General features: G+C 63.9%; 84 protein-coding genes, 1 tRNA gene and 1 pseudogene. 50 read left to right on the top strand and 36 right to left on the bottom strand.

Annotated elements, in window-relative coordinates; all coding sequences use genetic code 11:
• Window positions 1–232 precede the first annotated feature (232 nt).
• From I6F35_RS30075 to I6F35_RS30110, 8 genes are all read left to right on the top strand, one after another.
• Window positions 233–427 carry a hypothetical protein gene (locus I6F35_RS30075; protein ID WP_225121263.1) on the top strand — a complete coding sequence of 65 codons (195 nt, stop codon included), beginning with the start codon at window positions 233–235 and terminating at the stop codon, window positions 425–427.
• Window positions 428–430: 3 nt separating this feature from the next.
• A complete protein-coding gene (locus tag I6F35_RS30080) occupies window positions 431–1183 on the top strand; it encodes an ABC transporter ATP-binding protein (protein WP_225121264.1) in 753 nt (250 codons plus the stop codon).
• A 220-nt stretch (window positions 1184–1403) separates the two neighbouring features.
• Complete coding sequence (locus I6F35_RS30085) at window positions 1404–2273, top strand: metal ABC transporter permease (protein WP_225121341.1); 870 nt, start codon at window positions 1404–1406, stop codon at window positions 2271–2273.
• Between the two features lie 5 nt (window positions 2274–2278).
• On the top strand, window positions 2279–3151 hold the full coding sequence (locus I6F35_RS30090; protein WP_225121265.1) for a zinc ABC transporter substrate-binding protein: 873 nt from the start codon (window positions 2279–2281) through the stop codon (window positions 3149–3151).
• 59 nt (window positions 3152–3210) lie between these two features.
• Window positions 3211–4263: a GTP-binding protein gene (locus I6F35_RS30095; RefSeq protein ID WP_225121266.1), complete on the top strand. Its 1053-nt coding sequence runs from the start codon at window positions 3211–3213 to the stop codon at window positions 4261–4263.
• Window positions 4263–5279, top strand: coding sequence for a WD40 repeat domain-containing protein (locus tag I6F35_RS30100; RefSeq protein ID WP_225121267.1), 1017 nt, complete (start codon window positions 4263–4265; stop codon window positions 5277–5279). Before I6F35_RS30095 ends, I6F35_RS30100 begins: the two co-directional genes overlap by 1 nt.
• 34 nt (window positions 5280–5313) lie before the next feature.
• On the top strand, window positions 5314–6030 hold the full coding sequence (locus I6F35_RS30105; RefSeq protein ID WP_225121268.1) for an MgtC/SapB family protein: 717 nt from the start codon (window positions 5314–5316) through the stop codon (window positions 6028–6030).
• Between the two features lie 222 nt (window positions 6031–6252).
• Entirely contained in the window at window positions 6253–6582 is a 330-nt protein-coding gene (locus I6F35_RS30110) for a hypothetical protein (RefSeq protein WP_225121269.1), read from the top strand.
• A 65-nt stretch (window positions 6583–6647) separates the two neighbouring features.
• On the opposite strand, the gene I6F35_RS30115 is transcribed toward I6F35_RS30110, so the two are convergent.
• From I6F35_RS30115 to I6F35_RS30140, 6 genes are all read right to left on the bottom strand, one after another.
• A complete protein-coding gene (locus I6F35_RS30115; RefSeq protein WP_225121270.1) occupies window positions 6648–8078 on the bottom strand; it encodes a homospermidine synthase in 1431 nt (476 codons plus the stop codon).
• A 47-nt stretch (window positions 8079–8125) separates the two neighbouring features.
• Window positions 8126–8515 carry a RidA family protein gene (locus I6F35_RS30120; RefSeq protein WP_225121271.1) on the bottom strand — a complete coding sequence of 130 codons (390 nt, stop codon included), beginning with the start codon at window positions 8513–8515 and terminating at the stop codon, window positions 8126–8128.
• Between the two features lie 97 nt (window positions 8516–8612).
• Window positions 8613–8783, bottom strand: a complete 171-nt coding sequence (locus tag I6F35_RS30125) for a hypothetical protein (protein WP_225121272.1) — start codon at window positions 8781–8783, stop codon at window positions 8613–8615.
• 11 nt (window positions 8784–8794) lie between these two features.
• Complete coding sequence (locus tag I6F35_RS30130) at window positions 8795–9391, bottom strand: N-acetyltransferase (protein ID WP_225121273.1); 597 nt, start codon at window positions 9389–9391, stop codon at window positions 8795–8797.
• Window positions 9392–9510: 119 nt separating this feature from the next.
• Entirely contained in the window at window positions 9511–10653 is a 1143-nt protein-coding gene (locus I6F35_RS30135; protein ID WP_225121274.1) for a type III PLP-dependent enzyme, read from the bottom strand.
• 659 nt (window positions 10654–11312) lie between these two features.
• Window positions 11313–11573, bottom strand: a complete 261-nt coding sequence (locus tag I6F35_RS30140; protein WP_225121275.1) for a hypothetical protein — start codon at window positions 11571–11573, stop codon at window positions 11313–11315.
• 129 nt (window positions 11574–11702) lie between these two features.
• Here I6F35_RS30140 and I6F35_RS30145 point away from each other — a divergent pair, with 129 nt between their 5' ends.
• The 3 genes from I6F35_RS30145 to I6F35_RS30155 are packed head-to-tail and all read left to right on the top strand — an operon-like array spanning window position 11703 to window position 15551.
• Complete coding sequence (locus I6F35_RS30145) at window positions 11703–13793, top strand: M3 family metallopeptidase (protein ID WP_225121276.1); 2091 nt, start codon at window positions 11703–11705, stop codon at window positions 13791–13793.
• A 31-nt stretch (window positions 13794–13824) separates the two neighbouring features.
• Window positions 13825–14433 (top strand): DUF1007 family protein, encoded by a 609-nt coding sequence (locus I6F35_RS30150; RefSeq protein WP_225121277.1) that lies wholly within the window; start codon window positions 13825–13827, stop codon window positions 14431–14433.
• Entirely contained in the window at window positions 14424–15551 is a 1128-nt protein-coding gene (locus I6F35_RS30155) for a nickel/cobalt transporter (RefSeq protein ID WP_225121278.1), read from the top strand. The genes I6F35_RS30150 and I6F35_RS30155 overlap by 10 nt, the downstream gene beginning before the upstream one ends.
• 101 nt (window positions 15552–15652) lie before the next feature.
• Here I6F35_RS30155 and I6F35_RS30160 read toward each other — a convergent pair whose 3' ends face one another.
• Window positions 15653–16051 carry an MAPEG family protein gene (locus I6F35_RS30160; RefSeq protein ID WP_225121279.1) on the bottom strand — a complete coding sequence of 133 codons (399 nt, stop codon included), beginning with the start codon at window positions 16049–16051 and terminating at the stop codon, window positions 15653–15655.
• A gap of 85 nt (window positions 16052–16136) precedes the next feature.
• On the opposite strand from I6F35_RS30160, the gene hemH reads away from it, so the two are divergent.
• The 3 genes from hemH to I6F35_RS30175 all read left to right on the top strand — a co-directional run bounded on the left by hemH (window position 16137) and on the right by I6F35_RS30175 (window position 19221).
• Window positions 16137–17171 (top strand): ferrochelatase, encoded by a 1035-nt coding sequence (gene hemH / locus I6F35_RS30165; protein ID WP_225121280.1) that lies wholly within the window; start codon window positions 16137–16139, stop codon window positions 17169–17171.
• Between the two features lie 324 nt (window positions 17172–17495).
• Complete coding sequence (locus tag I6F35_RS30170) at window positions 17496–18494, top strand: SPFH domain-containing protein (protein WP_225121281.1); 999 nt, start codon at window positions 17496–17498, stop codon at window positions 18492–18494.
• Between the two features lie 280 nt (window positions 18495–18774).
• Window positions 18775–19221, top strand: a complete 447-nt coding sequence (locus I6F35_RS30175) for an NfeD family protein (protein ID WP_225121282.1) — start codon at window positions 18775–18777, stop codon at window positions 19219–19221.
• A 20-nt stretch (window positions 19222–19241) separates the two neighbouring features.
• On the opposite strand, the gene I6F35_RS30180 is transcribed toward I6F35_RS30175, so the two are convergent.
• Complete coding sequence (locus I6F35_RS30180; protein WP_225121283.1) at window positions 19242–19574, bottom strand: helix-turn-helix domain-containing protein; 333 nt, start codon at window positions 19572–19574, stop codon at window positions 19242–19244.
• A gap of 74 nt (window positions 19575–19648) precedes the next feature.
• On the opposite strand from I6F35_RS30180, the gene I6F35_RS30185 reads away from it, so the two are divergent.
• Window positions 19649–20188, top strand: coding sequence for a carboxymuconolactone decarboxylase family protein (locus I6F35_RS30185; protein WP_225121284.1), 540 nt, complete (start codon window positions 19649–19651; stop codon window positions 20186–20188).
• A gap of 165 nt (window positions 20189–20353) precedes the next feature.
• On the opposite strand, the gene I6F35_RS30190 is transcribed toward I6F35_RS30185, so the two are convergent.
• The gene (locus tag I6F35_RS30190; RefSeq protein WP_225121285.1) at window positions 20354–21367 is read right to left on the bottom strand and encodes a KpsF/GutQ family sugar-phosphate isomerase; all 1014 of its coding nucleotides are present in this window, start codon (window positions 21365–21367) and stop codon (window positions 20354–20356) included.
• Window positions 21368–21636: 269 nt separating this feature from the next.
• Here I6F35_RS30190 and I6F35_RS30195 point away from each other — a divergent pair, with 269 nt between their 5' ends.
• Window positions 21637–23280, top strand: coding sequence for an outer membrane beta-barrel protein (locus I6F35_RS30195; protein WP_225121286.1), 1644 nt, complete (start codon window positions 21637–21639; stop codon window positions 23278–23280).
• 7 nt (window positions 23281–23287) lie between these two features.
• Here I6F35_RS30195 and I6F35_RS30200 read toward each other — a convergent pair whose 3' ends face one another.
• Window positions 23288–24745, bottom strand: a complete 1458-nt coding sequence (locus tag I6F35_RS30200; RefSeq protein ID WP_225121287.1) for a glutamate synthase subunit beta — start codon at window positions 24743–24745, stop codon at window positions 23288–23290.
• A gap of 183 nt (window positions 24746–24928) precedes the next feature.
• Window positions 24929–29662: a glutamate synthase large subunit gene (gltB, locus tag I6F35_RS30205; RefSeq protein WP_225121288.1), complete on the bottom strand. Its 4734-nt coding sequence runs from the start codon at window positions 29660–29662 to the stop codon at window positions 24929–24931.
• A gap of 456 nt (window positions 29663–30118) precedes the next feature.
• On the opposite strand from gltB, the gene I6F35_RS30210 reads away from it, so the two are divergent.
• Window positions 30119–30829, top strand: a complete 711-nt coding sequence (locus I6F35_RS30210) for a hypothetical protein (protein WP_225121289.1) — start codon at window positions 30119–30121, stop codon at window positions 30827–30829.
• 187 nt (window positions 30830–31016) lie between these two features.
• Here the strand turns inward: I6F35_RS30210 and I6F35_RS30215 are convergent, their stop codons facing one another.
• Entirely contained in the window at window positions 31017–31493 is a 477-nt protein-coding gene (locus I6F35_RS30215) for an Hsp20 family protein (RefSeq protein ID WP_225121290.1), read from the bottom strand.
• A gap of 216 nt (window positions 31494–31709) precedes the next feature.
• Between I6F35_RS30215 and I6F35_RS30220 the strand changes: the two genes are divergently transcribed.
• On the top strand, window positions 31710–32657 hold the full coding sequence (locus I6F35_RS30220; protein ID WP_225121291.1) for an alpha/beta hydrolase: 948 nt from the start codon (window positions 31710–31712) through the stop codon (window positions 32655–32657).
• Between the two features lie 165 nt (window positions 32658–32822).
• On the opposite strand, the gene I6F35_RS30225 is transcribed toward I6F35_RS30220, so the two are convergent.
• Window positions 32823–34616, bottom strand: a complete 1794-nt coding sequence (locus tag I6F35_RS30225) for an adenylate/guanylate cyclase domain-containing protein (protein WP_225121292.1) — start codon at window positions 34614–34616, stop codon at window positions 32823–32825.
• A 240-nt stretch (window positions 34617–34856) separates the two neighbouring features.
• Here I6F35_RS30225 and I6F35_RS30230 point away from each other — a divergent pair, with 240 nt between their 5' ends.
• Window positions 34857–35492 carry a LysE family translocator gene (locus tag I6F35_RS30230; protein WP_225121342.1) on the top strand — a complete coding sequence of 212 codons (636 nt, stop codon included), beginning with the start codon at window positions 34857–34859 and terminating at the stop codon, window positions 35490–35492.
• 2 nt (window positions 35493–35494) lie between these two features.
• On the opposite strand, the gene I6F35_RS30235 is transcribed toward I6F35_RS30230, so the two are convergent.
• A complete protein-coding gene (locus I6F35_RS30235) occupies window positions 35495–36247 on the bottom strand; it encodes a sulfite exporter TauE/SafE family protein (RefSeq protein ID WP_225121293.1) in 753 nt (250 codons plus the stop codon).
• 89 nt (window positions 36248–36336) lie between these two features.
• On the opposite strand from I6F35_RS30235, the gene I6F35_RS30240 reads away from it, so the two are divergent.
• On the top strand, window positions 36337–37227 hold the full coding sequence (locus I6F35_RS30240) for a LysR substrate-binding domain-containing protein (RefSeq protein WP_225121294.1): 891 nt from the start codon (window positions 36337–36339) through the stop codon (window positions 37225–37227).
• Window positions 37228–37239: 12 nt separating this feature from the next.
• Here I6F35_RS30240 and hisN read toward each other — a convergent pair whose 3' ends face one another.
• Window positions 37240–38019, bottom strand: a complete 780-nt coding sequence (gene hisN / locus I6F35_RS30245) for a histidinol-phosphatase (RefSeq protein WP_225121295.1) — start codon at window positions 38017–38019, stop codon at window positions 37240–37242.
• Between the two features lie 481 nt (window positions 38020–38500).
• Window positions 38501–39388: an N-formylglutamate amidohydrolase gene (locus I6F35_RS30250; RefSeq protein ID WP_225121296.1), complete on the bottom strand. Its 888-nt coding sequence runs from the start codon at window positions 39386–39388 to the stop codon at window positions 38501–38503.
• Between the two features lie 308 nt (window positions 39389–39696).
• Here I6F35_RS30250 and I6F35_RS30255 point away from each other — a divergent pair, with 308 nt between their 5' ends.
• Window positions 39697–40056: a response regulator gene (locus tag I6F35_RS30255; protein WP_027583737.1), complete on the top strand. Its 360-nt coding sequence runs from the start codon at window positions 39697–39699 to the stop codon at window positions 40054–40056.
• Between the two features lie 103 nt (window positions 40057–40159).
• A tRNA-Val gene (locus tag I6F35_RS30260) sits at window positions 40160–40234 on the top strand.
• Window positions 40235–41382: 1148 nt separating this feature from the next.
• Here the strand turns inward: I6F35_RS30260 and I6F35_RS30265 are convergent.
• Window positions 41383–41673, bottom strand: coding sequence for a PilZ domain-containing protein (locus I6F35_RS30265; RefSeq protein ID WP_225121297.1), 291 nt, complete (start codon window positions 41671–41673; stop codon window positions 41383–41385).
• Window positions 41674–42555: 882 nt separating this feature from the next.
• Between I6F35_RS30265 and I6F35_RS30270 the strand changes: the two genes are divergently transcribed.
• The 4 genes from I6F35_RS30270 to I6F35_RS30285 all read left to right on the top strand — a co-directional run bounded on the left by I6F35_RS30270 (window position 42556) and on the right by I6F35_RS30285 (window position 47653).
• Entirely contained in the window at window positions 42556–43149 is a 594-nt protein-coding gene (locus I6F35_RS30270; RefSeq protein ID WP_225121298.1) for a TonB family protein, read from the top strand.
• A 333-nt stretch (window positions 43150–43482) separates the two neighbouring features.
• On the top strand, window positions 43483–45630 hold the full coding sequence (locus I6F35_RS30275) for a response regulator transcription factor (protein WP_225121299.1): 2148 nt from the start codon (window positions 43483–43485) through the stop codon (window positions 45628–45630).
• A 769-nt stretch (window positions 45631–46399) separates the two neighbouring features.
• Window positions 46400–46756, top strand: a complete 357-nt coding sequence (locus I6F35_RS30280; RefSeq protein ID WP_225121300.1) for a LysR family transcriptional regulator — start codon at window positions 46400–46402, stop codon at window positions 46754–46756.
• A gap of 72 nt (window positions 46757–46828) precedes the next feature.
• Window positions 46829–47653: a sulfite exporter TauE/SafE family protein gene (locus I6F35_RS30285; RefSeq protein WP_225121301.1), complete on the top strand. Its 825-nt coding sequence runs from the start codon at window positions 46829–46831 to the stop codon at window positions 47651–47653.
• A 128-nt stretch (window positions 47654–47781) separates the two neighbouring features.
• On the opposite strand, the gene I6F35_RS30290 is transcribed toward I6F35_RS30285, so the two are convergent.
• Window positions 47782–48267: a HEAT repeat domain-containing protein gene (locus tag I6F35_RS30290; protein WP_346283219.1), complete on the bottom strand. Its 486-nt coding sequence runs from the start codon at window positions 48265–48267 to the stop codon at window positions 47782–47784.
• Between the two features lie 321 nt (window positions 48268–48588).
• Between I6F35_RS30290 and I6F35_RS30295 the strand changes: the two genes are divergently transcribed.
• Both I6F35_RS30295 and I6F35_RS30300 read left to right on the top strand, forming a co-directional pair.
• A complete protein-coding gene (locus I6F35_RS30295) occupies window positions 48589–49203 on the top strand; it encodes a TetR/AcrR family transcriptional regulator (RefSeq protein WP_225121343.1) in 615 nt (204 codons plus the stop codon).
• 82 nt (window positions 49204–49285) lie between these two features.
• Window positions 49286–50146, top strand: a complete 861-nt coding sequence (locus tag I6F35_RS30300; RefSeq protein WP_225121303.1) for an EamA family transporter — start codon at window positions 49286–49288, stop codon at window positions 50144–50146.
• A gap of 18 nt (window positions 50147–50164) precedes the next feature.
• Here I6F35_RS30300 and I6F35_RS30305 read toward each other — a convergent pair whose 3' ends face one another.
• Together I6F35_RS30305 and I6F35_RS30310 are read right to left on the bottom strand one after the other, a co-directional pair.
• Window positions 50165–50731, bottom strand: coding sequence for a protein tyrosine phosphatase (locus tag I6F35_RS30305; RefSeq protein ID WP_225121304.1), 567 nt, complete (start codon window positions 50729–50731; stop codon window positions 50165–50167).
• Between the two features lie 142 nt (window positions 50732–50873).
• Window positions 50874–51386: a hypothetical protein gene (locus I6F35_RS30310; RefSeq protein WP_225121305.1), complete on the bottom strand. Its 513-nt coding sequence runs from the start codon at window positions 51384–51386 to the stop codon at window positions 50874–50876.
• A gap of 66 nt (window positions 51387–51452) precedes the next feature.
• Here I6F35_RS30310 and I6F35_RS30315 point away from each other — a divergent pair, with 66 nt between their 5' ends.
• Window positions 51453–51596: a hypothetical protein gene (locus I6F35_RS30315; RefSeq protein WP_225121306.1), complete on the top strand. Its 144-nt coding sequence runs from the start codon at window positions 51453–51455 to the stop codon at window positions 51594–51596.
• A 96-nt stretch (window positions 51597–51692) separates the two neighbouring features.
• Here the strand turns inward: I6F35_RS30315 and I6F35_RS30320 are convergent, their stop codons facing one another.
• Window positions 51693–52304, bottom strand: a complete 612-nt coding sequence (locus I6F35_RS30320) for a TetR-like C-terminal domain-containing protein (RefSeq protein ID WP_225121307.1) — start codon at window positions 52302–52304, stop codon at window positions 51693–51695.
• A 184-nt stretch (window positions 52305–52488) separates the two neighbouring features.
• Between I6F35_RS30320 and I6F35_RS30325 the strand changes: the two genes are divergently transcribed.
• Window positions 52489–53544: a hypothetical protein gene (locus I6F35_RS30325; protein ID WP_225121308.1), complete on the top strand. Its 1056-nt coding sequence runs from the start codon at window positions 52489–52491 to the stop codon at window positions 53542–53544.
• Window positions 53541–54740, top strand: coding sequence for a hypothetical protein (locus I6F35_RS30330; protein WP_225121309.1), 1200 nt, complete (start codon window positions 53541–53543; stop codon window positions 54738–54740). The genes I6F35_RS30325 and I6F35_RS30330 overlap by 4 nt, the downstream gene beginning before the upstream one ends.
• A 44-nt stretch (window positions 54741–54784) precedes the next feature.
• On the opposite strand, the gene I6F35_RS30335 is transcribed toward I6F35_RS30330, so the two are convergent.
• Entirely contained in the window at window positions 54785–55285 is a 501-nt protein-coding gene (locus I6F35_RS30335; protein ID WP_225121310.1) for a hypothetical protein, read from the bottom strand.
• Between the two features lie 148 nt (window positions 55286–55433).
• A complete protein-coding gene (locus I6F35_RS30340; RefSeq protein ID WP_225121311.1) occupies window positions 55434–56285 on the bottom strand; it encodes an SDR family NAD(P)-dependent oxidoreductase in 852 nt (283 codons plus the stop codon).
• 161 nt (window positions 56286–56446) lie between these two features.
• On the opposite strand from I6F35_RS30340, the pseudogene I6F35_RS30345 reads away from it, so the two are divergent.
• The 4 genes and pseudogenes from I6F35_RS30345 to I6F35_RS30360 all read left to right on the top strand — a co-directional run.
• Window positions 56447–56554: pseudogene (locus I6F35_RS30345) on the top strand (aldehyde dehydrogenase family protein); the annotation flags it as partial.
• Window positions 56555–56639: 85 nt separating this feature from the next.
• Complete coding sequence (locus tag I6F35_RS30350; RefSeq protein ID WP_225121312.1) at window positions 56640–57767, top strand: alkene reductase; 1128 nt, start codon at window positions 56640–56642, stop codon at window positions 57765–57767.
• A gap of 107 nt (window positions 57768–57874) precedes the next feature.
• Window positions 57875–58357, top strand: a complete 483-nt coding sequence (locus tag I6F35_RS30355; RefSeq protein WP_225121313.1) for a GFA family protein — start codon at window positions 57875–57877, stop codon at window positions 58355–58357.
• A gap of 237 nt (window positions 58358–58594) precedes the next feature.
• The gene (locus tag I6F35_RS30360) at window positions 58595–60259 is read left to right on the top strand and encodes a thiamine pyrophosphate-binding protein (RefSeq protein ID WP_225121314.1); all 1665 of its coding nucleotides are present in this window, start codon (window positions 58595–58597) and stop codon (window positions 60257–60259) included.
• A gap of 203 nt (window positions 60260–60462) precedes the next feature.
• Here the strand turns inward: I6F35_RS30360 and I6F35_RS30365 are convergent, their stop codons facing one another.
• Window positions 60463–61851: an LLM class flavin-dependent oxidoreductase gene (locus tag I6F35_RS30365; protein WP_225121315.1), complete on the bottom strand. Its 1389-nt coding sequence runs from the start codon at window positions 61849–61851 to the stop codon at window positions 60463–60465.
• 149 nt (window positions 61852–62000) lie between these two features.
• Here I6F35_RS30365 and I6F35_RS30370 point away from each other — a divergent pair, with 149 nt between their 5' ends.
• Window positions 62001–63386 (top strand): M20 family metallopeptidase, encoded by a 1386-nt coding sequence (locus I6F35_RS30370; protein ID WP_225121316.1) that lies wholly within the window; start codon window positions 62001–62003, stop codon window positions 63384–63386.
• Between the two features lie 26 nt (window positions 63387–63412).
• On the top strand, window positions 63413–64696 hold the full coding sequence (locus tag I6F35_RS30375) for an MFS transporter (protein ID WP_225121317.1): 1284 nt from the start codon (window positions 63413–63415) through the stop codon (window positions 64694–64696).
• Between the two features lie 10 nt (window positions 64697–64706).
• Here the strand turns inward: I6F35_RS30375 and I6F35_RS30380 are convergent, their stop codons facing one another.
• From I6F35_RS30380 to I6F35_RS30390, 3 genes are all read right to left on the bottom strand, one after another.
• On the bottom strand, window positions 64707–66215 hold the full coding sequence (locus tag I6F35_RS30380; RefSeq protein WP_225121318.1) for a tripartite tricarboxylate transporter permease: 1509 nt from the start codon (window positions 66213–66215) through the stop codon (window positions 64707–64709).
• A gap of 7 nt (window positions 66216–66222) precedes the next feature.
• Window positions 66223–66708, bottom strand: coding sequence for a tripartite tricarboxylate transporter TctB family protein (locus I6F35_RS30385; protein ID WP_225121319.1), 486 nt, complete (start codon window positions 66706–66708; stop codon window positions 66223–66225).
• A gap of 75 nt (window positions 66709–66783) precedes the next feature.
• A complete protein-coding gene (locus tag I6F35_RS30390; protein WP_225121344.1) occupies window positions 66784–67734 on the bottom strand; it encodes a tripartite tricarboxylate transporter substrate binding protein in 951 nt (316 codons plus the stop codon).
• Between the two features lie 488 nt (window positions 67735–68222).
• Between I6F35_RS30390 and I6F35_RS30395 the strand changes: the two genes are divergently transcribed.
• From I6F35_RS30395 to I6F35_RS30415, 5 genes are all read left to right on the top strand, one after another.
• Window positions 68223–69134, top strand: coding sequence for an amino acid ABC transporter substrate-binding protein (locus tag I6F35_RS30395; RefSeq protein ID WP_225121320.1), 912 nt, complete (start codon window positions 68223–68225; stop codon window positions 69132–69134).
• Between the two features lie 218 nt (window positions 69135–69352).
• Entirely contained in the window at window positions 69353–70084 is a 732-nt protein-coding gene (locus I6F35_RS30400) for an amino acid ABC transporter permease (protein ID WP_225121321.1), read from the top strand.
• Window position 70085: 1 nt separating this feature from the next.
• Entirely contained in the window at window positions 70086–70778 is a 693-nt protein-coding gene (locus I6F35_RS30405; RefSeq protein ID WP_225121322.1) for an ABC transporter permease subunit, read from the top strand.
• Between the two features lie 8 nt (window positions 70779–70786).
• Window positions 70787–71518, top strand: a complete 732-nt coding sequence (locus I6F35_RS30410) for an amino acid ABC transporter ATP-binding protein (RefSeq protein ID WP_225121323.1) — start codon at window positions 70787–70789, stop codon at window positions 71516–71518.
• Window positions 71519–71702: 184 nt separating this feature from the next.
• On the top strand, window positions 71703–72560 hold the full coding sequence (locus I6F35_RS30415; RefSeq protein ID WP_225121324.1) for a D-amino-acid transaminase: 858 nt from the start codon (window positions 71703–71705) through the stop codon (window positions 72558–72560).
• 140 nt (window positions 72561–72700) lie between these two features.
• On the opposite strand, the gene I6F35_RS30420 is transcribed toward I6F35_RS30415, so the two are convergent.
• Both I6F35_RS30420 and I6F35_RS30425 read right to left on the bottom strand, forming a co-directional pair.
• Window positions 72701–74311 carry an MDR family MFS transporter gene (locus I6F35_RS30420; RefSeq protein ID WP_225121325.1) on the bottom strand — a complete coding sequence of 537 codons (1611 nt, stop codon included), beginning with the start codon at window positions 74309–74311 and terminating at the stop codon, window positions 72701–72703.
• Between the two features lie 224 nt (window positions 74312–74535).
• Window positions 74536–75687 (bottom strand): HlyD family secretion protein, encoded by a 1152-nt coding sequence (locus tag I6F35_RS30425; protein WP_225121326.1) that lies wholly within the window; start codon window positions 75685–75687, stop codon window positions 74536–74538.
• Window positions 75688–75830: 143 nt separating this feature from the next.
• Here I6F35_RS30425 and I6F35_RS30430 point away from each other — a divergent pair, with 143 nt between their 5' ends.
• The 5 genes from I6F35_RS30430 to I6F35_RS30450 all read left to right on the top strand — a co-directional run bounded on the left by I6F35_RS30430 (window position 75831) and on the right by I6F35_RS30450 (window position 81312).
• Entirely contained in the window at window positions 75831–76742 is a 912-nt protein-coding gene (locus tag I6F35_RS30430) for a LysR family transcriptional regulator (protein ID WP_225121327.1), read from the top strand.
• A 153-nt stretch (window positions 76743–76895) separates the two neighbouring features.
• Window positions 76896–78170 carry a serine hydrolase domain-containing protein gene (locus tag I6F35_RS30435; protein WP_225121328.1) on the top strand — a complete coding sequence of 425 codons (1275 nt, stop codon included), beginning with the start codon at window positions 76896–76898 and terminating at the stop codon, window positions 78168–78170.
• Window positions 78167–79384 (top strand): acyltransferase, encoded by a 1218-nt coding sequence (locus tag I6F35_RS30440; protein ID WP_225121329.1) that lies wholly within the window; start codon window positions 78167–78169, stop codon window positions 79382–79384. Before I6F35_RS30435 ends, I6F35_RS30440 begins: the two co-directional genes overlap by 4 nt.
• Window positions 79385–79619: 235 nt before the next feature.
• Window positions 79620–79796, top strand: coding sequence for a DUF3311 domain-containing protein (locus tag I6F35_RS30445; protein WP_225121330.1), 177 nt, complete (start codon window positions 79620–79622; stop codon window positions 79794–79796).
• Window positions 79797–79812: 16 nt separating this feature from the next.
• Entirely contained in the window at window positions 79813–81312 is a 1500-nt protein-coding gene (locus I6F35_RS30450) for a sodium:solute symporter family protein (protein ID WP_225121331.1), read from the top strand.
• Between the two features lie 22 nt (window positions 81313–81334).
• Here the strand turns inward: I6F35_RS30450 and I6F35_RS30455 are convergent, their stop codons facing one another.
• Window positions 81335–84757, bottom strand: a complete 3423-nt coding sequence (locus I6F35_RS30455; RefSeq protein WP_225121332.1) for an indolepyruvate ferredoxin oxidoreductase family protein — start codon at window positions 84755–84757, stop codon at window positions 81335–81337.
• A 150-nt stretch (window positions 84758–84907) separates the two neighbouring features.
• Between I6F35_RS30455 and I6F35_RS30460 the strand changes: the two genes are divergently transcribed.
• On the top strand, window positions 84908–85387 hold the full coding sequence (locus I6F35_RS30460; RefSeq protein WP_225121333.1) for an Lrp/AsnC family transcriptional regulator: 480 nt from the start codon (window positions 84908–84910) through the stop codon (window positions 85385–85387).
• A gap of 120 nt (window positions 85388–85507) precedes the next feature.
• Here the strand turns inward: I6F35_RS30460 and I6F35_RS30465 are convergent, their stop codons facing one another.
• From I6F35_RS30465 to I6F35_RS30475, 3 genes are read right to left on the bottom strand one after another with little or no spacing between them, the layout of a single operon-like run.
• A complete protein-coding gene (locus tag I6F35_RS30465) occupies window positions 85508–86293 on the bottom strand; it encodes a fumarylacetoacetate hydrolase family protein (protein ID WP_225121334.1) in 786 nt (261 codons plus the stop codon).
• Window positions 86294–86305: 12 nt separating this feature from the next.
• On the bottom strand, window positions 86306–87673 hold the full coding sequence (locus tag I6F35_RS30470; RefSeq protein WP_225121335.1) for an LLM class flavin-dependent oxidoreductase: 1368 nt from the start codon (window positions 87671–87673) through the stop codon (window positions 86306–86308).
• Between the two features lie 16 nt (window positions 87674–87689).
• Window positions 87690–88739 (bottom strand): Ldh family oxidoreductase, encoded by a 1050-nt coding sequence (locus I6F35_RS30475; RefSeq protein ID WP_225121336.1) that lies wholly within the window; start codon window positions 88737–88739, stop codon window positions 87690–87692.
• Between the two features lie 359 nt (window positions 88740–89098).
• On the opposite strand from I6F35_RS30475, the gene I6F35_RS30480 reads away from it, so the two are divergent.
• Window positions 89099–92662 (top strand): EAL domain-containing protein, encoded by a 3564-nt coding sequence (locus I6F35_RS30480; RefSeq protein WP_225121337.1) that lies wholly within the window; start codon window positions 89099–89101, stop codon window positions 92660–92662.
• Here I6F35_RS30480 and I6F35_RS30485 read toward each other — a convergent pair.
• From I6F35_RS30485 to I6F35_RS30495, 3 genes are all read right to left on the bottom strand, one after another.
• Window positions 92636–92977, bottom strand: a complete 342-nt coding sequence (locus tag I6F35_RS30485) for a hypothetical protein (protein WP_225121338.1) — start codon at window positions 92975–92977, stop codon at window positions 92636–92638. The genes I6F35_RS30480 and I6F35_RS30485 overlap by 27 nt on opposite strands.
• Window positions 92978–93031: 54 nt before the next feature.
• The gene (locus I6F35_RS30490; RefSeq protein ID WP_028168725.1) at window positions 93032–93271 is read right to left on the bottom strand and encodes a DUF2171 domain-containing protein; all 240 of its coding nucleotides are present in this window, start codon (window positions 93269–93271) and stop codon (window positions 93032–93034) included.
• 67 nt (window positions 93272–93338) lie between these two features.
• Window positions 93339–93842: a cupin domain-containing protein gene (locus I6F35_RS30495; protein ID WP_225121339.1), complete on the bottom strand. Its 504-nt coding sequence runs from the start codon at window positions 93840–93842 to the stop codon at window positions 93339–93341.
• Window positions 93843–94025: 183 nt separating this feature from the next.
• Here I6F35_RS30495 and I6F35_RS30500 point away from each other — a divergent pair, with 183 nt between their 5' ends.
• Entirely contained in the window at window positions 94026–94619 is a 594-nt protein-coding gene (locus I6F35_RS30500) for a DUF1080 domain-containing protein (protein ID WP_225121340.1), read from the top strand.
• Window positions 94620–94659: the final 40 nt, after the last annotated feature.

Consider the following 94659-nt stretch of genomic DNA (forward strand, 5'->3'; position numbering starts at 1 on the left):
CATCGCGCAGGGAAAGCCGGAGTTGCTTCGGTTGACCTGTGGTCCTACCCCCGTGCTTTTTGTTGCACGGGGCCCACGGGTGCAACCGGCACCCGGCTTTCCCTGCGCCCTCAGCTATCGAAGAGGGTGGAAAGTAAAGCAAACCTCGGGCGCATTGCGTCGCGAGAACGTTAATTTGCGCCAGTGCCGCTGCATGGACTCTCGTTATGTTATATTATAACGTCATTCCGAGATGACCCACGCGCATACCCATACCCACGACCACGTCCACACCCACGAGCATGCCCACAGCCACGGTGCGGCAACACCGCATCCGGCGCAGGCGGCGACCTGGTCGATCCTGCGCATGACCGTCGCCGCGCGCCTTGCCGCGGCGCTCGCGGTCTGTGCCGTGCTCTGGGCCTTCGTGCTCGTCGCGATGAGGTGAGCCGTGCCCGCACAACTGCAATTCCGCAACGTCACGCTCGGTTATGACCGCCACCCGGCGGTGCATCACCTCAACGGCGAGGTGGCCTCCGGCGCGCTGCTCGCGGTGATCGGTCCGAATGGCGCCGGCAAGTCGACGCTGTTGCGCGGCATCACCGGCATCCTGAAGCCGCTGTCCGGCGCGATCCATCTCGGTGGTCTCGACCACAGGGACATCGCCTATCTGCCGCAGTCGGCCGAGATCGACCGCAGCTTTCCGATCTCGGTGTTCGATTTCGTCGGCACCGGACTGTGGCGCGGCATCGGCCTGTTCGGGGGCATCGGCAAGGACGCGCGCGAGAAGGTGCTCGCCGCGATCGCCGCGGTCGGCCTCAACGGCTTCGAGAACCGTCCGATCGGCACGCTCTCCGGCGGCCAGATGCAGCGCATGCTGTTCGCGCGGGTGCTGCTGCAGGATGCGCGATTGATCGTGCTCGACGAGCCGTTCAACGCCATCGACACCAAGACCACCACCGACCTGCTGGCGCTGGTCAAGCGCTGGCACGGCGAGGGGCGCACGGTGCTGGCGGCGCTGCACGACCTCGACATGGTGCGCGCCAATTTCCCGGAAACGCTGCTGCTCGCGCGCGGGCCGGTGGCGTGGGGACCGACATCAGAGGTGCTGACGCCGGAGAATCTCACGGTGGCGATGCGGATGTGCGAAGCCTTCGATGACCGCGCCGCCGCCTGTGCCGTGGATACCTCGCGCGCCGCCTGAAGCATGATGAGAGTCAAATTGCACCCGCAACGCCCGCTGCGCTCCCTCTCCCGCTTGCGGGAGAGGGTCGGGGTGAGGGTGTCTCCACGATGGGACTACCGTGGGGAGAGAGCCCTCACCCGGCGCTACGCCACAGCCGAAGCACGCTTCGGCGTCTCTCAGGAACGGCCGCAAGGCGGCCTTTGCCTCCCTCGCAAGCGGGAGAGGTGAAGTGAACTCGCTGCTGACTGACGCGCTGATCGCGCCCTTCACCGAGTTCGAGTTCATGCGCCGCGCGCTCGCGGCCGTGGTCGCGCTGTCGCTCGGCGCAGCGCCGATCGGCGTGTTCCTGATGCTGCGGCGGATGAGCCTGGTTGGCGATGCCATGGCGCATGCGATCCTGCCGGGGGCGGCGATCGGCTTCCTGCTCTCCGGGCTCAATCTGTTCGCGATGACGGTGGGCGGCCTGGTCGCAGGCTTCGCGGTGGCATTGCTGGCCGGCCTCGTCGCCCGCAACACCGAGCTGAAGGAGGACGCTTCGCTCGCGACCTTTTATCTGGTCTCGCTGGCGCTCGGCGTCACCATCGTTTCGATCAAGGGCACCAACATCGACCTCTTGCACGTGCTGTTCGGCGACATCCTCGCGATGGACAACCAGACGCTGCTGGTGATCACCTTCAACGCCACCATCACGCTGCTGGTGCTCGCGGTGATCTATCGGCCGCTGGTCATCGAATGCGTCGATCCGGTGTTCCTGCGTACCGTCAGCCGCGCCGGCGCGCCGGCGCATCTGGCGTTCCTGGCGCTGGTCGTGGTCAACCTCGTCAACGGCTTTCATGGGCTCGGCACGCTGCTCGGCGTCGGACTGATGATCCTGCCGGCCGGCATCGCGCGGTTCTGGTCGCGCGACATCACCGGCATGATCTGCATCGCGGTCGCTAGCGCGATCCTTTCGGGCTACGCCGGGCTGGTGCTGTCGTTCCAGACCCGGATTCCCTCAGGCCCCGCGATCATCCTGGTCGCCGCCGGGCTCTATCTGGGCTCGCTCCTGTTCGGCAATGTCGGCGGGCTGGTCCGCCAGTTGTTCCCCGGCCGGCATCTGGAGGCGTAGCGGCAATGCGACGGTGGTTCTGGCTCGCGCTGCTCGCGCTCGCTACGCTTGCTGGTCCGGCGCGCGCGCAGGATCGTCTCAAGGTGGTCGCGAGCTTCTCGATCGTGGCCGATTTCGTGCGCAATGTCGGCGGCGACGGCGTCGACGTGGCGATGCTGGTTGGCCCGGACGGCGATGCCCACGTGTACCGGCCGACGCCGACGGACGCCAAAAAGGTCGCGGAAGCGAAGCTGCTCGTCATCAATGGCTTCGGGCTGGAGGGCTGGCTGTCGCGGCTCGTGCAATCCGCCGGCGGCAAGGCGACCATCGTTACGGCCACCAGCGGGATCTCGCCGCTCAAACTCGGCTCGGCGGCCGATCCGCACGCTTGGCAGTCGGTTGCCAACGCCAGGATCTATGTCGCCAACATTCGCGACGCGCTCGCCGCCGCGAGCCCGGCAAACGCGGCCGCCTTTCGCGCCAATGCGGATAGCTATCTGGCGCAGCTCGACGCGCTGGACAGCGAAGTGCGGCAGGCGGTCGCGACGATCCCGGAGGCGCGCCGCAAGGTGATCTCGACCCACCGTGCCTTCGGCTATTTCGCAGCCGCCTATGGCATCGAGTTCATTGCCCCGATCGGGGTCTCGACCGAGTCCGAGCCCAGCGCCCGCGATATCGCAGGGATCATCACCCAGATCAAAAAGACGAAAATTCCGGCGATTTTTCTCGAAAATGTCAGCGATCCCCGGCTGATCCAGCGGATTGCGGACGAGACCGGGGCCAGGATCGGCGGGACCCTCTATTCGGACAGTCTCACTGCCGAAAACGGCGAAGCACCCACTTACATTGCCATGGTAAGGCACAATATAAAGGCCCTGACCAGCGCGCTCGGCCACTAGGGCGGGGGCCCTCCCTGCCGGCCCGGGCAGCGCTTCTTTAGTTCCGCCCCGGAGTCGCCATGCCAGAACCTTCTTCGCAAAAGATCCCTGTGACCGTGCTGACGGGCTATCTCGGCGCCGGCAAGACCACGCTGCTCAACCGCATCCTGTCCGAGAACCACGGCAAGAAATACGCCGTCATCGTCAACGAATTCGGCGAGATCGGCATCGACAACGACCTGATCATCGGGGCCGACGAGGAAGTGTTCGAGATGAACAACGGCTGCATCTGCTGCACCGTTCGCGGCGACCTCGTCCGCATCATGGACGGGCTGATGAAGCGCAAGGGCAAGTTCGATGCCATCATCGTCGAGACCACGGGCCTCGCCGATCCGGCGCCGGTGGCCCAGACCTTCTTCGTCGACGAGGACGTGCAGAAGAACGCTCGGCTCGACGCCGTCGTCACCGTGGCCGACGCCAAATGGCTCAGCGACCGGCTGAAGGATGCGCCCGAGGCCAAAAACCAGATCGCGTTCGCCGACGTCATCGTGCTGAACAAGACCGACCTCGTGTCAAAGCCGGAGCTCGCCGAGGTCGAGGCCCGCATCCGCGGCATCAACCCCTATGCCAAGTTGCATCGGACCGAGCGTTGCAAGGTGGAACTTGCCGACGTGCTGGAGCGCGGCGCCTTCGACCTCGACCGCATCCTCGACATCGAGCCGGATTTCCTGGAAGCCGACGAGCATGATCATGACCACGATCACGATCATCATCACCATGGCCACGACCATCACCACCATGACCACGGCCACGGCCTGAAGCATTACCACGACGAGGACATGCAATCGCTGTCGCTGCGCACGGACAAGCCGCTCGACCCCACGAAATTCATGCCGTGGCTGCAGAACCTGGTCGCGACCGAAGGCCAGAAGATCCTGCGCTCCAAAGGCATCCTTGCCTTTGCCGGCGACGACGACCGCTACGTGTTCCAGGGCGTCCACATGATGCTGGAGGGCGACCATCAGCGGCAGTGGAGGGAGGACGAGCCCCGCGAGAGCCGGCTGGTCTTCATCGGCCGCGAATTGCCGGAACAGGCGATCCGCGACGGCTTCGAGCGCTGCATCGTCTCGTGATGAGCGAGTTCGATCCGGGCGAAGTGCCCTCCATCGCTTCGATGACCGATCAGGTGCGGCCGGTGCCGTTGGGCATGGCCGTCACCGCGGTGCATTTCCTCGGCGACACCGCCCACTTCATCGGCGCCGAGGAGAATGTCGCTGTCGTCAGCGCGGAGGGCGAGGTCTCGCAGACGCCGGTGCATGGCGGCGCGATCCTCTGCTCCGCGTGTGATGGCGAGCGCATCGTCATGGGCGGTGACGACGGCAAGCTGGTCGCGCTCAACGCCAAGGGCGAGGTCTCGACCTTGGCGACGGACCCGAAGCGGCGCTGGATCGACACCGTGGCTCTGCATCCCGATGGCGCGGTGGCGTGGTCGGTCGGCAAGACTGCCTTCGTGCGTCCGGCCAAGGGGGAGGAAAAATCCTTCGATGCGCCGTCCACCGTCGGCGGTCTGGCGTTCGCGCCAAAGGGCTTGCGGCTGGCGATCGCCCATTATGGCGGCGCGACGCTGTGGTTTCCCAATATGGCGGCCAAACCGGAATTCCTGGAATGGGCCGGCTCGCATCACGCCGTCACCTTCAGCCCGGACAACAAGTTCCTGGTCACCGCGATGCACGAGCCGGCGCTGCATGGCTGGCGGCTCGCCGACAACAGGCACATGCGGATGAGCGGCTATCCCGGCCGGGTGCGGTCGATGTCGTGGAGCGCCGGCGGCAAGGGGCTTGCCACCTCGGGGGCGGAGACCGTGATCATCTGGCCCTTCACCTCCAAGGACGGCCCGATGGGCAAGCAGCCGGGCATGCTGGCGCCGTTGCAGGCGCGCGTCGCGGTCGTCGCCTGCCACCCGAAGGACGACATCCTGGCCGCCGGCTATGGTGACGGCACCGTGCTGATGGTGCGGATCGAGGATGGCGCCGAGATCCTGCTCCGTCCGAACAAAGGCGCAGCGATTTCCGCGCTGGCCTGGAACGCCAAGGGTACGCTATTGGCATTCGCGGACGAAGACGGCGACGGGGGTCTGCTCGCGTTTTAATCGCCCTGTCGTGTCCAAGCCGTATTGAGGGGGCATGCGGTTTCTGACGACCTTCCAGCTCGCCGATTTCTTCGACACGCTGATGAGCCTGACCACAGCCTTCGTGCTGGGCACGCTGATCGGCGCCGAACGGCAGTATCGGCAGCGCACCGCGGGCTTGCGCACCAACGTGCTGGTTGCGGTCGGAGCGGCGGCATTCGTCGATCTCGCGATGCGGCTGTCGGGGGCGGACGGCGCCGTGCGGGTGATCGCCTATGTCGTGTCTGGCATCGGCTTCCTCGGCGCCGGCGTCATCATGAAGCAGGGCATGGATGTGCGCGGGCTCAATACGGCGGCGACCTTGTGGACGTCTGCCGCGGTCGGCTCCTGCGCCGGCGCCGATATGGAGGCGCAAGCCGCGGCGCTCACCGTGTTCATCCTCGCCGGCAATACGCTGCTGCGGCCGCTGGTGAATGCCATCAACCGCATTCCGCTCGACGAGCGGGCGTCGGAAGCGACCTACTATTTCAAGCTCGCGGTGACGACCGAAGCCCTGCCCGACATGCGTGACCAGCTCGTGGAAAAGCTCGAAGCCGCGAGCTACCCGGTTGCCGATGTCGAGGTCCAGGAGGTCGGCGACGATCTGCTGGAGATCGTGGCGAGGCTGGTGAGCACGTCGGTCAATCCCAACGAACTGAATGCCGTCGTCGTCGACCTGCAGCGCCAGGCGGGCGTCCGCCACGCCACCTGGGAGGTCAACACCGCCGATTAGGGCTCGAGCACCGGCTAGTCTTCCAACAGGTCGGCAATGACCAATCGCAATTGCGTAAATCGCTGCAAACCAGATATCACGCAATAGCATCTGCGAAGGGCGGCTCTCGGAGCTTCCACGCTTGCATGCGCCAGGCCGGCGCGGTTCCCCTTGCCCCTACGCGCGGAACCAGGGCTCGCCGGGATCGTTGACCCCGCGAACAATTGAGGCGGGTAGAACGAAATGGCGACCGGCAAGCAGCGCAGCTATCGGAAGGATCTTCTGATCGCATCCGTCCTGTTTGTGGGCGGACTTGTGATATCGGGCGTTTCGCTGGTCGAGATCGCCGCGCGCCAATCCCAAGAGATGGCGCAGGCGACGCCGCCGGTGCACTCCTCCCCGCCCAATCCGCAGGCCAAACCGGCCGAATCAAAGCCCGGTGGTGAGCGTCCGACCACGCCGGCGCCCGAACCCGCGCGTCCTGATCCGGACGCGCAGAAGACCGGGGCGCAGCCCGCGCTCCCGCCAGCGCCGGCGGAAAAGACAGCGCCGCCGGTCCAGCAGAAGAAATAGCCGCAGTCATTCCGAGCGCGGTGCTGTCCATCGTCCCAGAATGACGAGAGGGGAACGCGCCGCCTTCAGCGCACCAGGATGTTCCGGAACTGCCAGGGATCGGAGGTGTCGATATCCTCCGGGAACAGGCCGGGCCGGTCGGTGAGCGGGGTCCAGTCGGTGTAGAAACCCTTTACTGGGCCAAGATACGGCCGCTGGATTTCCAGGCAGCGGTGGAAATCCAGCTCGTCGGCTTCGACGATGCCGGCTTCCGGATTTTCCAACGCCCAGACCATGCCTGCGAGCACGGCCGAGGACACCTGCATGCCGGTCGCGTTCTGGTAGGGCGCAATGCGGCGGGTCTCCTCGATCGAGAGCTGAGAGCCATACCAATAGGCGTTCTTGGCGTGGCCGTAGAGCAATACGCCGAGCTCGTCGATGCCGTCCTCGATCTCGTTCTCATCAAGGATGTGCCATTTCGGCTGCATCCGCCCGGCAGCGCCGAACATCTCGTGCAGCGACAGCACGGCGTCGTTCGCCGGGTGATAGGCGTAGTGGCAGGTCGGGCGATAGATCACCTTCTCGCCGTCGCGCACGGTGAAATAATCCGCGATCGAGATCGACTCGTTGTGGGTGACGAGGAAACCGTATTGCGCGCCGGGCGTCGGGCACCAGGAGCGCACGCGGGTGTTGGCGCCGGGCTGCTGCAGATAGATCGCGGCCCGGCAGCCATGCGCGTGCGTGCGGCCATTTTCCGGCATCCACTTCTCGTTCGTGCCCCAGCCGAGCTCGGCCGGCTGTAGTCCTTCGGAGACGAAGCCCTCGACCGACCAGGTGTTGACGAACACGTTCATCGGCTTCGGCTTCTTGGAACGCTGGGTGTCACGCTCGGCGATATGGATGCCCTTGACGCCGAGCTTGTGGGCGAGCTGGCCCCAGCCCTCGCGGCTCTTCGGCTCGTTGAATTCGATACCGGTGTCGCGGGCGATGTCGAGCAGCGCCTGCTTCACGAACCACGACACCATGCCGGGATTGGCGCCGCAGGTGGAGACCGCGGTGGTACCGCCCGGGCTCTTGCGCTTGGCCGCGAGCAGTGTCTCGCGCAGCGCGTAGTTCGAGCGTGCTTCGGTGCCGATGTTCTTATCGAAATAGAATCCGGCCCACGGCTCGATCACGGTGTCGATATAGAGCGCGCCGATCTCACGGCACAGCGTCATGATGTCGACCGAAGAGGTGTCGACCGAGAGGTTGACGCAAAAGCCCTGGCCGCCGCCGGCGGTGAGCAGCGGTACCAGCAATTCGCGATAGTTGTCGCGGGTGACGCCTTGCTTGATGAAGCGCACGCCATGCTTTTTGGCGAGCTCGCCGTCCTCGTGCGGATCGATGATGACAAAGCGCGACTTGTCATAGTCGAAATGCCGCTCGATCAGGGGCAGCGTGCCTTTGCCGATCGAGCCGAAGCCGATCATGACAATGGGGCCGGAAATCTTTGCGTGGATCTGCGAGGAGGGGCTCATCATTTTCTCCAGGAGACGGCTCGAGCGGGTGGATGGTTGTTAATGGATCAGGCAGTGCGTCGTTTCGCGGTGACTTCGATCTCGACCTTCATCTCGGGCCTGTAGAGCCCCGCGACGATCAAGAGCGTGGCCGCGGGTCTGATGTCGCCGAGAAACTCGCCGCAGACCGCGAAGTGGGCGTCCGCGTCTTTGGCGTCGGTGAGGTAGTAGGTCGCGCGGACGATGTCGGCCAGCGCGAAGCCGCCTTCCTTCAGGGCGGCCTCGATGGTCTTGAAACAGTTCCGTGACTGGCTCGTGACATCTTCCGGCATCGTCATGGTCGCGTAGTCATAGCCGGTGGTGCCGGCGACGAAGGCGAAATCGCCGTCGATCACCGCGCGGCTGTAGCCGGCGGTCTTCTCGAAGGGCGAGCCGGTCGAGATCAGGCGGCGAGACATTCAAGACCTCCTATTCTGAACGTTGCGCGACATCCGGGTACCTGCGCGGGTTTACGGGATTTTCCCGGCCGCGCAAACCTCGGTTCTGGTTCGCGGGTCAGCGGGAGTGCTGGGTCGTGTCGGTCGCGGGGGCAGACGGCGAGCTCCAGCGGCGCACGAAGATGTCCCTGACGATCATGACCGAGATCAGAATCAGGACGATGGTGGTGATGACGCTGCGAAGACGTGGACGCGCGACATCGCCGGTTGCGGGAAGGTTCTCGGCCATCATCGCAACCGTCAGGCGGCCTGCGGCACGGCGCGCAATGCCTTCGCGCGTGACTTGCGTTTAAGCAGCAGTGCGCCCGTTGCGGTGATCATGCCGCAGGCGCCGTCGAGCGCACCCTCGGCGAGTTCGAGGCCGAGCAGCCGATCGCGCTCGAACGGGCCGGGCAGCGCCAGTTCGCCCATCTTCCCGGGCGAGAAGCCGAAGCGGGCGTAATAGGGCGCATCGCCAAGCAGGATCACCGCGCCGTGGCCATGCCGGCGCGCGAGCTCGAGTGCGAGGTCCATCAGCGCGGCGCCGACGCCGAGGCCGCGGCAGGTGGGATCCACCGCCAGCGGCCCCAGCATCAGCGCGGGCTTGCCCCCGGCGCTGACGTGCCACAACCGCACGGTACCAACCAGCCGGCCGCTCGCGATCGCCGACAGGGCAAGGCCTTCGGCGGGCGCGCGTCCGTCGCGCAGGCGCTGGCATGTGCGCTGATGGCGGTTCTCGCCAAAGCAGGCATCCAGCAGCATTTCACGCGACTCGACGTCCGAGGAACGTTCCGCACGGATCGCGAACGGAGCGGCGCTCGGGGTGAGGGCAACAGTGGTCTTCCGCAAAGCAGTCATGGCACGTCAGTCCCCGCTTCCAGCGGCGGGGCGCACCGGTGGAAGCGTCGTTCAGAACTCGAAAATGTCAGGGAGGGAGCCGGCGGCCCGGCTCCCCGGTTCATCGATCCTATGGCGGATCAGATGTGGTAGGTCTTCAGCGGCGGGATGCCGTTGAAGGCCACCGACGAGTAGGTCGACGTATAGGCGCCGGTACCCTCGATCAGCAGCTTGTCGCCGATCTCGAGCGTCACCGGAAGCGGATACGGCAGCTTCTCGTACAGCACGTCGGCGGAGTCGCAGGTCGGGCCCGCGAGCACGCACGGCGTCATGTCCGCCCCGTCATGCGGGGTGCGGATCGCGTAGCGGATCGACTCGTCCATCGTCTCGGCGAGGCCGCCGAACTTGCCGATGTCGAGATAGACCCAGCGCACCTCGTCCTCGTCGCTCTTCCTGGAGATCAGAACGACTTCGGTCTCGATGACGCCGGCATTGCCGACCATGCCGCGGCCCGGTTCGATGATCGTCTCCGGGATCTGGTTGCCGAAATGCTTGCGCAGCGCGCGGAAGATCGACCGGCCGTACTGCACGACCGGAGGAACGTCCTTCAGGTACTTGGTCGGGAAGCCGCCGCCCATGTTGACCATGGACAGGTTGATGCCGCGCTCGGCGCAGTCGCGGAATACGGTCGAGGCCATTGCCAGCGCCCGGTCCCACGCCTTCACCTTGCGCTGCTGCGAGCCGACATGGAAGGAGATGCCGACCGGCTCCAGCCCCAGCCGCTTGGCGAGGTCGAGCACGTCGACCGCCATCTCGGGGTCGCAGCCGAACTTGCGCGACAGCGGCCATTCGGCGCCGGCGCAATCGTAGAGGATGCGGCAGAACACTTTGGCGCCAGGGGCGGCACGGGCGACCTTCTCGACCTCGGCGGCGCAGTCGACCGCGAACAGGCGAATGCCGAGCGCGAAGGCGCGCGCGATGTCGCGCTCCTTCTTGATCGTGTTGCCATAGGAGATGCGGTCCGGCGTCGCACCGGCGGCCAGCGCCATCTCGATCTCGGCAACAGTTGCGGTGTCGAAGCACGAGCCGAGCGAGGCCAGCAGCGACAGCACTTCCGGCGCCGGGTTGGCCTTCACCGCGTAGAACACGCGGCTGTCCGGCAACGCCTTCGCGAAGCTCTGGTAGTTGTCGCGCACGACTTCGAGGTCGACGACGAGGCACGGCTCGGTGTCGAGGCCCTCGCTGCGGCGGTGACGCAGGAATTCCTGGATGCGCTCGGTCATGGCACTCTCCCAAACGACCCCAGCGACGGGGCCGCATTTCAAGAACAAGACGTCGGATAAGAGTGCCTTGGCCGCATCGCGCGATGGAGGCGCAACGAAGCCAAAAAACTCAAACCAGACTGTGCTGCCGTGGATTGGTTGGGAGATTTCCCGCCCGCTCACCTGGCAATGAAGGACAAGCCTTTTCAGTAGCCCGCGCCGGCGTTGGAATGCCGGTAGAGACCAAAAAAGCCCGCTCCGTCGTTGCTTTAAGTCGCGTCCCCCGTTGAGAGCGGGGTGCGCCGGTTCGCCTCCGGCTGCCAGTCACGGTTGCAAGAGATGGAGAGACCTTCATCGGCATCCCTTGAGAGAGATGCTGGCCGCGTCAGAGGCGACCCTCGGTTCTTCATCCCTTGGCGGCTGTCCGGCCTCTTGTCCGGATACCTACCGACTGACACACGACCACAGGCACGTGCGAAATTGGGCAGGGCTGGAAATAAGTGTTTTGAGTTGGCTGCGCAAGAATTTTTTTGGGATGAGCGCAGATTTCCCTAACGCGAGCTTGCGAGTGTCGCTCGCTGCGTGCTTTCGACGGCGCCGAACATGAACGGACGTTAAGAGAACCTAACAGTCGGTTGCGCGTTTCAAGCTTCTGCCACAGTGTTTTCTTGATACGCGGCTCACGCGCGCCGCGTGAACGGCTCGACGCGCTGCGCTGCGCGGATGAACGCGATCATCACGAGGACGCCGAGCGCGAACAGCACCGCTTGCAGGATGTGTGCGCCGGTGTCCTCGAGCCCAAGCAGGATCGCGAGCGCCCAGCCGCCGGCGAACGCTGCGCCGAACACCTCCGCGCCGATCAGGATCGCCGCGCTGATCACGGTGATCACGCTCGTCCAGACGATCTCGCGGTTGCCGGTGGAGGAGGGCTGCAGGCTCATGGAAGAGGGTCCTTTTTGAGGGGCGCAATGTCCCCGAAATGGGCCCTGCGATCAAGCGCAAAAGGCCCAAAATTGCCGCATGACATGGTATAGATTGCCGCAATATCTGGGACAAAAACGGGATTTCGCATGTCGGCAAGCTCGCAAATTTCGGCCGCCCCGCAAGGTTCGGCCAACCCGCTCTTGCAGGGCTGGCAGACGCCGTTCGAGACGCCGCCCTTCGACGAGATCAAGCCCGAGCATTTCCTGCCCGCCTTCGAACAGGCCTTTGCCGATCACTCCGCCGAGATCGCGGCGATCGTCCATGATCCGGCGGCACCGGACTTCGCCAACACCGTTACCGCGCTGGAGCGCTCCGGCAAGCTGCTCTCCAAGGTCGCGGCGGTGTTCTACGACCTGGTGTCGGCGCATTCTAATCCCGCGATCCTGGAGATCGACAAGGAAGTCTCCTTGCGGATGGCGCGGCACTGGAACCCGATCATGATGAACGCCGTGCTGTTTGGTCGCATCGCGCTGTTGCACCAGAACCGCGCCTCGCTCGGCCTGAGCGGCGAGCAGTTGCGGCTGTTGGAGCGCACCTATACCCGCTTCCGCCGCGCCGGCGCCGGCCTCGACGACGCCGCAAAGGCGCGGATGGCCGAGATCAACGAGCGGCTCGCCCATCTCGGCACCACCTTCAGCCACCATCTGCTCGGCGACGAGCAGGACTGGTTCATGGAGCTCGGCGAGGACGACCGCACCGGGCTCTCAGACAGCTTTGTTGCCGCCGCCAAGACCGCGGCGGAAGAGCGCGGGATGGCCGGCAAGGCGATCGTGACGCTGTCGCGCTCCTCGGTCGAGCCGTTCCTGAAGACCTCCGCTCGCCGCGACCTGCGCGAGAAGGTCTTCAAGGCCTTCACCGCCCGCGGTGACAATGGCAACGCCAATGACAATAACGAGATCATCGTGGAAATCCTGGCGCTGCGCGAGGAAGCCGCTGGCATCATGGGCTTCCCGAACTACGCCGCCTACCGGCTCGAGGACTCCATGGCGAAAACGCCGGACGCTGTGCGCGGCCTGCTGGAGCGGGTCTGGAAGCCGGCCCGGGCGCGGGCGCTCGCCGACCGCGACGCGCTGCAGGCGCTGATCGCGGAGGAGGGCGGCAATTTCACGCTGGCGCCGTGGGACTGGCGCTACTACGCCGAGAAGCTCCGGCAGGTCAGCGCCAATTTCGATGACGCCGCGATCAAGCCATATCTCGTGCTCGACCACATGATCGAGGCCGCCTTCGACTGCGCCACCCGCCTGTTCGGCGTCACCTTCGAGGAGCGCAAGGACATCCCGGTCTGGCACCCCGACGTCCGGGTCTGGGAGGTGAGGGATCGCGAGGGCAAGCACAAGTCGCTGTTCTATGGCGACTATTACGCCCGCCCCTCCAAACGTTCCGGCGCCTGGATGACCTCGCTGCGCGACCAGCAGAAGCTCGACGGCGCGGTTGCCCCGCTCGTCATCAATGTCTGTAACTTCGCCAAGGGCGCGGACGGTGAGCCCGCGCTGCTGTCGCCGGACGATGCCCGCACCCTGTTCCACGAATTCGGCCACGGCCTGCACGGCATGCTGTCCAATGTGACCTATCCCTCGCTGTCGGGCACCTCCGTGTTCACCGATTTCGTCGAGCTGCCGTCACAGCTCTACGAGCACTGGCAGGAACGGCCGGAGGTGCTGCAGCGCTTTGCGAAGCACTACCAGACCGGCGAGCCGCTGCCGGACGATCTCCTGCAGCGCTTCCTTGCCGCGCGGAAGTTCAACCAGGGTTTTGCCACCGTGGAGTTCGTCTCCTCGGCACTGATCGACCTCGAATTTCACACCCAGCCGGCGGCGGCGAGCCGCGACGTCAGGGCCTTCGAGAAGCAAGAGCTCGAGAAGATCGGCATGCCCGCCGAGATCGCGCTGCGGCACCGGCCGACGCAGTTCGGCCACATCTTCTCCGGCGATCACTATGCCGCAGGCTATTACAGCTACATGTGGTCGGAGGTGATGGATGCCGATGCCTTCGGCGCCTTCGAGGAGGCCGGCGACATCTTCGATCCTGCAACCGCAAAGCGCCTGCTCGACGACATCTATTCATCGGGGGGCTCGCGCGACCCGGAGGAAGCCTATGTCGCCTTCCGCGGCCGCGAGCCCGAGCCGGACGCGCTGCTCCGCCGGCGTGGCCTGCTTGAGACGGCCGAGGCCGCCTGACGTGCGCGCCCTTTCCAGATGGCTCGGCCTTATGGCCATCGCCCTCATGCTCGGCGTGACGGCTGCGGAAGCCCATCCGCATGTCTGGATCACCGCCAGGAGCGAGTTGATCTATGCGCCTGACGGCACCATCACCGGTGTCCGCCACGCCTGGACGTTCGATGACATGTTCTCGACCTATGCGCTGCAGGGCATCGAGGCCAAGACCAAGGGCGCCTATACCCGCGAGGAGCTGGCGCCGCTCGCGCAGACCAACGTCGAGTCGCTGAAGGAATTCGCCTACTTCACCTTCGCCAAGGCCGACGGCAAGAAGCAGAAATTCGCCGAGCCGGTCGACTATTTCCTCGAATACAAGAACACGGAATTGACGCTGCACTTTACGCTGCCGGCGAAGACGCCGTTCAAGGCCAGGCAGCTCGCGCTCGAAGTGTTCGATCCCGCCTTCTTCATCGACTTCAAATATGCCGACAAGGACCCGATCAAGCTGGTCGGGGCGCCGGCCGACTGCAAGATGCAATTCCAGCGGCCGAATGACGGCACCGCCAGCGCGCAACAGCTCGGGGAGCAGAACTTCCTGAACGGCGAAAGCTCCAATTTCGGTGCGATGTTCGCCAACAAGATCGTGGTGGAATGCCCATGAAGCAGCAATCGTCGTTCGCCCGCGGGCTGGCAATTGCCGCCGTGGCGGTCGTGGTCTTTGTGCTGGCCGATGCCACGCTGCATGCGCTATCAGCGCAAAATCCGTTCGGCGGCCCGCGGCCGGCGGCCGAGCCGCAGGTCGGCGGCATCGTCGGCTGGCTGCTGGCCAGGCAGTCGGAATTCTATCGTGAGATTTCTGCGACCATCCGCGCCGCCAAGACCGACGGTTATGCGGTCTGGACGCTGCTTGGGGTCTCTTTCGCCTACGGGATCTTCCATGCCGCCGGACCCGGCCATGGCAAGGCGGTGATCTCCTCCTATCTTGTCGCAAACCGGGAAACCGCGTGGCGCGGCATCGCGCTGTCGTTTGCCTCGGCCCTGATGCAGTCGCTGGTCGCGGTGGTGATCGTCGGTATCTTTGCCTGGCTGCTCAATGCCACCGCCAGGACCATGTGTGGGGCCGAGAAGGCGATCGAGATTGTCAGCTACGCCCTGATCGCGGCATTCGGCGCGCGGCTGGTCTGGAGCAAGGGCGGCGGATTCTTCCGCGCCCTGCAGGCGCGCGTGCCGCAGCCGGCCTTCGCCGGCGTTCCGCACCAGCATCATGAGCACGGTCATCACCATGACCATAGTCATGGCCATCACCGCGATCATCACCATGACCACGACCACGATCATCACCACGATCATGCTCACGGCCACCAGCACGCTCACGCCCATGTTCATGACGAGCATTGCGGCCATTCGCATGGTCCGGAGCCGGGCGAGCTCGCCGGTCCCGGTGGCTGGCGCCGCGGCCTGGGTGCGATCCTGACCGTCGGCATCCGGCCCTGCTCGGGCGCAATCCTGGTGCTGGTGTTCGCGCTGGCCCAGGGTCTGTTCTGGGCCGGCATCGCCGCGACCTTCGTGATGGGGCTCGGCACCGCGATCACGGTTGCCGCCATCGCGATCCTCGCTGTCTCCGCCCGCGGCCTGGCGCAACGCGTGAGCGCTGGCCGCGACGGTGGCGGCATGCTGTTCATGCGCGCCATCGAGTTCGGCGCGGCAGGATTGGTGCTGCTGTTCGGGCTGGGCCTTCTATTCGGCTACCTCGCCGCCGAACGCGTGACGTGCCTTTGATGTCCTCCGTCATTCCGGGGCGGTCCGCAGGACCGAACCCGGAATCTCGAGATTCCGGGTTCGATGCTTAGCGCATCGCCCCGGAATGACGGCGGTCAAATTCACACCCTCAAATACCCCTTGATCATCGGCAGGAAGAAGATCGCGACATTGATCGTGAAGCCGATGGTCCAGAGGATCGAGCGCAGGGTCGGGCGGTTGCCGAGATAGGTGAAGACGTAGGCGATGCGCACGATCAGGAACAGGACCGCGAGCTCGTCGATCAGCCGCAAGGGGCCCAGGCGGAATTCGGCCAGCAGCACGGCGACCGCGAAGAACGGAAAGGCCTCGATCCCGTTCTGGTGGGCGCCAAGCGCACGGCCGCGGATCGGGTCGTCGTAGAAGCCGGGGTCGCGCGGGTTCGAATTGTCGAAACGGCCGATCGCCATCCACTTGGCGGCTGCGATCGTCAGCAGATACAGCATCAGCGTTCCGAACACGCACCATTCGGCAACCGTCATGGTTCCTCCCCGCGTTGGTCGCCGAGCCTAGCTAACGCCTGGTTGTCTTGACAAGAATGGGGCAACGCGCGAAGCCGTTCTCGTCATGAGTGCGGTCGTCTCAACCGGAAACACGACGCCGGCAGCGCAAGCCAAGCCGGATCGCATCGGCGTGCTGCTGGTCAATCTCGGCACGCCCGACACCGCCGACGCCCCGGGCGTTCGGGTGTATTTGAAGGAATTCCTGTCCGATCCGCGCGTGATCGAGGATCAGGGGCTAGTGTGGAAGCTGATCCTCAATGGCATCATCCTGCGCACGCGACCGCGCACGAAGGCGCTCGACTACCAGAAGATCTGGAATACCGAGAAGAACGAGTCGCCGCTGAAGACGATCACGCGCTCGCAGGCGGAAAAGCTTGCGGCGGCGATCGGGGAAGACCACGTCGTGGTCGATTGGGCGATGCGCTACGGCAATCCCTCGCTTCGCGAGCGGATCGAGGCGCTCACCGCGCAAGGCTGCAACCGATTATTGGTGGTGCCGCTCTATCCGCAATATTCCGCCGCGACGTCGGCGACCGTCTGCGACGAGGCCTTTCGCGTGCTCACCAGCCTGCGCGCGCAGCCGACCTTGCGGGTATCGTCGCCGTACTATGACGATCCGGTCTATATCGATGCGCTGGCAGTTTCGATCAAGGCGCATCTGGCGACGCTGCCGTTCGAGCCGGAATTGATCCTGGCGTCCTTCCACGGCATGCCGCAGAAATATGTCGACCAGGGCGATCCCTATTTCTCCCAATGCGTTGCAACGACGGAAAGCCTGCGCCAGCGCTTGGGGCTCGATGCGTCGAAGCTGATGCTGACCTTCCAGTCGCGCTTCGGCAACGACGTGTGGCTGCAACCCTATACCGACAAGACCGTCGAAAAGCTCGCCAAGGACGGCGTGCGGCGAATTGCCGTGGTCACCCCCGGTTTCTCCGCTGATTGCCTGGAGACGCTGGAGGAGATCGCGCAGGAGAACGCGCACATCTTCAAGCAAAACGGCGGCGAGCAGTTCGCCGCGATCCCCTGCCTGAACGACAGCGAGCCCGGCATGGACGTGATCCGCCAGCTCGTGCTGCGCGAACTCCAGGGCTGGATCTAGAGCATAACGGGCAGACGGTACGCTCCCTCTCCCGTTTGCGGGAGAGGGTCGGGGTGAGGGTGTCTCCGCGATGGGACTCTCCGTGTGGAGAGAGCCCTCACCCGGCCCTTGGCGCCGACCTCTCCCGCAAGCGGGAGAGGTGAAGTAAACTCGCATCGGCTTGGCGCCTGACACATTCGTTTACGTTCACGGGCTATACATCTGGCGGCCTGCAAACTGCTCCTTACGTATACCCCCAACTCAAGAACAGCCGGCTGAACCGGCGCAGCGGTTTTGCAGACCAAATGCAGGCCGCGCCGGCGTTCGCCGGCCTTGGAGGACTTTATGAGTAGTTTCGACATTTTCGCGATTGCCCTTGTTCTGCTCGTCATCGTCACGCTGTTCGCCGGGGTCAAGACGGTCCCGCAGGGCTACGCCTGGACCATCGAGCGCTTTGGCAAATACACCCGCACACTGCTGCCCGGCCTCAATCTCATCGTGCCCTACCTCGATCGCATCGGGCGCAAGATGAACATGATGGAGCAGGTGATCGACATCCCCGAGCAGGAAGTGATCACCAAGGACAATGCCACTGTCACCGCCGATGGCGTTGCCTTCTTCCAGGTGTTCGACGCCGCGAAGGCGAGCTACGAGGTCGCCAACCTGCACCAGGCGATCACGGTGCTGACCATGACCAACATCCGCTCGGTGATGGGATCGATGGATCTCGACCAGGTGCTCTCGCATCGCGACGAGATCAACGAGCGGCTGTTGCGCGTCGTCGACGCCGCAGTCTCGCCTTGGGGCGTCAAGGTCAACCGCATCGAGATCAAGGATATCGTGCCGCCGGCCGACCTTGTGGAGGCGATGGGCCGGCAGATGAAGGCCGAGCGCGTCAAGCGCGCCGACATCCTGCAGGCAGAAGGCCAGCGGCAATCGGAAATCCTGCGTGCCGAGGGCGCCAAGCAGGGACAGATCCTGCAGGCGGAGGGTCGCCGCGAGGCCGCCTTCCGCGACGCCGAGGCGCGCGAGCGCCTGGCGGAGGCCGAGGCAAAGGCAACCCAGATGGTGTCTGAAGCCATCGCGCGCGGCGATGTCGCGGCACTCAACTATTTCATCGCCGACAAGTACATCAAGGCGTTTGGGCAATTGGCGGAATCGCCGAACCAGAAGATCGTGATGTTGCCGATCGAGGCGTCGAGCGTGCTCGGCTCGCTTGCCGGCATCGGTGAGATCGCGCGCGCCACCTTCGGCGAAAGCGCGGCTTCCGCGACCGCCGCTGCGCGCCGTCCCTCGGTACCGCCGACCGGTCCGACCCCGCCGCCGGTGACGCCGCAGCGATGAGCGCGCGTGATTCAATTGACGGGTCAGTCTCACCGCGAGTTGTCCTGACCTCTCCCGCTTGCGGGGGAGGCGTAGGCCGCCTTTGGCGGCCGTTCTTAGAGAAACGCCGAAGCGAAGCTTCGGCTATGGCGAAGCGCCGGGTGGGGCTCTCTCCTCACGGACTGTCCCATCGTGGAGACACCCTCACCCCCGCCCTCTCCCGCAAGCTCCCGCAAGCCAAGCGGGAGAGGGAGCGCAACACCGATGCTAGCATTACGTTTGTAGAATTAGAGGTTGTGTCATGACCGAGATGTTTTCGACATTGGGTACCTGGAACTGGCTGATCTTCGGCTTCGTCCTGATGGCGCTGGAATTGGCCGCGCCCGGCATGTTCCTGTTCTGGCTCGGGCTGTCGGCGCTCCTAGTCGGGCTGGTGTCGTTCGTCATCAATCCGTCCTGGCAGACGCAACTGTTGATGTTCGCCGCGTTCGCGGCCGCCGCCGTGCCGGCATGGCGGCACTTTGCCAAGAGCGCGACTTCGGCAAGCGCGAGCAGCCCGTTCCTCAACCGTCGCACCGAAGCGCTGATCGGGCGCGAGTTCACGCTGGAGAAGCCGATCATCGACGGCACGGGCACCGTGCGGATCGACGACACGATCTGGCGCGTCGCCGGCCCCGACGCGCCGGCCGGCAGTCGCGTCAAGGTGATCCGCGCCGACGGCGCCAGCCTGACAGTCGCGGTGGCGTAGGGCGCGTCGCTGCTCTTTCTTCACGTATTGCTCCACCGCTCGGCGAAGCGATGCAGCGGCAGGAACGTTTCGATCAGCTCGCGCCCGAGCGCGGTCAAAGCGTAACCTTCGCCCGAAACCAGTTCGACAAATCCCGCTTCGCGCAGTTCGGTCAGCCGTGTCTGCAGGATGGTCGGCGAAGCCTGGTCGCAGACCGTGCGCAAAGCGCGCGAGGTGAGGGCGCCGTCGCGCAATTCCCAGATGATCCGCAAGGTCCAGCGCCTGCCCAGCAGGTCGAGCAGCGCCATGATCGGCCGGCCGGTTCGGGAGCCGTGAACGGAGCGTTTCCTGGCGGCTGAGGGGGGCTTGGGCATCGCGGTTTCCTGCTTGCGTCTTGCTACAGATATTGTAGCGTATCGCTACGTTTATTGTAGCAGAGGAGCCGGCCATGTCACGGATCGCCCCGCTCGAGCCGCCCTATGCGCCTGAACTGAAAGAGCAGTTCGAGCGCATCATGCGCGGTGCGCCGCCGCTGCTGCTGTTTCGTGTGATCGCGAGCCAGGACCGCGCCTGGCGGAAATTCACCGCCGGCAGCCTGCTGGATCGCGGTCCGCTGACCTTGCGGGAGCGCGAGATCGTCATCGACCGCACCTGCGCGCTGACCGGATGCGAATATGAATGGGGCGTCCATATCGCAGCCTTCGCCGGGGCCGCACAACTGACCGAGGCAGAAGTCCGCGCCACCGTGCACGGCGAGGCCAACGATCCCTGCTGGTCAGGTGCCGAGCAGGCGCTGATCGCCGCCGTCGACGCGCTGCATCACCGCGCAACGCTGAGCGACGCCGAGTTCGCGGCGCTATCGGCGTACTATGATGAAGCGAAGATCCTGGAGATCATGCTGCTCTGCGGCTTCTACCACACCGTCTCCTACATCGCGAACGGCCTGGCCTTGCCGGTGGAAGCAAACGCCGCGCGTTTTCCGCAATAGCGACGCCGTCAAGCGCATGCTGCGCTACAACCGCTTGCCCGCGCCACAATAACATCCTGTGGTTATGGGGTCCCATCCTTCGATAGGGCGACGCCAGTGCGAGGCGAGAGGGAATCGTATGATGGGTTTCGCTTCGCTCTACCGATCCTACATTTCGATGAGAACCTACGCCACGCCCGCGCGCAGGAAGTCGTGGAAATGCACGATGCCGACCGGCTTGCCGGCATCGGTGACGATCAGCGCGGTGATCTTCGACGCGTTCAACAATTCCAGCGCCTCGCCGGCCAGGGTATCGCGGCCGATCGTCTTCGGATTCTTGGTCATGATCTCGTCGACGACGGCGGTCATCAGGTCGGGGCGCATGTGGCGGCGGAGGTCGCCGTCGGTGACGATGCCGGCGAGATGGCCGCGGCGGTCGACGATGCCGACGCAGCCGAAACCCTTCGACGTCATCTCGACCAGCGCCTCCGACATGCTGGTGCCGAGCGGCTTCAGCGGCACGGCCTCGCCGGCGTGCATGAGGTCGCGGGTATATTTCAGCATCGCGCCGAGCTTGCCGCCGGGATGCAGCACGCTGAAATCGGTCGAGGTGAAGCCGCGGCCTTCCAAAAGCGCGATCGCGAGCGCATCGCCGAGCGCGAGCATCATCAGCGAGGAGGTGGTCGGCGCCAGATTGTGCGGGCAGGCCTCGCGCGCCTTTGGCAGCGTCAGCGCGATGTCGGCGGCCTTGCTCAGGCTTGATTCCTTCTCCGCGGTAATCGCGATCACGTCGATGCCGAAGCGCGCGGCGTAAGAGATCAGGTTCTTCATCTCCGGCTGCTCGCCGGACCATGACAGCGCCAGGATGACGTCATCGACAGTGATCATGCCGAGGTCGCCGTGACTCGCTTCGGCGGCATGGACGAAGAATGCCGGCGTGCCGGTGGAGGCAAAGGTCGCCGCGACCTTGCGGCCGATATGGCCTGACTTGCCGAGCCCGGTGACGATCAGCCGTCCCTTGGCGTTACGGATCATCTCCGCAGCCGCGGCAAAGGGCGCGCCGAGATCGGATCGCAGCGCGGCGTCGATCGCGGCGACGCCGCTCGCTTCCGCCTCCAGCGTCCGCAGCGCCGATTGCACGGCGGCGTCAGCAGGATCGGTGTCCGACGATTTCGGCATCAGCGGTTTGGGCTTGGCCATGTCTTCATCCAGGGAGGAGGGCGATGCGCCCAGAGCGCCTCCCTTAGCACGGCGGAGTGCGGGAGGCGACGCGGCTGGCCGATCTCAACGAGCCATTAACCATAATTGTTTTAACTCCATTAAGGACGTTCTCGGCCCGGTTCCGCGTATGCCGTGTAAGTCAAGGAATTTGTTGGGGTATTTTTATCGTGGGACGAGGGCCAGCATGGGGCCGGAGGGGGCGCGCGCACCATTTGCACGCGTCTCTCGCGTGCCTGGCCGCGTTCACCTTGAACGGCTCCTTCGCGCACGCCCAGACAGTCACGCCCGACCTGTTCAGCCCGTCGCGCACTACCCAGGTCGCGCCGCCTGATTCGCCCTTGCGCAGGACCGCGGCAGAGATGGCCGATCCGCTGAACAATCCACGATTGCGCGATTCGGATCTGGATGGCCGCCGTGCCCCGTCGCGCGTTGGTCAGGTGCCTTCTTATGGCCTGCCGGCTGCGAGTGGCGCCTCGACCTCCGGCTATGACTCGCTCAACCGCAAGCGCCAGCAGCCGAAATATTATCCGGGACAGGCGAAACCGAAACCGCCGCCCGGCCCCGGCTCGCCGCCTCCCGCGCCACCGCCGCGGAATCTGGCCGGACAATTGCGCCTGTCGATCGCCCCCTCGGAAACCGCCAACAAGCCGCCGGTGCCGCCGGCGTTGGCCGGCAATGTGGTGGGTCAGCCGCCGCGCAAGCGGCTTAAGATCGACGACGATCCGTTCGGCGCGGTCGGCGACTATGCCGGCAGCTTTTTGATCAAGTCCGCGGTCGAACTCAGTGCCGGCTATGAGACCAATCCCGGCCGGCTCGCGGTGCCGCAGGGCGCGCCGACGTACGTGATCGCCCCGGAATTCCTTGCGGTCTCCGACTGGGAGCGCCACGCGCTGGTCGCCGACCTGCGCGGCTCGTTTACCGGCTACACCCAGAATCTGACGCCGAATCCCGACGGCACGCCGCTCTCCGCGCCGCTCGACGTCGATCGCCCCAACTTCGTCGGCCATATCGATGGGCGGCTCGACGTCACCCGTGACACAAGACTGATGGGCCAGGCGCGGCTGCTCGTCTCCACCGACAATCCCGGCAGCCCGAACGTGCAGGCCGGCCTCGCCAGATATCCCATCTACACCACGTTCGGCGGTACCTTCGGCGTCGACCAGAATTTTAACCGCCTGCAGATCTCGGCAGGTGCCACCGTGGACCGCACCGATTACCAGTGGTCGAAACTCACCGACGGCACCTCGTCGTCGAACGACGATCGCAACTTCAACCAGTATGGCGGCGTCGCGCGCGTCAGCTATGAACTCAATCCCGCCGTCAAGCCGTTCATGGAAATCGAGGGCGACAGCCGAGTCCATGACTTGAGGCTCGACCGCTTTGGCTTCGCGCGCGATTCCTCGGGCGGCTATGCGAAGGCCGGCACGTCCTTTGAGTTCTCGCGGCTTCTGTTCGGTGAAGTCTCGATCGGCTATGCCGCGCGCGATTATCAGGATCCTCGTCTGAACAGGCTGGAGGGCCTGCTCACCACGGCATCGCTGACCTGGACCGCAACGCCGCTGACGACGGCGAAATTCTATTCCGACACCCAGCTCGGCGAAACCACGCTGCCGGGCACATCAGGCGTGCTGGCGCGCACCTATACTGTCGAGGTCGACCATGACTTCCGCCGCTGGCTCACGGCAATCGGCAGGTTCACCTACGGCACGCTCGACTACCAAGGCGATGACCGCCTGGACAGGATCTACTCGCTCTCGGCCGACCTGATCTACAAGATGACCCGGAGCCTCTGGATCAAAGGCACCGTCCGCCACGACATACTGGACTCAAGCTCGCCGGGATCGAGCTCGCAGTCGACGGTCATGCTGCTGGGGGTCAGGGTGCAGAACTAGACGACGCCTACCGCGGCAGATCGGTCTTCCCCATCAGGAACGTGTCGATCGCGCGGGCGCAGAGGCGGCCTTCGCGGATGGCCCAGACCACCAGCGACTGGCCGCGGCGCATGTCGCCGGCGGAGAAGACGTTGGGCAGCGAGGTCCGGTAGTCGCTCGTATTGGCGAGGACGTTGCCGCGCTGGTCGAGCTCGACCCCGAGCTGCTTCAACAGGCCGTCGTGCACGGGATGCACGAAGCCCATCGCCAGCAGCACGAGCTCGGCGTCGAGCGCGAACTCGGTGCCGGGCAGCGGCTTGAACTTGTCGTCGACCTTGATGCAGTGCAGCTTCTTCACCTTGCCGCCAGTGCCCTCGAACTTCTGGGTCAGCACGGCATATTCGCGGATCGCGCCTTCGGCCTGGCTCGACGAGGTTCGCATCTTCAGCGGCCAGTTCGGCCAGGTCACGCCCTTGTTCTCGCGCTCCGGCGGCGCCGGCATGATCTCGAGCTGGGTCACGGACTTGGCGCCCTGGCGCAGCGAGGTGCCGATGCAGTCGGAGCCGGTGTCGCCGCCGCCGATCACCACCACATGCTTGTCCTTGGCGAGGATATCTTTCACGCCGTTGAGCGGCTCGCCGGAGACGCGGCGGTTCTGCTGCGGCAGGAAGTCCATCGCGAAATGGATGCCGTCGAGCTCGCGGCCGGCGATCGGCAGATCGCGCGGGGCTTCGGCGCCGCCGGTCAGCGCGATCGCATCATATTGCTTCGCCAGTTCAGCCGGATCGATCGCGCCGGGCGCGTCGCCGCCGACCTGGGTGCCGTAATGGAAGGTGACGCCTTCGGCTTCCATCTGCGCCACGCGGCGGTCGATGACACCCTTCTCCATCTTGAAGTCGGGAATGCCGTAGCGAAGCAGGCCGCCGGCCTTGGCATACTTCTCATAGAGATGCACGTCGTGGCCTGCGCGCGCGAGCTGTTGCGCGCAGGCCATGCCGGCCGGCCCGGAGCCGATCACCGCGATCTTCTTGCCGGTTTTCTCGGCCGGGATCTCCGGCTTGAGCCAGCCATTGTCCCAGGCGCGATCGACGATCGCGCATTCGATGGTCTTGATGGTGACCGGGTTGTCGTCGATGTTGAGCGTGCAGGAAGCCTCGCACGGCGCCGGACAGATGCGGCCGGTGAACTCAGGAAAATTGTTGGTCGAATGCAGGTTGCGCGAAGCTTCTTCCCAATTGCCCTGGTAGACGAGATCGTTCCAGTCGGGGATCTGGTTGTTGACCGGGCAGCCGGGCGTGCCCGGCGCGACCGAGCCGGTGCCGTGGCAGTAGGGAATGCCGCAGTTCATGCAGCGCGCGGCTTGGTCGCGAATGTCCTTCTCGCTGAGCGGAATGACGAATTCGTGGAAATGCTTCAGCCGCTCGGCGACCGGCGTGTACTTGCGCTCATTCCGATCGATCTCGAGGAAACCTGTGATCTTTCCCATTAAGCCTGAGGCCCCTGCACCCTGGTTCGTCCTGTTTCGTCATCCGGGCTCGCGTTACCCGCCCCGTTAGACCCTCGTCCGGAGGAGCGGCGCTCGCGCCGCGTCTCGAAGGATGAAGGCCGGTATCGTGGCCTCATGGTTCGAGACGGCGCTTCGCGCCTCCTCACCATGAGGGTCTTGAGATTACGCTCCGATCGCGATTTTCGGCTCGCCGTCGGCGTTCGCCTTCATTTCCTGCAGCGCGCGACGGTACTCGACCGGCATCACCTTGCGGAACTTCGGCAGCCACGTCTTCCAGTCCGCCAGGATCTCGACGGCTTTCTTCGAGCCGGTCAGCTTGGCGTGCCGCGTGATCAGCACATGGAGCCGTTCGACGTCGGAATCAAGCAGGTTCTGGAACACGTCGACCCGGCCGTGTGCCTCGAGATCGCCGGCATGGTGGTAGGTGGCGGCGTTGATCATCTCTTCCGACAGCACCGGCTCCAGCTCGACCATCGAAAGGTTGCACAGTTTCGGGAAGTCGCCGGTCTCATCCAGGACATAGGCGATGCCGCCGGACATGCCGGCCGCGAAGTTCCGGCCGGTCTTGCCGAGCACCAAGACGATGCCGCCGGTCATGTATTCGCAGCAATGGTCGCCGGCGCCTTCGACCACCGCGACCGCGCCGGAGTTGCGCACCGCGAAGCGCTCGCCGGCGATGCCGCGGAAGTAGCATTCGCCCTCGATCGCGCCGTACATCACGGTGTTGCCGACGATGATCGATTCCTCCGGCACGATGCCGGAGATCTTCGGCGGCTTGACGATGATGCGTCCGCCGGAAAGGCCCTTGCCGACATAGTCGTTGCCTTCGCCTTCGAGCTCGAAGGTGACGCCCTTGGCAAGCCACGCGCCGAACGCCTGGCCGGCGGTGCCCTTGAGGCTGACATGGATGGTGTCGAGCGGCAGGCCTTCATGGCCGTAGATCTTGGCGACCTGGCCCGACAGCATCGCGCCGGCGGAGCGGTCGGTGTTGTTGATCTCCTCCTCGATCCTGACGGGCGCGCCACGGTCGAGCGCGGCGCGCGCTTTCTCGATCAGGCGGCGGTCGAGCACGGCTTCCAGATGATGGTTCTGGGCCTCCGAGCGGTAGATCTTCTGGCCCTTCTCCTCCTTCTGCCGCACGAACAGCTTCGAGAAGTCGAGGCCCTTGGCCTTCCAATGCGCGACCAGCGAGGTCTGATCGAGCATCTGGGTCTGGCCGACCATCTCATCGAACGTCTTGTAGCCGAGCGAAGCCATGATTTCGCGCACTTCCTCGGCAACGAAGAAGAAGTAGTTGATCACATGCTCGGGCTGGCCGGTGAAGCGCTTGCGCAGCACCGGGTCCTGGGTCGCGACGCCGACCGGGCAGGTGTTGAGGTGGCACTTGCGCATCATGATGCAGCCAGCCGCGATCAACGGCGCCGTGGCGAAGCCGAACTCGTCGGCTCCGAGCAGCGCGCCGATCACGACGTCACGCCCGGTGCGGAAACCGCCGTCGACCTGCACCGAGATGCGGCTGCGCAGCCGTTCGCGCACCAGCGTCTGGTGGGTTTCGGCGAGCCCGATCTCCCACGGGCTGCCGGCATGCTTGATCGAGGTGAGGGGAGAGGCACCGGTACCGCCCTCGAAGCCCGCGATCGTCACATGGTCGGCGCGCGCCTTGGCGACGCCGGCGGCAACCGTGCCGACGCCGATCTCGGAGACGAGCTTGACCGAGACCTGGCCGTCCGGATTGACGTTCTTCAGGTCATAGATGAGCTGCGCCAGATCCTCGATCGAATAGATGTCGTGGTGCGGCGGCGGCGAAATCAGGCCGACGCCGGGCGTCGAATGGCGGACGCGGGCGATGGTCGCATCGACCTTGTGGCCGGGCAACTGGCCGCCTTCGCCGGGCTTGGCGCCCTGCGCCATCTTGATCTGCATCATGTCGGAGTTGACGAGATATTCCGTCGTCACGCCGAAGCGGCCCGAGGCGACCTGCTTGATCGCGGAGCGCATGGAATCGCCGTTCGGCATCGGCTTGAAGCGATCGGCTTCCTCGCCGCCTTCGCCGGTGTTGGACTTGCCGCCGATCCGGTTCATTGCGATCGCGAGCGTGGTGTGCGCCTCGCGCGAGATCGAGCCGAACGACATGGCGCCGGTGGAGAAACGCTTGACGATCTCCTTGGCGGGCTCGACCTCTTCGAGCTTCACCGGCTTGCGCTTTTCTTCCGCCGCGGTCTTGATCCGGAACAGGCCGCGCAGCGTGAGTAGCCGCTCCTGCTGTTCGTTCAGGATCTTGGCGAACGCGCGATAGCGCTCGAGCGAATTGCCGCGCACGGCGTGCTGCAGCGCCGAGACCGACTCGGCGGTCCAGGCGTGATCCTCGCCGCGGGTGCGGAAAGCGTATTCGCCGCCGACATCGAGCGCGCTCTTGTAGACTTGAGCGTCGCCGAACGCATCGGCATGCCGCCGCGCGGTCTCCTCGGCGATCTCGGCCAGCCCTACGCCTTCGATACGGGTGTGCGTGCCGGCAAAATACTTGGCGATGAAATCGGCCTTCAGCCCGACGGCGTCGAAGATCTGCGCGCCGCAATAGGACTGGTAGGTCGAGATGCCCATCTTGGACATCACCTTGAGCAGGCCCTTACCGATCGACTTGATGTAGCGCTTGACGATCTCCTTGTCGTCCAGCCCGCCCGGCAGGCGATCCTTCATCGCGATGATGGTCTCGAACGCGAGATAAGGATTGATCGCCTCTGCGCCGTAGCCGGCGAGGCAGGCGAAATGGTGCACCTCGCGCGGTTCGCCGGATTCGACCACGATGCCGACCGAGGTGCGCAAGCCGGTGCGGATCAAATGATGATGCACGGCGGCGCAGGCGAGCAGCGCCGGGATCGGGATCCGGTCGGTGCCGGTCATGCGGTCGGACAGGATAATGATGTTGATGCCCTCGCGCACCGCGCCTTCGGCGCGCGCGCAGAGCTCGTCCAGCACCTGCTCCATGCCGGCCGCGCCGAAGCCGGCGTGGAAGGTGGTGTCCAGCGTGCGCGACTTGAAATGCGTCTCGGCGACGTCGGAGATCGAGCGGATCTTCTCCAGGTCCGCGTCGGTCAGGATCGGCTGGCGCACTTCGAGGCGCTTGGTGGAGGCGAGCCCCTGCAGGTCGAACAGGTTCGGCCGCGGCCCGATGATCGAGACGAGGCTCATCACGAGCTCCTCGCGGATCGGGTCGATCGGCGGGTTCGTCACCTGCGCGAAGTTCTGCTTGAAATAGGTGAACAGCGGCTTCGGCTTGTCCGACAATGCTGAGATTGGCGTGTCGTTGCCCATCGAGCCCGCGGCTTCTTCACCCGTTGCCGCCATCGGCGTCATCAGGATGTTGATGTCTTCCTGCGAATAGCCGAACGCCTGCTGGCGGTCGAGCAGCGGCAGGTTGGAGCGCACGCTCTTGTTCGGGGCGTCAGGCAATTCTTCGAGCTGCATCTGGGTGCGGGCGAGCCAGTCGCGATAGGGATGGCTCTTGGCCAGATCGGCCTTGATCTCGTCGTCGGGAATGAGCCGGCCCTGCTCGAGATCGACGAGCAGCATCTTGCCCGGCTGCAGCCGCCACTTGGTGACGATCTGGTCCTCCGGGATCTTCAGCACGCCCATCTCGGACGCCATCACGATGCGGTCGTCTTTTGTCACCAGATAGCGCGCCGGCCGCAGGCCATTGCGGTCGAGCGTGGCGCCGATCTTGCGGCCGTCGGTGAAGGCGATCGCGGCCGGGCCGTCCCACGGCTCCATCATCGCGGCATGATATTCGTAGAAGGCGCGGCGCTCTTCATCCATCAAGGGGTTGCCGGCCCACGCTTCCGGAATCATCATCATCACCGCGTGCGGCAGCGAGTAGCCGCCCTGCACCAGGAATTCGAGCGCATTGTCGAAGCAGGCGGTGTCGCTCTGGCCTTCATAGGAAATCGGCCACAGCCGGCTGATGTCCTTGCCGTAGAGTTCCGAATGCACCGAGGCCTGCCGCGCCGCCATCCAGTTGACGTTGCCGCGCAGCGTGTTGATCTCGCCGTTATGCGCAATCATGCGATAGGGATGCGCCAGCGACCAGGCCGGGAAGGTGTTGGTCGAGAAGCGCTGATGCACCAGCGCCAGCGCGCTCGCGAAGTCGTCCTCGTGCAGGTCGGGATAATACTTGCCGAGCTGATCGGCCAGGAACATGCCCTTGTAGATCACGGTGCGGCACGAGAACGAGACCGGATAATACCCGGCCATGCCGCGATCGCGGCGCTGATAGATCGCCTGCGAGATCGACTTGCGCAGGATGTAGAGCCGGCGCTCGAACTCGTCCTCGGTCTTGCCGACGCCGTTGCGGCCGATGAACACCTGCAGGTGATAGGGCTCGGTCGGCTTCACGGTGACGCCGAGCGAGGAATTGTCCGAGGGCACGTCGCGCCAGCCGAGCAGCTTGAAGCCCTCGTTCCTGATCTCGTCGGCGATGATGCTCTTGATGACGTTACGCCAGGAAGCGTCGCGCGGCATGAACAGCGCGCCGATCGCATAGTCGCCCGGCTTCGGCAGCTTGAAGCCAAGCTCGGTGGCCTTGCGTGCGAAGAAGGCGTGCGGGATCTGCACCAGGATGCCGGCACCATCGCCGGCACGCGGATCGGCGCCGACGGCCCCGCGGTGCTCGAGATTGCAGAGGATGTTCAGCGCGTCGGAGACGATCTGGTGCGAGGGCTTGCCCTTGATGTTGGCGATGAAGCCGACGCCGCAGGAATCCTTCTCCAGGCTCGGATCGTACATGCCCTCGGCTTTGGGGCGCCAATCGTGTTCGCGTGCCGGTTCGGCCGCTTTCGAGTCCGCGGTCGCCGACAGCATGTCTGTCACGATGGTTTCGCGCTCGAATTCCGACCCGCTCATGTTTTCCTCTCAATAAGGCTAAATGGCCTCACCGTTGTTGGCGCACCTTGGGCGTTGCGGCACCCACCGGGCCACCGCTCGTCCGCCGCGAGCCGCAATGTCTTAAATCAGGCGAGGAGCGTTCAACGTCCCTGAGGAACGGCCTTGCCCGCAGCATTCTCGGAGCCCGAAGGGCCGAGTTTCCGTTGCAATCCCTGTGCCGGGAACCGCCCCGAAATTAAGACAGCTATGCTGTCATAACTCCGACCTTGCCAAATTTTTCTCTATCACACAAGCGCATGAGAGTCCTCGTCCGCATGTAGTTTTGCGCGCTGTGCGGGGAAAGGGCCGCCCCCGATTTGAAGCAAACGCGCCGTGATCCGGCCCAAGGACCGCCGGAATTGCCGATGAAGTTTCCTCCGGGCACCAGAGAGCAAAAAAGCTCCGGGGCCCGGCGTCTTACAGGAGCTACCGGTGATGAAGCTGTTTACGGGATGGGTCTTGTCCGCGGGGCTCGTTTTCGCCGTGCCGACCGCTAATGCACAATTGCTGGCCCCCAATCACGTCGGAAATCCGTCCGTGGTGACCGTATCCGATATCGACGGCCCCTATGCGGCGATGCCGCCGGAGGTGCCCGCGCCGCGTTATGGGCCCGCCTATGGACCGAGGCTGCTGCCGCCGATCGAAGTCTACGCCGTGCTCCGCGAAAACGGGTTCTTGCCGCTCGGGATCCCGCGGCAGCGCGGGCTGGTCTACACGATCGCGGTGATCCAGCCTGGCGGCAGCGACGGCAGGCTGATCATCGACGCGCGCACCGGCCGCATCATCCGCTTCATTCCGGCCGACGGGATCGACGACGGTTATGAGGGTGATCTGAGCGGCGCCTATGACCCTGCCGGACCATTGCCGGCGCCAACTCCTGTTCGCAGCGGCGTGCCACGGCCACCGGCTCCCATTCCGCATGTGGCGAGCCGGACCGTGCCGAAGCCGAGGCCAAGCCCGCTGGCGGCAAAGCCTGCGCCGCAGCAGGTCCAGCAATCGGCCGCCGTGCAGCAGAAGCCCGCGGAGACCCAGCAGGCCATTCCGCCGGCTGCCGCCCCGACGGTCGGCGAGGCCAAGCCGGCTGCTCCCGCTGCGCCAACCATCTTGCCGACCCAGGAAATGCCGCAGGTGCAGGGATTGGAGTGATTGACCTCGTCATTCCGGGGCGCGCGAAGCGCGAGCCCGGAATCCATTTCGCCGCTTGCCCAGTGGATGGATGGATTCCGGGCCTGCGCCTTGCGGCGCATCCCGGAATGGCGGAGAAAAACAAAAACGCCCCGGTTTCCCGGGGCGTTCTGCGTTCGGCCAATATCTGCCGAAGCGGCTGCCGCGATCAGGCGGCGGCCTTGTTGGTGGAGCCGTCGGCGACCTGCGGCGCGGCGGAGCCGGTCGTGATCGGAATGCTGCGCGGCTTCTTGGCCTCGGGGATCTCGCGGACGAGGTCGACGTGGAGCAGGCCGTTCTCAAGCGAAGCGTTCTTCACCTGCACGAAGTCGGCGAGCTGGAACACGCGCTCGAAGGCCCGGGAGGCGATGCCGCGATAGAGAACGTTGGACTTGTCTTTGCCGTTCTCGTTGGCGGTTTTCTCGCCCTTGATCGTCAGCGTGTTCTCCTTCGCGACAATCGAAAGCTCACTCTCGGAGAAGCCGGAAACCGCTACGCTGATGCGGTAGGCATTCTCGCCGGTGCGCTCGATATTGTAGGGGGGATAGCCGGGGCTGCCGTCCGAAGTCGCCTGGTCGAGCAGGTTGAAAAAGCGGTCGAAGCCGACGGTGGAACGATAGAAGGGGGTCAGATCATAGGTACGCATGGTAGTCCTCCAATGAGCGACTGATTCGATTACCCGCCCGCCATCGGGCCGGGCTTTAGTCTGTGTGCAGCCTGATGTTCCGGTTCCGAAACACTGGTAGCGGCCTGCACGAAAATGATATGGGTGGGGCTATCAGGCGTTCAAGAGGCGGAAATATCGTCGCTTTTTGGCGCTCACGCCTTGATTCCCGCCGTCCCTCACCTAGCGGTTCCTTTCATGACGCTGGTCTCCATTCCAGCCAATCCGGTTCCGGAAGACGTCGTCAGCGGCACCATCAAGACGCCGGATGGCGCCGAATTGCGCTTTGCGCGCTGGGCGCCGCCGCCAGGCCGCAAGGGAACGGTCTGCGTGTTCACCGGCCGCGGCGAGATGATCGAGAAGTATTTCGAGACCGTGCGCGATCTGCGCGACCGCGGCTTTGCGGTGGCGATGATCGACTGGCGCGGGCAGGGCCATTCCTCGCGGAGATTGCGCGATCGGCGCAAAGGCTATGTGCGCGACTTTGCCGATTACGAGATCGACGTCGAAACATTCGTGCAGCAGGTGGTGCTGCCGGATTGTCCACCGCCCCATTTCGCGCTGGCGCATTCGATGGGCGGTGCCGTGATGCTGCGCATCGCGCATGCCGGGAAACGCTGGTTCGATCGCATGGTGCTGTCGGCACCGATGATCGACCTGCCGGGACGCCGCACCTCGTTCATCCCGACCGCGCTGCTGCGGATCATGCGGCTCGCCGGCCAGGGCGGACGCTACGTTCCGGGCGGCAGCGACGAGTTGGTCGGGCTGGCGCCCTTCAGCAACAATCCGCTCACCAGTGATCCCGTGCGCTATTCGCGCAACGCGGCGATCCTGGAAGAAGACCCCACGGTTGGCCTCGCCGCGCCGACGGTCGCCTGGGCCGACACCGCCTTCAAGGCGATGCGCACCTTCCGCGAATATTACTACCCGTCGCAGATCCGTCAGCCGATCCTGATGCTGGCGGCGAGCAACGACACCGTGGTCTCGACGCCCGCGATCGAGGAGTTCGCCTATCACTTGCGTGCCGGCTCGCATCTCGTGATCGCCGGCGCCAAGCACGAGATCCTGCAGGAGCAGGACCGCTATCGCGCGCAGTTCTGGGCGGCGTTCGACGCCTTCGTGCCGGGCACGCCGCTATTTGCCTGACGCGCCGGCGCGCTTTCTCGAAAGCGATCGCCCGATAAAAGCGGCCGAAAGCTTGACAACCAGAATGCGCGCGGGATGTTACGCTACTACAGCGTGTAGCAAGGTTCAGCTGAGTCTCTCAAGTCGGTGAACGACCGCAGGGCGCCGGCCGGACTGCGCGCCCGTTCACGACTCGGCGGCAAGCTTCCGGGTTTCGACAAGGGTCAGCCGGGCGAGCGGTACGCCCGCTTTCAACAGTCCCTCACGATAGTGCTCGATATCGGTCGGCAGTTTCCAATGGAAGTTCTTCAGATGCCGGTCGACGGTGAAAGTCGGATAGTTTGACATCAGAACAGCCGTCGCGTCCGCTGCCTCCTTGGTCCGTCCCAATTGGGCGAGTGCGGCGGCGCGGATCGCCAGCGCCGGCATATGGTTCGGATTGACGTACAGCTGCTCGCGCGCCCAGGACAGGGTCGCGTCGTATTGTCCCAGCAGGTAGTGGCTGAACGCGTTCAAGGCCGCCCATTGGTAGCGCGGGTCGCTGTTGCCGCGCTGCGCCCCCATCGAAAACAGCTCGATCGCCTGGCGATGCTCGCCGCTCACAAGGTGCACATATCCAAGCACGCCGCGCGCGCCCATGTCGTATGGATTGAGCGCCACCGCACGGTTCGCCGCATCCATGGCCGCCTCGTAGTGCCCTTCCACCGAACGCACATAGGACAGGATCTGAAAGGCAAAGGACGAGCGCGGATCGAGCCGAACGCTGGCCTCCGCAAGACTTACGATCGACGTCCATAACTGGCGTGTGCGCTTGAGCCAGCCAAACTGGATGCTTTGCACCTGGATCGTGGCGAGATAGGCATGCGCGATCGAAAGCGTCGGATCGAGCGCGATCGCTTCCCTGAACAGCGCAATGGAAGCCTCGTAATCTTCCCTGGTGTGCCGGTAGTAGTAGGAAAGCCCTTTCAGGAAGCGATCCCACGCGGTGACGTCGTTGGCAAGGCGGGGAGGCGCAGAAGCCTCCGCGCGGAATATTTCGGTGGCGATCGCCGCGGAGAGACTGGTCGTGATCTCGTCCTGCATCGCAAACAGATCGCCCATGTCGCGGTCATAGCGGCCGGTCCACAGTTGCTCGCCGTTCTCGGGCGCGATCAGCTCGGCGGTCACTCGGAGCTTGCTGCCGGCGCGCCGCACCGAGCCCTGGATCAGGTAGGTTGCGTCGATCTCGCGGGCGATCAGGCGGGTGCTCACATTCTTGCCCTTGAAGGAGAATGTCGAGTTGCGGCTCAGCACCCGATAGAAGGATTGCAGCGAGAGCGCGTGGATCAGGTCTTCGGTCAGTCCGTCGGAAAAATACTCGTCGCTGGAGTCGCTGAGATTGGCGAACGGAAGTACGCCGACGATCGCGGTTCGAGACTGCCCCGGCAGGCTCGACGAATCCCGCGACGGACGCTCGCGCGCCTCGGTGCCGCCCGGCTCCCAGGTGAAGACCTCCACAGGGTCGGCGATGTTCTTGAAGCGATGGCTGCCGGTGTCGACCAGGGTCGCCTTGAGATGCCTGCCGGCCTCCTGATAGGCCTTGGCCGAAGCGGCGAGGCCGCCCGGCGGGGAAACCGTCTCGAGCCGTACGGCGATGTTGACGTCATCGCCGAACAGCTCATCTTCGTCGGCCATCACATCGCCCATGTGAATGCCCATCCGGAATTGCATGACACGGTCGGCGGGAAGCTGGTTGTTGCGCTCCGCCATCAGCATCTGCATCTCGATGGCAGCCTCCAGCGCTCCGACGATGCTCGGAAACTCGAGGAGGAAGCCGTCACCGGTGTTCTTCAGGATCCGGCCGCCATGATTGAGGATGATCGGATGGATCGCGGTCCGGTGGGCTTTGAAGGCAGCATGCGTGCCTGCCTCGTCGGCGCCCATCATCCGCGAGTAGCCGGCGACGTCAGCGCAGACTATGGCAGCTAGCCGTCTCTCCATGACCGTATCTATACTCCGGAATCGGTCGATGACCGCCGCGTGCGCGGTCGACCCGTCTAATTCTTATAAAACAAGATGTGCCTGGCGGAAGCCCGAACCGGAGATCATAGTAGTGCAAACGGTCCGAAATTGGCAGCGGACGACCGCCGCAATGTTAACTGCACGATTTTTATGTCGTGGAAATCATGCGGGGCGGTTGTCCTGTCAGTCGGCTAATATCTGGCGTGAAAGATGATGACGATGTTCGGAATTCACGAACTATGGCTCTTTATCCTTTCGGGGCTCCTGCTGAACGTCACGCCGGGGCCTGACACCGCCTATATCATGGGCAGGAGCCTGCAACTTGGATGGCGTGGTGGAGCGGCGGCTGCGCTCGGCATCAGTTGTGGCTGCCTTTTCCATGTCTTCGGGGCGGCGATCGGGCTTTCGGCGCTGCTGATGACCTCCTCCGTGGCCTTTACCGCCGTCAAATGGGTCGGCGCGGCCTATCTCCTGTTTACGGGTGTCCAGATGTTGCTGTCACGCCAGCACTCGATCGCGGATGTCACCCTTCAGGGCGATGCGCCGACGCTGCGTCGGGTCTTCTGGCAGGGCGCGCTGACCAATGCGCTCAATCCGAAGGTGGCGTTGTTCTTCCTCGCCTTCCTGCCGCAGTTCGTGGCTGCTGATTCGCCGCACAAGACCGCCGCCTTCCTGCTGCTCGGCGCGATCTTCGTCTTCAACGGGACGTTGTGGTGCCTCGGCGTGGCAGCGTTCGCCGCGCGGGCGGCGAGGCGGATCCGCCGCTCCAGCGGCGTGATCGCCTGGATCAACCGCACGCTTGGCGGGCTGTTCGTCTATCTCGGCTTCCGGGTCGCGATGCTGGAAGCGCGCTAGCTTCAGCCGTGGATCTTCACGAGCGCGCTGCCGACGAGGTAGAGCCCGAGCAGGATCATCGCGATCAGGAACCAGCGGCGGAACGCCTCCGGCTGCAGCCGCGATCGCACCGCCTGCCCGATGAACATGCCGATGAAGGACGCCGCCATCGCCACTGCGCCGGGCAGGGCGGTCGCAGCGGTCAACACGCCGGCGGCGGTCAGATTGAAGGCGAGGGCGACGGTGGCGGTCGTGAAGAACACGCCGAGCGCCTGCACCAGTTCGTCCTTCTCCATGCCGATCGCCTGCATGAACGGCATCGACGGGATCACCTGCACGCCTGTTGCCGCCGAGATCACGCCGGTGACGACGCCGACGATGCCGCCGATCCATTTCTCGTCGCGGCGGGCAACCTTGAAGCTGAACCGGCTGAGGCCCACGACCGCATAGATGACGAGCAGGAGACCGAGCACCACGGTGCCATAGGGCGCATAAGGCCCGGTCAGCAGCCCGCGGTTCAGCCAGATGCCGATCACGGTGCCAATCATCAGTGGCCATAGCCGCTTGAGGATGTCGCGCAGATAGGGGCCGACGAAGGTCTGCCAGATGTTGGTGACGATCGCCGGCACGATCACGATCGAGATCGCCTGCGCCGGCGGCATCGTCACGGCCAGCAGTCCCATCGAAACCGTGGGCAGGCCGAGCCCCAGCGTTCCCTTGACGAAACCGGCGAGCAGAAAGGCGAAGGCGATCAGGATCAGGAACGAGTCGAACATGGGGGCACATTGACCGATCGGCGGGGACGGCACAATCTGGAGATTACGGAGAATGCCTTCGGCGCTGACGAAGGCGGATGGAGCCCGATATGCGCTTCGACCTGGTCGATCTGCAGCTCTTCATCGCGGTGGCGGAGACGCGCAGCATCACAGGTGGCGCCTCCCGCATCCATCTGGCGCTTGCCTCCGCCAGCGAACGGATCAAGGGGCTTGAGACCGCGCTTGGCGTCTCGCTGCTGAAGCGCGGCCGCCGTGGCGTCGAACTGACGGCGGCGGGCGAAAGCCTGCTCGACCATGCGCGGATCGTGATCCACAATGTCGAGGCGCTGCGCGGCGACCTTGCGGCCTACGCCAGCGGCGTCAGGGCGAGCGTGCTGCTGCTCGCCAACACCTCGGGCCTGTCGGAGCATCTGCCGCGGGCGCTCGCCGCTTTCCTGCGCGAGCATCCCGATATCAATGTCGACGTCGAGGAACGCGAGAGCGCCGACATCGCGGCCGCGATCGCGACCGGGGCCGCGGATCTCGGCTTCGCCGCCGAGCATGCGCTGCCCGAAAGCGTCGAGCGCTTCCTGTTCAGCGAGGACCGCCTGACGCTGGTGGCCGCGCGGCGCAGCGATCTCGCAAGTCGGCGCCAGATCGATTTCAAGGATGTGACCGGCCATGACTTTGTCGGGCTGACCGCCTCGACCGCGCTGCAGGCCCACATCGCAAAGCACGCCGCCCGGCTGGGCGCACGCCTGCGGTTCCGGGCGCGCCTGCGCGATTTCGACGCGATCTGCCAGATGGTCGCGGCGGATGTCGGCATCGCCGTGATCCCGGAAACGGCCGCCCGGCGCTGCGCCCGCTCGATGCCGATCGCGACGATCCGGCTCCGCGATTCCTGGGCCGACCGCAAGCTCACCATCTGCGCCCGCAGCTTCAAGGCGCTGCCGCGCCCGGCGAAACTGCTCGTCGACCATCTGCGCAAGGCCGCGCCGTGATGCGCTGCCCGCTCAGCCGTTGAGCAGCTTCATCGCCGCCTCATGCACGCGCGGGTCGCCGGCGGCGATGATGCGGCCGCCGCTCTGCGCCGGCTTGCCGTCCCAGGTGGTGACGATGCCGCCCGCCCCGGTGACGATCGGGATCAGGCCTGCGATGTCGTACGGCTTGAGCTCGGTCTCGACCACGAGATCGAGATGGCCGGCGGCGAGCATGCAGTAGGAGTAGCAGTCGCCGCCATAGCGCGTCAGCTTCACGGCGCTTTCGATCCGTCCAAAGCAGGCCCGGTCGGCGGCGTTCATCAACAGCGGACTCGTGGTGTAGGCGGTCGCCTCCTGCAGCGACGCGCAGCGCCTGACCGACAGCCGCCGCTCGCCGGACGGGCCGGAATAATGCGCCGAACCGTTGTCGCCGGAAAACCGCTCGCCGATATAGGGCTGGTGCATCATCCCGAACACCGGCGTGCCCTTGTGCAGGAGCGCGATCAGCGTGCCCCAGATCGGGAAGCCGCCGATGAACGACTTGGTGCCGTCGATCGGATCGAGCACCCAGACATATTCGGCATCCTCGCGCTCATTGCCGAATTCCTCGCCGACAATGCCGTGCTGGGGGAAGTTGGCCTTGATCAGCCGCCGCATCACCGCTTCGGCCGCGCGGTCGGCTTCGGTCACCGGATCGAAATCGTTGACGCTCTTGTTGTCGACGGAGAGCGAGGTGCGGAAGAACGGCAGGATGGTTTCGCCGGCGGCGGTCGCGAGGCGGCCGATGAAGGCAGTGAAATCAATGACCGGCACGGCTGTTCCTTGAGAGCGCGCGATGCGAACTGGCAAATTCAGCGCTACTGCCTAGCTCAATCCGAGCTGATCCGCATCGACATTGAGGAGGTTTGTCGCTGGCATTTTGGATGCCGGAAGGACGCCGCGCGCCGCTATGAGTTTTGGTACTAGGTGCAATCACGAAAACGAGAGGCTGCGGTCAAAGAACAATATCGGCTGTTCATTTCTTCATGAACATATTGAAAGAAAAAGACAAAATTCGACTTTAGCCCTGTGTTACTGGTCTGCAAGCCCTGCGGAGAATGCATGGGAAATGAATCTAAAACCGCTTGCGTTTTGTGCGTCGCGGCGGCATATTGTTGCGGTGCGGTAGCGCCTCGCGCTATCGCTGCCCTCCTTGGGCGTTTCCTCCCTAGACTTGGGCCGCTTGTTCATTCAAGCGGCCCTTTTTTCTTTTGGAGGCTCTCACCACCATTCCGGAAGAGGAGCAACGGGGGGTTTACTCCGCGGCCGTCTGGAACGGACCGAGGTCGCCGAGCGGGACTTCCGCCAGCGCCTCCGCCAAGGCTCCGAAATCGGCGACCACCTGCGCAAAGCGCGGTCCGCGCTCGCGCCGGCGCTCGTCCATGTAGACCGCGCGGTTGAACTCGAGCTGGACGGTGTGCAGGCCGCTCGCCGGATTGCCGTAATGCTCGGTGATGAAGCCGCCGGCATAGGGCTTGTTGCGGCCGATCGAATAGCCGAGCCCGCTCATGACGTCTTCGACCACGTCAGGAAGCACCGGCGCGCAACTCGTGCCATAGCGGTCGCCGATCACGATGTCGGGCCGCCGCGGCTCGTCCCGCGACACCCCGATGGACGGCATCGAGTGGCAGTCGACCACCACGACGGTTCCGAACGCCTGGTGCGCCTTGTTGATCAGCCGGCGCAGCGCCCGGTGATAGGGCTTGTAGAGCGCCTCGATCCGCGACAGCGCCTCGTCGACATTGAGCCGCTCGCGATAGATCTCCTGCCCGTCGCCGACAACGCGCGGGATCGTGCCAAGCCCGCCGGCGACCCGCATCGAGCGCGTATTGGCAAAGCTTGGAAGCCGGCCGGTGAACATGCGCGGATCGAGCTCATAGGGTTCGCGGTTCACGTCGACATAGGAGCGCGGGAAATGCACCCGCACCACCGGGAAGCCGCGCGCGCTCAAGCCTTCGATCAACTCGTCCATGAACGAGTCTTCCGAGCGCCTGAGTGCAGCCAGGTCGATCCTGGAGGCGCTCAGGAATTCGGCCGGATAGACCGAGCCCGAATGCGGCGAGTTGAAGATGATCGGCGCCCGCCAATTAACGGGCTCGACGATCTCGAACGGAGGCGACAATTCACCGTCAGGCGTGCTCATCGTCCGGCGCCGTCCCTTCAAGTCCGCTGGGGCTTCCAGCACGATTCTGCCGGAAAAACGGAGGTTTTATGTGCGAGCATTGTCGGTAATCACAACCCTTCTGCCAAGCGAAAAAAATCGTGAGGTGGACTGGAATGTCTCTTAAGAACAGGAACGCTCGACCAGATTGATTCGCGCGGTGTTCCGGTCCACAGCTAACTAACCATCCCGCCGGCGGTGTCGGGTCAACTTTCACTCGAAATTTACCGTCTATCGGGCTTAGTGTGTGAACCGATGCTCCCAAACCGGGATTCGACGAAATCAACGCCATGCCCAAAATTCTCCTCGCCGAAGACGACAACGACATGCGCCGCTTCCTGGTCAAGGCGCTCGAAAACGCCGGATTCCAGGTCTCCCCGCATGACAACGGCATGTCGGCCTATCAGCGGCTGCGCGAGGAGCCGTTCGAGATGCTGCTCACCGACATCGTGATGCCGGAGATGGACGGTATCGAGCTCGCCCGCCGCGCCTCGGAACTCGACCCCGACATCAAGATCATGTTCATCACGGGCTTTGCCGCCGTCGCCCTGAACTCCGATTCGGAGGCGCCGAAGAACGCCAAGGTGCTGGCCAAGCCGGTTCACCTGCGCGAATTGGTCAGCGAAGTGAACAAGATGCTGGCGGCCTGATCCGCGGCCAGGATTCCGCTCCAAGTGTTCCTGCAAGTATCGTGTAAGCATCCTTGCCTGCCCGCCTGGGGTCCGTTATAGGGACCCGACCCAGCCGATTTTCGGGCGCGTAGCTCAGCGGGAGAGCACTACCTTGACATGGTAGGGGTCACAGGTTCGATCCCTGTCGCGCCCACCAGCCTTCGCTCGCGAAGCGAAAGAAGGCTGCCGCGCCGAAGCCCAACGGGCGCAGGCGGGCCTGTATCCGCGAGCTACGGCTAGGCAAGCCAGATCCTTCGCTCGCGAAGCGAGAGAAGGCTGCCGCGCCGAAGCCAACGGGCGCAGGCGAGCCTGTGTCCGCGAGCTACGGCTAGGCAAGCCACTTCTTCGTTCCTTGAGGGCTACGCGTGGCGCAGCCATGCGGAGCAGGCCAGGGCGGGGCGTGTCCGGCGTAGCTTGAACGAAGTGAAAGCGAAAACGGACTGCCGCGCCGACGGACCGGGTTTCTGATTCAAATGTCAAACAGCTTCTCCGCTGTCATCGTCCGGCTTGACCGGACGATCCAGTAACCACAGGCGGTGGCGCTTGAGCCGAGAGGCCGCCGGGTACTGGATGCCCCGCCGGAGCCTGTCATCGGGCGGCGCGTACGCGCCGACCCGTTGGCGGGGCATGACGGTGGAGTGGATGTGAGTTCGCGTTCTCGCGGCGCATTGCGTCCGAGGTTTGCATCTCGTTTCACCCTCTCATCGAAGTGAGGGCGCAGGGAAAGCCGGGTGCCGGTTGCACCCGTGGGCCCCGTGCAACAAAAAGCACGGGGGTAGGACCACAGGTCAACCGAGGCAACTCCGGCTTTCCCTGCGCGATGGTTTACGGCTTACTTCGCGCTCTTCCCGGTGACCGGGCTTTCTTGCCACCGTCGCCCGCAGATTATCTCCGCGAACTTAGCGCCAGCGTCGGGGCGCCAGAACCACACGACTTCGCCGTCCGCTGATAGCCGCGTTCGTCGTTCGCAGCACCCGCGTCCACCGCATCTCACCGCAACGTTCGTGACGATCGCGAGCCGCCCCTCATTTGGGTGAGACGCGCGGAGTTAAATCACTGATTTGCCCGACGACGGAAGCAAAATGTTTTTTGCGCGAGCAGTGGACAGGGCAAATCACGTTGGAATCGCAGCAATAATTGGCCTGATCGCGCAGCCGATGCTGGTCGCCATGGTGAAGGGCGCTCATCCTAGAGCATGATCCGGAAAAGTGGAGACCGGTTTTCCGAAAAGATCATGCTCAAACAAAGAGCTAGAGCGGGATGACGATTCGAAGAAAAGTCATTACGCTCTAGATACGCGGACGGTCACGCCGGTGTTGATAGGAGCTCGAGCTCGCTGTGGAGATAGCCTGCAGGAAACACCACGCCACATTCGTAGCCCCGCCTCCAGACGACATGGCAGTGCGTGCTCGATTTGAAGCCGTCGAACGACATCAGGAAGTCGTTGGCGAAGAAGTGAAATGAATTCGAATACAGACCAGCACCGCGCATATGAAGATTTCTGACAAGGCAGGGATGGACTCCCGAAATGCCGCTGAAGGAAAGCAATGCGAGTTGGTTCAACTGAATACGTTCTAGCGCACGACGTTCGATCATGATCGGACGCTCCAATTGATAAAATATCCGCAAGTGAAGTCCGGGAGCGCTGCAACTTTCCATCAGTGCGGCTGTCCTAACGCGGACGCGGGTGTTCCTATGGTTAACGGTCGGCGCGAAGAACGCGCGAGCGCGGTGGCACAAACCGCACATCCGCGCGACATCTGCCTCTTTCTGACGTCGTTGTGGCACAAAGCGCACTGACGCTAGCGTAACGGTTGTGCTTATTTGCGATGCCACTTCTCGCCGATCACACCCCGAGCGCCATAGCCCCCGTGGTCGGCCGGGAGAGCCAAGACGGCCCCGGCGCGATCCCGACGGCTCGCGCTGGGGCAGTCCGGTCGATCCTGCGTGACTGCAATGGCGACCTTGGCGCCTCACCTCTTGTTTGAGTGAGGACGCTCACAGCGATGGATTGCCACCTGCACCGCAGGTCCATCTTGCATAACGGCAGGTCTCGGTTTCGGGGTACCAGTCCGTTTTAGAGACATGTCACAAATCCTATATAGAGATAGCCACTGTGCCTTGGCTGAGGGGCTCGGCACGCCCCGAAATGTTGTGACTGCCTTCTCCTGAGATGTCTGTAGCGTCATTCGATACGTGGTCCATCCAGGGCGCTCTGGTCGCTGGCATCAGCGATATCGCGTGCTTGACCAAGCCGTGTGTGGCCTGCGCGTTTGTCGCAGTTGCATGCATCGCTATCCCAAACCTCATGCCTGTCACCGCGAAAGCGCCCGCCACATGAGGATCGACGGTTCAGATGGCTCGATTCCCGCAAGCGAGACGTCCAGCATACAGGCCGCGCTCGCTGCCGGAGATCCCTCGGCGTGGTCCAACGCGGAATTGGCGCGTCTCGTCCTTATCCCGGCGCTGGTCGCACTGTTGTTTGCCGGCGGGGTCTATTGGATCAAGGTTCAGCAGCCGACCGCATCATCTGCCGATCAAGGTCCGCCATCGACGATACAGGTGCGCTTGATTCCGCAACGCGAGCAGACACCGATCCCGATCGATACGACTTCGCAAGCAACGACGGCGAATGCCGCCCATTTGAATCCCGAAGCCGAACAGCCGGATGGTCAGGCGAAGGATGAGGTCGCGATCAAATCGCCCGACCAGGCATCCCTGCCGCCTGCCGAAGCCAGCATCCCCAGCATCTCACGGCCTTCGACCGTGACGAACGTGGTGCCAAACAATGCCTTGTTGAAGTTTCAACAAAGCCTCCTCAAGCACATCGCAAGATTTCAGCGATATCCCGCGGCGGCCCACAACAAACTTCAAGGCACGGTCGACACGTTCTTCTCGATCGACCGGAAAGGTCGCCTCCTGGGCGTTTGGGTGAAAACAAGCTCCGGCCAGATCCTGCTCGATACCGAGGCGATCGAGACCATCAAGAGGGCGCAACCGCTTCCATCCATCCCGGCCGACCTTCCGGATCGCCTCAACGTTCAGATCCAACTCGCCTTCGACCCGTCCTGAGCCGTTTTCCGTAACGGACCTATGATCTGCTGCGAGGCCCACGCGGGTTTTGAAATGGTCTGCTTATCGGGGCAGAGCGGAAGTGATTGGCTGGCTTCCAGAACTGCGCGTTTGACCCTGAGCGGACATGGCTCCGAGTTGAAGCGGCATTTGACCCTAATTAGGCATTGGCCAGCTGCGGGCCACGCCTTCAATGGCGAGTAGGAACGGCGTAGCAATGACCCTGGAACCAGGAGCGGTATCGTGCGTTACCGCGCTGCTTTTGAAGTGCACGCATCTGGGATGCATTTGCTTGGGCGACGTCACCGTGAGATGCCGGCGAGGGAAGCGCTAATGCGTCGGATCCGACTGGTGATAGCAGATCGACGCCCAGTCGTTCTGCAGGGTTTTGCGTCGCTGTTTGCGGCGGAGTCCGACTTCGAGGTCGTTGCTTCCTGTCTCGATGGAGCCAGCTGCCTCGAAGCAGTTCGGACTCTAGCACCCGACGTTGTACTTGTAGATGACGGATTTTCTGACGTGACGGCATCTGAAATGCTCGCCGTTGCCAATGCCGAAAACCTTCCTACCCGGCTTGTCTTCTACACGGCATCCGTCGCACGTGGCGACCTCGCCGCCGCAATCGCGGCCGGTGCTTGCAACGCGATTTCGATGCGCGCGAAGCCCGAAACCGTGCTGCAGTCCCTGAGGCTAGTGGCGCCACGGCCCGACCGGGGCCCGGCAGAAAATGGGGCGTTTGGTGAAGATGTGCTGGCAGTCTTGACGGTCGAAGAGCGCAAGATCATGCGTCTGGTCGCCTACGGCTTGTCGAATAAAGAGATTGCGCGCCAACTCGATGTCCCCCCTGGCACCATCAAGGCGGACCTCGATCGCATATTTCAGAAGCTTCAGATCAACAATCGGAGGCAGCTCGCAGCGCTCGCCCTATCGCGCCTTTCCAGCGGAATCGGCGCGCTTGCAGCCCTGATTTTCGCAGCGCTAGACGACGTTCACGCCGCGCATCCGAACGCATTCGGCCATACGTTCACCGATACTTTCACGGTAATGGCCGCAGACGGCACCGCCGAGGTCGGAACCATCGTCATCAATCCCAAAAAATCTGCCGGTGCTTCGAGCACCACGGCTAGAACCATGAGCAAAGCCGGCCGAGCTGAGAATTCCGCAGCGGGCACGCCGACACCGACCGGCAAACTCGTCGATTCCAGCGCCGATATTACTGCCAGAACGATGTGGGCGGCACCCAACTCTCCAAGGCCGAGCTCGGGCAGCTATGGCGCTTTCATGATGGCGGCGGCCGCAGTCTTGATTTACGAGCTCGACGTCATCTGCAGCCCCGCGCAAGCGTTCGATCTTGCCAAGAACCTAACCGATGTCTTCGGGTCAGCTACCGCAAACGGCACCAAGGAATTGGTAACCCTCAATCGCCCCAGCAGCGCCGATACGAACCTCGATGGTTTCGACAACCTGGCCTGGCAAAATCCCGGAATATACGATCGGTCATTCGCCTTCGAAACTTCCCGAAGCAATAGCATCGCTGTAAACGGCGATGAATCTCAGATCGTCGGTGCAGAAGCAAGGGAGGATAGCGGCAGCCGCCACGGCAAAGATAGCTCGCTTCACGCAAAATCAGATGATGCGATTGATCGCAGTGACACGATCTACGAAGGTTCCGCGCCTGTCAACGTCCGCGCCGGGGACGCTACCGATCACGGCGGTTTCGGCGAGTCCGCAACCGATGCGTCGCAGCATGCCGTGCATGGCACAACACCGCCAGGTGCGGGGGACGATTCCAATCGTGGTCAATCGCAGCGCGGTCTGCACGCTTCTGAAAATGGCTCCGCAGCCGCTAAGCAGCAAGCCAAACATGACGCACATGCCAAGCATGACGCACCGAGAGAGGATTCCAATCATGGGCAATCGAATCGCGATTTGCACGCTTCTGAAGGCGGCTCCGCAGCCGCCAAGCAGCATGCCAAGCATGACGCACCGGGAGACGATTCCAATCATGGGCAATCGAACCGCGATTTGCACGCTTCTGAAGACGGCTCCGTAGCTGCCGAGCAGCACGCCAAGCATGGCGCGTCACCACTGAACGTTACCAATCCCGGCCAATCGCAGCGTGATTTGCACACGGCGCCGGTAAACGCCTCCAACAACCCGCATTCGGAATCGATCCAGAACGGTGGAGGCAAGAACCAGGTTTCTATCGATGACGCCGGGCACGCAGAAACGGCAGCTGCCCCAGAGCTCGGAGATTCGTTTCATTTCAAGAATGAGATGGCAGCTTCCAAAGCTTCAGATATCTTTGAAGTACATGTGCGCCACGAACCGGATTCGATAACACTTAGCCAGCACGCCGCCGGACACGATGGACCGGCGCCGATCCAGGATGCGGCCCTGATTGATATTTCACTCGCGCAGGAAAACGCCATTGATGACGCAAGAGGAGCCGAGCACCATTTTACGCACGATCTAATTGTGTAGCTGTCTTCTGGTCTTGCTGCTCGCGCCCCCGACGAGATGATCGAGTAGCAGGGCTCTATCCGCTCCTGGCCCATCACGACAACCCCGGTGCTTATCTACATGCCAGCGGCCAGTGGTAAACCGCCATTGACGAGGCGCTGCAAAATCGACGCGAATGACCCGAAGGGCCGATAGCCATGGCCGCGCCAACACCGAGGGAATGGTTGTTCTTACGGCGATTCTGCACAGAGGAACCTGATTGGCAAAGCACAGCAGAAACTATAAGCTTCCGACGTTTCATGGCAGCAGAGCGGCGCATGGACCTCTCAACAAAAAGGCGGGAGCTCGAAGTTAAGCTCGCGAGGTGTCGCGCACTCTCTGACGAGTTTCGAGGCCCAGAAACGCTCAAAAACATCAGCGAATTGGCCACCGAGATTGAAGCGGAAATCCAAGAGTTGGACGAGCGAGCGCGTCTCCGTCCTGCAAAATCTTAGGGCCTCCCTCGAACCTCGGTGGCGTCCTGGCCTTCCATATCAAGCCGAAAAGTCCTCTATTGGCGCGTTCGTGAGCCCGTCGCATCACGGAATGGGTGAAGACTGGTGACGCTTTCGCTCCATACAAGCAACGTCGCCTCATGGCCCTTGGCGGCCGTTTGCGCGAGCGCAGGGACATGCCCGAAGTTGGCATTAGACCGGAAGTCGCTGACTGAGACTCAAATCGGCGCTTTTGACCCGAAGGCGACATTGTACGTTTGTTGCGAGACTTATTCGCAGTGATACTGTGCGCATTCATGGCACAGCTTCGGCTCACTCTGGTTCTCAATTCTGGGGCGCGCATCGGTCCCGGCAAAGCAGCGCTCCTTAAAAGCGTGCATTCGTGCGGCTCGATTTCGGCTGCGGCTCGCGAAATGGGCATGGACTACAAGCGCGCGTGGCATCTGATCGACAGCCTCAATCAGGCATTCAAGACCCCTGCCGTCGAACGCACCACTGGCGGCACCGGTGGGGGCGGTGCCGCACTGACACCTTTCGGGGAGGAACTGTTAGCCCGCTACCAAAAGTTGGAGGCGACAGCTCGCGAACTGGCGGCTTCTGACCTCAAAGCGCTGGAGCGGAACAGCTCGGGGAAGGCCGGTCCAAAGGTCTAAAAATGGCGTAGCCGAATGGCGTGATTTCGGGTACCGTTATGGCGATTTTGCCATAGCGAGGTTGCATCCTCCGTGTCCGAAATTAGCGAAGTCGCACCCCTCGCGCGGCCTGAGCGTCGCAGCCAACCAGCAGCGTTCGCTTCTGGCGCTGTGATCGGCACTCTTGGCGGCCTAATCGGCCTCGGCGGTGCAGAATTTCGCCTGCCGCTCCTTATCAGCGTTTTCCGCTTTCGCGGTCTTGAGTCCGTCATTCTCAACAAGGCGACGAGCCTCGTCGTCGTCGCTACCGCGTTGCCGTTTCGCGCCCGAACAATTCCGTTTAGCGAGATCGCTGCGCATTGGTCCGTCATCGTGAACTTGCTGGCGGGTAGCCTCTTGGGCGCTTGGGCTGGGGCGGAATGGGCAACGCGCCTGAGATCGGACACGCTTTACCGCGTCATTGCGGTTCTGCTGGTGATCATTGCAGGCGTGTTGCTGTTCGCGCATGGCACCGAGACCGTTGCCGCGCCATCGCTGGCGGGATGGGGACAGGTCGCCGCCGGTGTCATCGCGGGCTTCATCATCGGAGTTATCGTGGCGCTGTTGGGCGTCGCGGGCGGCGAGTTTCTGATCCCTACGCTGATCCTGTTGTTCGGTGCTGACATTAAGCTCGCCGGGAGTCTCTCGCTCGCCGTGAGCCTGCCGACCGTGCTCGTCGGGTTTGTCCGCTATAGCCGCGACCAAAGTTTCTCCGTGCTGCGCCACAACTGGATGTTCATGCTGGCAATGGCCGCGGGATCGATTGTCGGAACGTTTGTTGGCGGCTTGCTTCTCGGTCTCGTTCCGACGGCAGTTTTGTTGCCGTTGTTGGCAGCGATCTTAGTGATCTCGGCCGTCAAGGTGTGGCAGCACAAATGAGGGAGCGGCGGATGTCGCTTAGTGGCCCCTCTGAGACATGCCGAACCGCGATGAAACGGTCCGTTTATCTAGGAAGACCGGAAGTCATCATCCGAGCGACAGAACGACGCGAATGACCCGTACCCGACTTAGCTCGACGAAATCGAACTAAGCCTCGGCTTGGTCCGTCCGTGGATTGGGCCTCCCGGCATATACCATCCGGCTTTTTTGCGCACGGTTGGATTTTCATCAGCTTGCTGAGCGGCAGAAATCGCCGCAGCGGCAAGAGCATCTGCGTGGACGAACTGCCCCACCACTTCAATCGCCATTGCGCGAACATGCGCGTCGGGATCGCACTGAAGCAATTTCATCGCCTTTGGAAGTACCTCAGCCTTCTCGGGCCTGCAGGTCCCTTCCTTGCACCGGTCGCAAGCCAACGTGTGCAAGGCCGAGCATCTGACGCGTTCATCCCCATCGTTCAGCATGCCGATCAAATCGGAAAGAGTATCGGGCGACAGATATCGGTCGAGAAACCTGCAACAATGCAAGCGGACATCAGGATTGTCGTGCCGCAGCCCGGCGCGCACTGCGGGAAGTGCTTCTACCCCGAGTTCGAGCAATGCCCGATAGGCAATAGCCGCCTTGTAAGAAAATGCGAGCTCTTCCGATGATCTGGTGGTGCTCTGTTAGCATCAGCGACCCGTCAGGTTGTGGGATGTCAGCGACACTATCACATCGCGATGCTTCTCTCCAGACCCGGCGTTTCCGCCTGTGGCCCATCAGCGAAGTGCCGCACAACTCGCAGATATGAGAGCTCAATTTGATCACCTCGTTGGCGCGGACGAGACGCTACTGCTTTGCAGCAGGCAGGCGAGGCCTGTGTAGTTCTCAGGACGGAGCACCTTGAGCCGCGCCTTCACTTGCAATTTAAAGACCGATTGGTCTATATATCGGCAATGAGCCGCCAAACCCCAGTGCCGTTGCCCCGTGGCCGACCACGAAGTTTCGATGTGGAGGCCGCTGTCAAACGCGCGATGGATGTGTTCTGGTCGCGCGGCTATCACGCCACGGCGCTCCCGGATCTTCTTCGTGCGACGAGGCTGTCGCGTGGCAGCCTTTACGCCGCTTTCGGCGACAAGCACTCGCTCTTCCTGCGTGCGCTTGATCGCTACATTGCCGACGCCCTGACACGGATGGATAGCGAATTCGACCCCCGCAGAGAGCCGGTCGACGGCCTGCGGGCCTGCCTTGCCGGCTACGTCGACCGCACGAGCGGCGCCAATGGTCGGCGCGGATGCCTGCTGGTGGCCACAGCCATGGAACTGGCTGGCCATGATGCTGAAGTTGGTCGTCGCATCGCGAGCTTTTTCAAAGCCATGGAGGCCAAGGTGGCGGATGCACTTTCCCGTGCGAAGACCGCGGGCAGGCTGGCCGATGGTGTTGAGCCTTCAAGTGCCGCCCGGATTCTCGTCTGTTTCGTTGAGGGGCTGCGAGTGGTCGGCAAGACGGCCCCGACACGGACCACATCGCAAGCCACCGTCGACGCTCTTCTTGACCGCTTTATCAGGTGAACAACCCTTCGTCAGGTAAACGACGCCTCGGCTATTGGCGCGCCGATATCTAGACTGATCGGTTTTGAAAGGAAGAGATGCCATGTCTGCCATCCAGATCGTCTGCGCGGTGGCCGTCCCCTTGCTCTGGGGTTATCAGTTCGTGGCCATCAAGGTGGGTGTTACGGAGTTTCCGCCTCTCTTCTTCCTCGCGCTGCGCTTCCTGGTCATCGCGCTGCTGCTTGTTCCGTTCGTGAAAAGACCCACGCGTCAGCAGTTCGGCCCGATCGCAGCTATTTCGATTTTCTTTGGAGGACTGAACTTCGGGCTCTTCTATGTTGGCCTCGGGCTCGGCTCGGGAAGCATGTCGGCCGTCGCATATCAACTCGCCACGCCCTTCACCGTGCTATTGGCCTGGCCGCTGCTCGCGGAGAGGCCGTCTCTCACCACGTCCGCCGGAGTGGTGCTTGCATTCGTCGGCGTGGTCGTGTTGGCAGCGGAGCCTGGTCTGTCGGCCAACGCGCTTCCGCTGCTGCTTGTGGTCGGGGCAGCCTTCGCATTCGCGGTGTCTAACGTCTTGACGAAACGCTACGGCCCTTTTGACCCCCTGATGTTAATGGGTTGGTCGTCGCTGCTCACGGTGCCGCAGGTCATGTTGATGTCGTTGGTCCTTGAGTATGGACAACTGGCGAGCCTTGTCACGGCGGATGAACGTGGTTGGCTGGCACTCGCCTACACGATTTTCATCGGAGGAATCGTCGGGTTTGGCCTTTGGTTCTGGCTGATCGCCCGTTGCTCCATGGGCCGCGTCGCGCCGTTCGGTCTGCTGCTTCCGGTGTTCGCCTTGATTTCGAGCGTGGTGTTTCTTGGCGACCGCGTGACCCCAAAGTTGATTGTCGGTGGATTGCTCGCGATCTCCGGCGTCGCCGTTACGCAAGTAAGACCGCGCGCTCGACCAATTTGAGCCCGGACGGAATCAGATTTACGCCCTTGACTGACTTCGGACGTCGAACGATTGACCACGTCCGGCGATACCTGAGTTCGACGGCGGAGTATCGACACCCTGGCCAAGCTCTTTCAATCGCTCGCGCAGGCTGATTTCATCGAGCGACCGGAAGGGCAGTTGCATGAAGGCCAGAAGCTGTCGTTCAAGACCACCAAGCGTGGCCGCGAGGGAGCTGCGCCGCTCAGCCCGGTCGCTCAGCTTCACAGGGTCGGGGTAACGCCAATCTCCGGTTACCGGACGGCCCGGCCAATTCGGCTGGGGCTCTCCTGCCTCGAGATCGCACAGCGTGAACACAAAATCCAAAGGCGGCGAGTCGGCTTTCGCGAATTCTTTCCAGTGCTTCGGATAGAGGCCGTCGGTGCGGTACTCAGCGACTCTCAGGACATCGATTACCAGTTCGTCGAGGTGGCTGACCGGGCGCAGCCCCGCGCTAAAACCAGTGAAATGTCCATGCCCCATGCGGTTCAACGCCGCTTCGGCGAAGATGCTGCGCGCCGAGTTCCGATGCGAGAGAAAGAGGACGTTGTAATGACCATCTGCCATGTTCAAACTCCGTCGACCGGCAAATAAATTCCACGCCGACCTTTGAGTTCCAGGCCCGAGGTGCATTCGTGCAGCCGGCGACGAGGGTTCCAATTGGCCCCGCCCAACTCGGCAACCGGTCTCCACCTTTCCCGACCATGCTCTACGGCTGATTGCCCGGCTCGAAGCTGCAGTCGGCGCCGCCGCCGGCTTTTTGCTTGATCACCTTGGGCTCGAGCGTGCAGTTCAGCTTCGAAAGCCCCGCGATGTTCGATCCGGCGGCGCCCTCGGCGGTGATGCCCGCCATCAGCATGGTCGCAAACAGTTCGTTGGCCTCGCGGCCCTTCAGCGCATGCTTGCCGATCTTGAAGATGATGTCGCAGGAGCGCGACGTGATGTCGACATTGCTGGTGCGGCAGACGATCTTGTCGGCGGTGACGGAGATCTTTCCGCCATAGGGAAAAATCGTATCGCCCTTGAAGAAGGACGCGACGGCACGCTTGGGTGCGGCGGCGATCGGCGAGTATTGCGCGACCACGGCCGCGAGCGCCAGTGCCGTCGAACCCGACGCGGACGTTGCCGTCGCGGCGCCGGCGTCGCTGATCGCAAGAAAGAAGGTGAGAGCTGCCAATGGTCCCGCGCGCATCGTTCCTGTCTCCCGGTCGGTGATCGACATGTTCTCCGCCTACGTAGCACAGGGAATCTTGCCAGTTGGTGATCTTTCCTGTCCGGCAGGAGAGCTTTGCATGGGCCGGGAATCGGCGTCAGACTGATATGCCGCTCGCCGGCCGCGCCGACTGGCGGGCGGCTGATGCAGAAGGGGCCATACGTGGCGGAGACGTTTCCGGTGCGCGTCGAGGACAATTGCGTCGTGGTCGAGGTGTAGCGCGGTAGGGTGGGGCAAAGCGTAGCGTGCCGACCATTGCGAGCGGATTCCTTGATGGTGGGCACGTTGCCGCGCTCCTTTGCCCACGCTACAACGCTACGAATTCGCGTTCTTCATCAACCCCTCGACCATGGCGCGGACGATGGTGGCGATTTCGCTGCGCAACGCATCGGTCGGCACCGCGATCAGCTTGTGCTCCAACCCCAGCGCGACCATGCCGTGGACGGCGGAGAACAGGCTGCGGGCGGTGATGCCGAGGTCTTGCGGCGAGTGCTGGGGAAAGAGCGCGGCGAGGGGACGATAGATGTGGCGGAACAGGTCCATCTGTTCGGCAATGGCCCAGTCCGGGACCGGCTTGCCCGGCGCCATCCGGTGCTCGAACAACGCGCGCCATAGTTCGAGATTGTCGGCGGCGAAATCGCAATAGGCGACGGCGATGCGCACCAGCGTGTCGGTGGGCTCCGCGGGGCCGTCGCGCTCCGCCGCGGTGAGCGCAGCATCGAGCCGCGCCAGCGTGCGCGATCCCACCCGCAGGATCAATTCGTCGACGTCCTCGACCAGATTGTAGACCGCGCCATTGGCGATGCCGATCTCGCTGGCGAGATCGCGCGTCTTCAAGCCGGCCAATCCGCTGGCGCCGATCGACCGCTCCGCCGCCTCGATCAGGCGCCCGCGATTTCTGGCGCGTCGTTCCAGGGCCTTGGACATCTGCTAACCAATTTCCTGAGCGCTGTTCGCAATATTGAACCGCGCCCATGCCAGCGCTACAAAAGACATTGTGAGCAATGCTCATAACAGGGAGCAGGCAAATGTTCAAAACCGTTTTCACGCCTTTTCGCGGGCCATGGTCTTGTTGCCGCTGATGGCTGAGATTCGATAACGGCAGGCGGGCATGGCGTCTCGGAGCGGAATTTCGGCCTCGCGCCTGCGCGATGGTCTGGGCAGGGCCAGAGCGACGCTGGCTCGGCTGCCGGGACATGCCGCGTTCTGGTTCAAGGCGCTGTCGCAGCCGACCATCGATCTCAGCTTGCGGACGCATGCGGGACTGCGCACACGCATTGTCGAGCGTCCGGGCGCGTCGCTTGCTCCGGCAGAGCTCGACGCGCTCGTCGCGCAACTGCGCGCCGTTGCCGCCAAAACGCTGCCGCAGCAGAGCCTGACCTACGGCATCTTCTCCGGCGAGCCGGAGCGCCTCGCGCGCGCCATCGTGACGCTGATCTGCGAGGAAGAGAGCGGGCGGCCGATCGCCTTCAATGCACTGTCGGTGATGGAGGTCGAGCTCGACGGCGCGCCGATCGAGGTGACGCATCTGGGCCTTGTCATGGTCGATCCCGATGTGCGCGGCCAGGGGCTGTCCTGGGTGCTCTATGGTCTGACCGCGCTGGTGCTGTTCGCGCGCGACGGCCTGCGTCCGAAATGGATCTCCAACGTCACGCAGGTGCCCGCGGTGGTCGGCATGGTCTGCGAGACATTTTCCGATGTGTATCCGTCGCCGCTGTCGGACGTGCGGCGGAGCTTTGCGCATCTGCAGCTTGCACGCGCCATCATGGCGCATCACCGCGCGGTGTTTGGTGTCGGCGCCGAGGCCGGCTTCGACGACGAACGATTCGTCATCACCAATGCCTATACCGGCGGCTCGGATGCGCTGAAGAAGAGTTTCGACGTCGCGCCAAAGCACCGCAACGAGAGCTACAACGAGTTCTGTGCGCGCGAGCTCGATTATGCGCGCGGCGATGACGTGCTGCAGATCGGCCGCATCGATCTCGCCGGCGCCCGGCGCTATTTGATGAGCGAGGTGCCGGCGGGCTCGCTGCCGGCATTGATCGCCACCTCCGCCATGCTGGCGCTGCAGCGGCTGGTGTTGCCGCTGTTCTACTGGATCGATGATACGCGTCCGTTCGGCTCGCTGCGGCCGCGTGTCCACGGTGAAAAGCGGCGGCGCCGATGAATCCCGGGATCATCGCCGATTCCATCGTCAATCTCTGCGGCGCGATCGGGCTTTGCGTCGCGATGATGACGTTCTACTGGCGTGATCCGAACAGTCCGCTGACCCGGCGGCTGTTGTTCGCGCTCGGCGTCATCGCACTGCTGTTCCTGGTGCGCGGCGTGGCGTGGTGGAGCGGCAGCGACGTGCTGGATCGCCTCTCGCTGATCCCGGCGGCGCTGATCCCGCTCGGCGCGCTTGTCGTGACCGAGGGCATGCTGCGGCGGCATGCGCCGCGCGTGGTGAAGATGCTCGCCGTCTTCGGCGGCGTCCTGCTCGGCCTTGGCGGCGCGCTCGGGCTCGCCCGATTCACGACGGCCTATGCTGTCTCGCTGTCGCTATTCCAGCTTGCCGGCTTCATCGTCTGCGCCTGGCTGCTCGCAAGCCGCGATCGCGCGTCGTTGATGGCGTCGGAGAACCGCAGCATCGGGCGTGTCGCGGCCGGCGCGCTGATCGTGATTCCGTTCGTGATCACCGATTTCCGCACACTGTTTCCGGACATCCCGGTCCGGCTCGGCGCGCTTGGCGCACTGCTCACCGTGACCGTGATCCTGATCGCCGGCGGCGGCGCCGAGACGCGGCGTCACGGGCTTACGCTGATGGCGTTACGGCTGTCCAGTGCGGCGCTGCTCGGCATTGCCGCGGCCTTCATCGCCGGCGATGTCGATGCGGCGCAGATCGTGCGCTTCTGCGCGGTCGCGATCGCCGGCGTGCTCACCATCGCCCTGATGACGGACACGCTGCGGGCGCTGTTCGAGGCGCAGGAGCCGGGGGTATTGAATGCGGCGGCAGCGTCGCCGGCAAGGACACGTGACGAGCTGATCGCCGAGCTGGCGCGGCATCCGATCTTCGAGCACGCGCGGCGCTACCGCGAGGCCGAGCTCGCGGGCTACGATCCGCCGCTGCTGCGGCAATTCTTCGGGAGGCAGCGGGTGCTGCGCCGGTCGGATGCGCCCTGGGGATATCAGGCGGATGATCCCGCAGTCGAGCGCGTGCTGTCACTGATCACAGCGAGCAGCGCCACGCACGTGATCGTGCTCTCGCATGATCCGGTCGACCTGATCGTGCTCGCCGTGCCCGTCACGTCAGCCGACCCCGCCACCGAAACCGCACTCGCACTGGTGCGGCGGCTGCTGGCGCTGACGCCGGAGACGATGTGAGGTCGGCGGAGATCCGCCGGCCTCCTTAGATCTGCGTTGACCGATCAGCCGCAGACCTGCACCGGCTGCGTGCGCCAGCCGTGGGTGGTGTGGACGCGGCGGTTCGCGACGTAGCAATTGCCATTGTAGGTGTCGCCGTAGCCGTAATACGGATAGTTGTAGTCGTAGCCGTAGTACGGATAGTCGTAGGCATAGTCGTCGTAATAATAGGGATCGTACAGGCCGAAGCCGAAGCCTGTGCCGAAGGCGAAGCGCCGCCCACGGAATCCGCCGAAGCCGCGATGAATGCCGCCGAAGCCGTTGTGGAAGCCGCCGCCAGCGAAGCCGCCGTGGAAACCACCGAAGCCGCCACGGAATCCACCACCGCCAAATCCGCCACCGTGGAATCCACCGCCGCCAAAACCACCGCCGTGGAAGCCGCCGCCTCCACCGAAGCCGCCGCCGTGGCCGCCGCCTCCACCACCGCGCGCCAACGCCACCGTCGGCGCCGCCGCAAGACCAACCGATGCGGCCGCCAACAATGCGATAACCATCTTGCGTAACATTACACCACTCCGTCAGAATCGCTCCCAGCCGCGATAGTCATGAGGTGGCGATCATTTGCGAGATCGCGATGCGCGCGCCGCTCAACTCCGTGAGAGCGGTGTTTAAATTCAAATTTAGAGACGGCGCACGATCGCGTGTTCGAGCATTTCACGTGTTCTTCACGAACGCGGCAAAGGCATCCGCATAATCCGGATGCCAGCGCGACAGCGCGGGACGGTTCTCGACGACGTCGCCGACAGCCCAGAGGATGCGCCGCTCGTCGAGCTGCCGCGGCACGTCATTGTCGGGACAGAGGATGTAGAAGTCGCCGGCGTCGAGCCGTTCCATCATGAAGTCGATCGTCTGCTCCGGCGTCCACGCGCTGGCCGGCTTGTCGGCGCGACCGCGCGCGGTAAGCCCGGTGAAGACGAAACCGGGGATGAGCAGATGCGCGGTGAGGCGGCAGCCGGGCGTGTTGCGCAATTCATGCTGCAGCGCCTCGGTAAAGGCCTTCACGCCGGCTTTCGACACGTTGTAGGCGGGATCGCCGGGCGGCGTCGTGATGCCCTGCTTGGAGCCGGTATTGATGATAAGCCCTTCGCGTCCGCGCTCGATCATCTTTGGCACGAAGGCGTGCGTGCCGTTGATGATGCCCCACAGATTGACGCCAAGGATCCTCTGCCAGTTCTCGCGCGGGCCGAACATCTGGCTGCCCGGCTGAATGCCGGCATTGTTCATCAGGATGTCGGTGCCGCCGAACCGCTGCTGCACCGCGCCTTCCAGTCTCACGAGATCCTCGAAGCGGCTGACGTCGACGGTTTCGGTCATGATGCTGTCAGCGCCGCCGGGCGCGATCGATGACAGTTTTGTGGCGGCTTCCTTGAGACCGCTGGCGCTGACGTCCGCGACGCAGACCTTCATGCCCGACGCGGCGAAGCGCATGGCGGCGGCGAGCCCGATGCCGGATGCGCCTCCGGTGATCACGGCGACATGATTTGGCGACATGGCAGGATGGGGCATGGTCTCTCTCCGACAAATATGTGGCGGCCTTCCGTAGGCTAACTCGTTGGGCATGCCATGCACGAAGCTGCATGGGAGGTCTTCATTGCCGCGCCAGCCGCGCCAAAGCCGGCAGCTTTTCTCGAACAAGCCGTGCCGGGCGCGGCAATGGCGGTGTTCGCCTCTTCGGGCCGGTGATCTCCGCAATCGCCTTCAAGGATACCGACGAACTGATCAAGCGCGCCAACGCCACGATGTTCGGCCTCGGCAGCGGCGTCTGGACCACCAATGACGGGTCGCCGTATGGCTTCCTTTTCAGCGGCGCGTGCCTCCCCTATAGTGCCTGATAACGACAACACAAAATTCGGGGCAGGCATGAAATTCCCGTCGCTGTTCTCTCCTCTCAAGATCGGTCCCTATCAGCTCCAGCATCGCGTGGTGATGGCGCCCTTGACGCGGATGCGCGCGGAAAAGCCCTCGCTCGCGCCGCGGCCGTTGAACGTGGAATATTATTCCCAGCGCGCCACCCCGGGCGGCCTGATCATCGCGGAGGCCTCGCCTGTGGTGAATACCGGGTTCGGCAGCCCCGGAATTCCCGGCATCTACAGCGAGCAGCAGATTGCCGGCTGGCGGAAAGTGGTCGATGCGGTGCACGCCAAGGGCGGCATCATCTTCCTGCAACTCTGGCATGTCGGACGCGTCTCGCATTCCTCGTTCCAGCCCGGCGGCGCGCTGCCGGTGGCTCCTTCGGCGGTGGCAATCTCGCCGGAATTCAAGGCGGTGACGGCTGACGGCAAGGTCGTCGATTACGAGACGCCGCGGGCGCTCGAAACCAGCGAGATTCCCGGCGTGATCGAGGCATACCGGGACGGCGCGAGGAACGCGCTAAAGGCGGGTTTTGACGGCGTCGAGATCCACGGCGCCAATGGCTATCTGATCGAGCAGTTCCTGCAGTCGCGCAGCAACCTGCGCACTGATCAATATGGCGGCTCCATCGAGAACCGCGTGCGCTTCCTGCTGGAAGTGACGAAGGCCGTGATCGAGGTCTGGGGCGCGAACCGCGTCGGCGTCCGGCTGTCGCCCTACGGCATCGCCAATGGCAGCGGCGAAGCCGATCCGATGCCGCTCTATAGCCACGCGATCAAGTCGCTCGATCCGCTCGGGCTTGCCTATCTGCACTTCATCGAGCCGCGCTCCTCCGGCGCCGGCCGGGCCGAGGTCAATCACCAGAACGTGCCGTCGGCGATGGTGCTGTACCGTCCGATGTGGCGCGGCGTCCTGATCACCGCCGGCGGCTTCACCGGCGAGACCGCAGAAGCGGCGATCGCCGCGGGACACGCGGATGCAATCGCCTTCGGCCGCATCTTCATCTCCAATCCGGACCTGCCGCGACGGCTGCAGCACGGCTATCCGATAACGCCGTATAACCGCGCGACCTTCTATGGCGGCGAGGAGAAGGGATATACCGATTATCCTGCACACGACGAGATGGCGCAGGCGTAAGACGTTCGTCATTGCGAGAGAAGCGAAGCATCCATGGCTCCGCACGGGGAGAGATGGATGCTTGGTCGCTTCGCGCTTCGCAATAACGAAGGAGACGGAACACCAAGATGGCCAAAGCAGCCGCTGCGGGAGGTATCGCGTCGGGCCAATGCCTGTGCGGTGCGGTCCGGCTCGAGATCGACGTGCCGGCGCGCTGGGCCTGGCATGATCATTCCGCGCCAAGCCGCCGCGCGCATGGCGCGGCCTATGCGACCTATGTCGGGAGCTGGCGCAAGCGGTTCCGCATCATCGCAGGCGCCGATGCGATCACGCGCTACGAGGATCCGGCGACGAAGACCGTGCGCAGCTTCTGCGCAACCTGCGGGACGCCGCTATTTTACGAGCGCGCGCGTTCGCCGCACATGGTGAACATTCCGCGTGCGCTGTTCTCGGGCCGCACCGGCCGGCAGCCGCTGTATCACATCGCGATCGAAGAGTTGCAGGAGTGGACCTATACCGGCGAACCGCTGGTGCCGCTGAAGGGTTTTCCCGGCGTGGTCTGGCAGCGCTCGAAAAAGAAGAAGCGTCCCGATCGCGAAGGGATGTTTTGAATTTTCGTAGCCCGGGTGGAGCGCAGCGCAACCCGGGTTCGCGTCCGTGGCTCCCCGGATTACGCGGAGCCTGTCATCGGGCGCGCATTCGCGCGACCCGGTGGCTCCATCCGGGCTACGGTCCTACGGCGCTACATCGCAAGGCAGCCATGATCCCAGGCGCGATTGCCCGGGGCCGGCAAGTTTGGTCATGATGCCTCCATCCCGCGCGCCAACGAGCCGAGGGTAGGAGGAGACATGAAGAACCGCATTACCGGGCGTTCGGCATTCCTGGCGCTGTTGAAGGACGAGGGCATCACGCATCTGTTCGGCAATCCCGGCACCACCGAATTGCCGATCATGCATGCGCTGAAGGACCATCCCGACCTCACCTATGTGATGGCGATGCAGGAGAGCCTGGTGGTGGCGATGGCCGACGGGTTCAGCCGCGCTTCCGGCAAGCTGGTTGCCTGCAACGTCCATGTCGCACCCGGTCTTGGCAATGCGATGGGCTCGCTGTTCAACGCGAAATTCACCGGCACGCCGCTGATCCTCACCGCCGGCCAGCAGGAGCAGGGCCACGGATTGACGGAGCCCGTGCTTTACGGTCCGCTGGTACAGATGGCGGAGCCGCTGGTGAAATGGGCGGTCGAGGTGACGCGACTGGAAGACCTGCCGCGCATCGTGCGCCGTGCCGCAAAGGTCGCGACCACGCCGCCGACCGGGCCGGTGTTCATCTCGCTGCCCGGCGATATCCTCAATTCCGAAGCCGGCATCGAGCTCGGCCGCGCGACCCGTGTCGACACCCGCGTGAAGCCGTCGGATGAATCGCTGCAGGCGCTGGCCGCGCGCATCCTCAAAGCGCAGCGGCCGGTGATCGTCACCGGCGACGAGATCGTCAAGAGCGATGCGCTGAACGAAGCCGCCGAACTCGCGGCAACGCTGGGCGCGCCGGCCTATCAATCGTCGACGCCCTATGGCGCGCACTTCCTCTCCGAAAGCCCGTGCTTCATGGGCGCGATCGCGCGGGTGCAGAAGCTCGCGCGCGAGACGCTGGCGCCCTACGATCTCATCATCGCGCTCGGCGGCGATCCGCTGCGGATGTCTGTCTATAGCGAGATCGATCCGCTGCCGGATGGGCTCGCCATCGTTCAGGTCGGTCTTGTCGACTGGGACCTGGCCAAGAACTACGGCGCGGAGATCGCGCTGAAGGCAGATGTGAAGGAAACCCTGCGTGCCTTGAACCCAGCGCTGAAGGCGGCCGGTGGCGCAGCGCTCGAGGCGCGTGCAAAGCAGGGCGTTGCGGCGCTGGCGGCGAAGAACTGGACTGCGAAGCGGAAGGCGCTGGTCGAGCAGATATCGAAAGCCGAGGGCACCTCGCCGATCGATCCGGACTGGCTGGCGCTGCAGGTGGTCGAGGCGATGCCTGACAATGCGATCCTGGTGGATGAAGGCCTGACCTCGTCGCGGCACATGATCTCCCTGCGGCCGCATCGCGGCCGCTACGGCTATCACGCGCTTGCCTCCGGCGGCATCGGCTGGGGACTACCGGCGTCCGTCGGCGTCAGCCTCGCCAATCCGCAGCGGCCGGTGGTGTGCTTTTCCGGCGACGGCAGCGCGATGTATTCGATCCAGTCGCTGTGGACGGCGGCCAACCACAAGCTGCCGCTGACATTTGTCATCGTCAACAATGGCGGCTACCGCATCATCAAGCAGCGCCTGCTCGCCTTCCATGGCGACGACCATTACGTCGGCATGGATTTCGTCGATCCGCCGGTTGATTTCACCGGCGTCGCGAAGTCGCTCGGGCTGGAGGCGATGAGGATCAGCGATCCCCGCGAATTGAAGGGCGCGCTTCGGTCGGCGTTCGGCCGGCCCGGCGCGAAGCTGATCGAGGTGGTGGTCAGCAACTCGGTGAATTGAGCTTTGCCGTCATTCCGGGGCACGCGAAGCGTGAACCCGGAATCTCGAGATTCCGGGTTCGATGCTTGGCATCGCCCCGGAATGACAACCCCCATCAACCCGTCATTGCGAGCGAAGCGAAGCAATCCATCTCTCGGCACGCGGAGACGTGGATTGCTTCGTCGCTTCGCTCCTCGCAATGACGGTGTGAGACGGGGGCGCTCCTACTCCGCCGCCGTCGCGTGCGGCTCGATGCGGCAGCGGCTCGCCGGGTGCTCGCTCGTCAGCCGCGCGCGGCCCGCGCCGAATAGCTTCTCCCGCAGCGTGCCTTGCGCATAGTCCTGCTTGTACCTTCCGCGGCGAGTGAGTTCCGGCACCAGCATGTCGGCGATATCCTCGAAATCGCCAGGCGAGATCGCAAAGGCGACGTTGAGGCCGTCGACGTCGGTCTGTTCGAACCAATGCTCAATCTCGTCGGCGACCTTGTCCGGCGTGCCGACCACGACCGGGCCAATGCCGCCGATGCCGACATGCTCGGCGACCTCGCGCACGGTCCAGATGCGATCGGGATCGGCGCGGGTGATGTTGTCCATCGCGGTGCGGCCGGCATCGTTGTGGACATGGCGAACCTCCTGGTCGAGGCCGTAGGTGGAGAAATCGACGCCGGTCCAGCCGGACATCAGGGTCAGCGCGCCCTCATGGCTGATGTGGCGGCGATAGTCGGCATATTTCGCTTTCGCCTCGGCTTCGCTGCGGCCGAGGATCACAGTCATCATGCTGAACATCAGGATCTCGGCGGGATTCCGGCCATGCTGTGCGGCGAGCTCGCGGATGGCGGAGACGCGCGGCGCGATCACCTTGGCCGATGGCCCTGACATGAACACGCATTCGGCATGCTCCGCGGCGAACTGCCGGCCGCGCGGCGAGGTGCCGGCCTGATAGAGCACCGGCGTGCGCTGCGGCGACGGCTCGCTCAGATGCAGCGCATCAAGGCGGAAATTCTTTCCCTCATGCCTCACCGGATGCACCTTGGCAGGATCGGTGAAGATGCTGCGGGCACAATCGCGGATCGCGGCGTCGTCTTCCCAGCTTCCTTCCCAGAGCTTATAGACCACTTCCATATATTCGTCGGCGATGTCGTAGCGGTCGTCATGCGCCGTCTGCTTGTCCTTGCCGGAGCCGCGCGCGGCCGAGTCCAGATAGCCGGTCACCACGTTCCAGCCGACGCGGCCTTCGGTCAGATGATCGAGCGTCGACATCCGCCGCGCGAACGTGTAGGGCGGCTCGAAGGAGAGATTGCTGGTGACGCCGAAGCCGAGATGCCTGGTCACCGCCGCCATCGCCGGAACCAGCAACAGCGGATCGTTCACCGGCGTCTGCGCGGCGTTGCGCAGCGCAGCGTCCGGCCCGCCGCCGAACACGTCATAGACGCCGAGCACGTCGGCGAGGAACAGGCCATCGAACCGGCCGCGCTCCAGCGTCCTGGCAAGGTCGAGCCAGTAGGGCAGCCGGTTGTACTCCGCGGTGCGGTCGCGCGGATGGGTCCACAATCCCGGCGACTGATGCGCCACGCAGTTCATGGCAAAGGCGTTGAGCCGGATCTGTTTTGTCATCTGGAAGGCTTTCGATACTTATTTCGTGGTGTGCCCAATGCAATTTTAGCAGAGCCCGACGTCGCCGCGCCACTTCCAGCACATGGCGTATCCCGATAATGAGGCCGGGAGAATAATCCGGTCGACAAGGCGCGACGAAAGGGAAAGTTATGGCTGAGAGGGGTGATGCGATTGCTCGCGTTCGGCAGCATTTTCAATCGGGCGAGTTTCTTCGCGAGCTTGATCGACGCGTCGGCTACCGGACCGAAAGCCAGAATCCCGGCAGCGGCGCCGCGCTGCGGGCCTATCTCACGGAGAGTCTGCAGCCTGCGCTCGCCGAGCTCGATTTCAAGACCCGCCTGATCGAGTCGCCGACGGGCAAGGGCCCGTATCTGCTGGCCGAATATCTCGAGGACGCCGCGCGGCCGACCGTGCTCACCTATGGCCATGGCGACGTCGTCGACGGCATGATCGGCGAATGGCGCGATAATCTCGATCCCTGGAAGACCACGATCAAGGGTGATCGCGTCTACGGCCGCGGGACCGCCGACAACAAGGGTCAGCACAGCATCAATATCGCGGCGCTGCGTGCGGTGCGGGAGGTCAGGGGCGGCAGGCTCGGCTTCAACGCGAAGTTCATCATCGAGACCGGAGAGGAGATCGGCTCGCCCGACCTGCGGGCGGTCTGCGAAGCGCACCGCCAGGAACTCAAGGCCGATCTGTTCCTGGCCTCCGACGGGCCGCGGCTCTCGGCCGAGCGCCCGACAATCTTTCTCGGCTGCCGCGGCGGCAACCGCATCCATCTCGACGTCAACCTGCGCGAGGGCGGGCATCATTCCGGCAATTGGGGCGGCGTGCTCGCCAACCCCGCAACCATCCTGGCGAACGCAATCGCGAGCCTGGTCGACGGCAAGGGACGGATCAAGCTGGAGGCATTGAAGCCGCCGCCGATCTCGAACCGGGTCCGTGCGGCGCTGGCGGATGTGAAGGTCGAACCGGGCGCGGATGAGCCGGCGCTGTCGCCGGACTGGGGCGAGGAGGGGCTTTCGCCCGCCGAGCGACTCTATGCCTGGAACACGCTGGAGGTGCTGGCGATGTCCTCCGGCAATATCGCAAGCCCGGCGAATGCGATTCCGGGACATGCAAGCGCGGTGTTGCAGCTCCGCTTTGTCGTCGGCACCAGGCATCAGGACATCATTGATGCCGTGCGCACGCATCTGCACGCCAATGGCTTTCCGATGGTCGAAGTCAGCGGCGCCCAACGCTTTGCGGCGTCGCGGACCGACATGGATAGTCCCTGGATCGACTGGACCGCGGAATCGATCCGCAAGACGACCGGCAAGGCGCCGGCGATTCTGCCGAATTTCGGCGGCTCACTGCCGAACGACGTGTTTTCGGAAGGTCTGGGCCTGCCGACGATCTGGGTGCCGCATTCCTATCCCGGCTGCTCGCAGCACGCACCCGACGAGCACATTCTGCTGCCGGTCACCGAGGAGGCACTCGCCATCATGGCCGGCCTGTTCTGGGATCTCGGCGAAACGGCGCGGAAATTCTAGCGGGATCCCTCGGAAAGGCAGTGGTGATGACCGTATCCACGTCGCTTGACTCGCGCGCCGGCGTCGAGCCGAGAAAGAACGTCACACGTCTGATCGTCGCCACCTCGATCGGCAATGCGCTGGAATGGTACGACATTTCGGTCTACGCCTATTTCGCCGTCTATGTCTCAAAAGCGTTCTTCCCGAACAACGATCCGACGACATCGCTGCTCCTGACCTTCGGCACCTTTGGATTGTCGTTCCTGATCCGGCCGATCGGCGGCATCATGCTGGGCGCCTACGCCGACCGTCATGGCCGCAAGGCGTCGCTGATGGTGTCGATCATGCTGATGACGGCGGGCACGCTCGCGCTGGCCTTGATGCCGACCTATGACAGGATCGGCATCCTCGCTCCGATCGGGGTCCTGCTCGCCCGCCTGGTGCAGGGCTTTTCCGCCGGCGGCGAGTTCGGCAGCTCGACCGCGTTTCTGGTCGAGCACATGCCGGAGCGGCGCGGCTTTGTCGCGAGCTGGCAGTTCGCCAGCCAGGGATTGAGCGGATTGCTTGGAGCGGGCTTCGGCGCGCTGCTGACGTCGTGGATGAGCCCGGCAGATTTGCAATCCTGGGGCTGGCGGCTGCCGTTCCTGTTCGGCGTCTTGATCGGCCCGGTCGGCATCTACATCCGCAATCATATCGATGACGCGACGCCGCCGCCGGCCGGCGAGCGGACATCGCCCGTGAGCGAGGTCCTGTTGCGCCAAAAACTGCCGGTGCTGCTCGCGATCGGCGCGCTCGCGGTCTCGACCGCGGTCAACTACCTCATCGTCTACATGCCGACCTATGTGGTGAAGACGCTCAATCTGCCGCCGTCGGTCGGGTTTACCGCCTCGCTGGCCGCGCAGACCGCCGTAATGCTGCTGGCGCCGATCGCGGGTCTCGTCTCGGACAAGATCGGGCGCACCACGCATATGATCGCTTTCGGCATACTGCTCCTGGTCTCGATCTTTCCGGCGTTCCTGCTGCTGACGGGAAGACCGACGCCCGGCATCATCCTGCTTGACGTGCTCTGGCTCGGCATCCTGAAGGCGCCCTATTACGGTCCGCTCGCCGCGTTGATGTCGGAACTGTTCCCGCCGGCAACGCGCGCCACCGGTCTTGGCCTCAGCTACAACATCGGCGTCACCGCGTTCGGCGGGATGGGTCCGGCGATCATGACCTGGCTCGGCGGATTCGCAGCGATCGGCGAACTGGCGCCGGGATATTATCTCACGGCCGTCGCCGTCCTGAGCCTCGCGGCGCTGGTGACGACACGCCGGATGAAGCTCGCGTAGGCGTTGCCCGTCACGCGCCCTCGTCCAGCGCGACCAGCTCGCGCTTCCTGCGCAAGGCCGGAAGCAGCGGGCCGATCAGCAGCGCCAGTGCGAGCGCCAGGCAGGCCGCCGAGATCGGCCGCTGCACGAAGGTCATCAGGTCGCCCTGCGAGAGGATCAGCGATTTGCGCAAGTTGTTTTCCAGCATCGGGCCGAGCACGAAGGCGAGCACCAGCGGCGCCGGCTCGTAGCCGAGCTTGCGCATGAAATAGCCGATCACGCCGAAGGCGATCATCACGTACACGTCGAAGACATTGTTGCTGGAACAGTAGACGCCGATGATCGTGAACAGGATGATCAGCGGGAACAGAACGTTATATGGCAGCTTCAAGAGCTGCACCCACATGCCGATCATGGGCAGGTTGAGCACGAGCAGCATCAAATTGCCGATATACATGCTGGCGACGATGCCCCAGAACAGTCCGGGGTTCTGCGTGATCAGAAGCGGGCCCGGCTGCAGGCCGTGGATCACGAAAGCGCCGAGCAGCAGCGCCATCACCACGTTGGGCGGGATGCCGAGCGTCATCAACGGAATGAAGGCGCCGCCGGCAGCGGCGTTGTTCGCCGATTCCGGGCCGGCAACGCCTTCGATGGCGCCCTTGCCGAACCGCTCCGGATGCTTGGAGAGTCGCTTCTCCAGCGCGTAGGATGCGAACGACGAGATCACCGCGCCGCCGCCTGGCAAGATCCCTAGGAAGAATCCAAGGATCGTGCCGCGCGACACCGGTCCGGCACTGGCCTTCCAGTCCGCCTTGTTCGGCAACAGGTGCGTGATGCGCGTGCTGATAACGTCGCGCTTGATCACCTGCTCGGTGTTGAGCAGCACTTCGGCGATGCCGAACAGCCCCATCACAACAGGCACGAGCCCGATGCCGTCGATCAGTTCCAGGCGGCCGAAGGTCAGCCGCGGCATCGCCGTGATGCTGTCGAGACCGACCAGTCCGAGCACGACGCCGATGCAGGCCATCAGCAGTGCCTTGGCCATCGAGCCCTGCGTCAGGAAGGTCAGGACCACCAGTCCCAGCACCATCAGCGAAAAATATTCGGCCGGGCCGAACGCGATCGCGACGCTGGCGAGCTTTGGCGCGACCAGCATCAGCGCGATCAGGGCAAAGGTGCCGGCGATGAACGAGCCGAATGCGGCGATGCCAAGCGCAGGTCCCGCGCGGCCCTGCTTGGCCATCTCGTGGCCGTCGATGCAGGTGACGACGGAGGCAGCTTCACCGGGGATGTTGACCAGGATCGAGGTGGTGGAGCCGCCATACATCGAGCCGTAATAGATGCCGGCCATCATGATGATGCCGGATTCCGGCGTGCCCGACAGCGTCACCGGCAGCAACAGCGACATCGCCGAGATCGGGCCGATGCCAGGCAGCACGCCGACCAGGGTGCCGATGAAGACGCCGACAAAGCAATAAAGCAGGTTGACCGGCGCCAGCGCGACGCCGAAGCCATGGGCGACATTGAGGAGCGTTTCCATGACGCGCTCAGCCGATCTCGAATATGCCCGTGGGCAGTTGAATGCCAAGCAGATGCTTGAGCACCCACCACATGCCGAGCGGGGCCGCGATCGACAGCGGAACGGTCAGCGACCAGCGCACGGGATCGATCACGCGCAAGAGCAGCACCATCAGCGGGATCGCCGACAGCAGAAAGCCGAACGTGTCGAGCGCGAAGGCAAACAATGCGAGGCAGGCGATGATCAGAAGCGGCTTGGTCCAGCGCGTGTTCTCCCACCGCGAGGCCAGCGTCGGCGCGCCTTCGGTGACGGCCGAGATAATGATCGTGGCAGCGAACAGGCAGATCAGGATGCCGGTGTAGAACAGCACGTAGCCGGAACCGGGATCGTTGATGGTGCCGAGCTTGAGCTTCAAGCCTGACCAGATCACGAAGCCGCCTAAGGCCAGGCCAATCAGCCCGCCCCAGAGCTCGGAATTGCTGAGGCGGAATTTAACGTTCGCGTCGTTGCTCATGTGTCGTGCCTTCCAGATGCATCCTTCGAGGCGCGCAGGTGCGCGCCTCATGGTGATGCTGCCCTCCGGGGAGAGCTAGTTCGTCTTCTTCGCAAGGCCGAGCGACTCGATCACCTTGCGCTCCGACGCGGTAACCTCGACGACGAACTTCTTATAGTCCTCGGTGTTTTTGTAGTTCGGCACCATGTCGTATTTGGCGAGCGTTGCGATCACCGCCGGGTCCTCGATCGCCTTCTTGAAGGCGTCGTGCAGCTTGGCGACGATCTTCGGATCCATGCCCTTCGGCCCGGCGACGCCGAACGGGGAATCATAGACCATGGGATAGCCGAGTTCCTTCAGCGTGGGCACGTCCGGATAGTTCGGCGAGCGCGCGGCGGTCCACACCATCAGAAGCCGCAGCTTTCCGGCGTCAACCAGCGGCCGCCAGCCGGTGGAATCCGCCTGCAGCATGGTGTGCTGGCCGAGGACGGCGGCATTGGTCTCGGCGCCGCCCTTGAACGGCACCTGCGTCAGCTTGATGCCGGCGAGCGCGGCGATCTGCTCCATGCCGATATGCAGCGAGGTGCCGGCGCCCGGCGTCGCATAGGTGACCTTGCCGGGATTCTTCTTGGCAAAATCGATCACGTCCTGCCAGGTCTTGAACGGACCTTCGGCGCTGGTCGTGACACCAAAGGTGTAGCCGGTGAGGTGGACGATATAGGAGAAATCCTTGGCCGGATCCCACGACACCTCCTGCATCAGGGGCAGGCGGAACACGGTGATCGGAATCTGTGCGATGGTGTAGCCGTCCGGCTTCGCGGCCGCCGCCATGGTGGCCGGACCGACCGTGCCGCCGCCGCCGGCCTTGTTGTCGATTGCGATCGGCTGGCCCAGGATCTTCGAGGCGCTGTCGGCGATGGCGCGCATCGAGATATCGGTCGATCCTCCGGCCGGCCACGGCACGATCAGGGTAATCGGCTTGGTCGGATAATCCTGGGCGGCGGCATGAGTTGCCATCAGCATGGCGATGGCCGCGGCTGCAAACATCAAACGGTTGTAACGAGGCATCATCAACTCCCTCTGCGGTCCCGTTGGCGCCGGGCCGGATTTGTCTTGTCTTTGATGCGGCGATCTTTCCCGAAAACCAAACAGAAGAAAAGCATGTTGGAGGAAAGGTTTGTCGATGCCGCCGGGTGAAACGGGACGTGCGACAATTCGCCTGACTTGGCATGCCGAGCTGCGGAATTGGAGCGCCGAAAGCCGCGGCCTGCCGCCGGACTGCGAATGATTCGACGTCAACCTGTGCGGGCGGGTGGAAGGCAATCGAGACTAAAGTATGTCCGCCCTATTCTCGCGCGGGCGAGTATGATTTCTTTCGCACGCTGGGGGACACAGGGCGCAAGAGTTACGATGATGGTGAAGCTCGGTCATTTGGCGATGAGCGAGAAGTTCGTGCTGTGTCGCGACCACGTTGCGCCGGTACCCGCCAACAGACATTCTGACACAATCAAACCTGTCCAATAAGGAGATCACGCATGAAACGCCTTCTTTCGATCGGCTTCGCGCTCGCCGCCGCGCTCGGCGCGGCCGAGGCCGGCGCCCAGGAGCTGACGGGGACATTGAAGAACATCAAGGAGACCGGCTCGATCACGCTCGGTCATCGCGACTCCTCGATCCCCTTCTCCTATCTCGATGACAACCAGAAGCCGATCGGCTATGCGATGGACATCTGCTACAAGATCGTCGATGCCGTGAAGAAGGAATTGAAGCTCGACAAGCTCGAGGTGAAGCTCAATCCGGTGACATCTTCGACCCGCATCCCGCTGCTCGCCAACGGCACCATCGATCTCGAATGCGGCTCGACCACCAACAATGCCGAGCGGCAGAAGCAGATTTCCTTCACCAACACCCATTTCCTCACCGCGAGCCGCTTCGTCTCGAAGAAGTCGAGCAAGCTCAATTCGATCGACGATCTCAAGGGCAAGCCAGTGGTCTCGACGGCCGGCACCACCAACATCAAGCAGCTCACGGAAGCCAACGCCGCGCGCGGGCTGAACGTCAACATCATCCCGGCCAAGGATCATGCCGAAGCATTCCTGATGGTCGAGACCGATCGCGCGGTCGCCTTCGTGATGGACGATATCCTGCTCGCAAGCCTGGTTGCGGGATCGAAGGCGCCGGACGACTATGTGATCTCGAAGGATGCGTTCTCGAAGCCGGAGCCGTACGGCATCATGCTGCGCAGGGACGATCCGGCCTTCAAGAAGGTGGTCGATGCGGCAACCGCCGCGCTGTATACGAGCGGCGAGGGCCAGAAGATCTACGACAAATGGTTCACGCAAAAGATTCCGCCCAAGGGGCTGAACCTGAATACGCCGATCGCCGCCGAGTTGAAAAATGAGTTCGCAAAGCCGTCGGACTCGCCGGATCCGGACAGTTATAAGTAGGTGTAGCTGTAGACCCTCATGGCGAGGAGCGCGTAGCGCGTCGCCGGACGATGCTTCGCATCGCCGCGCGAACCATGAGGCATCGGCCGGTGGCCTCATCCTTCGAGACGCTTGCTGCGCAAGCTGCTCAGGATGAGGAGAAACAGCAGTGGCCGGCCGCTACTGAGATGGCCCGGCCATTGCATGGGCGGGCTCGCGTATAGCGGACCGGGGGACTCGTGAACTACAACTGGAACTGGCAGATCTTCTTCGAGCCGAACCCGACCGGCAGCGGCACCTATCTCGACATGCTGCTGTCGGGGCTGGCGCTGACGATCAAGACCGCGCTGATGGCCTGGATCATTGCGCTGGTGTTCGGCTCGGTGGTCGGCGTGCTGCGGACGCTGCCGTCGAAGGCCGCGGGCTGGATCGGCTTTGCCTACGTCGAATTTTTCCGCAACATGCCGCTCCTGGTGCAGCTCTTCCTGTGGTTCTTCGTGCTGCCGGAACTGTTGCCGCGCGCCGCGGGGCTGTGGCTGAAGCAATTGCCGAACGCGCCGTTCTGGACCGCCTCGATCGGTGTCGGCCTGTTCATGTCGGCGCGCGTCGCAGTGCAGCTTGCGGCCGGCGTCGCCTCGCTGCCGCGCGGCCAGAGGCAGGCCGCGACCGCGCTCGGGCTGACGACGGCGCAGACCTATCGCTACGTGCTGCTGCCGATAGCCTATCGCATCATCCTGCCGCCGTTGACCTCCGAATTCCTCAACACCGTGAAGAACACGGCCGTGGCGATCACCATCGGGCTGATCGAATTGACCGGACAGGCGCGCGCGATGCAGGAATTCTCGTTCCAGGTGTTCGAGGCCTTCACGGCCGCGACCATCATGTATCTCCTGATCAATTTCGTCGTCGTCACCGGCATGCGCATCCTCGAGCGCAAGGTCGCGATCCCCGGTTACATCGCGGGGAAATAGCATGCTCGGCAATTTCGATTTCGACGTCATCCGTCGTTCGCTGCCCTACCTCTTCATCGACGGCATGACGTTCACGCTGACGCTGACGGCATTGTCGGCGCTGGGCGGGTTGGTGTTCGGCACGCTGATCGCGCTGATGCGCCTGTCCGGATTCAAGCTGCTCGGCCGCATCGCCGGGCTCTATGTCGACTTCATGCGCTCGCTGCCGCTGGTGCTGGTGATCTTCTGGTTCTATTTCCTGGTGCCCTATATCGGGCAGTGGCTGACCGGCGCCTCGCGGCCGATCCGCGTCGGCGCGTTTGCCTCCTCGCTCATCACCTTCATCATGTTCGAGGCGGCGTATTTCTCCGAGATCATGCGCGCCGGCATCCAGTCGATCCCGCGCGGCCAGCCGTCGGCGGCGAGCGCGCTCGGCCTGACCTATGCGCAGAGCATGCGCTATGTCGTGCTGCCGCAGGCGTTCCGCAACATGCTGCCGGTGCTGCTCACCCAGACCATCGTGCTGTTCCAGGACACCTCGCTGGTCTACGTGCTGTCGATCCCGGATTTCCTCGGCGCCGCCAGCAAGGTAGCCCAGCGCGACGGGCGGCTGGTCGAGATGTATCTGTTCGCGGCCGCGGTCTATTTCACCATCTCCTGCGTAGCTTCCTACGGCGTCCGCCGCCTGCAGGCGCGCATCGCTATTGTCCGGTAGCCAATCACATGATCGAACTTCGCCACGTCGATAAATGGTATGGGCCGACTTTCCAGGTGCTGAAGGACTGCACCACCAGCGTCGCCAAGGGCGAGGTGGTGGTGGTCTGCGGCCCCTCCGGCTCAGGCAAATCGACACTGATCAAATGCGTCAACGCGCTGGAGCCGATCCAGGGCGGCGAGATCATCCTTGACGGCATCAAGGTCAACGATCCCAAGACCGACCTGCCGAAACTGCGCGCGCGGGTCGGCATGGTGTTCCAGCACTTCGAATTGTTTCCGCATTTGCGGATCATCGACAATCTCTGCCTGGCGCAGGAGAAGGTACTGGGCCGCAAGCACGACGAGGCCTTGGCAAAGGCCTTGAAGCTGCTGGAGCGCGTCGGGCTGAAGGAGCACGCGAAGAAATATCCGGCGGAGCTTTCCGGCGGACAGCAGCAGCGCGTCGCCATTGCGCGGGCGCTCGCGATGGACCCGGTCGCGATGCTGTTCGACGAGCCGACCTCGGCGCTCGATCCCGAGATGATCAGCGAGGTGCTTGATGTGATGGTCGACCTCGCCCGCGAGGGCATGACCATGATGGTCGTCACCCACGAGATGGGCTTTGCCAGCAAGGTCGCAAACCGCGTGATCTTCATGGACCAGGGCGAGATCGTCGAGGATGCGCTGAAGGCGGATTTCTTCGGCAAGCCCCGCAGCGACCGCGCGCAGAAGTTCCTGTCGAAGATCCTGCAGCATTGAACGCTGCTCTTTCCACGTCATTGCGAGCGGAGCGAAGCAATCCACAGCGCCGCAAGCGGAGGCATGGATTGCTTCGTGGCTTCCCTCCTCGCAATGACGGCGGAGAGGGCGAGTGGAGCCTTTCTCGGCATTAACGAATTGCGTATAGAAACCTGATCGCATCACCACCTCCGGGAGACGTCGCTTGGAACAGATCGCTTACGTCAACGGCTCGTATGTGCCCCTTTCGGAGGCCAAGGTGTCGGTCCTCGACCGCGGCTTCCTGTTCGCCGACGGGATCTACGAGGTGGCCGCCGTGCTCGACGGCAAGCTGGTCGACAACGCTTCGCATCTGGCGCGGCTGGAGCGCTCGGTCGGCGAGATCAGGCTGGAGCTGCCCGAAACCATCGCCCGCATCCAGGAGATCCAGAAGGAACTCGTGGCGCGCAACAATCTCGTCAATGGCATGGTCTATCTGGAAGTGACCCGCGGCGCCGATACCGGCCGCGACTTTGCCTTTCCCAAGAGCGTGAGGCCGACGCTGGTGATGTTCACCGCCAAGAAAGACATCGTCGGCGCGCCCTCGGCCAAGACCGGCATCAACGTCATTACCGTGCCAGATATCCGCTGGGAGCGGCGCGACATCAAGAGCGTGGCGTTGCTCGCGCAGGTGCTGGCCAAGCAGGCGGCGGCCGAAGCCGGCGCCGGCGAGGCCTGGATGATCCAGGATGGCAAGGTGACCGAGGGCGGCTCGTCCTCTGCCTTCATCCTGACCCAGGACGATGTCATTGTCACCCGGCAGAACGGCAGCGAGATCCTGCCCGGCTGCACCCGCAAGGCCGTGGTGGCGCTCGCCGAGGAGCGTCAGCTCCGGGTCGAGGAGCGCGCTTTCTCGATCGACGAGGCGCTGGCCGCCAAGGAAGCCTTCATCACCAGCGCCACCGTGTTCGTGCAGGGGGTGGTCGCAATCGACGGCAAGAAGGTCGGCAGCGGCAAGCCGGGCCCGCTGACGGACCGGTTGCGCGAGATCTATGTCGAGTTCGCGAAGGCGACCGCGGTGTAGGTCGGTTCGTCGTTCAAACTCCGGCGTCATCGCCCGCGAAGGCGGGCGATCCAGTATTCCAGAGACGTTAGTGCTGGATCGAGACGCCGCCGGTTACTGGATGCCCCGCCTGCGCGGGGCATGACGGTGGAGAGCCATTCCTAATGCGCGCCGCCGCCGGCCAGCGCGTTCGGCTTCTTCAGGAGCGCCGCGGCGAACAGGGCGACGATCAGCGCAACGCCCATGATGTAAAAGGTGTCGCTGAAAGCCAGGATGTAGGCCTGCTTCTGCACGATCCTGCCGATCGCGACGATGGCGCGGTGGGTGGCGTCGGCGTGGTCTGCGACGCCATGGCTCATGAAGTATTGCGTGAGCTGCTCGATCCGGGTGCGGGTCGCCTGCTCCAGCAGCGAAACCGACTGCATCAGCACGTTGGAATGATATTGCTCGCGTTTCGTCAGCAGGGTCTGCAACAGCGCGATGCCGACGGCGCCGCCGAGATTGCGCATCATGTTGAAAAGCCCCGATGCCGAGCCGGCGTTTTCGGCCTCGATGCCCGCGGTCGCGACCGCCGACAGCGGCGCCATCACCAGCGCCTGGCCGATGGCGCGCACGATGTTCGGCCAGAACAACTGGTCGGTGGCGTAGTCGTTGGTCATGTAGATGTTCATGAAGTTCGAGGCCGCGAACAGCGTGAAGCCGATACCGATGATGATGCGCGGGTCGAATCGCTGCATCAGCCGCGGCACCAGCGGGATCAGCACGAGCTGCGGCAGCCCTGTCCATGCCAGCACCATGCCGATCTGTTCGGCGTTGTAGCCCTGGATCCGCGACAGATATTGCGGCAGGATGAACACCGATCCGTACAGCGCGGTGCCAAGCAGGAAATTGGCCAGCATGCCGAAGCCGAAATTACGGCGGAGCAGCAGGCGCAGGTTCAGCAGCGGCTTGCTTGCAGTCAGTTCGATCAGGATGAAAGCCACAAGAGCGACCGCCGCGATGACGGAGAGGCGGACGATGAATGGCGAGCCGAACCAGTCGTCCTTGTTGCCTTCCTCCAGCACCGTCTGCAGCGCGGATAGCCCGATTGCCATGGTGATGATGCCGGGCCAGTCGCCCTCGCGCAGAAGCGAGAGCTTCATCGGTTTGGCCTCCAGCGAGAAATAGAGCATGCCGACCATAATCGCGCCCGGCACCAAATTGACATAGAAGATGTACTGCCAGCCCCAGTTCTCGGTGAGATAGCCGCCGATGGTCGGCCCGATGGCCGGCGCGAACGTCGCCGACAGCGCAAATATCGCGAGCCCGATCGGCTGCTTCGCCTTCGGCAATAGCGTGATGATCAACGTGAACGCCAGCGGGATCAGCACGCCGCCGGTGAAGCCCTGCACGGCGCGCAGCGCGATCATCTGCGGCAAATCGTGCGCCAGCGCGCAGGCCGCCGAGAACACGAGGAACAGGACGGCATTGGTCAGAAGGTAGCGGCGGATCGAGAACACCTGCGCGAGCCAGCCGCTCAAGGGGATCACCACGATCTCGGCCACCAGATAGGAGGTCGAGATCCAGCCGCCGTCATCGATCCCGGCGCCGATCGCGCCCTGGATGTCCGCGAGCGATGCGTTGACGATCTGGATGTTGAGCACCGCCATGAAGGCGCCGAGATTGGCGCCGACCACCGCGATCCAGGTTTTTGCGGGGATAGCGGGTGCGGCGGGTTTGGGACTGAGCTCCGCGGAGGATGCGGCGTTGAGGGTGGGCTGTAGCGTGGTCATTAGTCCTGTCCGCTAGCGCATGAAGCCAGATTGCTTCCGCGATGGATGCTGCACTCCCTCTCCCGCTTGCGGGAGAGGGCTGGGGTGAGGGTCTCTCCACGAAGGGATTGTCGATGGCTGCACCTCGGACCTTCGAACCACGTCGACAGTCCCACCGCGGAGACAGCCCTCACCCGGCGCTATGCGCCGACCTCTCCCGCAAGCGGGAGAGGTGAATTCGCCTGCTACCCGCCGTTCGGACGGGCGGCGCTGCCGGCGAGCCGGCTCCTGGCTTCGCGTTCGGCCAGCACGGTGGCTTTGGTGTCGATGGTCGGCACCGCAGACATGCCCGGGCGCAACAGGCCCTTCAGCCTGATATCGTCGAGCACGATCTTGACCGGCACGCGCTGCACGATCTTGGTGAAATTGCCGGTGGCGTTGTCGGGCGGCAGCAGCGCGAATTCGAGTCCGCTCGCGGGCGATAGGCTGTCGACATGGCCGCGCAGCCTGGTGCCGCGGAAACTGTCGATCTCGACCTCGACCGGCTGGCCATTGCGCACATTCGTGAGCTGCGTCTCCTTGAAGTTCGCCACCACATAGACGGCATCGAGCGGCACCACCGCCATCAACTGCGTGCCGGCCTGCACATATTGTCCGACCCTGAGCGAGCGCGCGCCGACGGTGCCGTCGACCGGCGCGGTGATGCGCGTATAGGAGAGGTTCAGCGATGCCTGCTGCTCCACCGCGCGGGCGCGGTCGAGCTGGGCGACGGCCTTGGCGCGCTCGGTGGTCAGCACATCGACCTTGCGCTGGGCGGCGAGCAGGCCGGACCTGGAGTGCTGCAATTGCGCATTGCTGGCGCGGAGTGCGGCGTCGGTCTGCTGCGCGCGTTGCACCGTGCCGGAGCCGGTCTTCATCAGCCCGTCGTAGCGGACCTGCTCCTCCTGCGCGAATTTCAGGTTGGCTTCGGCCGCGGCAACGTCGGCGGTGCCCTGCTCGATGATCGGCTGCTGCAGGGCGAGCTGGGCATCGAGGTTGCGCACCGCAGCCTCGGAGGCCTCGACATCGGCATGGGCCTGGGCCAGCGCGGCGCGGAAATCGCGATCGTCGATTTCGGCCAGCAACTGACCGGCCTTGACCGGCTGGTTATCGCCGACCAGCACCTGCGCGATGTAGCCGGAGACCTTCGGCGACACGATCGTGGAGTCCGCCTTCACATAAGCGTCATCGGTCGATTCGAGGTAGCGGCCGGTCGTGAGATAGTCGTAGCCGAGGTCGGCAACGCCGGCGACGCCGAGCACGGCGACCAGCGCCAATGCCGCCCGCTTGACCGCCTGCCGGGACGGGCGAAGGCTTATTTTTTCTTTCGTATCAGTGACATAGGACGTCGTGGACATGGCTTTCCCACATGCGTTCAGGCGCGCCTCCTGGGGCGGGAGGGCGCCAAATCCGAGGGGATAGATGCGATGTCTCCGGCGCCGTGATAATCCCGCAAAAATTGGAAGGATTATTCAGTGAGAGCAAATAATCGGGCTCGCGCATGGATCGCTTGACCAGCCTGACGGCCTTTGTCCGGGTGGTGGATAGCGGCGGCTTTTCGGCCGCCGGGCGCCGCCTCAACATGTCGACGACCATGGTCAGCAACCACATCCAGGCGCTGGAGGACCGGCTCGGCGTGCGTCTGCTCAATCGCACCACGCGGAAGGTGAGCCTCACCGAGGTGGGGCGCGCCTATTACGACCGCTGCGTCCAGATCCTCGCCGATATCGAACAGGCCGACGACATTGCCGGCGCGCTGCATTCGACGCCGCGCGGCACGCTGCGCGTCTACACCCATACGCATACGGTGCCGTATGTCGCGCCGGTCGTCGCCGAATTCCTGAAGACCTATCCGGAGGTCAGGGTCGATCTCTCGATGGGCGAGCGCACCGTCGACATGATCGACGAAGGTTTCGACATCGCCGTGCGCATGACGCTTCCCCCGGATTCAAGCCTGATCGTGCGCAGCCTCGCCACTTGGCGGCACGTGCTGTGCTGCTCGCACGACTATCTCGAACGGCACGGAGCGGTGCGTGAGCTTGCCGAGCTCACCGAGCGCGATTGCGTCCGCCATGTCAACTATCCCTATCAGGACGAGTGGCGGTTCATCGATCGTGGCGGCGCGCCGGCATCGGTGAAGGTCTCTGGCCGGTTCATCACCAACAGCGGTGAGGCGCTGCGCATGGCGGCGCTGCAGGGTGCCGGCATCTGCCTTGCCGCCGGCTTCATGGTTCACGGCGATCTCGAAGCCGGGCGGCTGGTGCGGCTGTTGCCGGAATACCGGCCGGTCGAGCTTTCGATGAACGCAGTCTACCCGCACCGCCATCATTTGTCGGCGAAGGTGCGGACCTTCATCGACATGCTGGTCACCCACAGTGCCGAGCAGCAGAAGCTGATCGATCCGTATTCGTGATTGCGGCGCGCAGGGTGGGCACGCTACGCTTTGCCCACCCCACAATTTCTTTTCGTATTTGCCCGTTCGCGCATCACGATTCGTAACGAGATGATGGCGCAGCGCGCCGCAATCCAATAAATTGCCAGATACTACAGGGCAGGAGGGAGCAGCATGTTTGCGCTGAAGCGGGCGTCATTGCGCCGAACCATGGCGCCGCTTGCCGCGATGCTTGCCTGCCTGATCGCGCCCCTGCCGGCCGTAGCCTTCGGGCCTCCGCCGAATGCGCCGCTGTCGATGGAAAAGCTCTCGCGTCTCGACGACTTCCTCGCCGAGCAGAGCGCGACCGGAAAGATTCCCGGCGCGGTGCTGCTGATCCAGCGGCATGGCAAGCCGATCTATTTCAAATGCTTCGGCAAGCGCGACGTCGAAGCGAACATCGACATGACCACGGACACGATCTTTCCGCTGCATTCGGTGACGAAGACGGTCACCAGCGTGGCGGCGATGATCCTGGTCGACCGCGGCAAGATCGCGCTCGACGATCCCGTCAGCAAATACATTCCCTCCTTCGCCAACATGAAGGTCGGCGTCGAGCGCAAGGACGAGACGGGCCGCCCGGTGCTCGATCTGGTGCCGCTGGTTCGTCCGGTCACGATCGAGGACCTGTTGTTGCACACCTCGGGCATCACTTACGGCTTCTATGGCGCGGGGCTGGTGAAGGCGGCCTATGACGGCATCTATCTCGGCGATTTCGACAATGCCGAATTCGCCGAGCGGATCGCGAAATTGCCGCTCGCCGAGCAGCCACGCACGCTGTGGGACTACGGCCATTCGATCGACGTGCTCGGCCGCGTCATCGAGGTCGCCTCCGGCCAATCGCTCTATGAATTTGAGAAGACGGCGTTGTTCGAGCCGCTCGGCATGACCACGACCAAATATTTCCTGACCGAGCCGGCGGAGCGCGCCCGCTATGCAAGGCGGCTGCGCAGCGACGAGCGCATCGAGCGCAATTCGCTCGATGTCACGCGCTGGGAATCCGGCGGCGGCGGGCTGGTCTCGACGGTTGCCGACATGGCGCGCTACGGCCAGATGCTGCTCAATGGCGGCACGCTGGACGGCAAGACCATCCTCGGCCCGAAAACCTTCAAGGCGATGACGACCGATCATATCGGGCCGGGATCGGGCGTGGCCCGAAACTATTTCTATTATCCCGGTGACGGCTTTGGCTTCGGCTACGGCTTCGGGATCCGCACCGATGCCGGCCACGCCGTGCCGCCGCCGCCCGGCTCGCCCGGCGAGATCAAGTGGGACGGCGCGTCCGGCGCCTATATCGTCGTCGACCCGCTGCAGGACATGTTCTTTGTGCTGCTCCTGAACGCGCCGTCGGGGCGATGGCACGTTGAGGTCAACGTCAAGAAGATCGTCTATGATGCGTTCGAGAAGTGATCGAACAGAAGCTCGAGCCGGAAGCCCCGATGCTGCGCAAGACCCAAGGAACCGATCAATGCGCAATTGCGACGGCCCGGATCGTCGCGCTCGACCGCGCGCGCACCTTCATCACGCTGCTCGTGGTGATCCACCATTCGGTAGTGAACTACACTTATTTCGGCAGCGGCGACAGGGCGCGCTGGCTCGGTTTCGATCTGGTCGTCCTGTTCAACGACAGTTTCTTCATGGCCTGCATGTTCCTGATCTCGGGCCTGTTCGTGCACGACAGCCTGGCGCGCCGGGGCGGCGCGGACTTCATCGCCCGCCGCGCCTGGCGGCTCGGCATTCCCTATCTGGTCTCGATCTTCGTGCTGATGCCGATCGCCTATTATCCGACCTTCCTGCGCTATCACCTGCCGGGCACGACCGATTTCAACTTCTTCCATTTCTGGTGGCGCACGCTGACGGTCGGCCCGTGGCCGTCGGGACCGGCATGGTTCCTGTGGGTGCTGCTCGCGCTCAACATTCTCACTATGGTCGTGTGGTCGCTTGTGCCGCGGCTGCTCAAGGGCCTGGGCCAGGCGATCCTCGCCGTGCGCGACCGGCCGATGACCGCATTCGCCGCATTCCTGGTGGTCTCGCTCGTCTCCTACGTGCCGATGCGGCTGATCTTCGGTGATGCGAGCTGGCTCGAGCCGGGCGGCTATCCGTTGCCGATCCAGACCAGCCGCATCTTGCTTTATGCCGCCTATTTCTTCACCGGCGTCGCCATCGGCATGATCAGCCTGCGCACGGGCATTTTCGCGGAGGACGGCGAAGTGGCAAAGCGCTGGTCGCTGTGGCTCGGCTACGCGCTGGCGTTCTACGGCGCGATCCTGCTCCTGGTCTACGCGCACCATAACTGGATGGATTTCAATCATCCGCCCTCGTGGTGGGAGGTCGCTTACGCCTTTGCCTTCGCGCTGTTCAGCGCAGCGATGGCGTTCGCGCTGCCGGCGATCTTCCTGCGTTTCGCAAAGGCCAGATTATCCCTGCTCGATGCGATGCGGCCGTCAGCCTACGGCATCTTTCTCGTGCACTACATCTTCATCATCTACCTGCAATACCTGGTGTACGACTATACATGGCCGGCCGGCGTCAAAGCGGCGATCGTGTTCGCCGGCACGCTTGCCGCGAGCTGGGCGCTGACGGCGGCGCTGCGCAGGATCCCGATCGTGGCTCGGACGATCTAGCCCGTAGCCCGGGTGGAGCGGAACGCGCAACCCGGGACACCTGCATCCGCGTTTCCGAGCGGCCCCGGGTTACGCTGGCGCTCCACCCGGGTTACGAGCCTCGTGAGACGTGAACCGGCGCTCCGCTCACGCAACGCAGCAATGCCGAAATGTGCTTGGTTCGGCGCCGATCCGCTGGCTAGACGGTTTCGCAAACTGAGGCCGGAATAGATCGCCGGCCGGTCTGGAGTCGGTGATGCGAATCTTGTTGCTGCTGCCGTTTGTCGGCCTGTTGTGGGTACCTTTCTATAATTTCATGGAGCCGTCGCTGTTCGGCTTTCCTTTCTTCTACTGGTACCAACTCGCCTGGGTGCCGATTACCTCGCTCTTGATCTGGCTGGTGTATCGCAGCCGCAAGCCTGACGAAGCCTGAAGGGAACGCGCGCGTCATGGCTGATCAGATCGAATGGACCTCGCTGTCCGTCTTCGTCTTCTTCTTTGCTCTCGTGACAATCATGGGCTTCATGGCGGCGCGCTGGAAATCCGGCGCCGTCAGCGAGCATCTCGATGAATGGGGCCTCGGCGGCCGGCAATTCGGCACCTGGATCACCTGGTTCCTGGTCGGCGGCGACTTCTACACCGCCTACACCGTGATCGCGGTGCCGGCGCTGGTTTATGCGGTCGGCGCCTATGGCTTCTTCGCGCTGCCCTACACCATCATCGTCTATCCCTTCGTGTTCGCGGTGATGCCGATCCTGTGGAAAGTGGCGCACGCCAAGGGCTACGTCACCGCCGCCGACGTCGTGCATGGCACCCATGACTCGCGCCCGCTCGAATTGGTGGTCGCGCTCACCGGCATCGTCGCGACGATGCCCTATATCGCGCTGCAACTGATCGGCATGGGCGTCGTGATCAAGGCGATGGGGTTGACCGGCGAACTGCCGATCGTCGCCGCCTTCGTCATCCTCGCGCTCTATACCTACAGTTCCGGCCTGCGCGCGCCGGCGCTGATCGCCTTCGTCAAGGACGTGATGATCTATATCGTCGTGCTGGTGGCGGTCGTGGTGGTGCCGGCGAAGCTCGGCGGCTATGGGGCGGTGTTCTCCGCCGCCAACGACGCCTTCAGGGCGAAGGGCGGCGCCACCGGCCTGATCCTGAAGCCCGAGCAGATGCTGGCCTATGCCACACTGGCGCTCGGCTCGGCACTGGCGGCCTTCATGTATCCGCATACGCTGACCGGCATCTTCGCCTCCAAATCGGCCGACACCATCCGCAAGAACGCGATCCTGCTGCCGGCCTATACGCTGCTGCTCGGATTGATCGCGCTGCTCGGCTACATGGCCTATGCCGCGCACATCCAGGTGTCCTCGCCGAACGACGTGGTGCCGATGCTGTTCAAGATGTTGTTCCCGTCCTGGTTTGCCGGCTTCGCGTTCTCGGCGATCGCGATCGGCGCGCTGGTGCCGGCGGCGGTGATGAGCATAGGTGCCGCCAATCTCTTCACGCGCAACATCTGGAAGTCCTACGTCAACCCGGACATCACCCATGCCGGCGAGGCCTCGGTGGCGAAGATCGCTTCGCTGGTGGTGAAGGTCGGTGCGCTGGCCTTCATCCTGTTCCTGCCGACGCAGTATGCGCTCGACCTGCAACTGCTCGGCGGCCTGTGGATCATGCAGATCCTGCCGTCGCTGGTGTTCAGCCTGTTCACGCGCTGGTTCCGCGCCGAGGGATTGCTGCTCGGCTGGGCGGCCGGCATCGGCTGGGGATCATGGACGGCGTGGAGCAACGGGTTGAAGCCGCTGGCGACGATCAGCTTCGGTGGCGGCAGCCATACCTTCTATGTCGGCCTCGGCGCGCTGATCCTCAACATCGCCGTCGCTGCGATCGCGACGGTGGTGGTGACCTGGCTGTCGCCGGCGGCTGAACGGGACGCGCCGGCGCGATCCTGAGCCCATTGCGAATCGGCGCAGCTCACGCGAGCTGCGCCGAGAGGCGCGCGACCTCCGCCTTCACCCTGGCGATTGCGGCGTCCTTCACGGGGCCGTAGCCGCGGATCTCCATCGGCGCCCTGGCGATTGCGACGATGTCAGGCAGGCGCTGTGCATCGAGCCGGCCGAGCAGGCTATCGATCTGCCCCTCATACCAGGCGATCAGGTCGCGCTCAGCGCGGCGCTCGGCGGTGTAACCGAACACGTCGAACCGCGTGCCGCGCAGCGTCTTCAGCCGCGCCAGAGCTCTCATTGGCATCCTGATCCACGGACCAAACGTGCGCTTGCGCGGTCGTCCCCGCGCGTCCTTCTTGGCCGGCAGGAACGGCGGCGCCAGATGATATCGCACCGAGAAGTCGCCCTCGAACTGCTGGCGCAGTTCATCGAGGAAGCCGGTCTCCATGTGAAGCCGCGCCACCTCATACTCGTCCTTGTAGGCCATCAGCTTGAACAGAGCGCGCGCGACCGCGTCCGTTACCGCCTCGGTTCCGAGCGCGGCCTCGGCATCGCGCACACGCGCCACCGTCTTCCGATAGCGCGCGGCATAAGCCGCGTCCTGGTAGGCCGTCAGAAAGTCGGCGCGATGCGTAATCACCTGATCGAGCGTTTCCGCTTCGATCGTTCTCACATTGTCCGTGCCGGGCAAGTCGTTCGGATCGGCGCTGGCGATGCGTCCCCAGGCCAAGGCCTCCTTGTTGCGCTGGACGGCGACGCCGTTGAGCTCGATGGCGCGGAGCAGCGCGGCGAGAGAGACCGGGACCAGTCCCTGCTGCCAGGCGAAGCCGAGCATGATGATGTTGGCATAAACGCTGTCGCCAAGCAGCCGCTCGGCCAGCGCATTCGCATCGATCGTTCTCAGATGGCCGCAGCCGATCACGTTGTCGATCGCGTGCACGCGAGCTGATGCAGCGAGGTCGGCATCGCGGAAGCGCACGACGTCGCCGGTCGGCATCTCCGCGGTGTTGAGCACGGCGCGCATGCCTTTCCGATAGGTACCCGACGCCTTGGCGGAGGAACTGACGACTATATCGCAGCCGATCAGCGCATCCGCCGCGCCCTGGTCGATGCGGACCTGGTGCAGTTCGTCCGGCTGGGCTGCGATACGGATGTAGCTCAGCACGGGTCCGAATTTCTGCGCAAAGCCGGTAAAATCCAGCACCGAGACGCCGCGCCGCTCGAGATGCGCGGCCATGCTGATCAGCGCACCGACCGTGATGACGCCGGTGCCGCCGACGCCGGTCACCAGCAGATCATACGGGCGATCGAGCGGTGAGAGCGCCGGCAGCGGCAGCATGGCGGCGCGTTCTTGTGGATCGATGCTGCTTGCAGGCTTCGTTCGGCGCCTGGCGCCTTCGATCGTGACAAAGCTCGGGCAGAAGCCGTTGAGACAGGAGAAATCCTTGTTGCAGGTGGAGAGATTGATGCGGCGCTTGCGGCCGAACGGCGTCTCCCTCGGCTCGACGCTGAGGCAGTTCGATTCGACCGAGCAGTCGCCGCAGCCTTCGCAGACGAGGTCGTTGATATAGGCAAAGCGCGGCGGATCCTCGATCTGGCCGCGCTTGCGCCGGCGGCGCTTTTCGGTGGCGCAGGTCTGCTGGTAGATCAGCACGGAGACGCCGGGGATGTCGCGCAGCTCGCGCTGCACAGCATCCATCTCCTCGCGCGGATGGATGGTGACGCCGACAGGAAAATCGGCCGGCGCAAACTGCGAGGGAGCGTCCGAGACCAGCGCGATGCGCGCGACGCCTTCGGCGCGGACGCTATGGGCGATGGCGTGTACGGTCACGGGGCCGTCGACCGGCTGGCCGCCGGTCATGGCGACAGCATCGTTGAACAGGATCTTGTAGGTGATGTTGGCGCCGGCCGCGATCGCCTGCCGGATCGCCATCGAGCCGGAGTGATAATAGGTGCCTTCGCCGAGATTCTGGAAGATGTGCTTGTTGCCGGTGAAACGCGACGATGCCGCCCAGTTGACGCCTTCGCCGCCCATCTGGATCAGGGACGACGTCTCGCGGTCCATCCAGCTCGCCATGAAATGGCAGCCGATGCCGGCAAGCGCCTTGGATCCCTCCGGCACTTTGGTCGAGGTGTTGTGCGGGCATCCTGAACAGAAATAGGGCGTGCGGGTCGCGCCCGCGACGGCGATGACACGCTGCGCGTCGGGCGCGAGTGCCGCAGCACGTTTCGCAAGATCGAGGCCGGGAAACATCGGGTCGAGGCGTCGCGCCAGCACGTCGGCGAGCGCGCGTGGCGATAGTTCACCGATCCATGAGATCAGGCGCGCGCCGGTCTCGTCATGCTTGCCGACCATCCGCTCCGGCTTCGCGCCCGGATAGTCGTAGAAATATTCCTTGAACTGGCTTTCGATGATGCCGCGCTTTTCCTCCACCACCAGGATCTCACGCTTATCCTTCACGAACTCCATCGCATCGTGCAGCGCCAGCGGCCAGACCATGCCGACCTTGTAGATGTCGATGCCGAGGCGGCGGCAGGCGGTCTCGTCAAGGCCCATCAGCCGCAGCGCTTCCATCAGATCGAGATGCGCCTTGCCTGTCGTGACGATGCCGTAGGTCGCGTGCGGGATGTCGTAGATGTGGCGGTCGATCGGGTTGGCTTTGGCAAAGGCGTAGACCGCGTGCTTCTTGGCTTCCAGCCGCTCCTCGATCTGCGGGCCGGGCAGATCCGGCCAGCGATAGTGCAGGCCGCCGGGCGGCGGCGCAAAATCGGGCATGCGGAAGATGCGGGGCGGGCGCAGCGCGACGGAGGCGCCTGACTCGACGATCTCCGAGATCGCCTTGAAGCCGACCCACATGCCGGAAAAGCGGCTCAGCGCATAGCCGTATTCGCCGAATTCGAGATATTCGGCGACGCTCGCCGGATGCAGTGTCGGCATGAACCAGCTCATGAAGGCAACATCGGATTGGTGCGGCATCGAGGAGGAGACGCAGCCATGATCGTCGCCCGCGACGACAAGCACGCCGCTATGCGGCGACGAGCCATAGGCGTTGCCATGTTTGAGCGCATCGCCGGAACGATCGACGCCCGGGCCCTTGCCGTACCAGAGGCCGAACACGCCCTGCACGGTGCGATCGGGCTGGGTCTCGACCTGCTGCGAGCCGAGCACCGCGGTTGCCGCGAGATCCTCGTTGACCGCGGGCAGGAATTCGATGCGCTCCGACTTGAGGCGATCGGCGATGCGCCAGAGTTCGAGGTCGACACCGCCGAGCGGCGAGCCGCGATAGCCGGAGATGAAGCCGGCGGTATCCAGCCCCGCGGTGCGGTCGCGCTTGGCCTGGTCGAGCACGATGCGGACGATCGCCTGCGTGCCCGTGAGGAAGACGCGGCCGTCGTCGCGTTCGTAGCGGTCGGAAAGCTGGTAGGTGTCGAGGGAGGGAATGGCGTCCATGGCCGGCCTCGCATCGGATTCGAGTCCGCCAACGGTAATCCCGGCCGCCTGGTAGGAATTACCTATTCATCCCGCGGCGTCGACTATTTCGGTAAAAACATTCGTGATATAGGATGATATCGGTAAAATCTACCAAATGGAGGCGCGCTCATGGTCGAAGAGCAGGACGAACGCATCCTCGCCGAGTTGCAGAAGAGCGGACGCGCGACCAATCAGGAGCTTGCCGATGCGGTCGGCATGTCGACCTCTGCGTGCTGGCGCCGCGTGCGCGCCCTGGAAGAATCCGGTGTGATCTCCGGCTATGCAGCGCTGGTGGAGCGTGAGCGCGCCGGCTTTGCGACGTCGGCGATCCTTCACGTCTCGCTGGAGCGGCATGACGCGAAATTCGTCGACGAGTTCGTGGCGCGGGTGAAACGGCGCAGCGAAGTCCTGGAATGTTTCGCGACCACGGGAGACGCCGACTATCACCTGCGCGTCGTGGTGCGCGACATCCACGCCTATAACCAGTTCCTCGACGAGTTCATGTTCCGCGTGCCCGGCATCCGCTATGTCCGCACCAACATGATCCTGAAGGAGATCAAGACCGGCGTCGCGTTGCCGTTCGATACCAGGCGGCCGCGCAAGGATTAGGTGAACGAGCGGCGGACGCTATGCGGTAGCCCGGGTGAAGCGTCAGCTTAGCCCGGGACATCCGCGTCCGCATTTGCGAGCGACCCCGGGTTACGCGTTCCGCTTCACCCGGCTACAAGTTCAGAAGTTTTCTCTCACGAACCGGTTGCGAAGTGTGCCGATGCCGGTGATGTCGATCTCGACCACGTCACCCGCCTTCAGGTCCGGCGACGCGCCGTCGGTGCCCATCCAGATCACGTCACCTGGCCACAGCGTGAAATATTTCGTCAATTCGACAATGAAGGGGACGATGCCGAAGATCATGTCGTTGGTGCGGAAGCGGTTGGTCTCCTTGCCGTTGACCCGCACCACCGTCTCCATGTTGTCGAGATCGACATCGGTCTCGATCCATGGGCCCATCGGCTTGAAGGTGTCGGCGTTCTTGGAACGCCACAGCCCGCGGTCGGCCTTCTGCCAACTGCGCTCGCTGACGTCATTGCCGATGGTGTAGCCGAACACGCAAGACATTGCGTTTGACGGATCGAGGTGCTTTGCCTTCTTGCCGATGACGACCACGAGCTCGCCTTCGTAGTGGATCTTCTCCGTTGCGGTCGCCGGGATCACCACGTCTTCGTCATGGGCGATCAGCGCGTTCTGGGCGCGGTAGCCGATCTCGGGCCGGTCAGGCACGGCCGGAATCTCGCCGCGCTTGTCGGCGGCTTCCTTCAGGTGCTTCAGATAATTGAGCCCGACGCAATAAAAGGTGCGCGGGATCAGCGGCAGCTCGATCTTTACTTCACCAAGCGGATGCGCCTGCGCGGTACGCTGCCATTCGCCGAAGGGATCGCCATCCACGCCGATCACTCGGTCGCCTTCGACAATGCCCCAGGAGGTTTTTCCCCGGGCGGTGAATTTGAGCCAGCGCATCGATCTTCTCTCTTATTCGGCCGCAATCCGCGGCGAGGTTTTCCAGGCGCCGGCCGCCGGACGGGGCAGGCCGAGATTCTCGCGCAGCGTCTTGCCGGCGTAGTTGCGGTGGAAGAGCCCGCGCCGCTGCAGTTCCGGAACGACATGCCGGACGAAATCCGCGTAGGAACCGGGTACATAGCTCGCCGCGATGACAAAACCGTCGCAGCCGCGCCCGACGAACATCTCCTCCAGCCGGTCGGCGATTTCCTTTGGCCCGCCGACGATCGCATCCTGCACCAGGCCACGGCCGGAGAAGGTGATGAAGTCGCGCGTGGTCGGGTTGGTCTTGCCGGAGGTTTTCAGCACGCCGTCGCGGATGCCGAGCATGCCTTGCATGCCCTGCAGTTCCTCCGTCGTCAGCGGCTCGTCGATACCCTTGGCGCCGAAATCGAAATTCAGTCCCTCGGCGAGCAGCGACAGCGCGTCGATCTCCAGCGGCAGCTTCTGGATCTCCGCCATCCGGTCTTCCGCCTCGGCCTTGGTCGCACCGCAGACCGGCGTCGTCAGGTTGCAGAGGAACATCTGGTCGGGATCGCGGCCAGCCTTTGCGGCCTCGCTCCGGATCGCCTCATAGCCCTGCTTGGCGCTCGCAAGATTGCGCGCGGCGGTGAAGATCACCTCGCCCCAGCGCCCGGCAAAGCGCTGGCCGCGGCCGGAAGCGCCGGCCTGGATGATGACGGGATGGCCCTGCGGCGAGCGCGGCACCGTGAAGGGTCCGCGCGACTTGAAGAACTTTCCGTCGTGATCGAGCCGCTTCACCTTGGTCGGATCGGCGAAGCGGCCGCTTTTCTTGTCGATGATGAGTGAGCCGTCCTCCCAGGAATCCCAATGGCCGAGCACGACCTCCATGAACTCGTCGGCGCGGTCATAGCGCAAATCATGCTCGAGGTGCTGGGCGCGGCCCATGTTGAGCGCTTCGCCGTCATTGACCGAGGTCACCACGTTCCAGCCGGCGCGGCCGCCGGTCATGAGGTCGAGGGTGGCGAAGCGGCGCGCGACGTCGAACGGCTCGTAATAGGTGGTCGAGCAGGTGGAGGCGAGGCCGAGCTTCTCGGTGACCATCCCCATCGTGGTCAGCACGATGACCGGGTCCATCTTCACGCAGCGGATGCCGTATTCGACAGTATGGGCGTGATCGTTGCCGTAGCGGTCCGGCATCGCCAGGCGGTCGTCGAAGAACGCCATGTGGAATTTGCCGGCCTCGAGCATCCGCGCGATCTCCTGGTAGTAATCCGCCGACATCGAGTCGTCGCGCGATTCGGGATGGCGCCAGGAGCCCGGCAGATTGGTGCAGTTCTGCGCCTGCAGGAAGCCGACCAGTGCCATTTGCCGTGTCATGCCGCTATCCCCCGTCTCACGCCAGATCGAGTTGTTTCGTAAGCCCGTACTCGCCGGCAAGCGCGCGGAGCTTGTCCCAGGTCGCATCCTCGATCTCGATGCCGTTCCTCCGGCGTTCCTGTTCGCGCAGAAACTCGACCTCACCGGGATAGAACACGCCCGGACTTCCTTCCGAGGGCGGCGTCGATTTCAGGTAGCGCGCGAACTCGGCGACCTCGCGCTTGAAATCCTGCAGCGGGCGGAAGGCGGCGACATTGAACACCGCCATGAAGCATCCGTCATTGTGTCGCCCGGTCGGCTCGACGCCGAATCCCAGCCCGGTGAGCAGACCGCATAGGACTTCCACCATCGCCGCCAGGCCAGAGCCCTTGTAGCCCTCGCTGCCGCCGAGCGGCAGCAGCGCACCGCCCTTATAGTCCGCCGGGTCGGTGGTGTGGCGGCCTTCGGCGTCGATGATCCAGCCGTTCGGAATCCGTTCGCCGCGCGCAACCGCGAGCTGGATCTTGCCGACCGCGACCGCCGAGGTCGCCATGTCCAGATAGAACGGCGCCTCGAGCTCGGACGGCACCGCGATCGAGATCGGGTTGGTGCCGAGCCGTGCCTCGCGGCCGCCGAACGGCGCGACATGTTTTGGCGAGCGGCCGGAATCGGCGGTGGCGATGCCGATCATGCCTTCGCGCATCGCCATCAGCGGATAGTGCGCGAGCCGTCCCACGTGGCTCTGCCGGAACACGGTGCAGGCGGCGACATTCGCGGTCCGTGCCTTGGCGATCGTCAATTCCATCGCCCTGGCATTGACGTGGAAGCCAAAACCCCAATTGCCGTCGATCACGGTCGTGGTCGGCGATTCCTGGACGATGGTCCATGTCGCGCCGGGCACGATATGTCCGGCCTTGATGCGGTCGATATAGGTCGGGACCGCGATGATCCCGTGCGAGTCATGGCCGGCGAGATTGGCGTTGACGCAGCCGACCGCGACCGCCTGGGCTTCCTCCTCGGACGCGCCGGCGCCACGTAGCAGCGCCGCACCGATGCGGGTGAGACGATCGGCATGGACGGTCGGCATGGGATTTCCTCGGATTGAAGCCCGCGCACGCGGCGGGTCTTATTCGTGGTGCGGCATGGTCTCAAAGCGGCGGGCGACGAGCAACACCAGAATGTCCGATCCGCCATGACGTTAACGCGGCTTTTCAAGGCAACGGTCTTATGTCGGGGGAACCGTCAGCGCTCGCGGGCGATTTCCGTGGCGCCCGCGACGTAAAAAATCGTCAACAAACCGGTAATTTTTCCGGGTTCTGTCCGACTTTATTCGCCCGACATTTACTTTGACTCGCAACTTATAGCTGTTCCTAACGTCCACTTAGGTCTCCGCTTCGCATAAAGTCCCGCGGGGCCGGCCGAGACCGGCCGCAGGGAGTTGATCGCTTGGAGCAGACCATCAGGGGTACCTTCGCGGCGTTGAACGCCACCAACGAAGCGATCCTGTACGCCAAATCGCCGGAGGAACTGTACGCCAAGATCTGCGAAGCCGCTTTTTCCAGCGGCGACTTTCTGGCGACAGCGGTGTTCTTGCTGGATGCCGATACCAGCCGGCTCCGCCTTGCGGTCGGCTTCGGCGAGGATGTCGCGCGGCTGCGCGGCATCGACATCTCGATCATTGCCAATACCCCCGAGGGCAGCGGGGTGTGCGGACAGGCGTTCCGCGACCAGCAGGCTTGTATCAGCAACGACTATCTGAATGATCCGCGCTCGCTCGCCTGGCGCGCCGGCGCTCGCACCGGCGAGGTCGCCGCGGCGGCGGCAATGCCGCTGATCTGCAATGGCCGCAGCGTCGGCGTCTTCCTTGTCACCCGGCGCGAGGTCGGATCGCTCGGCGACGAACTCGTCTCGCTGCTGGCGCGCATGGCCGCGAACGTTTCGTTTGCGCTGGACAATTTCGAGCATGAGCGCACGCGCAAGAGCAGCGAGCGGGCGATGCGCCGCCTCAACCAGATGTTCGGCGCCATCAGCGCCACCAACGAGGCGATCCTTCGTGCCAAGACCGAGCACGACCTCTACCAGCGCGTCTGCGACGCCGCCGTTCACAGCGGGAAATCCGTTGCCGCCGTGGTCCTGCTCGCCGAGCCTGACACCCATTGGCTCGAGCCGGTCGCCGGCACTGGCGACGCAATCGAGCTGATCACGCAAACGCGCTTTTCGACCGATCCCGACAACATCTACGGCAAGGGCGTCTGCGGGCAGGCGTTCCGGACCCAGCGGCCGTGCATCAACAACGACATCCCGAAGTCCGATGGTCCGTGGCGACAGGTGGGGCGCGACGTCGGCGTCATGGCCTGCATCGCGGTTCCCCTGACCAAGTTCGGCAAGAGCATCGGCGTCCTGCTGTTCTTTGTCGGCAGGTCATGGGCGGCGGATGAAGAGATCGTGGCGCTGATGGCGCGGATCGCCGAGAACGTGTCGGTGGCACTCGACAATTTCGAACGCGCCGATGAAAAGGCCAGGGCCGACCGGCAGAAGGATCGATTGTCACGAATGTTCGCGGCGCTGAGCGCGACCAACGAAGCGATCATGCGGGCGAGGTCGCGAGAGGAGATGTTCGCGCTGGTGTGCCAGGCGGCCGGCATGGGCGCCAGGTTCAACTCGACCAGCATCTTCCTGGTCACGCCCGGCAGCGATTATCTCGAGATGGCGGCGACCGGGGGACCGACATCCGAGAACGCCCGCAAGCTCAAAGTATCGATCAACGAGGCCGTTCCGGAAGGGCGCGGCCTTTGCGGGACGGCGTTCCGCTCCAGGCAGGCCAGCATCAACAACAATTTCCTGAAGGACGTTGCGGGCAACGCGTTCCGGGACATCATCGAACGCGAGGGAGCACGATCGGGCGCAGCGTTTCCGTTGTTCGTCGACGGTGAGCCGGCCGGTGTGATGCTCTTCATCTCCTCCGAACGCGACACCTTTACCGCCGAGTTCGCTGAATTGCTGCAGCGGCTGGCTGACAACGTGTCGTTCGCGCTCGGCAGCTTCGAGCGCGCCGACGAGAAGGCGAGGACCGAGGATCAGAAGGAGCGGCTGACGCGGATGTTCGCGGCGCTGAGCGCCACCAACGAAGCGATCATGCGGGCGAAGTCGCGGACCGAGCTGTTCCATCTGGTCTGCGAGGCAGCGGTCGTTGGCGGCAATTTCACCTCCACCGCGATCGCGCTGGAACGGCCGGGTGACGATTATCTGGAAAACGTCGCTTCGGCCGGTCCCGATCGGGAGCGCGCGTTCAACGTGCGCCTCTCCATCAATGCGGCGCATCCCGAAGGGCGGAGCCTCACCGGCATCGCGTTCCGAACCCGGAAACCCTGCATCAGCAACGACTATCTCGGCGATTTCGGCGCTTCGAGTCCATTCTATCAGGTCCTGCGCGATGCCGGCACCCGCTCCGGCGCCGCATTTCCGCTGCTCAAGCACGGCAAGCCGATCGGCGCCATCATCTTCCTCTCCAGCGAGATCGGCGCCTTCAGCCCCGAGCTGATCGGGCTGTTGCGACGTCTCGCCGAGAATGTCTCGTTCGCGCTGGAGAATTTCGATCGCGCCGACGAGAAGGCGAGGGCCGACGAGCGGATCGAATATCTCGCCTCGCATGACGGCCTGACGCGCTTGCCCAACCGGGAAACCTTCAACGAATTGCTGCGCCACGCCATCGAGGTGGCCAGCCGCCATCAGCGTCAGTTTGCGCTGCTGTTCATCGATCTCGACCGTTTCAAGGTCATCAACGATTCGCTTGGCCACGATGCCGGCGACCTGCTGCTCGTCAAGATCGCCGACCGGCTGCGCGGGACCTTGCGTTCGAGCGACGTCATCGCCCGCCTCGGCGGCGATGAATTCGTTGTGATCCTGGAAGAGACCGAGCGCGCCGATGTCGAAACGATCGCCGAGAGCCTGTTGTCGGCGCTCAGCCAGCCGCTGCAACTGAGCGGACACGAATGCCACACCACGGCCTCGATCGGCATCGCGATGTATCCTGCTGACGGTTCGGACGCCAAGACGCTGACCAAGAACGCAGACATGGCGATGTATCTCGCCAAGGAGGACGGCAAGAACGGCTTCCGTTTCCACTCCAAGGAGATCAAGGCGCAGTCGATCGAGCGTCTGACGCTGGAGAATGCCTTGCGCCGCGCGCTGGAGCGCGATCAGTTCTCGCTCCATTACCAGCCGAAGATCGACATCGCGAGCGGCCAGATCACCGGCGTCGAAGCGCTGCTGCGCTGGACCCATCCCGATCTCGGGCAGATCGCGCCGGCTCAGTTCATCCCGCTCGCGGAGGAGATCGGGCTGATCGTGCCGATCGGACGCTGGGTGCTGAACGAAGCTTGTGCGCAGAACATCGCCTGGCAGCGCCGCGGCTTGCGGCCGGTGACGATGGCGGTCAATCTCTCGCCGCGCCAATTCGCCGACGAGCATCTGTTGCAGGACGTCGACGAGGCGCTACGCTCAAGCGGGATGTCGCCGGCGCTGCTGCAGCTCGAGGTCACCGAAAGCGTGGTGATGCGCAACGTGCCGCGGGCGGTCAGGGTGCTGGATGCGATTCAGAGCCGCGGCATTCGCCTGGCGATCGACGATTTCGGCACCGGCTATTCGTCGATGTCGCTGATGAAGCAGTTCCCAATTGACACCATCAAGATCGACCGTTCCTTCGTGCGCGATCTCGCCCGCGACAGCGAGGACCAGGCGATCGCGCAGGCCATCATCAGCATGGGCAAGGCGCTCGGCATGACCGTGATCGCCGAGGGCGTGGAGACGACCGAGCAGGAGCGCTTCCTGCGCGACCATGGCTGCGACGAGATGCAGGGCTATCTGCTCAGCAAGCCGCTTCCGCCCCGCGAACTCGCCGAGTTGCTGTGCGCCGCGCCGGCACTTGCCTCGCCGCCGCTGCAGCCCGTAGATCATGCCGCGGACGATCAGGCCGCCTCGGATCTAGGGCGGAAACGCGCTGTCATCTGATGGCTGCACATGCAGGTCGCGCACGTCGGAATCCGTCGATTGCACCTTGCGCGAAAAATCATAAGGCCACGGCAGATTGGACTGGCCGGCGAGTGATTTCAGCAGCACGGCGGCACCCGCTGCGTAAGTTGCGCCGCTCGCAAGGCGGAGCCGCATGCTCCACTCCGCTGGCAACTCCACGGCGCAATCGCGCAGTTCGAATGCCGGCCCCCACCACCACGCCGGCGCCGGCGGCCGTTCACTTTCCGGAATGGCGCGCCAGCGTCCGTATTCGTCGACGATACGCTTGAATTGCAGTTTCGCGGCGGGATGCATCGGGATCCTCTGTTCTGCTCCCGATAATATCCGCCTCGACGGCAGGCGCAAAGTCTATTGCCGGCCGTGCTGCCAGTGCGTGGTCACCTCGGTGCCCGTCTTGTTCAGATGGACATGCTGGTCGACATGGTCGACCCAGGACAGCGGAATGAAGTGATGGTGCTGCCCATCGGGCGAGCTCTGCTTGGTGAGCTTGATCTTGTCGGTTCCTTCGAGATGATCGACCTTTCCGACCGTCTTCCGGTCCGACGAGATGACGTCCATATGTTCCTTGATCTCTGCGGCCATTGCCATGTTCCATCTCCTTCAATGTTTGCGGAGATGAACGCTTGGTGGCCGCAAAGGTGCCCCTCCCACGAAATCACTTCTCGGCCACCTCCGTCGCGGTCGCCGGTCCCTCGCCCATGATCAGGAGCACGGCGTCCTCGTCCTTGGCACCGTCCCAATGGACCCGCTTGCCATAGTGGGTGACGAAACTGCCCGCCGGCATCGCCACGGTGCCCTTGTCCGGATCGAATTTCGCTCCCGATCCGACCCACCAGGTACCTTTCAGCACGACGATGTAACGGTCGTTCGGATGGAAATGCGGGTGGCTGAAATGGTTGCCCTTGGTCCACTTGGTGTAGACCATGTAGAAGCCCGGCTTTGTCGGATCACCGACCACCACGGCGTTCTGCGCGCCGTGCGTGTCCACCGGCCCCCAGGGGATCTGGTCGGGCAATTTATAGACGACGGCGGCGGGATTGAGCTCGGCGGCGGAGCCGATGCTCAGCGTGGCGGCGAGCGCAAGCGGGATTGCAAGGTAACGCCAGACGCTGACGATCATGACTTCCTCCGTTTTCGGATAGACATTGGGCTCGTCCATCTCTGTTGCTCTCAATGCTATTCGGGAGCGCTCGTAGCGGACAAGATGCGCGCACGCATGTGTGATCGGCGGATGCGCGGTTTCTCGCACAACGCAACTGCAGCATCGAAATCGATTTACGCCCGTGCGCGACGGTGATTAGTTTGCGCGCCCAATCAAAACAACATCGGGAGGATGCTTTTCATGAAACATGTGTGGACGCTTGCGGCCGGTCTTCTGATCGGCGCCGCTCTGTCCTCCAATCTCGCTTCCGCCGAGGGCGACGGCTGGATCACGCTGGTCGACGGCACCAACAAGGGCGACTGGGACGAGGTCGGCAAGGCGAACTGGACCTTGAAGGACGGCGCGCTGGTTGCCGACAAGCTCGACGGCAAGGACCTGTCCTATCTCGTCAGCAAGAATTCCTACAAGGACTTCCAGATCAAGGCCGAGTTCTGGACCGACGAGGACGCCAACAGCGGCATCTTCATCCGCTGCGACACCAACAAGACCATCGACTCCAAGGTCTGCTACGAGGTCAATATCTTCGACAAGCGGCCCGATCCGACCTACGGCACCGGCGCAATCGTCGATCTCGGCAAGGTCAACCCGATGCCCAAGGCGGCGGGCAAATGGAACACCTATGAGATCACGGCGCAGGGACCGCATCTCGTCGTGGTGCTCAACGGGCAGAAGACCGTCGACGTGCAGGACAAGACACACGCGAGCGGTCCGATCGCGCTTCAATATGGCTCGGGCGTGGTCAAGTTCCGGAACGTGCAGATCAAGCCGCTGTAGCAACGCGCGCTCCCTTCCCCTGAAAGCGGGAGGGCAGGGT

It is taken from the genome of Bradyrhizobium sp. BRP22, from assembly GCF_020194175.1.
Taxonomy (GTDB): domain Bacteria; phylum Pseudomonadota; class Alphaproteobacteria; order Rhizobiales; family Xanthobacteraceae; genus Bradyrhizobium.

Excerpts from the sequence above, each read along its gene's own strand:
- I6F35_RS30075 (WP_225121263.1), top strand. The coding sequence starts at position 233 with ATGACCCACGCGCATACCCATACCCACGACCACGTCCACACCCACGAG.
- I6F35_RS30090 (WP_225121265.1), top strand. The coding sequence starts at position 2,279 with ATGCGACGGTGGTTCTGGCTCGCGCTGCTCGCGCTCGCTACGCTTGCT.
- I6F35_RS30095 (WP_225121266.1), top strand. The coding sequence starts at position 3,211 with ATGCCAGAACCTTCTTCGCAAAAGATCCCTGTGACCGTGCTGACGGGC.
- I6F35_RS30100 (WP_225121267.1), top strand. The coding sequence starts at position 4,263 with ATGAGCGAGTTCGATCCGGGCGAAGTGCCCTCCATCGCTTCGATGACC.
- I6F35_RS30105 (WP_225121268.1), top strand. The coding sequence starts at position 5,314 with ATGCGGTTTCTGACGACCTTCCAGCTCGCCGATTTCTTCGACACGCTG.
- I6F35_RS30110 (WP_225121269.1), top strand. The coding sequence starts at position 6,253 with ATGGCGACCGGCAAGCAGCGCAGCTATCGGAAGGATCTTCTGATCGCA.
- I6F35_RS30115 (WP_225121270.1), bottom strand. The coding sequence starts at position 8,078 with ATGAGCCCCTCCTCGCAGATCCACGCAAAGATTTCCGGCCCCATTGTC.
- I6F35_RS30120 (WP_225121271.1), bottom strand. The coding sequence starts at position 8,515 with ATGTCTCGCCGCCTGATCTCGACCGGCTCGCCCTTCGAGAAGACCGCC.
- I6F35_RS30125 (WP_225121272.1), bottom strand. The coding sequence starts at position 8,783 with ATGGCCGAGAACCTTCCCGCAACCGGCGATGTCGCGCGTCCACGTCTT.
- I6F35_RS30130 (WP_225121273.1), bottom strand. The coding sequence starts at position 9,391 with ATGACTGCTTTGCGGAAGACCACTGTTGCCCTCACCCCGAGCGCCGCT.
- I6F35_RS30135 (WP_225121274.1), bottom strand. The coding sequence starts at position 10,653 with ATGACCGAGCGCATCCAGGAATTCCTGCGTCACCGCCGCAGCGAGGGC.
- I6F35_RS30140 (WP_225121275.1), bottom strand. The coding sequence starts at position 11,573 with ATGAGCCTGCAGCCCTCCTCCACCGGCAACCGCGAGATCGTCTGGACG.
- I6F35_RS30145 (WP_225121276.1), top strand. The coding sequence starts at position 11,703 with ATGTCGGCAAGCTCGCAAATTTCGGCCGCCCCGCAAGGTTCGGCCAAC.
- I6F35_RS30150 (WP_225121277.1), top strand. The coding sequence starts at position 13,825 with ATGGCCATCGCCCTCATGCTCGGCGTGACGGCTGCGGAAGCCCATCCG.
- I6F35_RS30155 (WP_225121278.1), top strand. The coding sequence starts at position 14,424 with ATGCCCATGAAGCAGCAATCGTCGTTCGCCCGCGGGCTGGCAATTGCC.
- I6F35_RS30160 (WP_225121279.1), bottom strand. The coding sequence starts at position 16,051 with ATGACGGTTGCCGAATGGTGCGTGTTCGGAACGCTGATGCTGTATCTG.
- hemH (WP_225121280.1), top strand. The coding sequence starts at position 16,137 with ATGAGTGCGGTCGTCTCAACCGGAAACACGACGCCGGCAGCGCAAGCC.
- I6F35_RS30170 (WP_225121281.1), top strand. The coding sequence starts at position 17,496 with ATGAGTAGTTTCGACATTTTCGCGATTGCCCTTGTTCTGCTCGTCATC.
- I6F35_RS30175 (WP_225121282.1), top strand. The coding sequence starts at position 18,775 with ATGACCGAGATGTTTTCGACATTGGGTACCTGGAACTGGCTGATCTTC.
- I6F35_RS30180 (WP_225121283.1), bottom strand. The coding sequence starts at position 19,574 with ATGCCCAAGCCCCCCTCAGCCGCCAGGAAACGCTCCGTTCACGGCTCC.
- I6F35_RS30185 (WP_225121284.1), top strand. The coding sequence starts at position 19,649 with ATGTCACGGATCGCCCCGCTCGAGCCGCCCTATGCGCCTGAACTGAAA.
- I6F35_RS30190 (WP_225121285.1), bottom strand. The coding sequence starts at position 21,367 with ATGGCCAAGCCCAAACCGCTGATGCCGAAATCGTCGGACACCGATCCT.
- I6F35_RS30200 (WP_225121287.1), bottom strand. The coding sequence starts at position 24,745 with ATGGGAAAGATCACAGGTTTCCTCGAGATCGATCGGAATGAGCGCAAG.
- gltB (WP_225121288.1), bottom strand. The coding sequence starts at position 29,662 with ATGAGCGGGTCGGAATTCGAGCGCGAAACCATCGTGACAGACATGCTG.
- I6F35_RS30210 (WP_225121289.1), top strand. The coding sequence starts at position 30,119 with ATGAAGCTGTTTACGGGATGGGTCTTGTCCGCGGGGCTCGTTTTCGCC.
- I6F35_RS30215 (WP_225121290.1), bottom strand. The coding sequence starts at position 31,493 with ATGCGTACCTATGATCTGACCCCCTTCTATCGTTCCACCGTCGGCTTC.
- I6F35_RS30220 (WP_225121291.1), top strand. The coding sequence starts at position 31,710 with ATGACGCTGGTCTCCATTCCAGCCAATCCGGTTCCGGAAGACGTCGTC.
- I6F35_RS30225 (WP_225121292.1), bottom strand. The coding sequence starts at position 34,616 with ATGGAGAGACGGCTAGCTGCCATAGTCTGCGCTGACGTCGCCGGCTAC.
- I6F35_RS30230 (WP_225121342.1), top strand. The coding sequence starts at position 34,857 with ATGTTCGGAATTCACGAACTATGGCTCTTTATCCTTTCGGGGCTCCTG.
- I6F35_RS30235 (WP_225121293.1), bottom strand. The coding sequence starts at position 36,247 with ATGTTCGACTCGTTCCTGATCCTGATCGCCTTCGCCTTTCTGCTCGCC.
- I6F35_RS30240 (WP_225121294.1), top strand. The coding sequence starts at position 36,337 with ATGCGCTTCGACCTGGTCGATCTGCAGCTCTTCATCGCGGTGGCGGAG.
- I6F35_RS30250 (WP_225121296.1), bottom strand. The coding sequence starts at position 39,388 with ATGAGCACGCCTGACGGTGAATTGTCGCCTCCGTTCGAGATCGTCGAG.
- I6F35_RS30255 (WP_027583737.1), top strand. The coding sequence starts at position 39,697 with ATGCCCAAAATTCTCCTCGCCGAAGACGACAACGACATGCGCCGCTTC.
- I6F35_RS30265 (WP_225121297.1), bottom strand. The coding sequence starts at position 41,673 with ATGATCGAACGTCGTGCGCTAGAACGTATTCAGTTGAACCAACTCGCA.
- I6F35_RS30275 (WP_225121299.1), top strand. The coding sequence starts at position 43,483 with ATGCGTCGGATCCGACTGGTGATAGCAGATCGACGCCCAGTCGTTCTG.
- I6F35_RS30280 (WP_225121300.1), top strand. The coding sequence starts at position 46,400 with ATGGCACAGCTTCGGCTCACTCTGGTTCTCAATTCTGGGGCGCGCATC.
- I6F35_RS30295 (WP_225121343.1), top strand. The coding sequence starts at position 48,589 with ATGAGCCGCCAAACCCCAGTGCCGTTGCCCCGTGGCCGACCACGAAGT.
- I6F35_RS30300 (WP_225121303.1), top strand. The coding sequence starts at position 49,286 with ATGTCTGCCATCCAGATCGTCTGCGCGGTGGCCGTCCCCTTGCTCTGG.
- I6F35_RS30305 (WP_225121304.1), bottom strand. The coding sequence starts at position 50,731 with ATGGCAGATGGTCATTACAACGTCCTCTTTCTCTCGCATCGGAACTCG.
- I6F35_RS30310 (WP_225121305.1), bottom strand. The coding sequence starts at position 51,386 with ATGTCGATCACCGACCGGGAGACAGGAACGATGCGCGCGGGACCATTG.
- I6F35_RS30320 (WP_225121307.1), bottom strand. The coding sequence starts at position 52,304 with ATGTCCAAGGCCCTGGAACGACGCGCCAGAAATCGCGGGCGCCTGATC.
- I6F35_RS30325 (WP_225121308.1), top strand. The coding sequence starts at position 52,489 with ATGGCGTCTCGGAGCGGAATTTCGGCCTCGCGCCTGCGCGATGGTCTG.
- I6F35_RS30330 (WP_225121309.1), top strand. The coding sequence starts at position 53,541 with ATGAATCCCGGGATCATCGCCGATTCCATCGTCAATCTCTGCGGCGCG.
- I6F35_RS30335 (WP_225121310.1), bottom strand. The coding sequence starts at position 55,285 with ATGTTACGCAAGATGGTTATCGCATTGTTGGCGGCCGCATCGGTTGGT.
- I6F35_RS30340 (WP_225121311.1), bottom strand. The coding sequence starts at position 56,285 with ATGCCCCATCCTGCCATGTCGCCAAATCATGTCGCCGTGATCACCGGA.
- I6F35_RS30350 (WP_225121312.1), top strand. The coding sequence starts at position 56,640 with ATGAAATTCCCGTCGCTGTTCTCTCCTCTCAAGATCGGTCCCTATCAG.
- I6F35_RS30355 (WP_225121313.1), top strand. The coding sequence starts at position 57,875 with ATGGCCAAAGCAGCCGCTGCGGGAGGTATCGCGTCGGGCCAATGCCTG.
- I6F35_RS30360 (WP_225121314.1), top strand. The coding sequence starts at position 58,595 with ATGAAGAACCGCATTACCGGGCGTTCGGCATTCCTGGCGCTGTTGAAG.
- I6F35_RS30365 (WP_225121315.1), bottom strand. The coding sequence starts at position 61,851 with ATGACAAAACAGATCCGGCTCAACGCCTTTGCCATGAACTGCGTGGCG.
- I6F35_RS30370 (WP_225121316.1), top strand. The coding sequence starts at position 62,001 with ATGGCTGAGAGGGGTGATGCGATTGCTCGCGTTCGGCAGCATTTTCAA.
- I6F35_RS30375 (WP_225121317.1), top strand. The coding sequence starts at position 63,413 with ATGACCGTATCCACGTCGCTTGACTCGCGCGCCGGCGTCGAGCCGAGA.
- I6F35_RS30380 (WP_225121318.1), bottom strand. The coding sequence starts at position 66,215 with ATGGAAACGCTCCTCAATGTCGCCCATGGCTTCGGCGTCGCGCTGGCG.
- I6F35_RS30385 (WP_225121319.1), bottom strand. The coding sequence starts at position 66,708 with ATGAGCAACGACGCGAACGTTAAATTCCGCCTCAGCAATTCCGAGCTC.
- I6F35_RS30390 (WP_225121344.1), bottom strand. The coding sequence starts at position 67,734 with ATGTTTGCAGCCGCGGCCATCGCCATGCTGATGGCAACTCATGCCGCC.
- I6F35_RS30395 (WP_225121320.1), top strand. The coding sequence starts at position 68,223 with ATGAAACGCCTTCTTTCGATCGGCTTCGCGCTCGCCGCCGCGCTCGGC.
- I6F35_RS30405 (WP_225121322.1), top strand. The coding sequence starts at position 70,086 with ATGCTCGGCAATTTCGATTTCGACGTCATCCGTCGTTCGCTGCCCTAC.
- I6F35_RS30410 (WP_225121323.1), top strand. The coding sequence starts at position 70,787 with ATGATCGAACTTCGCCACGTCGATAAATGGTATGGGCCGACTTTCCAG.
- I6F35_RS30420 (WP_225121325.1), bottom strand. The coding sequence starts at position 74,311 with ATGACCACGCTACAGCCCACCCTCAACGCCGCATCCTCCGCGGAGCTC.
- I6F35_RS30425 (WP_225121326.1), bottom strand. The coding sequence starts at position 75,687 with ATGTCCACGACGTCCTATGTCACTGATACGAAAGAAAAAATAAGCCTT.
- I6F35_RS30430 (WP_225121327.1), top strand. The coding sequence starts at position 75,831 with ATGGATCGCTTGACCAGCCTGACGGCCTTTGTCCGGGTGGTGGATAGC.
- I6F35_RS30435 (WP_225121328.1), top strand. The coding sequence starts at position 76,896 with ATGTTTGCGCTGAAGCGGGCGTCATTGCGCCGAACCATGGCGCCGCTT.
- I6F35_RS30445 (WP_225121330.1), top strand. The coding sequence starts at position 79,620 with ATGCGAATCTTGTTGCTGCTGCCGTTTGTCGGCCTGTTGTGGGTACCT.
- I6F35_RS30450 (WP_225121331.1), top strand. The coding sequence starts at position 79,813 with ATGGCTGATCAGATCGAATGGACCTCGCTGTCCGTCTTCGTCTTCTTC.
- I6F35_RS30455 (WP_225121332.1), bottom strand. The coding sequence starts at position 84,757 with ATGGACGCCATTCCCTCCCTCGACACCTACCAGCTTTCCGACCGCTAC.
- I6F35_RS30460 (WP_225121333.1), top strand. The coding sequence starts at position 84,908 with ATGGTCGAAGAGCAGGACGAACGCATCCTCGCCGAGTTGCAGAAGAGC.
- I6F35_RS30465 (WP_225121334.1), bottom strand. The coding sequence starts at position 86,293 with ATGCGCTGGCTCAAATTCACCGCCCGGGGAAAAACCTCCTGGGGCATT.
- I6F35_RS30470 (WP_225121335.1), bottom strand. The coding sequence starts at position 87,673 with ATGACACGGCAAATGGCACTGGTCGGCTTCCTGCAGGCGCAGAACTGC.
- I6F35_RS30475 (WP_225121336.1), bottom strand. The coding sequence starts at position 88,739 with ATGCCGACCGTCCATGCCGATCGTCTCACCCGCATCGGTGCGGCGCTG.
- I6F35_RS30485 (WP_225121338.1), bottom strand. The coding sequence starts at position 92,977 with ATGCATCCCGCCGCGAAACTGCAATTCAAGCGTATCGTCGACGAATAC.
- I6F35_RS30490 (WP_028168725.1), bottom strand. The coding sequence starts at position 93,271 with ATGGCAATGGCCGCAGAGATCAAGGAACATATGGACGTCATCTCGTCG.
- I6F35_RS30495 (WP_225121339.1), bottom strand. The coding sequence starts at position 93,842 with ATGGACGAGCCCAATGTCTATCCGAAAACGGAGGAAGTCATGATCGTC.
- I6F35_RS30500 (WP_225121340.1), top strand. The coding sequence starts at position 94,026 with ATGAAACATGTGTGGACGCTTGCGGCCGGTCTTCTGATCGGCGCCGCT.